We start from the raw sequence: 112,164 nt of genomic DNA on the forward strand, positions 1-112,164 counted from the left end.
TATACGAGACGCTCATCGAGGCCGCCATGGTGCGTAAAACGTCAATTGAACGCACGGAATATGCGCTTCATATAAGCGTTAAAGCCGGGTACACCGCGCCCCTTCGCGGTTTGCGTTCAAGTTCTGAACGAAACTGCCGACATAGCAGCAGATAGAATCGATCCAGATGCCGTGGAAAACGCACTGTCGATTATGTTGCATACCTGAAACATCGAAAATCGCGTAACGGACCTGCTCGCTCAGGGTTCGTCCACGCGTTGTGTACTCCACCGCGCATAACGGGGCTTGACGTGTGCTGTCCGAACGGCTTCCGGTTATGCGCGCATTAGGCCGGCAATCGGGCAACTGTCCGGCCGCAATCGCGCCGCTATCAGCCGGAATCGAATAAACGCCCGTCAGGAGGGCAAACTGCCGGCTTCCTGATTTGTTTGTATAGCATTCCAAAGCGCTTTCGCTTATGTTTAAGTCACGCGCCGTTTAGAGCGCGATCAAAAAAGCCAAGGAGATAAGAAACGGTACAAGTGATTCGGGGATGAAATACTCCGGCCGGTGCAACGCGAAACGTTCACCTGTCTGCCGCCAATAGGCGGCACCTCGCAGTTCACGCTGCGCTGCTTGCCCCGCTATGACCTTACAGTCGATCGGCCGTCGCCCCCAGTAGCGCAGTAGCGCCCGCGACGGCTCAGAGCTTCGTGCCCGGGGTTGCAACCAGGCTGCTGGCTCAGTTATTCCGCAGGCCCGGTCAGGCTTGCGATCCTTGACAACGTCGAACAGCAGTCTTGAAAGCAGCACCGAATCGGGGGTAATGAATATGACTTTCGCATCCGCGGACACCGAACGCACCGTTCTTTACGTGTCGAACTCGCCCGATAAGAAACTCGCCGACTTCCTCGCCGCATCCGCATGGCACGCCGTACACGCAAAAACCACCGCGAGCGCGGAACGCATGATCGAGCGCGACAATATCAAGGTCGGCCTCATTGAACTGCCGGAAGACTGCACTTCGCAGCAACTGTCCGCCCTTGCATCATGCATGCGCCGGCCAGAAACGAACTGGGTCGCTCAAATCGCGCCGGGTCAGGCAGATGACGAACTGATCAGCCGTTTCATCCTCGATTACTGCTTCGACTTCGTCACACGGCCGTGGCTCAATGAGCGGCTCGTATTCGCGCTGGGTCATGCGCACGGGCTGTCGGCACTGCGACAAGCGCATGTAACGCCGGAACCGTCGCTCGGACGGCATGGCATGGTCGGCCAGTGCGAGGCTATGCAGCAGTTGTACCGGCGCATCGACAAATGCGGCACGACAGAAGCGCCGGTGTTCGTCGCCGGCGAGTCGGGCACGGGCAAGGAGTTGACCGCGCGCGCGATCCACGAACGCTCGCCGCGCGCCGGCCGGCCGTTCGTCGCCATCAATTGCGCGGCGATTCCGCCAACCCTGTTGCAAGCGGAACTGTTCGGCCACGAGCGCGGCGCCTTTACCGGCGCGCTTCAACGCAAGATCGGGCGAATCGAAAGCGCGCACGAAGGCACGCTCTTTCTCGATGAAATCGGCGACATGCCGCACGAATGCCAGGCCGTGTTGCTGCGCTTTCTGCAGGAAGGCACGATCGAGCGGCTCGGCGGCAATGGGCCGATCCACGTGAATGTGCGGGTCATCTCGGCAACGCACGTCGACCTCGACAAGGCGGTCGAAGAAGGCCGTTTCCGGTCCGACCTGTATCACCGGCTGTGCGTGCTGCGCCTCGTCGAGCCCCCGTTGCGCGAGCGCGGCGGCGACATCAAGCTGCTCGCGAACTATGCGCTGAGCATGTACAAGCAGGACGGCGCGCGCAAGCTGCGCGGACTGTCCAGCGACGCGATCGTCGCGATGTCGAATTATGCGTGGCCCGGCAACGTGCGCGAACTGATCAACTGCGTGCGGCGCGCCGTCGTGATGAGCGAGGGCCGCTTCATCAACGCGAGCGACCTGGGTTTGCCCGAGACGGACAATGGGCCGGCCGTCACGCTCGCAGAGATTCGCAGCAAAGCCGAGAAAGACGCGATCGAACATGCGCTGCAGCGGCACGGCTACAAGTTGTCGGAGGCGGCGGCCGAGCTCGGCATTTCCCGCGCCACGCTATACCGGCTGATGCACGCGGATCGGCTGCATGCGGAGCCGTCAGGCGGGCGCACGTCGAACGCGGACCTCGACGGGGACGCAGACGGCGAACGCGAGCCTCGCATGCCTATTCCTATGTCGGCGGCTTCTGCCTAGTTCTCGCGGGGTTTTTGGGCGGGCCGCAGCCCTCCGGCGATCGGCTGCGGCAAGTCCACCACCGGCAGCAGCATGCCCGCATCGACCTCCCCGCCCGTCCGGGCAGTCAGGTTCCCACTCGTCGATGCCGCGCGGCACCGCGGCACGCCTTGTTATGATCCCCTTCGCGTAGAGTCAGGCAGACTCAGGCAAGCAATTTGCTTTCGCCAATTGCCTTGGGCCGGCTCACGCCCGCCAGCGCGGTCTTCCTTTACAACGCGACCGCAGTCAAAGGAACTTGTGCGACAAAAGCCGTGTCGGTTAAGGCGTCGATCAAACCGCCAGACCGACCGACGTTTCGCACGCCATCGGCACCCGCAGCCCGTCTTACACCCTATGCGCAAATTACTACACGCCTGCTTCCTCGTTTTCCTCCTTCTTGGCGCCCCGGCCGTCTTCGCGGCGGTGACGGCTGCCACTCCCGCCTCGGGCGCTACTGTCACCCTGACCCCTGAACAGGCGCGCCAAGCGCTCTCAGTCCTCAACGATCCCAAGCGCCGCGCGCAGGTGGCCGATACCTTGCAGGCCATCGCTGCTGCCGGCGCGCTGAGCACACCGGCCTCCGCCGCGCCGGCCGCCTCGGCGCCGGCTGCGGCAAGCGGCGCCGCCGCTCTCGTGCCGAACGCGTTCAAATCCAACGGACTCGCGTCCCAACTGGCTCGTCAGGGCGCGCACTGGGCCGTCAATCTGGGTGCGTCGCTTCGCAACTCGATTACGGCGCTCCTCGACGTCGCTTCGGTGCGCGCGTGGTGGAACTGGCAGTCGACAAATCCGCAGGCGCGCTCGATTCTCGCGCACGTTGCGTGGTCGCTGCTGGCCGCACTGCTGCCCGCGCTCGTGCTCGAATGGCTCGCGCGCCGCCTGTTGCGTCGCGCGTATCTTGCGCTCGCCGCGCGCCGCGAACGTGGCGACGCCGCAGACGCACCACGCACCGACTTGCCGGTAGACGTCGAACCGCAGCCCGCCGACGCCGCGAACGCCGCGCCGCCTCTGCCTGCCCCGCCGGTCGCCGAGATACGAGCCGAAGCGCAGGCTAGAGCGGAGGCGAAGACAGAACCTGCGGCAAGCGCGGCAACCTCACCGGCAACCGGACAGCCTGCCGTCACGCCTGCGCCGTCAACCACGGCCGCGAACGGCAAGGTCACGGAAGCCAAGGGCAAGCAGAACGCCACGCATCACTGGACGCTGCTGCAGCGCCTGCCGCGCGCGCTATTGATCACGGTTCTGCGTCTGCTGCCGCTCGCGGTATTCGTCGGCGCGGCGAGCGCGCTCATGTCGATCTTCACCGACGACGGCACGCCGCAAGACCGCGCCCTCGATTCGCTCGTCGATATCTACGTGCTGTGCCGCGTGATCGTGATCATCAGCGGCTTTTTCCTGCAGCCCACGGCACCGCGTCTGCGTCTGCTGCGCATGAGCGATGCATGGGCCGCGTTCGTACATCGCTGGGTAATCCGTATTGTCAGCGTCGTCGGCGTGGGCTCCGCGATTGCGGAAATCGCGCACTCGCTCGGCCTGAGCGAGGCGGCGCATCTCGCGTTGATGAAGGTCGTGGCGCTCGCCGGCCACGTGATGATCTCGATCCTGATTCTGCAATGCGCGAAACCGGTCGGCGAACTCATTCGCCAGCGCATGGCCGCGCGCAAGTCGCTTGAAATGGTCGGCAACGCGCTCGCCGATGCATGGGCGTGGCTCTCGGTCTTCGTCGTAATGGCGTTGTGGTTCATCTGGGCGCTCGACGTGCAGAACGGCTATCACGCACTGCTACATCTCGGCGGCATGTCGCTCGCGGTACTGGTGGGTGCTCGGGTGCTCGCCATCGTCATCTTCGGCGGCCTCGCGCGGCTCTTCAACGGACACGAAGACGCCGCCGGCAAGTCGCTCGTGCATCAGCACGCGTTCCGCTATTACCCGCTGCTGCGGCGAGTGGTCTCGTGGATCATCGGCATCGTCACCGCGCTCGCGTTGCTCCAGGTGTGGGGCGTCGATGTGGGCGAGTTGTTCCGCGACGGCAGTGTCGGCCACCGCCTTGCGTCGGCCATCGTGACGATCGGCGTCGCGGCGGTGATCGCACTCATCGTCTGGGAAAGCGTAAATGTGTCGGTCGAGCAGCGGCTGGATCGCTGGACGACGAGCGGCGACCTCGTGCGCGCCGCGCGTCTGCGCACGCTGCTGCCCATGCTGCGCACCGGGCTTTTCTGCGTGATCGCACTGGTGGTCGTGCTCACGGGCCTGAGCGAACTGGGCGTGAACATCGGGCCGCTTCTTGCAGGCGCGAGTATCTTCGGCGTGGCGCTCGGCTTCGGCTCGCAAAAGCTCGTGCAGGATTTCATCACGGGCATCTTCCTGCTGATGGAAAACGCGATGCAAGTCGGCGACTGGGTGACGCTCGCGGGCGTATCCGGCACCGTCGAATATCTGTCGATCCGCACAGTGCGGCTGCGCGGCAGTGACGGTTCGCTTTTCACCGTGCCGTTCAGTTCGGTATCGACAGTGAACAACACGAATCGCGGCATCGGCAATGCGGCGGTTCGCGTGAATATCGTATTCGGCCAGGACGTGGATCTCGCGATCGACACGCTCAAGGAAATCGGGGCCGCGCTGCGCGAAGAAGAGAAGTTTAAGGACGGCATTCTGTCCGACTTCAGCTTCTGGGGCGTGGACGCCGTGGACGGCTCGGCCGTTACGCTGGCCGGACAGATGCAGTGCCGCGATTCGGCGCGCTGGGGTGTGCAGCGCGAATTCAACCGGCGCATTCTCGACCAGTTCCGCGAGCGCGGCATCGAGATCGCGAACCCGCAGCGCAATCTGCTGACGTGGGACCCGGACAGCGTCGCGCCCCGCGTCGAAGCGGGCGAGCCTCCAAAACAGGAGCCTGAGCAAGCGCCTTCGAGCAGCCCGTCCGCCGACGGCGCATCGGCGGGTGTATCGCCTGACGGCGCTTCGAAGGGTGACGCGCCAGTGGAAGACCAGATCCCTGTCGACTCGAAGCCTGCGGGCGGACCCGGCACACCGTCAAACCCGGGAGCAACGTCGCCGCACGAATGAGGTACGGGCTGCGCGCGTCGATTGAATTACCGGACCTGCCACCACCGAGGCAACAGGCGGCGCACCTCGGGCCGCCTGTACCGGTCGTCGATCAGATGCACGACGCCTTCGTCGAGCTCGGTGCGGATCACGCGCCCCGCCGCCTGCACCACCTTTTGCAAACCGGGGTACAGGTACATGTATTCGTAGCCATTGCCAAAACGCGCGTCCATCGTGCGCCGCATCTGTTCGTTGACCTCGTTCATTTGCGGCAGGCCCAACGTCGCAATGAAAGCGCCGATCAGCTGTTGCCCGACCAGGTCGACACCTTCCGAAAACGCGCCGCCGAGCACCGCAAATCCGATGCCCTGGTTCGCGCTTCGAAACCGCGCAAGAAACGCGTCGCGGGCCGCTTCGTCCATGCCCGGTTCCTGCGCCCAGACCGGCAATCCGGGATGACGCTCGCGCATGAGCGCGACCACCTGCTGCAGGTAATCGAAACTGCTCAGGAAACCCAGGTAATTGCCGGGATGCGCGGTGTACTGCTTTGCGATCAGATCGACAATGGGATCGAGCGAACGTTCGCGATCGCGCCAGCGCGTCGACACGTTCCCCGCGACATGCACCTGTAACTGCTCCGCGCGAAACGGCCCTTCAACGTCGAGCCATTGCGTCTCCTGTGCAAGACCCAACGTATCGCGGTAGAAATGATGCGGACTAAGCGTGCCCGAAAACATCACGGTCGTGCGCGCCGCTGCATATCGCGGCGCGAGAAACGGAGCAGGAATCACATTGCGCACGCAGAGCGTGCAACTGGTCTTGTCGCGTGGCGCGTGGCGGTCTGTTGTCAGCGTGATATCGAAAATGGAATGCTCGCCGAATTGCTCTGCGAGAGCGACGAAATGCATCGCGTCGAAGAAAAAACGCAGCGACGTCTCGTCGATTGAGAGCGGCGCGTCCGCGAGCTGATCCGTCACGGCGCCAATCAGATTTTGCGCGGCCGAGAGCAGCTTGCCAGGCACATCTGGATAGACCTGATACGACGCAGTTTGCGCCCGCTTGACCGCATTCCATTCCCGCTGCAACCGTTCAAGGGGCTTGCGCAAGCCAGGCGGCGCCGTCTTGCGCGCGAGCCGCAACGCCGCCTGATCGAGCGACGCCGTGTACATCCGGCGCGCACGGTCGAGCAGGTTATGCGCCTCGTCCACCAGCACGCCAATGCGCCACTGGTTGATCTGCGTGAGCGCGTAGAGCATTGCGCTGCTGTCGTAGTAGTAGTTGTAGTCGCCCACCACCACGTCGGCCCAACGCGCGAGTTCCTGGCCCAGATAATACGGGCAGACGTCATGCGCGAGCGCCGCTTCGCGCACCGCGGCGCGATCGAGCCTTTCGCCCGCGAGCGCCGTGCTACGTGCCGCGTCGAGCCGGTCATAGAAGCCGCGCGCGAGCGGACACGACTCGCCGTTGCACGCTTTGTCGGGGTGCTCACAGGCTTTGTCGCGCGCCACCAGTTCAAGCGTTCTCAACGGTAAAGACCCGGCGCTCCGGCGAAGCGTTTCGATCGCGTCGAGCGCGAGCGCACGGACAGGCGTCTTCGCGGTCAGAAAGAACACGCGATCGATCTGATCCGTCGCGCACGCCTTCAATAACGGAAAGATCGTGGCGAGTGTCTTACCGATGCCGGTCGGCGCCTGCGCCATCAGCGGCTTACCGTCGCGCGCCGCACGGTAGACGGACACCGCAAGTTCGCGCTGCCCGCAGCGAAACTGCGCATGCGGAAACTGCAACGCGTTGAGCGCCGTGTCGCGCGCGACACGATGCGCCTCCTCCTGCACCGACCAGTCCAGAAACCGCTCGCATTGCTCGACGAAAAAAATCTCCAGTTCGCGCGCCGTGTGCGTTTGCGTGAGCAACGTTTCCTTCTGACTGCCGATGTCGAAGTAAACCAGCCCGACCGTCAACTCCGTGAATCCACGTGCGCGGCACAGCAAATGTCCGTACACCAGCGCCTGCGCCCAATGCAGCGTGCGATGATTGTCAGGCATGCGCTCGAGATCGCCTCGATACGTCTTCACTTCTTCCAGGCGGTGCGCCACCGGATCGTAGCCGTCCGCACGACCCCTCACGGTGAGATTGCGATGCGTACCGGTCAGCGTGATTTCGGTTTCGTAGCCGCTTGCGCGGCGGCCCGCCACCGTGATGTGGCCCGCCATGCCTTCCAGCGAAGTGGGCGCGGGCGTGAATCGCAGATCGAGGTCGCCGCGTCGCGCAGTGAACTCGCACATGGCTCGCACGGCGACGACGTAGCTCATGCGGTGCGCTCCGCGATCAGCGTGGCGTGCGCCAGCGCGCCGGCGGATGGATCGGCGATCGCATGGTCAAGCGCTTCGTCAGCCCAACGCACGTCGACTACGCGTACCGGCATGCCGTGCTGCACGCAGTAAGCTAGCCAGCGAATCTGGTTGTCCTGCAAGCGGTCGCCGGGCCCTTTCACTTCGATCAATTCATAGCGCCGCTCAGCGGGCCAGAAGCGGATCAGGTCGGGCAAACCCGAGCGATTGCCGCGAATATCGAGCAGCAAACGCTCGAACCACAATTTCAGATGCGCGGCGGGCAAGCAGTCGAGCGCCGTTGTGACAAGCTCCGGCGTAAGCATTCCCCAGAACACGAACGGCGATTGCACGCCTGCTTTGCCGTGCAGATGCCGCGCAATCGTCTCGCGATACGCGCCACTATCGAGTTGAGCAAGGCACGCAGCGAACTGCTCGGCTCGACGCGCATAAAAGTCCGGCGCGTGAAGATCAGCGGGGCCGCGTTGAAACGGATGAAAAAACGCACCGGGCAGCGCCACGAATACTGGTTCCCAGCAAAGCAGTCCAAACAGCGAGTTGATCAATGCATTTTCGACGTAATGCACCGGCGCCGACTCGCATGTCAGATGATCGCGCACGACGTATTCAACGGACTGCGGCGCTGGGGGCCTGGGCAATATCAACGTGCCGCGTTCGGCCGCTCGCGCAGCGGCCGCGCGCACCGCCGGCCCACCAAGCTTGCGACGCAGGCGCGGGAGCATGCGCGCGATGCGCTGTGCCTCTTCCTCGCTTTCGGGCGATGCTGCAGCATCTAACGCTAGCGAAAGCGCAGCTTCGAAACGCTCGGCTCGTTCAAGCACGCGTGCACGCCGATGACGCGCGCCGGGCCACGCGCAAACCTCGTACACCGCGAGCGCGGTAGGCCACACCTGTCGCCGCTCACAATGCTGGCCGATGCGAAAAAGCAGCTTGGCGCGTCGCAATTCGAGCCACGCGTTGCACGTTTCCACGCTTTGCACACGAGCCACGAGGTCATTGAGCGCGGCGTTTTCTACTTCCAGACCGATCAGCGCGCCGGACGTTGCTATCGAGTCCAGTTCGTCACGACATGCTTGCAAAGCGAGGTAAACATCGACATCTGCGCGCTGCTGAAAGGCTCGCGACGCCGGCCCGAAAGCCACTTTTTCGTAGCGGAATACGCCGAGATCGGCGAGCACGAATTCTGACCAGTCCTGCTGCAGATTGCCAAAGAACATCAGACGCAGACGGTCGCACAGCGGCGCAATGTCCACGCGAAACACGCAATCGGTCGTTTGGGGGTGCCATGCGGACAACGGGCGCGCGATGCAGCTATCGGTGTCATGCCCGTCCAACTCGTCCCGCTCGGGATAGAACGGACGTAATGCTTCCAGCAGATCGGGCTTGCGCAGACTCCGGGCGCCCGGAATCAGCGAAAGCGCCTCCGCAAAAATGTCCAGCAATTCGGCGCGCGTGGTGAGGGCGAACAGATCGTCGAGTGTCAGGTGCGGCGCGGGATTTAGCCAGCCGAGCGCTGAGACGGGCGCAGCGGCTTGCAACGGGCAGCCGATTTCGTCGTAGGCAAGACGACTGGCGCGAAACAATGCGCCTTTGCGCATGAGCATCCGGACCAGCAATGCGCGCGACGCCTGCGGTAAGCGCGCGAATGTGCCGAGAAAAGCGCGCTCGCTCGCATCGAGCAGATCGTCGTAGCGTTGCGCGAGCCAGGCGAGCGCACGCTCGAAATTCAACAGATAGTAAGGGACGCCGGCGAGGGAATCCGGCGGAGCATCGGTTGCCACGGAGTTTGCATGACCTGTACGTTTATACAGTAATGATAGCAAACTCCACCGCCGCGCCTACTCAGCGGCCAGCCACACCACCGTCAGCGACCGCACGCCCTGCGCGCCGCGAATCAGAACGCCTTCTATGTCCGCGGTCGCGGACGGTCCGGTGACGAGTGCCGCGTAACGTGCGTCGCGAAAGTCGTCGCGGCGATAAACGTCCTGCAAGCCGTCGACCAGTTGCGCCGGATCGAGCAGAACCACGAGATGCTGCACGATATAGCCCAACGCATTGACCACGTACTCGCGCTCGCTGAACCACACCGAGCCGGTCTCCGCGACACCGAAACGCGCACGCACCACGCCGACGTCGATATCCTGCAACGACGAAGGTTCGGTGTCGGCCGTGAGCAGGCGCGTGCCGGACACTTCGGCAGTGGCTGAAGCGATCGACACCGTTGCGCCAAATCGCTCGCGGATGAGACTCGCAACTTCCGACGCGGCACCCGCTTCGACGCAGGTCCCGCCCATCGTTTGCAATGCCGACGTGAAGCGCGCGCGCAGATCGCCGCCGACCGCGCTAAACAACGGCACGTCGGGGCGCGGGCGCGCCGCCGGTTGCGCCTGCCGCACTTTCGCGATGAAGGCCTCACGCGTTGCCATCGCCACCTCCGCGATTTTGCTTGTACCACGCATGGAAGGTCTGCTTCGGCGCCTCGGGCAATTCGCGTTGTCTGCCCCAGATATTCAGCGGGTTATAGAGTACGAAGTTCGGTAGCCGCCGCAATGCGCCGCTCATTGAAGCTACGGTTGCCCGATACAGCGTCGGGCTCGCGAGCAGCCGCCCTGCCATCTTCAATACTTCCTGCTTCACGAACGGCACTTCGTGGCGCTCGGCAATCACCGTGCGCCATTTATAGATCTGCTCGTGGATATTGATCTTCACCGGACACACGTTCGTGCAACTGCCGTTGAGCGTGGACGCGAACGGCAGCGCGCTATAACGTTTCAGGTCGAAGGTTGGGTTGATGATCGCGCCGATCGGCCCCGAGTACGTACCGCCATACGACAGCCCGCCGCTGCGCCGATACACGGGACACGTGTTCATGCAGGCTCCGCAGCGGATGCATTTGAGCGAGTACCAGAAGTCGTCCATCGCGAGCCGTTCCGAGCGGCCATGATCGACGAGGATGAAATGCATCTCCGTGCCCGGACGCGGCGCACGGAAATGCGAGGTGTATTGCGTGATCGGCGAACCAAGCGCACTGCGCGAGAGCATGCGAATAAACACACCGAGATCCGAGACCTTTGGAATCAGCTTCTCGATACCGATCGATGCGATATGCAGCGGCGGCACGTTTGCCGAAAGATCGGCGTTGCCTTCGTTCGTGCAAACCACAACCGTGCCCGTTTCCGCGACCGCGAAATTGCAGCCGGTCATGCCGGCCGTTTTCTCGCGTACGAAATACGGCCGCGTATTCATGCGCTGACTTTCCGCGAGGTAGTGAATGTCGCTATTGTGCGGATCAGTGCCGATGGTTCGGCCAAACAGTTCCGCGACATCGGCGCGCAGCTTGTGCACCGCCGGCACCACCATGTGGCTCGGGTCCTGATGATCGAGTTGCTGGATGCGTTCACCCAGATCCGTTTCCATTACCGTAATGCCGCGCGGTTCGAGATACTCGCGCATCTTGCATTCGTCGGTGAGCATCGACTTGCTTTTGACGAGCGTGGTCATGCCGCGCTCGGACATGATCTTGTGTACGAGCGCGTTGTGCTCTTCGGCCGTCGCTGCCCAGTGGACCACGACACCGTTCGCCTCGGCCGAGGCCGCGAACTGTTCGAGGTACTCCGACAAATGCGACAGCGCGTGTTCCTTGATACCGGATGCCAGTTCGCGCAGCGTCTCCCACTCGGCAATGCCGTGCGCCTGGGCGTCGCGTTTCTCGCGCAAATCCCACAGGCGCTTGTCGTGAAACGCCACATGTTCCGTCTTTTTGATGAACTCGCCTGCTGCCTTCGCGTGGTCGATTCGGCTCATGCGCGCGCCCCGTTCAACACTTGTGCAATATGAATGAAGCGTGCGTCCGCCTTCATGCGTTCCGCACAGCCTTGCTGATGCATCAGGCACGACATGTCGCCCGACACAATGTATTGTGCACCCGCATTCAGATGATCGCGGACCTTGTCCTGCCCCATGCGGACAGACACCGGCTCTTCCGTCACCGAGAACGTGCCGCCGAAACCGCAACATTCGTCGGGGCGAGACGGCTTGACGAACTCGATACCCTTCACGCCTTCAAGCAACGCGCGCGGCTTGGAAAACGGCTGGCCCGCTACTTCCGAGATCGACGCCTCTTTCAGATGCCGCAACGCGCTGCAACTATTGTGCAGCCCGACGCGATACGGAAACTCGGCCCACGGAAATTCACGCGCGCCCACCACGTCGTGCAGAAACTCGACGAGTTCATAAGCGCTCGCCCGCACCTTTTTGACTTCGTCCGTCTGATCGATCGCGGTGAGATGCTCGCGCACGTGGTGAATGCAGCTCGCCGATGGTCCGACGATGTAGTCATAGCCCGCGAAGTTGCGCGCGAACACCCGCTCCGCGCCGGCCGCTTCTGCATGCGCGCCGCTGTTTCCCATGGGCTGACCACAGCAGGTCTGCTCCTGCGGGTAATCGACCTGGATGCCGAAGCGTTCGAGCAGTTCGAGCGTGGCAATGCCGACCTCGGGATAAAACGCGTCGATGAAGCAAGGGATAAAAAGGGCGACTTTCATAAGCTCATTACAGGGAATGGGGCACGCGGACTCGGGACGCGTAAGATCGTCGCCAGTCAGACTGGTATTGTTGGTCTGACCAAAATATAAGGAAGTCGCCCGAGCGTGTCAATCGTTAGATGGCCACGCGAAATGCGACGCCTAAAGCTTCGCGGCGTCTTCCTGATAGATCTCGCGCACGAAGGCCAGGTGCCGTTCGGCCGCCTTGCGTGCCTTTTGGGCGTCGCGTGCGACGACGGCGTCGTAGATGGCCTGATGCTGACTCATCAACTGCTTTTCCATCGCCTCGTCGTAATCGATCAGCCGATGGTATTGACGCATGCCTTCGCGAATCAGCGTGTGGATGCCATGCATGACATGGGCAAGCGCGATGTTGTGCGTAGAGTCGGCAATCGCTAGGTGAAAAGCGGCATCCAGCTCCGCCAGATTGACGCGATCTTGCGACTGCGAAGCCGCCTTCAGTGCATCGAACGCAGTCTTGATCTTGCGAAGATCGGCGGCGGTCGCGCGCTCCGCGGCATATACGGTCGAAATCGATTCGAGCCCCTGGCGCAATTCGAGAATGTCGGCACTTGTGCGCGGATTTTGCAAAAGCAGTTCGGCGAGCGGCTTCGAAATGATCGGCGCCGTCAGATCGACCACCGTAAAGCCGCCCCGCCCCGACGTGGCGATATAGCCATCCGATTCCAGCCTGATCAGCGCTTCGCGCAACGAAGGCCGCGACACCGCCAGTTGCGTCGCCAGATCGCGCTCAGCGGGCAGCCGGTCGCCCGGCATCAGCGTACCGTCGGAGATCAATTGCTTGATCTGATCTGCGACGACGTCGGAGAGCCGTTTGCGCGTGAAAGACTGGATCGGGCGAAAGTGCATAGGCTACGGCTGGCACAGCCGGTTGTTCAGGGTGATTCGTTAGCGGCAGTATGCGACGCGACAGAGCTAAACGGGAGCGAATGAATTATACCGTTGGGCGCCCTGCGCGATTTTCGCTGCGAGCGCGTATTCACGGGTTAGATTGCAACGGCAACGGCAACGCCGCGACAAACGCCGCAATCCGCTCGCACGCTTCGGCAAGCCGCGCTTCGTCGACGACGAAGCCCAACCGGACGAAACCGTTCGCGGTCTCGCCAAAAGCACTCGCGTCGAGCACCGACACGCCTTGCGCGCGAAACAGCTGCCATGTGAAATCGACGGTATCGAGGCCCGTGCCGCTCACGTCGACCATCATGAACATGCCCGCTTCGGGCAGCAGGCAGCGCAATCGCGGGACCCGGCTCAAACGCTCGAACACGACGTCGCGACGGCGCCTGTAGATGTCGCGCATCTGCGCGACGATGCTCGACTTCTCCTGTAACGCCGTCAATGCGGCCTGCTGGATGAAGCCCGGCAAGCCATACAGCATGGCAAGCGCGAGGCGTCCCATGTGTTCGATCAGTTGCGTGGGTCCGATCGCCCAGCCTACGCGCCACCCCGCCATTGCATGCGATTTGGACAGGCTGCCGAGTGTGACCGTGCGCTCCGCCATGCCGGGCAGCGACATGATGCTCACATGTTCGCGCTCGAACGTGAGATCGGCGTAGACCTCGTCGGACAGCACCCACAGGTCGTGCTCGCACGCGAGCCGCGCAATGCGTTCGAGGTCCGCGCGCGGCATCACGACACCTGTTGGATTACACGGCGTGGCGAAGAAAATCGCCTTGGTGCGCGCTGTCACGGCTCGTTCGAGCGCGTCGCGATCCAGGTGAAATGCACGCGCAGGATCGACCGGCACCGGCACGAGCGTCGCACCTGCGGCGCGCACGCACGCTTCGTAGGTGAGGTACATCGGCTCGGGCACGATAACCTCGTCGCCTGCTTCGAGCAGACAAAGCGACGTGGCAAACACGCCGTTTTGCGCGCCCGCCGTGAGGATCACGTTCGCCGCGCTGACCGTGCAACCGGTCATGCGCGCCTGCTCTTCGGCAATCGCCGCACGCAGCGGATCGCGCCCCGACACCGCGCTGTAATGCGTATCGCCGCCACGCAACGCGTCGATGGCACGCTCGACAATCGGTGCGGGCGTAGCGAAGTCAGGGTCCCCCACGCTCAGCACGATGACGTCATTGCCATTCGCCGCGGCCTGCTGCGCCACGCGATGAATCTCCCACGCCGACGTACGTCTGCCTTGCAATCCCTCGACCCGACTCGAATACTTCATCTCGCTCACCCGTTTCTGATTGACCCGCCAATGTAATGGGGCGTGCGCAAAACGTCCAGATACGAAAAAGCGCCACGCGGGCAGACAGCCTCGCGTGGCGCTTCGTATCAAAGCCCCGTTTGCAGGGGCCGTGCAAATTCAGACCTGGCGGCGCAACTCCGCCGGCGGTACCTTCATCAGATGCCGGTACTTGGCCACCGTGCGGCGCGCGACGAGCACGCCCTGATCCGCAAGCATCTTTGCCAGCGTCACATCGGAGAGCGGGTCGCGGGTGTTTTCGGCAGCGATCATTTCTTTCAGCAGCGCCCGCACCGCGGCGGCGGAACAGGTACCGCCGCTTTCGGTGCCAAGCTCGCGCGGGAAGAAGTGCTTGAACTCGAAAATGCCGCGTGGCGTGGCCATATATTTGTTGCCGGTCGCGCGCGAGATCGTCGATTCGTGCAGGCCGAGTTCGTCGGCGACATCGCGCAACACCATCGGCTTGAGCGCGATTTCACCGTACTGGAAGAACGCCTTCTGATGCGCCACGATGCATTCGGCGACGCGTTGAATCGTGTCGAAGCGCTGCTGCGCGTTTCGGATCAACCAGCGCGCTTCCTGAAGCTGCTGGGCGAGCGGCGAACGGCTTGCCCCCGCCGATTGCGCAAACAGCTCGGCATACATGCGGTGAATGCGTGCGCGCGGCTGCACGGCAGGATTGATCGTCACCACCCACTTGTTGCGCACCTGGCGCACGATCACATCGGGCACGACGTAGTTGTCTTCGGTACGGCCGTAGCAGTTGCCCGGCTTCGGATCGAGCTTGCGCACGAGTGCGCAGGCCACACGCAGCTCTTCCGCAGTACAGCCAATCTGTTTTTGCAGTTCTGCCTGTTCGCGACGCGCGAGCCGCTCCAGATGATGTTCGACAATCTGCCGCGCGACATCGCGGCCCGGCGTGTCCGCGGGCAACGCATTGACCTGCAGCAGCAGACACTCGGACAGCGAACGCGCGCCAAGCCCAGGCCGGTCGAGCGACTGCACGAGGCGCAGCGCGACCAGCAGTTCTTCCTCTGTCAATTCGGGTTCGAGATCGACGCTGTCGGCGAGATCCGCCAAGTCCTGGCGCAGATAACCGTCGTCGTCGAGCGCCTCGATGATGAAGCGCGCAACCGCGCGATCGCGGTCATCCAGACGATAAAGACGCAGTGCGTCGTGCAGTTGCTCGCGCAACGTGGGTTGCGAGCGTGCCCATTCGGCCGGATCGCTGCCGTCGGAGTCGCCATTCTGGCGTGCCGAACTGCGGCTGCTGTAATCGCCCGAAAAGTCGCCGGGCATGTCGTCGGGGCCGCCGCTGTCGAGGCTCTCGTTGCTAGCGGCTTCAGCGGGCAGCGAGTCGGGCTCGGCGGCCGCGACTGCATCGGTTGCCGGCAGCGCGCCTTGCTCTTCGCCGGACGTGGCGGTTGCAAGCGCAACGTCCTCCGTATCCGACGAGTCATATTCGAGGAACGGGTTCGTATCGAGCGCAGTTCGCAATTCCTGCTGGAACTCCAGAGACGATAGCTGCAACAGACGCACCGACTGCTGCAAACGCGGCGTAAGTGCAAGAGACTGCCTTGTGCGAAGTTCAATTGAAGGCATCGTGTTCAGGTCCCGTTGAAAGCTGAAGTAAAGGAGTGACCTCACTAGAGCAACACGCGTACCAGCTTTTGCAACGCACTGTTTTATTTGGTGTTTATGTTTCCAGGCCCGCGAATTGCAACGCCGCGCGGGGCCTTTTTTACAAGCGACCCGGCAAATTCCGCATCCGCTCCACACGAGTCGGCGCGCGCACGATCACGATGCGCGAGCGCTATTCATCAGTGGAAAAGCGCCTGCTGGCGCGGGCTTCGCCACTTCTCTGGTCCTCAGTCACGAGGCGCGGGCACACACTTTGCGGTAACGAGCATGTGGACGGACGGCTCTCTTCGCATCCGGCGCGAACGCGCAACGACTGTGAAGACCCGCCCGGTGTCGATAACGGGCCCTGACGGAACCGTAGCGGCAACGACCCCACGCGAGTCATCGGCGGCTTCGGCCGCGATCGACCGCAGGCAACAAGACCGCAATTTCATCAACACCCGAAGGAGAAAACCATGAAGACCATCCAATTCCTGAAGACTGCCGGCAGCATCGCGTGCGTTGCTTTCGCACTGAACGCCACCGCACAAACGAGCGCCTCGGCTCCGTCGGCTTCGTCAGAAACCATCGGCCAGCACGTCGACGACGGCACGATCACCACGAAGGTCAAGGCCGAACTGCTCGGCGCGAAGAACGTGAAGTCCACGCATATCCATGTGAAGACCCGCAAGGGCGTGGTGTGGCTCACGGGTACGGTGCCTTCGGCTGAAGACAAGACCGCCGCCCAGGACGTCGTGGAAGGCGTGAAGGGCGTGAGCAGCGTGAAGAACCGCCTGAAAATCGCCGCAGAATAATCTCGAGGCGCCCGGCGTTCTGCGCCGGGCGCAGGGCCCCGAGAAGCTCCCGAGAAAAAAGGCCGTCCGCACATTGTGCGGACGGCCTTTCTGCTTTAGAGGCCGGCCTGACGGCCGGCTACCCGATTAGCTCTTTGCCGCGTATTGATCGCGCAGATCGCGAACGCGGTCGTGATTCTGCAGCACGCCTTGATACTGACGCTCGACAATCGCGCGCACGTCGGCGGGCAGTTCTTTTTCCAGCGCGTCGTGATAGTTCTTCTTCGCGACGTCCTCGCCCTTTTCCACCTCGACGAGAATCTGATGGTCGCTGCGGTCCGTCACCGCCGACTTCACGTCGACCCATCCCCGGTGCAGCGCACCGCTCACACTGCCGCCCGTTTCCGGCTTACCGCCCAGGCGCTGAACCACATCCTGCAGCTCGCGTGCGCCACGCGCGCAATCTTCGGCGCGCGTGAGAAACATCGTCTTCAACTGTGTGTCACGCGCATCTTCGGCCGCCTTGCGAAAGCCCTTTTCACCATCCTTCGATGTTTCGATGAGATCGTTCAGCACGGAAACAACATTCGTAGTCATTCAATACCTCCAGGGTTTCGTTAATCGCGGAATCCGTTGCCGGCACGCCCGCAGGTATCGCGGTGCGCGTGCCGCCTGCTTTGCCAACGCCTGCACAAGGCAACGGGGTTCACTGTGTGATACGCATGGCGCGTGCCCGAAAGTTCACAGGATGCATTGCGCCCGCACGCTGCATTTGGGCGGCCATCTTTCTTGCAGACGTGGGTAATTGTTGCGCAGCGCGAACTCTCTTGAGCGGCGTGAAAGCCTTCCGCAGCGCGGCTTTCGCCGGTGGCACACGCGTTGCTTTTATTGCTTCGCCCGAGTAACGCCATGCAACGCAAGTTAGAAAACTGCATGACGTATCGACAAATTGAAAAGAATGGGCAGGCAACAACGACAGGGAGAAACATCATGAAGATTCGCAGCGCAGAATGGCTGGTCGCCGTCGCCATCGTCTCGTCGGCCAGCGTGTTGCAGATTCGCGAGCACATGCAGCCGCACGATAGCTCTGCGGCAAGTACGAGCGCTAGCGCGCAAGCCGCGCCTTCGACCTGCGAAGGGTCTCGCAAAGGCGTCATGCCGGCCTCATGCGAGCCCACGCGCGACCAACGTCCTGCTGACCACGCCCCCTCGCCGCAACGTGGCGCCGCGCGTATCTGGGTATAACTTTCGCGACGATCAGCGCGCCTTGCGTTTTCGGGGCCACCAAAGAAAAGGGCCCGACGTCTGTCGGGCCCTTTCCGATCGCCTTCTCGCTTACTGCCGTCCGCCGCTGTCGCCGCTGGCACCGCTACATCAGGCGCGCTTTTCGTTGTACTCGTTGAGCGGAACGGGCTTCTTCAGCGGATCGAAGTCGGCCCAACGGCCTTGTTGCCAACGACCCGTCGCGCGTTCGATCGACACGCCGCCTGCTTCGCGCAGCAAACGAGCGGCGTCGAACTGATTGTCAGGCGACACGTGCACCGCGACCAGCACGCCCGAATCGCGCGCCTCTTCGTGGAACGGCGTGCGATGCCCGGCTTCGCTACTATCGCGCGTGCGCCACATCGCCCCGGCCAGCGAGCCGATATAGGCGCCGACGCCCGCAGCGATCGCCGAAACGAGCAGCGGCGCAGAGAACGCCGCGAAGATGCCGACGCCAACAATAGCGCCCACCACCGCGCCGATCGTCACGCCGAGGCCCGCGCCCTTCGGCGCGCCTTTCGCCCCGGCATCGGTGTGGGTGTCGCCGCCAATCGGAAAACGCGCATGCTGGCCACGCGGATTGACGAAGAACAGCGTGACGTCTTCCTCGACGAAGCCTGCATTGAAAAGTTTTTGCGCCGCTTCTTCCGCGGCTGGGAAAGTCGTGAAGCGTGCTGCAACGATGAGTGACATGAGGCCTCCTTGCATCGTGATTGCGTTTTTACGGACGACGCCCGCGACTACTCGCAGTGCGTGATCAGAAGAAGCGGCAGCGCTACACCGCCGTGCCGCGGTCGGGCTCCATGCCTTCCACTCTGAACAATCCGCTATGCAAGACTACGCCCTCGCCGTCGTTCTGGTCGAGCGCCTCGGCGCACACCGAACGGATCCGGTTGCGGCCCTTGTCGAAGGCTTCCATCAACTCGCTTTCGAGCGGCGAACCGGCGCCGAAGTGATCTTCCAGCGCCTCGACCGTGATGGCGCAGACAACCGGTTCACCGTCCACGCGCGCCATGAAGCGAACCATTAGGTTGGCGCCGTCGAAGGTCGGTTTGTCGTCGGAAAAAGTGATCTGCATAAGGGAATCCTCATAGGCAGGCCGCGGCAGGATCGCGTTCATGATGACGCGCCCTTCATTGCGCCGGCGAGCTGCTGCGCCATCTCCAGATGATGCTTGATGACCGGCAGCGCGCGCGCGGCCGCAGCCTTCAGTTGCGAGTCGGTGCCGCTCTGGCTCTCCTGCTGGAACAGATCGACAGCCCGCTGATGCGCCTCGAGGCCGACCTGCTCGACATACGCCTCGTCGAACTTCTGGCCTTTGAGCGTTTGCAGCTTGCCAACGAGCGCGGAGTCTGCCGACGGCGTGGTGGCAAGCCCCTTCTTCGCTGCGAGCGCACCCATGCTGCGCGAGAGCTTCGTATGTTCGGCGATCATCTGCTGTGCAAATTTCTTCACGCGCGGATCGCTGGAATTCTTCAACGCGATCTTGCTTGCCGCGATTTCGGTGGCGTCGGACTGTGAAGCATCCTGGATGAACTGCTGGTCGGCGGGCGAGAGCTTCGTGCCGCCGACGGGCGCGTCGCTCGCGGGAGCGTCGCTTGCCTGCGCATACACGACGCAGGCCGGCGCCGTGCCAAGAGCAAGCGCGACAGTCATCGCTTGTAGGGAATACCGTAGTTTCATGCGTTTTCTCCCTTGTTCACGGAGTCACCGGCGCGTCTCATCGCCCACCTGCGCCGCTCATGCAGCCTTGCGTTTCGACAGTTGCCCGATCAACGCTTTGTTGAAGGCGGGAATGTCGTCCGGCTTGCGGCTCGAAATCAGATTGCTGTCTTCGACCACTTCCTGATCGACCCACGTGCCGCCCGCGTTGCGGATATCGTCCTGCAGACTCGGCCAGCTCGTCACCGTGCGCCCCTTGATGATTCCGGCCGACACGGGCAGCCACGTGCCGTGGCAGATCACCGCAATCGGCTTCTTCGCGTTGTCAGCCGCTTTCACGAATGCCTGCGCCTGCGGCAACACGCGAATCGCGTCACCGTTCACCACGCCGCCTGGTAACACGACTGCGTCATAGTCGTCCGCGATCGCTTTGTCGAATGTCGAATCGACCTCAACCGTGTCGGCTTTATCAACGTGCTTGAAGCCCTGGATCTTGCCGGGCTTCGCTGAGATCACGTGCACGGTCGCTCCGGCCTCGGCGAGCGCGCGTTTCGGGTCGACCAGTTCAGCCTGTTCGAAACCGTCTACCGCCAGGATCGCTACCTTCAGACCGTCGAGACTGTTTGCCATCTTTCTCTCCTTTGTTCAAATGCCGGGGCCGCGCATGTGATGCGCCAAACCCCTTTCATCATTGATTAACGATGCGGCAGCAAGGCTTGTGCCTGCTGTTCCCGGACCCGCCTGCCGCGTGATCGCTCCGGCCTCGACGCCCGCTGCGACGGGCCTCGAGGCTCGAATGCTTGCGCGAAGCGAAGAGGCGCAACGCGATTACAGGCCGCTCGGGTCGTCGTCGAGACCGTCGTCGTCTTCGTCGGCTGTCGGCGGCGTCAGAATGCGATCAGGTTCGATGTCACTATCCGGGTCCAATGTCGAATCGCCGTCCGCGGCTGCGTGCTCGCCGGTGCCCGCCCGGTCGGTATCGCTGCCCATTTCCGACTCGCCCAGTTCGAGCGCGTGGTTGTCGAGTTCCGTATCGACATCGAACTCATGGCGCTTCGCGCCCGCGACGTCGCTGCCGCTATCGGATGAATCGCTCGGTCCTAACGCGCCCGTCGTGCCTGACGTTTGTTTGACGACCTGTTGCGGCTCTTCATCGGGGTTCAGCGTGCTGCTCATGGCGCTCTCCTTTATCGGTTGATACGTATGACGTTCTCCGCAAGGACTGTTCCGCCCGCTCGCCCGCGCCGGCAGTGCCGGGCACCGGCTTTGCTCCGGGCCATCACTGGCGCAACGCGCTTCACGCTTGAAAGTTCTACCTGCAAAGAAAGCCATGGCAAACAGCACAACCACAAGCACAAGCACAAGCACAACGAGCACGACGCAAAACGGTCATGCATCGGCCGACGACAGCGTGAAGCAGCCCGCGACAGCCGCCATGCCGCCGGGCTTGCGCCATGCCGACGACAGCAAGCCGGGCTACACGCGCAAGCGCGAGAAAGACGGCTTCGCGTATTTCGACGTGCAAGGCAAGCGCATTGAAGACGAAGCGGAGATTCAGCGCATCAACTCGCTCGCGATTCCGCCCGCGTACGAAGACGTATGGATCTGTCCAGACCCGCGCGGACATATTCAGGCGACTGGCCGCGACGTGCGCGGGCGCAAGCAATACCGTTATCACCCGCGTTGGCGCGAAACGCGCGACGCCGACAAATATGAACGCATGGCCGAGTTCGGGCGCGCACTGCCGCGAATCCGCGCGCGCGTCGCCCGCGACCTCGAACTGCCCGGCATGCCGTGCGACAAAGTGATCGCAGCGGTCGTGCGGCTGCTCGATACCACGCTGGTTCGTATCGGCAGCGTCGAATACGCACGCGAAAATCAGTCATATGGACTGACGACACTGCGCAAAAAACACGTGAAAGTGGAAGCGGGACAATTGCGCTTCAAGTTTCGCGGCAAGAGCGGCATTGAACACGACGTGACGGTGGACGACCAGCGTGTGAAGCGCATTGTGCGGCGCTGCGCGGATCTACCAGGTCACGACCTGTTCCAGTATCTCGACGACGACGGTACACGCCGTACCGTCGGCTCAGCCGACATCAACGATTATCTGCGCCGCGCAAGCGGCGCGGACTTCACCGCGAAGGACTATCGGACATGGGCCGGCAGCGTCTACGCGCTTGCGGCGCTGCGCCGCCTCGTGTGCGGCAGCGCCGCCGAAGCGCGGCGTCATATCGTGGCGACCGTCAAGGAAGTCGCGGGCTTGCTGCGCAACACGCCGGCCGTTTGCCGGCGTTGCTACATCCATCCTGCAGTGATTAGCGCATTCGAAAGCGACCAGTTGCAAACCTTGCCGCCGGGTCAGTCGCGCCGGGGTCTGAAAGTCGACGAGGTCGCTTTTGCTGCATTGCTCGCGCATGCCGAAAAGCGCGCCGCGAGGCTCGCGCGTCAGGCGGGAGCAAAAGGCCGCAAGCTGCGCGAAACCGACACCGCCGAGAGCATCAACGGCTCCATTACGACGTTGCTCAAGAAGTCGCGCACCATTCGCAACGAAGCGAACAAGGCGGCGAAAGCCGCTGCCAAAGATAGCGTCAAACCAAGCGCAAAAGCCGGCGCGCGAACTGCCCGGCGTGCTGGGAGCGCGGGCGCCCATTCCGCCCCGCGCGCCGAGAAGACGGCCGCGAGTTAACGCCGCTCATAGCAAGCAGGAACTGCAACAGCGCACGCATCATTTACCCGGACGGAGGCTGCATGCCCGCGGACGCCGCCGCCATCGTGCAACGCATATCCGCGTATCGCCGCAGCGCCATGTGCGAGCACTTTCCGCGCACGTGAACGCGTTTGTCCCGGCCTGCGCAAAGCGACCGTTACTCCGGGCGAGGAACGCGCGTTGCTGCAGTGATCGTCACCCTAACCTGCAAAGGAGGCACATCATGGTCATGCAAAGTCAGACGCAAGGCACGCAAGGCGCACGTATCGTCGGTAAAGGCAGCGCGACGGCAGAAGGCCCGGGCCCGGATGTGATGGCGGCCGATACGCTGGACGGCAACAGAGTGCTCAGCAGCGACGGCGAGGACATCGGCAAGATCAAAGACATCATGCTGGATGTGCGCTCGGGCCGCGTTGCTTACGCGGTGCTGTCGAGCGGCGGTTTCCTCGGCATCGGCGACAAGCTGCTCGCAATTCCATGGCGCGCTCTTACGCTGGACACCGAGCAGAAGTGCTTCGTGCTGGACATGACGGCGGAGCGCGTGAAAAGCGCCCCGGGTTTCGACAAGGATCACTGGCCGTCGATGGCGGATGAGACATGGGCCACGTCTGTTCACCAGTACTACGGCAGGGAGCCCTATTGGGGCCGCGACCAGTTCGATATGCGCGATGACGTGGGCGTCGGCGATATTCCGGCCGGTTCGTCGGATGCGCCCGAAGCCGGTGGAGTCAAGCTGTAATCGGCGAGCCGCGGCGAGTGCGTGAAGCAGTTTACCGTTCGCAGTTCGCGCACCGTCCTCACTTGCGCCGGCACGCCGTCATCGCGGCGGCCGGCGCGTTTGACTTTGACCGCGTCGAATTCGATGACGCAGACGGCCCTGGAAAATCGCGCGCAATCCTGCGAGAAGGGCCGCGCGGCAAAGACTGTAAAAGCAAAGACTCTAAAAGGAGGCGGCTCGAATGGCGGCCCGAAAAACCACCAGCAAATCGGCCAGCAAATCGACCAGCAAGTCGCGGCGCTCGCCGGCACGCGGCAAATCGGGGCGGCCGCCGCGTCAGCGCCATGCGCAAGCGCATGCCGCTGAGCAGAAGAAAGCATCGCGCGCAGGCGGCAAGAGTTCGCGCAGGTGGTCGCATCATGTGATGGAAACGAGCGACGCGATGGACCTCGAACACGACATCTTCAAGACAGGCAACGCCGAGGAGATTGCGAAATCGCTGAAACAGTCGTCGACAAAAAGCAGCCGCCGCAAAGGCACGCCGTTTCAATCGGCGATGTCGATGCTCAATTTCTATATCAACCGGGCAGGCAAGAACTTGCCGAAAACCCGCCGCGCAACGCTGGAGCAAGCCAAGCGCAAACTGCGCGAAGCATTCGGGCGCGCGCCCTGACATTTATGCGCTGTCACGCGTTGACTGTCGCGACGTGATGCACCCGGGCGCTCGTCCCATTACCCCGGCCGGTCATGCGCCGTTCGCATGTCGGCCCTAACCGGATGCTCATGCACGAAACTTTGTGGTTCCTCATCGTCGGCGCCGTGCTCGTTTTCATGGGCGTGGCCGCGACAACCCTCCGCCGCCTGCCCGTCAGCGCGGCCATGTTCTATGTTGCGCTCGGCTACGCGCTCGGGCCGCCCGGCTTCGACCTGCTGCATCTCGACATGGTCGCCGACGCGCATCTGCTGCGCACCGTCACCGAAATCGCGCTGCTGGTGTCGCTGTTCGCCATTGGACTGCGCTTGCGCGTGGGCGTGCTCGACCGACTGTGGATGGTGCCGCTGCGCCTCGGCTTCCTCGCGATGCTGGCGACCGTGCCGCTCCTCACCCTCTTCTGCGTCTACGTGCTGAATCTGGGCTGGGGGCCGGCCATCCTGCTGGCCGCTATTCTCGCGCCGACCGACCCGGTGCTGGCCCACGACGTGCAGGTGCACGACCCCGGCGACCACGATTTGCTGCGCTTCGCGCTTTCCGGCGAAGGCGGCCTGAACGACGGCATCGCGTTGCCGTTTGCGATGGTGGGTCTCGCCATCTGCGCAGTGCAAGGAGCCGACGCTGGCGACGTGCTGAATCTGGAGTTTGCCGGCAGTGTCGTGTGGGGTGTATTAGGCGCACTAGCGATAGGCGGTGTACTCGGCTGGGTCACGACGCACGCGGTCGCGTGGCTGCGCACGCGCCATGCACACGCGCTCGGCCTGGAAGGCTTCTTTGCGCTCGGGCTGATCGGCTTGTCGTTCGGCGCCGCGCAGTTTGCCCAGACTTATGGCTTTCTCGCCGTGTTCGCGGCTGGCGTGTCGATGCGTCGCGTCGAATATGGGGCGAGCGGCGGAGCCTCGCCTCGCGAGACGATCGGCACCGTCGATTCGAAAAATGTCGAAGCCACTGCGTCCGATCCCGAGAAAGCCCACGCGTTCATGACCGAGTCCGTATTGGGATTCACGATCGAACTCGAACGTATTGCCGAGGTCGTCATCATGGCCATGGTCGGCAACGTGCTCGCGACGCTGAGCGTGCCGCTTTTCACATGGCAGGCGTTTGCGCTTATCGTCGCGCTGTTCGTTTTCGTGCGCCCCGCGTCCGTCGAGTTGTCGTTGCTCGGCTCCGACGCCATGCCGACGCAAAGGCGCCTGATGAGCTGGTTCGGTATTCGCGGCGTGGGCTCCTTCTACTATCTGGCTTATTCGCTGGAACACGGTCCGGCCGCGTCTATCACGCCGCTCGTGCCGCTCGCGCTCGCCGTGGTCACGGCTTCGGTGGTCATCCACGGGGTATCGGCGACGCCGCTCATGAACCGCTATCGGCGCCTGCGTCATAGCGAAAGCTAGAATACGGAGCCCGTTCGCTGCACGTGCAGCATTTGCGACGTCCGGCTCCCTCGCAGCTTTCGCAGCTTCTGAACCCGCGATTCAATGACTCCTCACGACGATCCAGCACAAACGACGCGCGCAAGCGCCGCCGAATCGCTTTTCGCGTTCCTTAAATCGCTGCCGTTCGCGGAGCGGCTCACCGAAGGCAGTCTGATGGCGTTCCAGGCCGTGGCGGGCGCGAGCCTCGCGTTCGAAATCGGCCAGGCGCTGCATACCGAGCAGGCATTCTGGGCCGCGATCACCGCCATTGCAGTTAGCCAGCACAGCTACGTCGACACGCGCAAGCTGTCGCGCGACCAGTTCATCGGCGCGATGGTCGGCGGCTTATGCGGCCTTGCCGGCGCAACGCTCGGCCACGGCTATTTCGCGGCCTACGCGGCGACGGTGGCAGTGGCCATCGTGCTGTGCTGGATCGTGAACGTCGGCAGCGCGGCGCGGCTCGGCGGGATCACGGCTACCATCATGCTGCTGGTACCGGGCATTGGCCCGGCGTGGGACAAGGCGTTGTTGCGCCTCGGCGAAGTCACGCTCGGCACGGTGTGCGCGCTGCTGGTCGCGTGGCTGATGGCGCGTGCGGAGAAGCGCTGGTTCAGCACGCTCGGCAAGGCGCGCTGAGCGGCATCGCCGGTTTATGAAGACACGTCCGCCGCGCTTTGCTGTGGATGGCGCCGGTAGCGTCCCGGCGTTACGCCGACGCTTTGCTGAAACGCTTTGCCGAACGCGGCTTCAGACTGATAACCCACCGCTTCGCCGATTTCAGCCGCGCTGCGCTGCGTGCGGCGCAGCAGGTCGCAAGCGATCGTCATGCGAATCTGCGTGAGGAAATCCATCACCGTCATACCGGCGCGCTCGTTGAAACGCCGCGCGTAAGTGGCGCGCGACATCGCGGCAAGCTCGCCCAGTTCCGCAATGGTCCACGCGCGCTGCGGCGCGCTCAACATGCCTTGCACTGACGCCGATAGACGCGGGTCGGCCAGCAGCGACAGCATGCCGGGCGTCGAATCCGCCTGCTCGCCGTGTACGCGTAACGCCATGCCGAAGAGCGCCTGACTCAGCGCTGTGACGATGGCGAGCGCGCCGGGCCGGCGTTGGCCCGCCTCGTCGCGCATCAGCCCGATCACCGTCTGCAATGGGCCGAGCGTGCGGACGCCGCCGAGCGACACATGGAACGGATCGGGCAGCGCATTCAGCAGCAACGCTGACGAACCCGGCGTGTACGCGAAGCGGCCACAGAGCAGGTCGAGATCGGCGGCGTCCGCCGTGGCGTGTTCTGCGCCGCCGCAGGTAGCGTCCGTGTGCGCGCAGGTCATGACATCAGCGTCGGCTTCTTCGCCGCTCACGGACTTGCCGCCCAGACCTTCGCGCTCTGCAGCCTTGCCGATGCCCCGGCCGTCGTTTCGCTTGACCGGCAGCAGGCCGTCGTGACTCATGACCAGCGGCGCGCTGACGGCGCTCAATTCGACATCTCTCACGCGATGTGCCGCGCCGCGTGGAAACAGCATGAAATCGCCGGTCTGCAGGCGCACCTGCGCGCCGTCCGCCATCTCGATCACGCACGACCCTGCCAGCACCAGATGGAACGGCGCAATGCCCGGCTCCATCGGCGCATGGTCGACGTCGAACGCGCCGGTGAGCAGGCATCGCAAATCCAGACTGGCCTGCGGCCGCGCAAGGTCGAGTAACCGGCTGAGCGTATCCATGAGACGTCCGCGCTAAATGTTGAGCCAGTCGAGTATTCAGGATGTCGCCGTCCCGCGCAATACTTTGTCCATGGCGCCGGCAACCGCCGACGCCCCACAGACGAAGGAGCATTGCCATGTTGAACTGGACCGAATACCGCAAGCAGCTGTTTGGCCGCATCGGCGAAATCGGCAAGCTGTCGCCGGACACCGTCAAGGGCTATCAGACGTTATCCAACGCCGGTCAGAAGAACGACCTTCTGGGCGCGAAGACGCGCGAACTGATCTCGCTCGCGGTGGCCGTGAGTTTGCGCTGTGACGGCTGTATCACGGTGCATACGGCCGAAGCGCTGAAGCAGGGCGCCACCCGCGAGGAAATAGCCGAGGCGCTCGGCGTAGCGGTCGCGATGAACGCCGGCGCGACGATGGTCTACTCGGCCCGCACGATGGACGCGGTCGCGGCGTATTCCGCCGAAGCATCGGCTTAACGCGCCGGGCGTCACTGGTCGCCTCAGACGACCAGATGGCGCGCCTCCTTGAGCTGATTGCGGCGCGCTTCGCCTTGGCGCGCCAGCATCCAGCCGGGGTACTCGGCAGGCAGCGCGCTCACCTGATCGAGCCGTGCGAGCTCGTCCGCGGTGAGCGCGACGCCGGTCGCCGCGATGTTGTCGTCCAGTTGCTCGACCTTCTTCGCGCCGACGATCACCGACGTCACCACCCGTTGATGCAGCAGCCACGCAAGGGCGATCTGCGCAACCGACACGCGCTTGGCCTCGGCAATCTCGCGCATCGCGTCGATGCAGTCGTACGCACGATCGCGGTTGACCGGCGGAAAGTCGAATGTCGTGCGGCGGCTGCCCGCTTCGCCCTGCTGCTCACGCCCGTATTTGCCGCTCAGCAGTCCACCCGCGAGCGGACTCCACACCATGAGCCCGAGCCCTTCGCTTTGCAGCATCGGCACGAGTTCGCGCTCCAGGTCGCGGCCCGCCACCGTGTAGTACGCCTGCAGCGTTTCGAAGCGCGCGGTTCCCAAACGCTCCGCAATGCCGAGCGCCTTGACGATTTGCCACGCCGCCCAGTTCGACACGCCGACATAGCGCACGTGACCGTGCTGCACGAGCGTGTCGAGCGCGCGCACCGTTTCTTCGATCGGCGTGGCCGGGTCGAAACCGTGGATCTGATACAGGTCGACGTGATCGAGCTGCAGGCGCTTCAAACTGGCCTTCATTCCGTCGATGATGTGATAGCGCGACGCGCCGCGCGCGTTCGGAAACTCGCCGGTCGGGCCGAAAACCTTGGTCGCCACCACGACCTTGTCGCGCGGCACCTTGAGGTTTTTCAGCGCCTGCCCGGTGATCTGCTCGGACAGGCCTTCGGCGTAGACGTCGGCCGTGTCGATGAAATTGATGCCCGCATCGAGCGCCCGGCCGACGAGCCGCTCCGCATCGGCCTGCTGCAAATCGCCGATCTGCTTCCACATGCCTTCGCCGCCGCCGAAGGTCATCGTGCCCAGACAAAGTTCTGAAACAAAAACCCCGGTACGGCCAAGCTGGTTGTATCGCATTGTCGAAACTCCATCGTGGATGAGTGCACAGGTGAGCCGTAAAGGGTACTGCAATTGGCGCCGTCGAGCAGGCAGGGACTGCCGTCGCTTTCGGAACGCCGACACCCACCGGCAACCGCTGCCAGGCCATTTGGCAAACGGCGCCCAAACCTGCCAGACTGGCCCCTGATTCCGCGACTCCGATTCGCCCCGGCAACGGTTGCGAGCAATGCCGTCGTCTGGATGCCGTCGTCTGGATATCGGGCGTCGCGTCCCCATCTAACCACGCATGACCCTAGTGACCACCTCAGTGAGCACTTCAGTGAGCAGCACGACCGCAAATCCAACCACCGCACCCGCCGCAGCCGACTCGCCTCGCGCGCTCCCGGCCTCGCTGGCGGAGCGCGCCGCCGCGCACGACGCGCTCGCGGGCTTTCATCCGGCGGTTGCAAGCTGGTTCCTGAAGTCCTTTCCCGCGCCGACCGACGCGCAGGCCGCTGCCTGGCCGCAGATTCGCCAGGGCCGCTCGACCCTGGTCGCCGCACCTACGGGCTCCGGCAAGACGCTCACGGCCTTCCTCTCCGCACTCGACGATCTGGTCCAGCAAGGTCTCGCGAACAACGGCGCGTTGCCCGACGAAACGCTGGTGGTCTACGTCTCGCCGCTCAAGGCGTTGTCCAACGACATTCGCCTGAATCTGCAAGTGCCGCTACAGGGCATTGCCGCCGAACTCGACGCGCGCGGCCTGCCGCCGCTCGACATCCGCACCGCCGTGCGCACCGGCGACACCACGCAGCAGGAACGCAACGCGCTCAAAAAGCGCGCGCCGCATATCCTCGTCACCACGCCGGAATCGCTTTACGTGCTGCTCGGCTCCGACTCCGGCCGGCGCATGCTGTGCACGGTGCGCACCGTGATCGTCGACGAAATTCATGCGCTCGCCGGCAGCAAGCGCGGCAGCCACCTCGCGCTCAGTCTCGAACGGCTCGACGCGCTGTGCGGGCGACGCCTGCCGCGCATCGGCCTGTCCGCGACGCAAAAGCCGGTGAGCGCAGTAGCACGATTTCTCGTAGGCGGCGCGCCGGTCGACAGCGACATACCCGCCGACTGCGCAATCATCGACGTAGGTCACATCCGCGAACGCGACCTGGCGCTGGAAATTCCGCCGGCGCCGCTCGAAGCGGTAATGCCGAACGAAGTCTGGGAACGTGTCTACGACCGCCTCGCGGAACTCGTCGCGCTGCACAGCACGACGCTGATCTTCGTGAACACGCGGCGCATGGCCGAGCGCGCCGCGCGTCATCTGACCGAGCGGCTCGGCAAGGACGCGGTCGCCGCGCATCACGGCAGTCTCGCCAAAGAGCATCGCTTTGACGCCGAACAGCGGCTCAAGCGCGGTGAACTGCGGGTGCTGATCGCGACCGCTTCGCTCGAACTGGGTATCGATATCGGCGACGTCGATCTGGTCTGCCAGATGGGTTCGCCGCGCGCCATCGCGCCGTTCCTGCAGCGCGTGGGGCGCTCGGGCCACCATGTCGGCGGCATACCGAAAGGCAGGCTCTTCCCCACTTCGCGCGACGATCTGATCGAATGCGCAGCGCTGCTCGATTGCGTGCGGCGCGGCGAGCTCGACGCGCTGCGCATTCCGCGTGCGCCGCTCGATGTGCTCGCGCAACAGATCGTCGCCGAAGTATCGAGCACCGAATGGAGCGAGGACGCGCTATTCGACCTGATACGCCGCGCCGCGCCGTACGCGGAACTGGCTCGCGAGCAGTACGACGCAGTGCTGCGCATGCTTGCCGAGGGCTACACGAGCCGCAACGGACCGCGTGCCGCGTACATTCATCGCGACGTGGTCAGCGGCACGCTGCGCGGCCGGCGCGGCGGCAAGCTCGTGGCGGTCACCTCGGGCGGCACGATTCCCGAGAACGCCGACTATGCGGTGGTGCTGGAACCGCAGGCGGTCAATATCGGCACGGTCAACGAAGACTTCGCGGTCGAAAGTCTCGCCGGTGACGTGTTCCAGCTCGGCAACGCGTCGTACCGGATTCTGCGCATCGAAAGTGGCCGCGTGCGTGTCGAAGACGCACAAGGGCAGCCGCCCAACATCCCGTTCTGGCTCGGCGAAGCGCCTGGCCGCAGCGACGAACTGTCGTTCGGCGTCGCGCGCCTGCGCGAGCAGGTCGCGCGTCTGCTTGCATCCGGCGACGACGCGGCGACGCCGCTCGTGAACGCACAGGCGAGCGACACCGCTTCGAAGGCGACGGCCTCGGAACACGTGCCGGAGGCAACCGCTGAAACTCCGAATCCCATGCCCGCGCGGCTCGAACGCGCGATCGACTGGCTCATCGCCGAACTTGGTCTGGACGAAGCAGCCGCGCGCCAGATCGTCGACTATCTCGCGCGGGCGCGCGCCGCGCTCGGTGTTCTGCCGACGCAAGACACGCTGGTAATGGAGCGTTTTTTCGACGAATCGGGCGGCACGCAGCTCGTCGTTCATGCGCCGTTCGGCAGCCGCGTAAATCGCGCGTGGGGCCTAGCGCTGCGCAAGCGCTTTTGCCGCCAGTTCAATTTCGAACTGCAAGCCGCGGCCACCGAGGACGCGATCGTGCTGTCCCTGACCGGCAGCCATTCGTTCGTGCTCGATGAAGTGTGGCGCTACCTCCATTCGAATAGTGCCGAGCGTCTGCTGATTCAGGCCTTGCTCGACGCGCCGCTCTTCGGCGTGCGCTGGCGCTGGAACGCGACCACCGCGCTCGGTTTGCCGCGCTACACCGGCGGCCGCAAAACGGCGCCGCAATTGCAGCGCATGCGCAGCGAAGATCTGCTGACGAGCGTCTTTCCCGAACAGGCCGCGTGTCTGGAGAACGTGGTCGGCGAGCGCGAACTGCCGCATCATCCGTTAGTCGATCAGACCGTTGACGACTGCCTGCACGACGCAATGGACAGCGAGCGCTGGCTCGCACTGCTGCGCCGTATGGAAAACGGCGACGTGCGGCTTGTTGCACGCGATCTGCCGGCGCCCTCGCCGCTTGCCGCCGAAATACTCAACGCAAAACCCTACGCGTATCTGGACGACGCCCCCATCGAGGAGCGCCGCACGCAGGCCGTGCTCAATCGCCGCTGGACCGATCCGGCGAGCGCCGACGACCTCGGCGCGCTCGACGCCGACGCGATCGCGAGCGTGCGCGACGAAGCATGGCCGCAGGCACGCAGCATCGACGAAATGCACGAAGCGCTGACGGGCCTTGCGTGCATTACCGAGGCAGAGGCGCAGCACAACGAGGGCTGGCCGGAATGGCTCGCGTCGCTCGCTCAATCGGGCCGAGCGACGCGCCTCGAGATCGCCGCCGACGCGGCACTGTGGCTTCCTGCCGAACGGCTGACGTATTTCGACGCGCTCTATCGCAGCCGGAACAGCGGCACTACGAACAGTGGCCCCCGCTTCACGCCGCCGCTCACCGCGCCGAAGGGTTACACCGACGAATGGAGCGCCGACGACGCGCTGCTCGACGTACTGCGCGCCCGGCTGACCGGTTTCGGCCCGCTGCCCGCCGACGCGATTGCAGATGCGCTCAAGCTGCCGCGGACATCGGTCGAACAGGCGCTCGGACGTCTCGAAGCAGAAGGCTATGTGATGCGTGGACGTTTCACGCCGAACACGTCGGAAGAGGAATGGTGTGAGCGCCACCTTCTTGCGCGCATTCACCGTTACACCGTCAAGCGGCTGCGCCGCGAGATCGAGCCCGTGGAACGGCACGACTTCATGCGCTTTCTGTTCGAATGGCAGCACCTGACGCCGGACACGCGCAGCGAGGGGCGCGACGCGCTCGCCGCCGTTCTGGAACAGATGGAAGGCTTCGAGGCTGCAGCAAGTGCCTGGGAAGAAGACATTCTGCCCGCGCGCGTGAAGGCCTATTCGAATACTTCGCTCGACGAACTGTGCCGCGCGGGCAAGATCGTCTGGACACGCTTGACGGAGCGTTCGCGCAGCGCGGCCGGCCCGGTGCGCAGCACGCCTATCGTGCTGCTGCCCCGCCCGCAGGTACGTGCGTGGAGCGCGCTGATCGACGCCGAGCGGCAGCCGGAGCTATCGGCGCGTGCTCAATCTGTGTACGACGCGCTGTCGCAACACGGCGCGATGTTCTTCGATGAACTGCTGCACGAACTTCGCGTACTGCGGATCGAACTGGAGAGCGCGCTGGGAGAACTGGTGGCGGCCGGTCTCGTCAACTCCGACAGTTTCGCGGGACTGCGCGCGCTGCTCAAACCGGCAGCGAAGCGCAACGCGTATTCGGGCAGCCGGCGCGCAAGATCGAGTATGGGATTGGGCGCGCTGATCGGCGGAATGGACGACGCGGGACGCTGGGCGCTCGTCAACCGGCGCGCGTCTGTTGCCACGAGCGAAGAAACCGCCGCGCAACCGGGCCGGCCGCAGCAGCAGCGGCGCCGTCAGTTGCCAGCCGAGACGCTCGAACATGTCGTGATGACGTTGCTGCGCCGATACGGCGTCGTGTTCTGGCGCGTGCTCGAACGCGAAGCCGACTGGCTGCCGCCATGGCGCGATCTGCTGCGCGTCTATCAGCGGCTCGAAGCGCGCGGCGTGATCCGCGGCGGGCGCTTCGTCAATGGACTCGCTGGCGAACAGTTCGCGTTGCCCGAAGCAATCCCGTTGTTGCGCGAGGTTCGGCGGCATGCGAACGATGGTGCTTTTGTGTGCGTCGGCGGCACCGATCCGCTGAATCTGGTGGGCACGCTACTGGTTGGAGAACGCGTTCCGGCCGTCGCCGGCAACCGTGTGCTGTACCGCGATGGCGTCGTCATCGCGACGCTCGCAGCAGGCGCGTTCTGGTTCGAACCGTCGGTCAAGGCGAGCCCGACAGAGCGCGAGCGCGCGCGCAGCTGGCTCACTCGCAGGTTCTGACGCGCGACACCTGTAAAGACTGCCTGGCACAGCATCTTTACCCGCGCTTTTTTACCGACGCACACGGTTCGGCGAAACCACGAACCTTTCATGTTTATGGCCCGAATTTCAGCCGCTTCGCTACAATGGGCCGTCTTTAAGTATGATGAGACTGTCTGCCGTCATCCGCCATCAGGGCCGAAACGGCACACCGCCCGGGGATCCCATGAATGACGACCATCACGAGCAGGTGCTTTTTGCGCAGTTCGGCACAAGCAGCCCTTGCTGGCGTCTGTCGAGCGACAGCAACGCGCTCGAACTGACACCAGTCACTGGCGATATGCCAGCCAATGTTGCCATTCCGCTCAATCCTCAGCAGGCATCGCAAATTCGTTGCCTCACTGGCATTACGTCTCACCTGGTTCTCGACGTGCGGCTCTTCGGCGAGCCTCTGCGTTTGCACCTCGTCGGCAGAAAGATCAACAGCGGCAGTTGGGCCGGCACCGCGTCGGCTTATGACGACACCGAATCTGTCGCGCGCGATCTGATGCATGGCTTGTCGTTCGCCGAGCAGGTCGTGTCTGAAGTGAATTCGGTTGTCGTGATCGTCGACCGGCACGGCCGGATCCAGCGCTTTAACCGGCTGGCCGAAGAACTCACGGGCGTCAAGGAAGAGAACATTGTCGGGCGCAACGTGTGGGCGCTTTTTATGTCATCGGAAGACGGCGCGGCGTCGAGCCAGAACATTGCGGGCTTCTTCAATCGCGGCGTGTCGTACGAAGTCGAACGGCGCATCAAGACACTGCACGGCGAACGGCTCTTTCTCTTTCGCAACAAGTTCGTTCAGAGCGGCAGCGGCGTAGACGAGCAGTACCTGATCTGCTCGGGCACGGACATCACCGAGGAACGCCTTGCGCAAGAGCGTCTCACGCAACTTGCCAACACGGATTCGCTCACGGGCCTGCCCAATCGCAACGCGATCCAGGACATGATCCGCACCGCGATCGAGGAGACGGCGCCGGGCGAATCGGTGGGCGTGCTTTTTCTCGATCTGGATAACTTCAAGAAGGTCAACGATCACTACGGCCACGTGTTCGGCGACCGTCTGATCCGCGACGTGTCGGCGGCGATCGGCATGTGCCTGAACGAAGGCGACACGCTCGCGCGGCTCGGCGGCGACGAGTTCATCGTGCTCGCGGCAAAAGGCACGGCGCATGAACTGGAGGCGACCGCGCAGCGCATCCTCGAACGCATGCGCACGCCGTTCAGTCTCGGTCTCGTCGAAGTCTATACGGGCTGCTCGATCGGCATTGCGCGTTATCCGGAACACGGCGACAACCTGGAGTCGCTGATCCGCTCGGCCGATACGGCCATGTACGTCGCGAAAGACGAAGGCAAACGCACGCATCGTGTGTTTTCGCCGGAGATGAACCGCAAGGTCGCCGAGTACATGTGGCTCGACACGAACCTGCGGCGCGGCCTCGAAGATGGCCAGCTGACGCTGCACTATCAACCCAAGCTGCTGCTTTCAACCGGCGCGGTGCAAGGCGTGGAAGCGCTGGTGCGCTGGAATTCGCCGGAACGTGGGCAGATCATGCCTGCAGAGTTCATTCGTTATGCCGAAGAGTCCGGCCTGATCGGCGTGCTCGGCCGCTGGGTCATGCAAACGGCCGCGAAACAGGCGGCCAAATGGCAAGCGGACGGCTACAACCTGCGCATCGCGATCAATGTATCGGCGCGGCAACTGGTGGATACGGCGGTAGTACGCCACTTCACCGAAGCGCTTCAGCAGGCGAAGCTCGAACCATGTCTTGTCGACGTGGAACTCACCGAGAGTTGCCTGATCGAGGACGAAGCCGCGGCCATCGACCTGATCAAGCAGTTCCGTCAACTGGGCGCGCAAGTACATCTGGACGACTTCGGCACCGGCTATTCGTCGCTATCGCAGTTGGGCCGCATTCCGCTCGACGTAATCAAGCTCGATCGCAGCTTCGTGCGTTCAATCAACGCCGACACCAAAGCGCAGGCACTCGTCCGCTCGATGGTGGTGGTCGCGCAGGAACTCGATTTCAAGGTCGTCGCCGAAGGAATCGAAACCGAGTCCGAAGAGACTTTCATGAAAGGACTGGGTGTCGAATACGTGCAGGGCTACTTGTACGCTCACCCAATGCCGGCCGCGGACTTCGAGCGCTGGTTGCAGGACAGGCAGAAGCTCAGGCTGATCGCCTGAGCTTGCGGCCTGAGCGTCGCAACGGGCGCACGTCGGCCGCGGGTGGATTGAGTCAGCCGAAATTGGCCGCGCTGGCGGCCGTCTGCCGCAAGTTGGCCGTGCGACGGTTTTGCAGCGTCACAAGCCGCTCCATGAAGGCCAGGTCCTTCTCTTCGATCATGAAGGCGGCGTCCACCCAATCTTCGGTGATTTCCATCAATTCGGCCCGCGGCAATTGCAGCACGCGCTGACGCGCCCGCAACATCGCGCGGATGCCGTTCATCTTCGGCTTGAGCGTGTCGATGAACGTGCGGGTCGCGACATACGCGTCGCCCGGTTCGAACAACTGGTCGACGAGCCCCTTCTCCCGATGCCACTCCGCCGTATGCGGTTCGCCCACTCCGATCAGTTCCTCGGCGAGACGCATGCCGGCCTTGCGCGCGACGAGCGAATAGCCGCCCATGCCGGGGAACAGATTGAACGCGATCTCGGGAAAGCCCATGCGCGCGTCCGATTGCGCGAGCAGGAAGTGGTGTGCAAGCGCGGCCTCGAAGCCGCCGCCTAGCGCCGTGCCCTCGACCATCGCAATGGAGATCGCGCCGGTATCGAAGCCGCGCGCCGCCGCGTGCACGCAATCGACGCACGCACGTGCGTATGCCATCAGCGCCTGACGCTTGCCCGAGCGAATTGCATCGGCGAAGAAATCCAGGTCGCCGCCCACGTTGTAGATGTTGGGGATCAGCGAGCCGGTCACCCAGAAGTCGATGGGCAAGCCGGACTCCCGCGCGGCCTGCGCAAGCCCGAGAATGTCGTGGACCAGATCCAGATTGAAACACGGACGCGGCTGCGCGCGCAGCATCATCCACATGACATTGCGGCCTTCTTCGTAGTAAGCCGAGACTTGCGACAGATTGCCGGCTTCGAGGAACGGGCGGCAGGCGTGGTGGTTATGCAGATTCATTTTGAACGGTCCTTTAGGGTTAAACACTGATATTGCAATGCGAGCCTAAAGCAGACCGGATTCGGATGGGAGCGGGATAACCAACAGATCAATGCAACGAAATCTCGAAGCCTTGCGCGACGGGCGTCACAGCGGCACGTGAAAGCCGCCCGGCGTGCGCCGCACCGCAAACGCTTGCGCGGCGAAGATGCCCGACATTGCCCGACATTGAGTGCAGGCGCGCCATGCAATCAGCGGACGAGCAAAGCCGGAATTCGCCTGCGAATTCGAAAGAAAAAGCAAGACACGCCGATTAGGCGACGCAGTCGAAAATGCCGCTTGCGAATATTTTTTTATTCGTGGTCCAACAGACGGAATATCTATATTGCATAAGCGGCATTTTGCCCATTATCCAGGCAATGCTATTTGAGCAACGCCGACCAGCGCGCGACCTCGTCCGCGTGCATGCCGACAGCGAGCGCGGCCGTAGAGATTTGCGTCCATGTGGCGGCATCGACGGGAATGCCTTGGGCTTCGCGCTCCGCGCGCGTCACGCGTTCCGGCTCGCCAGGCTCGTAGATATGATCGACACCCGCAGCGAGCGGTGAGGCTTTCACCCACGCGATGAACGCGTCGGCTTCTGCTTGCGCATCAGGGGCGTCGAACGCCGCCGGGTCGATGATGACCGACAGCATGCAATTAATGATTGCGTTGGTGGTGCCGAGCGTGTCCGCGTGCGTGGTAAAGCCGCCCGCCAGCGCGCCGCTGAATATCTCGCACATCGCGGCAAGCCCGAAACCCTTATGGCCGCCGAACGGCGTCAGCGAACCGAACGGCTCCTCGTGCATGACTTTGGGATCGGCCGTCGGCAAACCTTCATGGTCGATCAACGCGCCCGGCGGCACCTGCTTGCCCTGGTTGTAAGCGACGCGCGTCTTGCCGTAAGCAACCGTGCTCGTCGCGAAGTCGAGCACGAGCGGCGGCTTGCCGGGCCGCGGATAAGCCGCGCAAAACGGGTTGGTGCCGATGCGACGGTCGGCGCCGCCAAACGGTGCGACGAGCGGGTCGCCCGCCACATTGACGAAATGGAACGACACGAGCCCCGCTCGCGCGCATTGCTCGGCCCAGTGACCGATGCGGCCAATATGATGCGCGTCGCGCAGCCCGACGGCGCAGATGCCGATGCGCTGGGCTCGCGCGATGCCCTCTTCCATCGCCTCGAACGCGACTACCTGGCCGAAGCCTTTGCGGCCTTCCACCGTGAGAACGGCACCCGCGTCTTTTACAACGTCGGCATGCAGGTTCAGTTGCAACTGCCCGTCGGCAAGCGACGCCACGTAGCGCGGAATCATGCCGACGCCGTGCGAATCGTGCCCGGTCAGGTTCGCCGCCACCAGATGATCCGCGACCAGTTCTGCTTCGCGCGGCGCGCTGCCCGCCTGCTCCCAGATCGCCCGGACGAAGGCGTGTAGTTGATCGGCCGCAATGCGGGGCGTGGTGGATCCAGCGAACTCTTTGTCGGTCATTCGGATCGGGGCGTTAGTTAGTTAGTAACGGCAACGCAATAAAGGCAACGCAATAATGGCACCGCAAGCGGAACGGGAGCCTCAACAGGCCGGCAAAAAAACGCTCAGGGCGCGGCGGCGATCACCTGCGCAACCGCGGCCGTGAGCTTCTTGCCGTACGGCAAGTGCAAGAACTCGTTAGGCCCGTGCGCATTCGACTTCGGTCCGAGCACGCCGCATACCATGAACTGCGACTTCGGAAAGCCTGCCTTCAGCACGTTCATCAGCGGGATGGTGCCGCCCTGCCCCATGTACGCGACGTCGGCGCCGTAATGTTCGCGCGATGCATTGTTGAGCGCGGTTGCGAGCCAAGGCGCAAGATCGGGCGCGCTCCAGCCGCTCGCCGCTCCGGCGTCCGGCTTGAATGTCACCTTCGCGTTGTACGGCGGGTCGAGTTCCAGCAGCGCCTTGAGTTCCGCAACGGCCTTTTCCGCTTCGATCAGCGGCGGCAGACGCAGCGACAGCTTGAACGCGGTGCGCGGGCGCAGCACGTTGCCGGCGTCGGCGAGTGCGGGCAAGCCGGCGGCACCTGTCACCGACAATGACGGACGCCACGTCGAGTTGAGCAACGCCTCCTTCGGATCGGTCGTGGTGGGCAGCACCTGACGGCCGTCCTGACCGCACGCCCACGGCAGCTTCTTCCACACGTCGTCGCCGAGAATTGCCGCGGTGGCTTCGGCTTCGCGGAGACGGTCGGCGGGAATCGGGCTGTGGAACCCCTTGGGCAGCAGGGTTCCGTTAGCGGAGTCTTCCAGACGGTCGAACAACTGCCGCATGATGCGAAAGCTCGACGGCGCAATACCGCCGTAACCGCCTGAGTGAATGCCTTCGTCCAGCACCTGCACTTCCAGGTCGCCGGCGACGAGCCCGCGCAACGACGTGGTGAGCCACAGCTGATCGTAATTGCCCGCTCCGGAATCCAGGCAGACGACGAGGCCGACATTGCCGAGCCGTTCGCGCAATGCGTCGACGTAAGGCAGCAGATCGTAACTGCCCGACTCTTCGCAGGTTTCGATCAGCCCGACGCAACGCGGCCGCTCGACGCCTTGCGCGTCCAACGCGGCGAGCGCGGTGATGCTCGCGTAGATCGCATAGCCGTCGTCGGCGCCGCCGCGGCCGTAGAGCTTGTCGTTTTCGAGCTTCGGCGTCCACGGGCCGAGGTCCTTGCGCCAGCCGTCGAATTCCGGCTGCTTGTCGAGGTGGCCGTACAGCACGATGGTTTCATCGGTACGTGAACGTGTTGCCGGCGTCTCGAAGAAAATCACTGGCGTGCGGCCCGGCAGCCGGACGATCTCGAGTTTCAACCCGCGTACCGGCTGCTGCTCGACCCATTGTGCGGCGTCGGTGATCACGCGTTCAAGGTAACCGTGCTTGACCCACTCGGGATCGAATGCCGGGCTCTTGGCCGGCACCGCAATGTAGTCGGTCAGCGCAGGCACGATCTCGTCGTTCCATTTGCGGTCCACGAATTCGCGGAGCGTGTCGGGGTTCAGGCGTTCAGCCTGCTGGGTCGTATCGTCGGAGATCATGATGGCGGTCCGTAACAGGGTTCGGTTTCGTTCGAGCGAAACGAACATGATAGTCCTGATGCCCGCGGTGCTGAAGTCCTCGTCGCACGTCGGTGTGCTGTGGGGCGTGCAGTAGTGCGTGCCGTGGGCGTGCTGTCGGACTGCTGGACGGCGGCGTGCACCGCTGGCGTCTGCATCGCGAGGCTTTCATTCAGGCTGCACGCGTCAGACAATCGCGCGACAATTAGTGAATGAACTGCGGGTGAATGAACTGCGCGTGCAGGCCCGCTCGGTAAGCGCAGCATTGACCTTGGCCACCGCGAGGCGAGCCGTTTTTCCGGGAGGCGACATATGAATGACACGGCCGTCGTTCAGATCATCGCCGTGATGATCGCGCTGGCGCTGTATTTCCTGCCGGCGATTCTGGCCGATCGGCGCAAACGCGTCGATGTGCTGACGCTCGCGCTATTCAACGCGTGCCTTGGGTGGACCGTTCTTGGATGGCTGCTCGCGCTCTACTGGTCGTTGCAGCCGAACCCGCCGGAGAACCTTGCGGGCGACGTGGAGGAACAACGCAAGGTGGTGCGCATGCGCGCGTTTTCGTCCGCGCTGTTGCTGCGCGTGCAACGGCGCAGCACAACGCGGAATGGTTCGCAGGAGTAAGCCCGGGGAAGCGGCAGCAGAAGCAGAAACAGCAGCCGTTATGCCGCGCGGCCGATCCGGTTCCACTGCACGGAGCCCGCCGGAATGGAGCGCGGCTCGGCACGCACGCTGGAAGGCGCGAATACTTCGCGGCGCAGTTCGCCGTGGTCGTCAAACCACTCGCAGATCAGCCAGTCGCCGGGATTGAGCGCCACCGGGCCCGCATACGTAACAGTCATGCGCGGGCCGCCGTCTTTCAACGTGACCACGTCGCCGATTGAGAACCGGGCGGGAGGCGGTGTAAGCGTGTCAATGGTAGCGGTCAGCATATCAATCCTCTACGGAACCGTTAGCAGTATTCAAGTCATTGCGCCGTCTATCGACTAAGACCTATTGAGGGATACCTCTAAACGCGTTCAGATTAACAATCGAAATTAAATACGGCAAGTGCTTTTTATTGATACCGATTTCATAAAACCCGGAAAGACAATTTGACGCACTGCAATGCCGGGTTAAACCGGAGCGGCCTCCGAGCCGCGCCGCAGCCTTGACGGTGCGGCAACGCACAGACTGCAAGACTTACTGCTCCAGCGCTGGCGTCGAGTAGAAAATGCATGGCCCAAAATGCTTCATTACTGAAACAATTTTGAATGTCGGGCGGTCGTCTTCCATTTGCCTCGCGGCGCCGAATTACCTGTGAACTACTCAATCACCGGTAAATGCAATCGTAATTAAAATGAATTCCGTGTGAAAAGCATAATGATTTTCCCGGAGACACAGCTATGAAAACGATTACCTGCGCGGCAATTTTCAAGCGGCTGCGGCGGCCCGCCGCAACGCGAGTTGCTGATGCCGCACGAGCAGCACGCTCAAGCCGATGCAGACGAACATCAGCACGGCGTTGATCGCGAGACTCAGCTGGAACGCGTGGGCGTAGCGGGCAGGCGCCGCCTCGGCGCCGGCCGCTCCCACCGCGCCGAAGAACGCGCCGCTGATAGCGGCCGTGCCGAACGCCGAGCCGATCTGCAATGTCGACGAGATTACGCCCGACGCGAGCCCTGCTTTTTCGGGGGCGACCTCCAGCAGCACGATGCGCATGATCGACGGCAGCAGCAAACCCTGACCGACTCCCGCGCATACCAGGCCCGCGTAGAACGGCAGGTCCGGCGCGGCGCCTGCGGCTGCTCCTGCGGCACAGCCTGTGACCGTGAAGCCTAGCGTCATCATCGAAAATCCGAGCGTGAGGACATGAGCGCCGATGCGCTTGACCACCGCGGGCGACGCGAGCGGTCCAATCACGAAGCCAATGGCGAACGGCATGATCGCGATACCTGATGCGAGCGGCGTCCAGTGCAAGCCCGTTTGCAAGAAGATGCCGTAGGTCAGGAAGAATGCGCTGTTGCAATAGAAGAGGAACGCGAGCACCAGGCCGAGCGCGAACGCGCGGTTGCGGAACAGTTGCAGATCGACGAGCGGATGGCCGCCGCGGCGCTCAACACGCCGCTCGGTGGCGACGAAGAGCGCGAACGCGGGCACGGCGAGCGCGAACATCGCGAAGGTCCATGCGGGCCAGCCGGCTTCCCGGCCATGCGTCATTGGATAGATTATGAGCAGCAGCACGGCTGAGAGCAGCGCGACGCCCTTCAGATCGAGGCCGGTGTGCGTAGCCGGCTGGTTCTCGGGCACAAACTTCCATGTGCCGAGAAACGCGGCGATCCCAATCGGAATATTGATCAGAAAGATGACGCGCCAGTCGAGCCCGAACGGGTGATAGGTAATCAGCGCGCCGCCGCCCAGTTGCCCGACGATCGACGAGAGTCCGAACACGAAGCCGTAAAAACTCATCACGCGCGTCTGCTGATGCAGCGGCACGACCGCGCGGATCGTCGCAAGCACCTGCGGCGCCATGATCGCCGCCGCCATACCCTGCACGATGCGCGAGATCACGAGCATGTGACCGCTGGTCGCAAAACCACACAGCGCCGACGCGACCACGAACGCGGCCATGCCCGTCATGAACATGCGACGCCGGCCGAACAGATCGCCGAGCCGCCCGCCAGTGATGAGCAGTACCGCGTACACGGACGAATAGGCTGACACGACGAGTTGCAACTGCGCGTCCGTCGCGTTCAGACCGACGCGGATCGATGGCAGCGCGAGGTTGACGATGAAGTAGTCGAGCGGCGCAAGGAAAGCGCCGACGAACAGCACTGCAAGCGCAAGCCCCTGACGTTCGAAACGCGGCGCCGGCTGTTCGCCGGCCGGCGCCTTTCGAGCCGAGGCGCCGGCAGCGCTTGTCATCGCGGCGGTGGCAGCGACGGAGCCCGGGCAAACCGCGACGTTCGCAGCCGGGCAACCTTTTACGACGTCCGCACCGACGAAGGTCGCAACTGAGGGAGATCCATTTCGTTCCGATTTCATGACTGAACGTTCAATAATTCGGCAAAAAATTTAGACGAGGGCTCGCATTGCGACATCGACGATGCCGATCAAAGCGTCTTCCCTATGGGCGACTCGCCCGAGTACACGCAGGCCTTGCATGATGCACAGCAGGAAGTCGCCGACAGCTTTTTCGTCGAGCGTCGAGTTGAATGCGCCGCTCGCCTGCCCACGGATCACCGACGCCGCCAGCAACGTCGCCATTCGACGTTGAACCGCGGCAACGCGGCTGCGCAGCTCCTCGTCGCCGGGCTGCATTTCGAGGGTGGTATTCGTAATGAAGCAACTGCGCTCGCCCGTCAGTGCACATGCAACGCGCGCGTAGTGGAGCAACGCGTTGCGCAGCGCCTCTTCAGGCGGCACCGGCGCATTGAGGCGCTCGGCGAGACGCGCGACCGAGCCCTCGGCGTAATGGTCCAGCGCGGCGAGCATGATGCCGTGCTTGTCGCCGAACACGCCATACAGGCTGCCGCGCAACAGGCCGGTGGCCTTGCACAAGTCCTCGATCGAGGTGGCGTGGTAACCGTGGTTCCAGAACACCTGGCTCGCGCTCGCGAGCACGGCCTCGGTGTCGAACTCGCGCGGGCGGCCGCGCGCGCAGACCTCGCCTTTCTTCGATGAAGGCTTTGACGAAGATTGCGGATGACCGGTTGATTTCATTTCACGGATATTATGACTAACCGTTCAATAAAGCAAATCCGGGGTTTCGTAGGGAGGGATTCGCGTAGCGGGCCGGCGCCTGGAGCAGTAAGGGTCGCCATGTGCGCCCGCTCGCTCGAGCGGGCCGTGACTCACCGGGGTGGAGTTCGGCCAGTGACGACAAACACAACGAATAACGAACGCTGTCGCAAAGAATGCAAGAAATCCCGAGCTGCAGAGATTCCCTCGTCGACGTCGCTTCCTTCGTAAAACCAATTTTCGTGCGTAGGCTCAAGACTTCGTCCGTCTGACGATGCGCGATAAACGTCCCCGCCAAGGACCAGCCACTTTTGGCCCGCAATCAGGTGCAACGCCTGCTCTGCTTCCGAGAGATGTAATGCGGCTTCCTTTAGACCCATATCTTCAAGCGACCGCCCGCTGCGAGCGTAAAGTTCGAGAATTTCGGATATGGCCATTGGCACCATTGTGAAAGTGACTGTCGAAAAACCGGATCGATTGACAACTTGTCGATTGGTGCAAGACGCTGGATCGTCAGCAACCAGAGGCTGATCGTCAAATGGCCGTTTGCGGCTGAAGCTTTGTAAAAACGCATGCCGAATGCGGCATTCTAAAAGATCGACTCTTCAGATCGCGTCGTGTCGGCTTGGCAGCAACTTGGAAGGGTAAGACGCCCCTCGGAAACCAAGTACTTTGGCGTTTTTCCACACCCTCGACCGGATAACTGCCTAGCGCGCCAGACCGCAGGCGAGCCGCCTGAGACATTCAAACATTGGCACCAGACGGCGGCACTCAAACCGATAGCCGACGGTTACGCGTCAGCCGCGCTTCGTTGTATCGCCAGACACCTGATTTCGGCCAGCAAACCTGGGTGCGCAAGCTCTGATACGCCGATCGCAGTCCAAACACACTTGCCGCGGGGAAAAACGCGGTTCTTCACCTCGCGGAAGACCGACATGTGTACGCTCATTTGTACGTGGTAGCTCGTCATCTCGACAACGTCATCAAATGTACAGCCTGCCGCATGGAGAACTGTCTTTAGATTCTCCCAACACGCGAGGAACTGTGACTCAGGATCGTGGATGACCTCAAGCCCTCGTGTACGCCCGACTTGCCCGGCGCAAAAGACAAATGTTCCTACCTTGACAGCTGGCGCATAGCCCGCGCGTTCGACGATTTGCTCCATTCCGTTGGGAACAATGATTTCTCGGTCGATCATGCAAGCTTTCCTTCGTGATAGTGATGGGCGACTCGGTGTTCAAGGCAACGTAACTATACGCGCGACCGAGTCAAACCTCCGCCGAAGCGGCCATCCGTCGCATCGCACTGAACGTCTTCGATTGGCCGACAACCGACTCACACATTGCACACCGCCCGACCGCGCCGCGGTGCTCCCGGAAACTGGTCAGCACATCCTCAGTTTTCGCCCGGGGATCATTAGACCGGTACTAGAAATCGCCCCGCGGAAAGAAGAACGGCAGCCGAGTTCCCGCTATAGACTCCGACTGCCCGAGTTGCGCGTCGGCCGAACCGCTTCCCCTCAGCGCCCGAATCTGCAATTCATCGTGTGGGTTGGCCCTGTTAACCTGGTCGACAACGACGATCGTCGCCAACCTACCCAACGGTTCAGACCGACTGCTTGTGGCTAAGCCCAGCCCCCACCTCGTATAACTCCAGTGGAAGCCCATCAGGGTCCGCGAAGAAAACGAAACGCCTGTTTGTATATTCATCGACGCGTACGTCCTCAACCAGAACTCCCTTAGATTCAAGCAACGCTTTACAGACATCGACGTCGCTCACGCCAAACGCGAGATGACGCAAGCCGCACGCTTCCGGATAGGACGGTCGAAGCGGCGCATCCGGAAACGAAAACAGCTCGACCTGCGATCCGTCGGGAAGCATGAGGTCCAGCTTGTATGACTGTCGATGCTCCCTGTAGTGCTCGGCCACTATCTGAAGGCCAAGAATCTCCGTGTAAAAGCGGCGAGACACCTCGTAATTCGAACAAATGATTGCAGCGTGATGAATGCGCAGAAGCATGATAGTTGGCCAAAACGACTTGCAGACGATATGAAAGGACTGTACCGACCTTCCTTCCACTTCTGCAAGCCCTTGTTTGGCACGGCCGGTGCGCATCGGGCGTGGCGGCGACCCGCATCACAATTGGAAGCGATCGCGTGTCGTGACATAGTCGCTCGCGCCGAAGCGGCCCACCGGAAAGTAGTGCTGCAATCGCACTCGCCACGTTTCGATGTCGATCAACTCGTCCCGCACGTGCAGCATCAGCACCTTGCCGATAAAGATGTGGCGACTCGGCGTTTCAAGGGTCTCCCACAGAGCGCATTCGAACGCGACGGGCGCCTGCGCGATGCGGGGCGGCTTCACGCGCGTCGACGCCATCGCTGAAAAACCCACCTCATCGAGTTCGCTGATATCGGGCGCAAAGCGCTCGCCGCAGCGATGCATCTGCTGCGCAATCGGCTCGTCGGCGAGATGCACGACGAACTCCTTTTCGCGCGGAATGTTCACGGCGGTGTCTTTCAGCGTGCCGTCTGCCAGCCGGTTGATACTCAACATGACGATCGGCGGTTCCTCGCCAACCATGTTGAACATCGAGAACGGCGCCGCATTGACGGTGCCGTCCGCGCCAAGCGTGGTCACGAGCGCGATGGGCCGTGGCACGATCAGACTCGCCATCAGCTTGTAGCGCTGATATTCGGTGATCGCTTCGAAGTCGATTTGCATGTCATTCCGTAGAGGTTGATCGATGCGGTTCGATGCCGAGCAGATGCGCAAGCCGCTTCGTTCCCGGCATGTCCGATGTCTCGATGCGCGCTTCGAGACTTTGCAGATGCGCGGTCATATGCGCAATCGCACCTGCCGCATCGCGCGATTCGAGGCAGTCGAGAATAGCCGTGTGCTCGTCATGCTCGCAGGGCGCATTGCCCACCCGTTCGTACGCGCCGACAATCAGCGAACTGCGCGAGATCAGCTCCGTCAGATAGCGCTCCAGAATCGCATTGCCGGACAGTGCGGCGATACGCAGATGGAATTCGCTGGCAAGCCGCGCCCACGACGGCTGATCGAAGCGATGCATCGCTTCGTGCTCGTCGGCAAGCTGCTTGCGCAGTGCGCTGATGTCCTCGACGCTCGCGCGCTGCGCCGCAAGCTCGACGAGCGCACGCTCGACCGCGCGCCGCGCCTCGAAAATTTCACGCGTTTCCTCGCGCGTCGGTTGCGCGATCACCGCGCCTTTGTTCGGGCGCAATACGACGACGCCGTCATGAGCGAGCTTCTCCAGCGCGCGCCGCACCACCGCGCGGCCCACGCCGAACAGCGCGCACAGTTCCGGCTCGGGCAGCTTTGTACCAGGCGTAAGCCTCTGATTCAACACTCCTTCGAAGATCGACTGATAGATCCGTCCATCCGCGCTCACCTCGTCGCGCTGGCCGTGCCGCGCAACCGCACGCACGGTGCTCATGCGGCTTGCGCCGGTGCGGGCACGGCCTCCTCGACATGGCGCGCAATCGCCCCGGGCGTGGTGAGCCAGATGTCGTCGCGCGCGCTGGCAACATGCGCGAGCGCTCGGCGCAAATGTCTCAACCGGTATGGCTGGCCGACGATGTACGGGTGCAGCGCAATCCCCATCACGAGCGCTGGAGACTCGCGCGTACGCTGGGTCTGCTCGAGCATTTCGTCGAACTGGTCGATGATCATGTCCGCGAAATCGCGCATGTCCATCTGCCGCGCCATGATCATCGGCAGATCGTTCAACTCCTGCGGATAGGGAATCGACCAGAGCGGCCCCGCGCTCGTGTGCATGCGCACGGGGCGATCGTCGTGACACCAGTTGAGCGTGTAGCGATAGCCCGTTTCCGCAAGCAGGTCCGGCGTCGCATGCGACTCCGAGATCCACGGTGACAGCCAGCCTTCCGGCACGACACTGGAACACTCGCGGATGCGCGCGCGGCAATGCGCGAGCAGCGCGCGCTCGTCGTCCCGATCCAGATCGCTTTGACGCTGCGCGTTCGTGTGGCCGTGAGCAATCAGTTCGTCGCCACGCGCCACGCATGCGTCGATCAGCGCGGGGCAGTGATCGTACAGCGACGTATTGATGAGCGTGCCCGCCGGCATGTCGAGCGAGTCGAACAATTCGATGCACCGCCACGCGCCGACGCGGTTGCCGTACTCGCGCCAGCTGTAGTTCAGCACGTCAGGCTGCGGCGACAGCGGCCCGAGCGCCGCGCCCAGCCCTTCGCCGAACGCAAAGTGCTCCAGGTTGAAGCCGAGGTAGACCGCGAGCCGAGCGCCGTTCGGCCAGACGTAGCCGTTGCCTTCATGAACCGGCTGATAGTCGAACCGGCCATGTGTCTTTAGGAAACCCAACGAAGCACACGGCTCTCGCTTGTCGTCGTTCATTGTCACGTGTGAATGATCCGGTTTGGTTAGTTCGTGCCCCAATCCGAACGAAATCTGCACTGCGATCGCACACGGAATGCATCGGCAAGTGCTGACGATCGGGGCCTGCGATCGTGTGCAATATGCGCGCCAACGTGTCGACAGATGCGGTCAGCAGGCACGGTGGCGCTCGCTCCCCGTCGCGCTCGCGGTCGACACCATCGCGAATGGCATACGACTTGCAAAAGCCCCCGGGCTGCATGCGCCGTGCCCCTGCACGCTCGCCGTATTCCACTCGTGTCTACACTCAGGACAAACCTTCATGGTTCAGCCGGCATCCACTGTGGTTCATGCAAGCCCAGCCGACATCGAGCTCGTGCATGTATCGAAGCGCTATGGCGATTCGCTCGCCGTCGACGCCATCGACCTGCGCATTCCCGGCGGCGCTTATTGCTGCCTGCTCGGTCCGTCAGGTTGCGGCAAGACCTCGACTTTGCGCATGATCGCGGGTCACGAGTCGGTGTCCGACGGCGACGTGCTGATCGGCGGCCGCAATGTCACTCGCGAGCCGCCTGCCTCGCGCGGCACGGCAATGGTCTTTCAGAGCTATGCGCTGTTTCCGCATCTGTCCGCGCTCGACAACGTCGCGTTCAGCCTCAAGATGCGCGGCGTCGCCAAAGAGGTGCGCAGAAACCGCGCCGGCGAACTCCTCGAACTCGTCGAGATGTCGGCCTACGCGCACCGCAGGCCCGCCGAGCTTTCGGGCGGCCAGCAGCAGCGCGTCGCACTCGCGCGCGCGTTGCTCAACGAACCGCGCTGCCTTCTGCTCGACGAACCGCTCTCGGCGCTCGACCCCTTCCTGCGCGTGCAGATGCGAGCCGAACTGAAACGCTGGCAGAAGGAACTCGGCATTACCTTCGTGCACGTCACGCATTCACAGGAAGAAGCGATGGCACTCGCCGATCTCGTGGTGGTGATGAGTCACGGCCATATCGAACAGACGGGCACACCGTTCCAGGTCTTCAACCAGCCGCGCACGGAATTCGTCGCGCGCTTTCTCGGCGGCCATAACGTGCTCGGCGCGAACGGCCGGCTCTTCACCGTACGGGCCGACCGTCTGCGCATCGCGCCGCAAGGCGTCACGCCCGGCACGAGTGCGAGCGAAAGCGGCTTGAGCCGCATCGGCGGGCTCGCGTGCACGGTGCGCGAAGCGGAGTACCAGGGCACGCACCTGCGCATCACGCTCGATCCGCTGGATGGTTCGCCCGCGCTGGTCTCGCTGATGAGCGACGCCGACTACGACCCGCAACGTCTCGGACCGGACGCGCGCGTGACTGTCTGGTGGGACGAGCAGAACGCCCATCCGCTCGCGGCGTAATGCCCAAAATCACAACCCAACGATAATCCTTCGAGGAGAAAGCAATGAACGACGACAAGCTGGCAGCACCCGCGCAACACGTTGAAGAAGAGACAGTCAGCAAGGGCATGTCACGCCGCACGTTCGTCAAGGGCGCCGTCGCGGCGGCGGGCATCGCGGGCTTTCCGTATGTGCACGCACAAGAGAAAATCACGCTGCGCTACCTGGGCACGGCCGTCAACCAGAGCGCGGAGATCGCAAAGAAGTTCAAGGCAGACACGGGCATCGAGATTCAATACATCCCCGTGACTACCGACGACGTCACCAAGCGCATCATCACGCAACCCAATTCATTCGATATCGTCGACACCGAGTACTTCGCGCTCAGGAAACTCATTCCCGCCGGCACGCTCGCGGGCATGGACGCGAAGCGCATCAAGCTCGCCGACAAGATCACCCCCGTGCTCACGAAGGGTGAAGTGGACGGCAAGAAGATCGGCGATCAGGGCACCGCGCCGAAGAAAGTGATGTTCCTCAAGGGCGCGCGCTCCACGGAGTTTTCCACCACGCCGACGGAATGGATGACGCTCATCCCGACCACGTACAACGCCGACACGCTCGGCATCCGCCCCGATCTGATCGCCCGTCCCGTGACGAGCTGGGCCGATCTGCTCAATCCGCAATTCAAGGGCAAGGCCGCGCTGCTGAACATTCCCGCCATCGGCATCATGGACGCGGCCATGGCGATCGAAGCGACGGGCCGCGTGAAGTACGGCGACAAGGGCAACATGACCAAAGCCGAAATCGACCAGACCATCAAGATACTGATCGAAGCGAAGCGCGCTGGCCAGTTCCGCGCATTCTGGCGCGACTTCAACGAGAGCGTGAACCTGATGGCCTCGGGCGAAGTCGTGATCCAGTCGATGTGGTCGCCCGCCGTCACGAAAGTGCGCACGATGGGCATCGCCTGCAAGTTCCAGCCGCTCAAGGAAGGCTATCGTTCATGGGCATCGGGCTTTGGCTTTCCACGCTCGCTGCAGGGCAAGAAGCTCGACGCGGCGTATGAGTTCGTCAACTGGTTTCAGGATGGCTGGGCGGGCGCCTATCTGATGCGCCAGGGCTACTACCCCGGCGTCACGGAAACGGCAAAGTCGCATATGCAGGCCTACGAATGGGACTACTGGATGGAAGGCAAGCCCGCCGCGCAGGACATCAAGGCGCCCGACGGACAGCTGCTCGAAAAGGCGGGCAGCGTGCGCGACGGCGGCTCGTACAACCAGCGCATGGGCGCCATTGCATGCTGGAACGCCGTGATGGACGAGAACATCTACATGGTGCAGAAGTGGAACGAATTCATCGCGGCATGACGGTCCTCACGCATCAGCCCGGAGTGTAACGATGGCCTCGGTCGACTATCTGCAGCAAACCAAGCGAATGCCCGCGCGCCATCGACGCGTGAGCGCCTGGCTGCAAGCCACGCCGCTCACGCTGACGTTCGCGTTCTTCTTCATCGTGCCGCTCGTGATCACGTTGATCGTGAGCTTCTGGGACTTCAACGAGTATCAGATCATCCCGGCCTTCACGTTGAAGAATTACGCGGCGATATTCGACGGTTGCGGCTCGCTGACGGATGTGTGCGTCACCTTCAAGACCTACTGGTCGACGCTCAGGTTCTGCGCAATCGTCTGGGCGGTGACGCTCGTGCTCGGCTTCGCAATCGCGTATTTCCTCGCGCTTCACGTTCGCACGACCGCGATGCAGACGGTGCTGTTTCTCGTCTGCACCATTCCGTTCTGGACCTCCAACGTGATCCGCATGATCTCGTGGATTCCGCTGCTCGGCCGCAACGGGCTCGTCAATCAGGCGCTGATGTCCGCGCATCTCGTCGATCATCCGCTCGACTGGCTGCTGTATTCCAGCTTCTCCGTCGTGCTCGCGTTCGTGCATCTGTACACGTTCTTCATGATCGTGCCGATCTTCAACGCAATGATGCGCATCGACCGCTCGCTGTTCGAAGCCGCGCGCGACGGCGGTGCGAGCAGCTGGCAGGTGATCCGCGACGTGGTGTTGCCGCTGTCGAAGACGGGCATCGTGATCGGCTCCATTTTCGTCGTCACGATCGTGATGGGCGACTTCCTCACCGTCGGGGTCATGGGCGGGCAGCAGATCGCTTCGGTGGGCAAGATCATCCAGGTGCAAACGGGATATCTGCAATTCCCCGCCGCGGCAGCCAACGCGATCATTTTGCTCGCCGTCGTGCTCATGATCGTATGGACGCTGACGCGCGCGGTCGACATCAGAAAGGAACTGTGACATGCGACTTCTCGCCCGCCACCGCGAGCAGCGGCCCGCGAGCTTCTACTGGCTCGCCCTGATCTTCGGGCTCTTCGTGCTGTTTCTGTACGGCCCGGTCATCACGATCTTCATTCTGTCTTTTCAGGGTCCCGAGGGCGGCTTGACCTTTCCGATGCGCGGTGTGTCGCTACACTGGTTCACTGTCTTGCGCGACGGCGTCGGCGATGTCGATATCTGGGCCGCATTCGGGCGTTCAGTCAAACTCGCTCTTGCCGTCACCGTGTTGACGGTCCTGTTCTCGGTGAGCGCGGGCCTCGCATTCAGGCGCCGCTTTCGCGGCGACACGGCGGTTTTTTACGTGTCGGTTGCGAGTCTGATCATGCCGTCGATCATCGTGTCGCTCGGCATCGGGCTGACGTTCCGTCTGCTCGACACGCTCATCAAGTATCTGGCGAACGCATGGGGCTTCCAGTCGTTCGCGGACGGCTGGACGACGTCGATGGGTCTCTACACGTCCGCGCTCGGCGCGCATCTCACCTGGACCCTGCCGTTCGGCCTGCTCGTGATGTTCGCCGTGTTCAACCGCTTCAATCCCGCATTCGAAGAAGCCGCGCGCGATCTCGGGGCCTCGCCGTGGCAATCGTTCAAGCATGTCGTGCTTCCCATCATCGGGCCCTCCGTCATCGGCGTCGCGATGTTCGGCTTTACGCTGTCCTGGGACGAAATCGCCCGCACCTCGCAGGCAATCGGCGATCAGAACACCTTGCCGCTCGAATTACAGGGCTTGACGACATCGGTGACCACCCCCGTCATTTACGCGCTCGGCACGATGACGACCCTGATCTCGCTGCTGGTGATGATTGGCGGGCTGCTCATCGCGAAGTCGATCGCGCGCAAGCGGGCAAGCGTTCGTTGAAGCGCGCCGCACGCAACCTGCGGCATCCGCTCAGGCATCCGCTCAGGCATGCGCCGCCAGTTCCGGCACGTGTGCGCCGGCGAGAAACGCGCGCACCAGTTCGTGCGCCTGCGCCTTGTGCGCAGCCTGCCATGAAGGCTCGAGCATTTCCGTCGCGAACATGCGCGAGAGCGTGTACGCATTGGACTTGTGAAAGTACGCGAGACTCACGAGCGTCACGTACATGTGCAGCGGGTCGATCCCCTTGCGCAGCGTGCGCGCGGCCTCGCCGCGCTTGAGCAGCGTGCGCAGCTTGTCGAGCACGGGCGACGACATCTCCGGAATGGCCTTCGAACGTTTCAGGTAGCGCGCGCGGTTGAGGTTCTCCCACGACAGCAGACACAGCAGTTCGGGGTGCGCGGCGAAGTGTCCTTCGATGAAATCGTAAAGCTGGACGATGCCCGCTACGGGTTCGACCGTCTGCACATCCGGCGCAACGGCGAGCTCGGCTTCGCGCAGCCGCTCGAGCACATGCTCCAGCACTTCGACGTACAGCATCTCCTTGCCGCCGAAGTAGTGATAGATCATGCGGATGTTGACCTTCGCGCGGCTCGCGATGCCTTCCACGCGCGCGCCGCTAAAGCCTTTGTCGGCGAACTCCTTGATCGCGATCCGGAAGATGCGCTCGCGTGTCTTCGCCGCAAGCTGCTGGCGACGCGTTGGCGCTTCCTTCGTGTCCCGGGAGCGTGCGCTGGATGCAGGGGCGTTGCGTGGCATGGTATCGATGAAAGTGGGGAGATGGCGCGGCGAATCGCTATGGTACTCCGCCGCGCCCCGAGCGCTCGCGCCGTGTCAGCGCCGGAACGGCTGGGTGAGCGCGGGCGGCGCGGACTGGCGGCCAATCAGGCCGGCCACGGCCACCAGCGCGAGCAGATATGGCAGCATGATCAGCAGCGCCGTAGGCACATGCAGGCCGAACATCGGCAGCTGGAATTGCATGGCCGTCGCCGCCCCGAATAGCAGGCACGCAAGCGCCGTGCGGCCCACCTTCCAGTTGCCGAAGATGATCGCGGCAATCGCCAGATACCCTGCGCCGTTGGTCATGCCTTCCGTGAACGTGTGAATGTCGCCGATCGACAGAAAGCAGCCCGCCGCCGCCGACATCACGCCCGAAAACACCACGGCGCCGTAGCGGAGCCGCGCGACGCCGAGTCCCGACTGATCCACCGCACGAGGCGCGACGCCGGTCGCATGCAGCGCGACGCCCAACGCCGTGCGCCGCATCACGACGGATGTGCCGATCAGCACGGCAAGCCCCGCATACAGCAGCCAGACCTGCCCGAAGACCGGCTCGCCGAGCACGGGAATCTTGCCGAGCACGGGCGGCGACCAATGCGCGAGCCCCGGGATCACCGCGCTCGACCGTTCGCCGAATATCTTCCGGTACGCGAGCGTGGTGCCGCCGAGCGCCAGAATGTTGATGCCAATGCCCGTCACGATCTGGTTCGCGCGCATCGTCACGCTGAGAAAGGCCTGCAGCAGCGCGAGCGGAATCACGCCGAGCATGCCGCACAACAAGCCGATGACGGGATTGCCCGTGAGCCACGAAAACGTCGCGCCGAGAAACGCGCCCGTCAGCATCATGCCTTCGACGCTCATGTTGAGCACGCCCGCGCGCTCGCTCACGAGTTCGCCCGTCGAGGCGAGCATCATCGGCGCAGCAAGGCGGATCGACGCGCCCGCGAATACCGCGAGAAGTTCGAGATTCATTGCCGTGCGTCTCCCCTGTCGAGCCACATCGCGCCGCCTGCGAGCGCGATCGTGACGATGCCCTGCACGATCAGCACGAGCGCCGACGGCACCTGCGCGATCATCTCCATGTTGATGCCGCCCGAGCGCAGAAAGCCGAACAGCAGCGCCGCCGCGAACACGCCCGTGATCGAACCGCGCGCGAGCAGGCCGACCACCAGGCCGTCGAAGCCGTAGCCCGACGAGAAGCCTGCTTTCAGCGAGTACTGGTCGCCTTGCAGCATCAGTGCGCCGGCGAGGCCGCTGAACGCACCGGCGAGCGCGAGCGCGCCCACGATCGACGAGGCAATCGGCAAGCCCGCGCGTTTTGCCGCGATCGCGTTGAGGCCCGCGGCGCGCAGCGACAGTCCGAAGCGTGTGCGCGTGAGAAGAATTGCCGAAGCGAACGCGAGCGCGACGCTCACCGGCAGGCCGATATTGAGGTTCATGCCGCTCGCGGCGAAGATCGCCGGGAGCTTGGTCAAGTCGGGGATTTCGAGCGATTCGGGCAGGGTCGCCGCGTTGTTCATCGGCTGGCGCAGCAAGGCTTCGCTCTGCACACACCAGTAGAGCAGCCACACGGCGATGAACGACAGCAGCAAGGTGCTGATCACTTCATTGGTGCCGGCCTTCGCTTTCAGCACGCCGGGCACGCCGCCCCACACCGCGCCCGCCATCGCCGCGCCCAGCATCGGCACGATGAACGACAGGCCCAGCGGCAGGTGCGAGCAACCGCCGTAAAGACTCAACGCTGTCGCGACGATGCCGCCAATCGCGATCTGTCCTTCGCCGCCCACGTTGGTGAGCTTCGCGCGGTTCGCGATCACAAAGCCCGTGCCGACGAGCGCGAACGCGAGGCTGCGATTGATCGACGCGCCGATCGCATAAGGCGAGCCCCATGCGCCGTCGGCAAAGGCGGCGAGCGCATCGCCGACGGGCACGCCCATCAGCGCGATCAACAGCAGCGCGGCAAGCATCGCGACGGCCACGGCCGCTGCGATCACGGCGGCGACGCGCCAATGCGGCAAACGCGTGCGCCAGCCTTGCGCGCCGTGCACGGCGCCAAACAAGGTCTGCGACTTCATATGCGGATTCATGAAGGTTCTCCCGCGCCCGCCATCCATGCGCCGATGCGGCCGCGATTGCTCGCCTCGGGCGTGCAGGTGCCCATGATGCGGCCGCGATACAGCACGACGATGCGATCGGCGACGCTCATCAGTTCGTCGAGTTCCGAGGAAATCAGCAACACGCCCACGCCGCGATCGCGCGCGGCGCGAATGTGCGAGTACACGGCGGCGACCGCGCCGACATCGAGTCCGCGCGTCGGCTGCGCGGCGAGCAGGAACAGCAGCGGATCGAGTGTCAGCTCGCGCGCCAGCACGGCCTTCTGCTGATTGCCGCCGGACAGCCCGCCGAACAGCGCGTCGGGCCCGCTTGCCCGCACGTCGAAGCGCTGCATCAGATCCAGCGCGGCGGCGCGCATCGCACGGCGGCGCAAAAAACCGGCGCGCGTGTAGCGATCCAGATGATTGAGCAGCAGGTTGTCGGCGACACTCATGCCCGTCACGCAGCCCACCGCGTGACGATCTTCCGGCACGATGCCCACGCCCGCCTGCGTGAGTTCGCGCGGGCTCGCATGCGTCATGTCGCGCCCCGCAACGAAGAAGCGTCCCGCAGATGCGCTCGCCATGCCCGCCAGCACCGCACCGAGTTCGCTTTGCCCGTTGCCCTCCACGCCCGCTATGCCGACGATCTCGCCGCGATTCACGACGAGCGTGCAATGCTCGAGACGCGTGACGCCTTCGGCATCGCGCGCGCTCAGTCCGTCGATCTGCAGCACTTCTTCCGTCAGCGGCCGCGAATACGGCGAGCGCGATTCCGCAAGCGACAGGCGCCTTGCCATATCGTCGTCCGTCTCGCCGCGCTCGTGATCCGGACGATGAATCATCGCGTGCACGAGCCGGTCGATCTCCGCCGATGGCGCCGCCGAACGCGCGACCACCCGGCCCGACTGCAACACCGTCGCATGCGTGGCGATCCGGCAGATCTCCTTCAGCTTGTGTGTGACCAGCACCACGGCGCAGCCCCGCTTCGCGACACGCTCACAGGAATCGAGCAAGGCGTCGATCTCGGCAGGCAGCAGCACCGCCGTCGGCTCGTCGAGCAGCAGAAGACGCGGTTCGCGCATCAGGCACTTGACGATTTCGATGCGCTGCCGCTCGCCCACCGACAGATCCGCGACCTTCGCATCGAGCTGCAACGTCAGCCCGACGCTCTCCAGCACTTCGCGCAGCCGCGCCGCCTCGCGCTGACGGTTGAGCCAGCCGCGCGCCTGGCCGAGCAGCAGGTTGTCGAGCACGCTCGCGTCGTCGACGAGACTGAAGTGTTGATGCACCATCGCGATGCCGTGGGCCAGCGCCTCGCGCGGATTCTTCGGGCGATAGGGCGTGCCATTCACATGCATCGCGCCCGCGTCCGGCTGATGAACGCCGAAGATCACGTTGCACAGCGTCGACTTGCCCGCGCCGTTTTCGCCGAGCAGGCAGTGCACATCGCCCGGCATCAGGTCGAGCGACACGCCTTCGAGCGCGGTAAACGAGCCAAAGTGCTTGCCGATATCCGTCAGCGAGAGAATCGGCTCCGCGCGCGCGGCGGCGGCAGCGAGCGCGCTCATCCTTCGGAGACCTTGATCTTGCCGCTCAGGATGTCTTCTTCGATCTGCTTGAGTTTCGCATCCATCGCGGGTGTGGATTTGCAGATCACCATGCCGGAGGCCTTGGGCCCCATCGCGAGGCCGAACGCCTTGTAGCCCGGCTGCCATTGCCCTTTCTCGAGCTGCTCGATCGCATACTGCGCCTGATAGCCGACACCCGTAATGCTGTACGCGACGTACAGCGGATCGCTGCCGCAACGGTCCGTATAGCTGCCGATGATATGCGTGTTCTTCTCCTTGGCCGCCTGCTCCAGCCCGCGCAAACCGAGATTGAGAATGTGGTAATGCACGTCGGCGCCCTGCGCGACCGCAGCGGCGGTTGCTTCACGCGCTTTCGCGACGTTGTCGAAGTCGCCGGTATAGGCCTCGAAGTACTTCACCTTCGGGTTCACGTAGTGCGCGCCGTTGCCGAACTCTTTGCCCGCGTTGACGATAGACGGAATCTCCATGCCGCCGACATAGCTCACCGCGCCGTTCTTCGACAGCATCGCGGCGGCAGCGCCCGCGACGAATGCGATTTCAGCCTGCTTCACGTCGTACCCGGCCACATTCGGCGGCATGTTGTCGCCCTTGTTGCCGCCGACAATCGAGAACTTCACATTGGGAAAGCGCTTCGCGATCTTCAGCACGGCGGCCTGCGTCTGTCCGCCGATGCCGATCACCAGTTGATTCCGGCTCGCGAGATTCGTGAGCGCCTGCTCCATGTCCGCGTAGTTGATGTTCTCGATGACCTGCGTCTTCAGCTTCGGGCCAAACTCTTTCTGCGCGGCCACGACGCCGTCATAACCCGATTCCATCCAGCCCTTGTCGGTCTTCGAACCGGGAATCAGCACGCCGACGCGCATCGCGTCATCGGCGGCGTGCGCGGCGGGAATCAAGAACGAAGGCGCGGCAAGCGCGACGATCCCTGCCGTGACGAGGCAGCGGGACACGAGATGGCGGCGCAGTCTCGCACGCGATGCCTGTTGTGAACTGACCATCATTGGCACTCCTTTTGCGTTGAATTTCGGTAAGTAGGTTATTCATGACTGAAATGCACGTTGCAACTTCGATGCCAATGCGCGATCCGTCGCGCCCGAAACGCCAGGCGCTCGCCGTCTGGTTGATCGGGTGGACACCGCGCAAGGCAATCGTCGACCGACGTTCGAACAACACCCGCAAGACGCTCCGGAGAACTCCATGAACCTCGCTGCAAACCCAGACCTGGCAAGCACGGAAGGCACACTCGGCGCCTTCGCTCAGACGCGCTGGACCGCGACCGGCACGCTCGTCGACATGGCTGCGCCGACGCCCGCGCCGCGCATTGGCGTGCTCGATTCCGAACCGCAAAAAGTGCGCTTCGACATCGGCAAATCGGCGCTCGTGATCATCGACATGCAGAACGACTTCTGCACCAAAGGCGGCTGGGTCGATCACATCGGGGGCGATTTCGGTGCGGATCGTGCGCCGATTGCACCGTTGCAGCGCCTGCTTCCCGTGGTCCGCAACAGCGGCGTGCCCGTGATCTGGGTCAATTGGGGCAACCGGCCCGATCTCGCCAACATGCCGCCGAACCAGCTTCATCTCTACAAGCCGACAGGCACCGGCATCGGCCTCGGCGAGCCCTTGCCGGAGCATGGCGCGCGGGTGCTCGAGAAAGATTCGTGGGCCGCCGCCGTGGTCGACGAACTGAAGATAGAGCCGCAGGACATCTGCGTGGACAAGTACCGCATCAGCGGCTTCTGGGACACGCCGCTCGACAGCATCCTGCGCAATCTCGGCACGCGTACGGTGTTCTTCGCGGGCGTCAATACCGACCAGTGCGTAATGCACACCCTCACCGACGCCAACTTCCTCGGCTATGGCTGCGTGATGCTGAGCGATTGCTGCGCGACCTCGTCGCCCGCGTTCTGCACGGAGGCGAGCATCTGGAACGTGAAGAAGTGCTTCGGCTTCGTCGCGGATTCGCTGCAATTCGGCGCTGCGCTCGAAGGGGCCGCCGCATGAGCGCGTTCATTCCAGGCACGCGTTTGCAGGTTGGCGCGACGATGAGCGGTCCGCTCGACGGCTTGCGTTTTGCCGTCAAGGATCTGATCGACGTTGCGGGTGCAACGACCGGCGGCGGCAATCCCGACTGGCTCGCCACCCATGGGCCCGCGCCGCGTCACGCGCGCTGCGTCGCCCGGCTGCTGGCAGCGGGCGCCAGCGTGGACGGCAAGACCATCACGGACGAACTCGCGTACAGCCTCGAAGGCGTGAACGCGCATTACGGCACGCCGCTCAATCCGCGCTGGCCGCACGCGTTGCCGGGAGGCTCGTCGAGCGGCTCGGCGTCAGCCGTCGCGAGCGCCGATGTGGACTTCGCGCTCGGCACGGATACCGGCGGCTCGGTGCGCGTGCCTGCCGCGTTCTGCGGGCTCTGGGGTATCCGGCCGTCCTACGATGCCGTGGCGCTCGAAGGCGTGTTGCCGTTTGCGCCGCGCTTCGACACGGTCGGCTGGTTTGCGCGCACGGGCGAGATGCTCGCGCGCGTCGCGGACGTATTGCTCGATGGAGCGCCTGCTGTGGAGGCGCCTTTGTCTCTCGTACATTGCAAGGAAGCATTCGAGGCCCGCGCAGCTAACGAGCCCGACGATGCACAGCGCCTGCGCGATCTCTTCCCCACGCGCGACGAGGTCGAAGTCTTCGCGGGTGAGCGATCGCACTGGCTGCATGTGTACCAGCAACTGCAGGACGATTCGATCGCTGCGTCGCTGGGCGCGTGGATCGACGCGAACGCGCCGCGCTTCGGCGCCGACATCGCGGCACGCTTCGCGCGCCTCAAAACACTTGACGCCGCCGAAGTCGAACGCTGTCGCGCGATGCGCGAAGCGTTCGCGCAACGCATCGAGCGAATCGTGGGCGATGCGCTGATCGTGCTGCCGACCACACCACGTTCGCTGTTGAGCAAACAGGAAAGGCCTGAACTGATCGACGCGTTCTATCGCGACGCGCTCACCATGAACACGATCGCCGCGTTTGCTGGCTTGCCTCAAGTCAGCGTGCCCGTCGCGAACGACAGCGAACGTCCGCTCGCGTTGTCGCTGATAGGGCCTCGCGGCAGCGACCGCGCGTTAATCGCTCGCGCGCGCGAACTCTTCCCCACTCTTTCCTGAACGGATACGTCATGTCCTCTTCTTTCGACACCGCACTCGAGCGCTACGTCGACGCCGCGCTCGCACTGCATTTCCCGGTGCTTCCCGCCGAAGCCGCCGCGCAGGTGAAAGCCCAGTTCGCGCGCATCGCGCAGCTTGCAGCGCCTGTCCTTGCCTATCCCGTCGACACGAATGATGAACCCGCTCCGGTATATCGCCCATGACACCCTCTAGCAGCGGCGCGGAAAGCGCCCTCTCCATTGCGCGGGCGTACGCCCAAGGTGCGTTCAGCGCACGCGAGCTGATCGAAGCGACGCTTGCGCGTATCGACGCCTACGACACGCAGGTCAACGCATTCACCACCGTCACGCGTGAACGCGCACTCGCCGAAGCCGACGCGCTCGATGCCCGCCGCGCCAGCGGCCACAACTTGCCGCCGCTGGCAGGCGTTCCGTTTGCGGCGAAGAATCTGTTCGACATCTCTGGGGTGACGACGCTTGCCGGTTCGCGCGTGCTGGCCGGCGCACCGCCCGCCGCGGCAGATGCGACCCTCGTCGAACGCCTCTGCGCGCAGGGAGCGATCCTCGTCGGCGCGCTCAATATGGACGAGTTCGCATACGGCTTCACGACCGAGAACCATCACGCTGGACCGTGCCGCAATCCGCACGACCTGACGCGGTCCGCGGGCGGGTCGTCGGGCGGCAGCGCGGCTGCCGTCGCGGCGGGGTTCGTGCCGCTCACGCTCGGCACCGACACAAACGGCTCAGTGCGCGTGCCCGCTTCGCTGTGCGGCGTGTTCGGCGTCAAACCCACCTATGGCCGCCTGTCTCGGCACGGCACATGGCCGTTCGTCGCGAGCCTCGATCACATGGGCGCTTTCGCGCGCACCGTGGACGACCTCGCGGCCGTCTACGATGCGCTGCAAGGCACGGACGCGCTCGACCCGGCCTGTGCGCAGCGCGGCTTCGAATCCGTTGACACCCGTCCGGGCCCGCTCCGCGTTGCGCGTCTCGGCGGCTATTTCGACACCCACGCAAACGATGATGCGCGCGAAGCCTCGCATGCCGCCGCGCATGCGCTGTCGGCCACGCATACCGTCGAGTATCCGGACGCCGACGCAGCACGCGGTGCAGCGTTCCTGATCACCGCCGCGGAAGGCGGTCAACTGCACATGGAAAACCTGCGCACGCACTATGGCGCTCGCGAGCCGTTATCGCGCGATCGGCTGATAGCGGGTGCGCTGCTGCCCGCCGCGTGGATCGTGCAGGCGCAGCGCGTGCGCGCGGCGTTGCGGCGCCGTGTGCTCGAACTCTTCGAGCGTTATGACGTGCTGATCGCGCCGGCCACGCCTGTCGTTGCGCCACGCATCGGCGACGAGTTCATGGAGGTCAACGGCGAGCGGCTCGCGGTGAGGCCCAATCTGGGCATGTTGACGCAGCCTGTTTCATGTCTGGGCTTGCCTGTCGTTGCGGCCCCAATGCGAACCCGCGGCGGGCTGCCTGTCGGCGTGCAACTGATCGCCGCGCCCTGGCGCGAAGATCTCGCTTTCGAAGCGGCGCGGCGTCTCGAAGCCGCACAGCTTGCCGTGTCTCCTCCGCCGCCGTTCAGCGAGTTGGCCGCCCATGCGGGAGCGCAGCGATGAACGATATCAACCGGCCCGACGTGCTCGCCGAAGTCAACGCGGCCTTTGACACCTATGAGCAGGCTCTCGTCACCAACGACGTCGCCATGCTCGACACGCTGTTCTTCGATTCGCCGCACACGCTCCGATACGGCGCGACGGAAAACCTGTACGGATACGACGCGATCCGTGCATTTCGCGCCGCGCGCCCCGCCAAGGGGCTCGCGCGGACTGTCGTGGCGCGTGTCGTCACTACGTATGGCGATTCGTTTGCGGTCGCCAACATCGAGTTTCGGCGCGATAACGAGCCGCGTGTCGGCAGGCAGAGCCAGACCTGGATCAGAACGCAGGACGGATGGCGCGTGGTGAGCGCACATGTCAGCTGGATGGACGCGTAGCTGTTGCAGGGAGTCGGCTTCGTGATCGACTGGCGCGAGATGTTGCCGACTCCTGCCCCTCGGCGGGGTGTTTGGCCGTAGCTGGGTCCGATGCCGCCCATCCGTGAGCGATAGAAGCACCCTCTAAACCGGGCGCCTGCCCCTTCCGTCAAGCAAACTATCCGCCTGAATGTTGTTCCGCCCTTCCGTCTTCGCACGATATAGCAGTTTGTCCGCAGCGGCGATGATGGCTTCTTCTGTGACCTCTGCGTCACCGGATGTGAGATCCACCGCCAGTACCCCGAAGCTCGCCGTGACTGCAACGCTCTGTCCGCCAACTTCGATCGGCGTTTGCGCGCAAGAAAGCCTCAAGCGCTCGGCAAGACGCACCGCGTCCGTCTTGTCCATTTCAGGCAGCAACAGCAAGAACTCCTCGCCGCCGTAGCGAACGACGCAATCGACCTGCCGACGAACACAGTTGTGGAGGACCGCAGAGCAATTCTGTAAAACAGCGTCTCCGCACAGGTGGCCGAACGTGTCGTTGATGGATTTGAAGTGGTCGATGTCGCACAGGATGACGGCGAACGAAAGCCTGTGGCGCTGTGCCCGCTTGAGTTCGGTCGGAAGAAGAACATCATGCAAATGGCGCCGGTTATAACACCCGGTCAGATGGTCCTTCATTGCCTGATCAGTCAAAAGCGCTCTCACGCGATATTCATCCCGCCACAGTCGATGGTAACGGCGCGCCGCCACCAGCCCGAAGCTGTTTGTCAGCAGAAGCAACATGGACATGGTCAGCATGTCGGAGAATCTGAGCGTCAACATGCTCGAGACGACGATGATGAAAAGCGCCGTCGCGGAAAAGGCAATGGTCTGCGAGACGATCAGCCGGTTCGGGATGAAGACATAGACAACGATCAGCATGATGCTGAAGGACATCGCATGCCAGGGTATCTCGCCGGGCCGATGCTGCACGATGAGCATGAATGTACCCATCCCGACGATCTCAGCGGCAGTTGCGGCGAGCTGAAGCACGGCACTCGATGCCGGCCGCGTGCGCGCCAGATACAGCCCGGTCATCGCGGTGACCGCAACGAACATCCGGGCGAAAAACAACAGCAGCGTCTCGCTCGTATAACCGAGAACACTGGCATCGGTCAGAGCGAACGCCAGGTAGAAGAAGGAACAAAAAACAAGCGTCGTACGCAATGTTGCCTGATTGCGTGGCAAGTGATGAGCCTGGAAATTCCGTTCGACATCTTTGTTTCGAAACTCCACTCGCAGCGGGTGAATATCGAATTCAGCCGGTAATGGGGCAATGATATTTTTCATGTCTTTTTACTTACCGATGGCGCGATAGCACTTTAAGGCATTTTGCCGATCGCCGTCGGGCGGATTCGGAAAGCTTTGCCCACTCGCTACAGCCCCGCGGCGAGCGCTATCGAACACGCGAGGCAGCGCTTGCATCTGCTCGAACTGCCCGAACGTGAGCGCAACGAAAAAGCGTCTGAAGCAACGGCGGCGTTAGCGCTGCGTGACTTCGTCGAGGACATGAAGGCGTCGGGGTTCGTTGCGGATGCGCTCGCGCGGTGCGGGATTGCGGGAGCATCGGTTGCGCCGGCGTGCGGCTCGTGAATGTCGTCCTCCCACCACGATCGGCAAACACAAAGGCCCGTTGTGTGCCGTCGGGGCTGACGAGTCCCCGTCACTCGAACGAATCAATGCGCTTGAATGCGCGGCCGTTCACTCAAGGCAGACACTCAGCCAAAACCTGTTTGCTATCCCACGACACCTTTTGCTGCCTCACGCCCGCAACCGTATGAAAAAGCTTGCGGACGATTTTATTTTTTTCCTTTATATTCCGCGACTTACGCGATTTTTGCCAGCTTGCCCGCTTCACGTTGGCACACCCTATGCAAATACCCCTGTGAGCGCGACAAATAGTGCTCTTCCATCCAGACCGAAGACCTTCACAGGAGATTTACCATGAGCTCGCTGACCATCAAAGACATCGCCCACACCGAAGAACTTTCCGCCAAGGCTCTGTCCGCTGTACGCGGCGGCAGCAACTACAACGCCGGAAACCTCAACCTTGCCTACGGCGGCGGCTTCGCCAGCCCGGGCGTCGTGGTCGCACCCGTCACGCAGACGGACACGTACACGAAGGTCGAGATCCCGACGATCCAGAACTTCGGCGGCCTGCAGCTTGCCAAGGCGTAAGTTAAGCGCCGCAGAGAGTCGCGCTGACAGCGGATGCCGTTCGATCCGATCGAGGTGCGCTCTCCCCGCTTGCACGTCGAACCACACTCGTTAAACCGAAACTGAAACAGCTCCAGGAGACCTACCATGACCTCACTGACCATCAAAGATATCGCCCATACCGAAGAACTGTCCGCCAAGGCCTTGTCCGCTGTACGCGGCGGCAGCAACTACAACTTCGGCAACGCCAATGTTGCTTATGGCGGCGGCTTCGCCAGCCCGGGCGTCGTAGTGGCACCCGTCACGCAGACTGACACGTACACGAAAGTCGAGATCCCCACGATCCAGAATTTCGGCGGCCTGCAGCTTGCCAAGGCGTGAGTCCACGGATCGGGAGTCGTAATCCCAGATCGCATGACGGATGCACTGCAGTGTCTGACAGCTTCATATAAGGGAAGCGCAGTGGCAAGACCAGGCGGTTGGTCCAGCCATTGTAGTTCGTTATCCTTCCGAATTCTCGGGACTTGTCACCGAGGTTCGGATCTAAGAGCCCGCCGGCCACTCCGCCCGGCGGGATTTTTTCGCGCGCTTTCAGTCAGCACGCGTTGGCACTCTTACCCGTTCGGCGCTTTCCGAAATGCACGTGGCATTCGGATAGCACTCAGCTTGGCAGCCCGGTTCAGGCAATCCATCCACCGTCGACAGTCAGGCTCTCGCCGGTCGTATAGCCTGCTTCCGGGCTGGCAAGATAAGCTACGGCCGCCGCGATTTCCGCCGGCTTGCCGAAACGGCCCACGCTTGCGAGCTTCGTCATCGTTGCGTGGTCTTCCGTGCCGGGCTGCGGAGCAAGTTCTGTGTCGATCGGACCAGGCTGCACGGCGTTCACGGTCACGCCGTACTTGCCGACTTCGCGGGACAACCCGCGAGTGAAGCCTCTGAGAGCGAACTTCGACGCTATGTAGAGCGTCACGCCAGGTAGCGGCGCGGCTTCGCCAAAGGCCGAGCCCACGTTGATAATGCGTCCCCAGCCCGCCGCCACCATTCGTGCCGCCGCGTCTTTTGCCAGCTCAATCGGCGCACGAACATTCAGGTTGAAGTGCGTGTCGTACGACGTTTCGGAAGACTCGAGAAACGGTCCATACTCGACCGTGCCTGCGTTATTCACGAGGATGTCGAGCCGCCCCTCAAAGCGGCCACCGAACGCACCGTTCAACGAATCGATCAGTGTTTTGACGCCTTCCGGCTCCGACAGGTTGGCGCCCACAGCTTCAGCCTCGCCGCCGGCATCGCGGATCTCCTTGACGACCGCTTCGGCCCGCGCCTGACTTGACGCATAGTGAACGATCACCGATGCGCCGTCATGCGCAAGACGTGCCGCAATGGCTGCGCCGATTCCGCGCGAAGCGCCCGTAACGAGGGCGAGTTTGCCTTTCAGAGCTTGGGTCATGGTTTTCCTCAACAGATAGGTTTGGAAGCGATCCTCTCGCCTGGGCGGCCGAAAGGTACTGCTGCATGAGAGCCAATGATTTCGTGCATTGGTTGATGCGTATCCTCCGCTCGCGCGACCTCACGCGGAAGTAGCGGGCGGGGAATAGCTCCTATTCCTGCTGCGAGGGAAAGACCGTGAGCGCCGACGCCTTCGTGGTCGTCATGATGCTGTTCCGTCAATCGTCGTCGACACGGTCACGCGACAAGCTTATCTACGACTGCCTTAACGAATCCGGCGATGATTTGCGCGACTTCCTCTGGAGCTTCCAGAGGCGACAAATGCCCGGTTTCGGGGATAACCTGCATGGCCGCATGAGGAATGCGAGTGAGCAGTTCAGCCTGCAACGTTGCGATCCGATCGACCTGGTCAAGCTCGCCTGAAATGACAACCGTCGGCACGTTGATCGACGCGACTTCTTCTGTAATGTCTTCGCTCATGGCGACGTTGGGCCATGCCGCCTTGGCCTGCGGCGCGCCTCTCAGGCTATCGTCAATCACCTGCGCCCGGAGTTCCTCATCAATCTTCCTGGAGGTGAGCACATGATCGATTACGAACTCGACTGACTCACGGGATTGATACGCGCCTGCCAAAGTTGCACGCGCCTCTTCGGTAAGCAAAGTCGGAGACGGAGGCGACGGCGCAACCAGGACCAGACCTATCAGCCCGGCTGGCCGTCTGGACGCGATGAGTTGCGCTACCTTGCCGCCCATCGAATGTCCGACCAACACATAACGCTCCAGACCTAACGCTGCAATTACACCCTCGGCGTCGTCGGCAAGGTCTGCGATCCGGTAACCGGTTGCCGGTGCCGAGGAACGGCCCCAGCCGCGGTGATCAGGCGCGACGACACGGTACTGATCCGACAATTCGTCAGCAACCCGATCCCATGTCCGGGATGAGCCGCCGTAGTAATGCAGGAAAACCAGCGCCACGTTGCCACTGCCACGCAGCGACACATGAATCCGCGTGCCGTTCGTTTCGATTTCCATGTTCGAACCTTTCTCTGTTTGGGAATGTACGAATCGTAGATTCAAACCCGTAGCTTGATAATTCCCGGTTCCGTACGTACAGTCGATAACATGATTATCGAATTGGAATGGCGAATGGACCGATTGACCAGTCTTGGTGTTTTCGTTGCCGCCGTGGAGGACGGCAGCTTCGCCGCAGCCGCGAGACGTTTCGGACTATCGGCAGCCATGGCGGGAAAGCATGTCAGTGCGCTGGAGACGGAACTGAACGCGCGGCTGTTTCATCGCACAACGCGCCGCCTGAGTCTTACCGATACGGGGCAGACATACTACGAACGCTGTAAGCACATTCTCGAGTCTTTCGACGAAGCAAACCGGGAGGCAAGTGACTCACAAGTCGCTGCGCGAGGCGTGCTGCGCGTTGCGGCTCCCGTCACTTTTGGCGCGATGCATTTGGGTGCGGTCGTCGGACGCTATCTGGACGATCATCCCGAAGTGAATGTGGAAATACAGCTTGAAGATCGTTATATCGATCTCATCAATGCCGGCGTTGACGTGGCGATCCGTATTGGACGCCTGCGCGACGAGGGTCTCGTGGTGCGGCGTCTCGCGCCTTGCAAAATGGTCGTGTGCGCTTCGCCTGCCTACCTGGAACGACACGGAACGCCGCGGACACCCGATGATCTGCGTCGCGCGCAGCGCCTTGCATTCAGCCAAGCCGTGTCGACAGGTGACTGGACTCTGTTCGACGCGAAGAAGCGCCCGCATTTGATCGATGGGCCTTGCAGAATGGCTGCCAACAACACTCAAATGCTGCTCGCCACCGCAGTTGCAGGAACTGGAATCGCGTATGGCCCCACGTTTGTGTTTGGCGAGCATATCCGCCGGGGCGAACTGGTCGCGCTCTTACCGAAATATCATGCTGCTGAACTTGCAATCCAGGCGGTGTACCCGAGCGCGCGGCGCATACCGGAGAAAGTGCGCCGCTTTGTCGATTATCTGGCAGAAGCGTTCGGCGACGAGCCACCTTGGGATCAGCGATGAACAAATTAGCACCGCGTCGAGTTCTCGAAAGAATTCGGTCACAGAAGGAAACCGTGCCGTTGTCTGCCCGCGCTGCGCAACGCATCGTCGGCCGAGCAAAAAATCGTCAGGCTCCCTAGACGATCACGCGAACGCGATCATCGGCTAGCCCGACAAAATTCCAGAAGCAATAAGGGTTCGGGCCGCTTGCGCGGCCCTTTTTAGCGTCCAACACTGGGCCATCAATCCGGCTCGCCAGATAACTGTCCGATATATCGGACAACCTAGTGCTTCGACGGTAAATGTCGCGAACGCGAGGCCACGCTGGGAGCGGTTCTCAGACCAACCCCTCGATCAGGACCTGAACATGAAGCTCGCCACCAAGGGCGCCAAGGCCGCCTTGCTGTTTGCCGCAACCGCTGTGAGCGGACTGCTCGCGCTCTCCGCCTGCACGAAAGTGGCGACGCCCGAGCAAGGTCCAGCGGCGGCGGCGCCTGCATCGACGCTTCAAGCCGTGCTTCAGCGCGGCACGCTGCGCGTCGGCGACTGCCTTACGTTCGCGCCGTTCGGCTTCTACGACAAAGACGGCAATGCGGACGGCTATGACGTCGACCTTGCCAAGGAACTGGCGAAGCAAATGGGCGTGAAGCTCGAAGTCGTGAACACCACTAGCGCGAACCGCATCCCGAACCTGCAGACCGCCAAGGTCGATGTCGTGTTCTGCAACTTCACGCGCAACCTCGAACGTGCGAAGGTCGTTGAATTCACGTCGCCGTACGTTGTCGCGAGCGAAGCGATGCTCGTGAAGAAGAGCAGCGGCATCCAGTCGGCGAAGGACATGAACGGGCGCACCATCGCCACGGTGAAAGGCTCGACCAATGGCGACGAAGTCCGCTCGATGGGCATCCCCGTCAAGATTCAGGAATACGACAGTTCGCAGGCGGCCATTCTCGCCGTCAAGCAGGGCCAGGCCGATGCGATGATCGAGGACAACAACTTCCTTGCGTATCAGGCGAAGCTCGATCCGGAACTGACCGTGACGAACGAAGCACTCGTGCCGCTCGAGTACAACGCGTTCGGCGTGAAAGCCGGCGACCAGGCGTGGCTCAACTATCTGAACCTGTTCCTGTTCAACATCAATGCATCGAAGCTGAATGCGCAGTTGTACAAGAAGTGGTTCGGCGTCGATCCGAGATATCCGCTCAATCCGCAGTTCTGAAGCGGAGGCGCAGATGAACTATCAATGGCTGACGCTATGGGGCTACGTCCCCGAGTTTCTGAAGGCCGGCTGGCTGACCTTGCAGGTCACATTGCTGTCGTTCGTGCTGGCGCTCGCGCTCGGTCTGATCGCGGCGCTTGCCAGCATGTCGCCGTCGGCCATCGTGCGCTTCATCGCGCGAGCTTACGTCGAAGCCATTCGCAATACGCCGGTGCTGCTGCAAATTTTCATCGTGTTCTTCGGCTTGCCGTCGATGGGCATTGCGCTCGATGCATATTGGGCCGGTGTCATCGCGCTGGGCGTGAACGTGGGCGCGTATCTGTCGGAAGTGTTTCGCGCGGGCATGCAATCGGTGCCGCGCGGACAGATTGAAGCAGCCGGCATTCTTGGGCTGGAACGCGGGCAGATCTTCAAGGAGATCGTGATGCCGCAGGCGGCGCGTGCGGTGTATCCGGCCATCGTCAATTATCTGATTCAGTTGTTGCTCGGTACTTCGCTGTTGTCGGCAATTGCATTGCCCGAACTCACCGGCACCGCAACCGTGATCAATTCGCGCACGCTCCTGTACGTCCAGACGTTTGCGGTCGTGCTCGTCGCGTATCTGGTGCTGAGCAATGTGCTGTCGTGGATTGCCAGTCAACTCGGCGCACGCATGTTTCATCCGCCGCTCATCGTGAGGCCGGGAGCGCGTTGGGCCGGATTCACGCTGCGTCGTGCGAATCGTGCATGAGGGATTGAGTCATGTCACTCGAACTGCTGAAAAACAGCCTGTCAATTTTGCTGCAAGGTCTCGTGACGACGCTGCTCCTATCGATCGCGGCGATCGTGGGGAGCACGCTCATCGGCCTGCTCGCTGCGGTGTTGCGCTCGTTCGGGCCGTGGGGCACGGACCGGATCGCGAAGCTCTATACGGAGTTGTTTCGCGGTACGCCCGTACTCATCACGCTGATGTTCATCTACTTCGGCGTCTCGTACTTCGGCTATGCAATCGATGTCTTTGCCGCGGGCGTGATCGGGTTGAGCGTGTATCAGGGCGCGTATATCGCGGAAGTTTTTCGCGCGGGCATCGAGTCAGTGCCGAAGGGACAGTGGGAAGTCTCGCAGATTCTCGGCCTATCGCGCATACAGACCTTCGCCTCGGTCGTGTTACCGCAGACCGGACGCATCGTGTTGCCGCCGCTCGTCGGGCAGTATTTGTCCCTCATCAAGGATACGTCGATCGTCAGCATGATCGGCATGTCCGAACTGATGCACGGTGGCCAGGCGATCGTGGATCGCGTCGGCAAGCCGGTCGAGATTTACGGACTCGTCGCGCTGATCTATTTCGTCGTGTGCTTCCCGCTTTCGCAATGGGTGCGCCATCATGACCGCCGGAGACTTACGTGAGCGATTCCATTCATAACAAGCCCGTCATTTCGCTGTCGGGCGTGAGCAAGTCATTTGGCGCGACGCGCGTTCTCAACGACATCAATCTCGACGTGCGCGCAGGCGAAGTACTCGTGCTGATCGGCGCATCCGGTTCGGGCAAGAGCACAGTGCTGCGCATCATGGCCGGACTGGAGACGACGGACTCCGGCGAAGTGTGGGTCAACGAAGTGCCCCTGCACGATCCGAAGCGCGCGCGAGAAATTCGCGGCCACGTCGGCATGGTGTTTCAGCAATTCAACTTGTTCCCGCATAAGACCGCGCTCGGCAATGTCACCCTTGCGCTGATCAAGGCGCGCGGCATGTCGCCCGCCGATGCCCGCAAACGCGCAATGGATTCGCTCGACCGCGTGGGGCTCGCGGATCGCGCATCGCATTATCCGAGCCAGTTGTCGGGCGGACAGCAGCAGCGTGTCGCGATCGCGCGGGCGCTGGCGGTCGAACCCGGCATCATGTTCTTCGATGAAGCCACATCCGCACTCGATCCCGAACTCGTCGGCGAAGTGACGGAAGTGATGCGCGGCCTCGCGCGCGACGGCATGACGATGGTCGTCGTGACCCATGAAATGGGCTTTGCGCGCAAGACGGCGGATCGCGTCCTGTTCATGGACAAGGGCGTAATTGCAGAGCAAGGCGATCCGGAGCAAATCTTCGTCAACCCGTCGAACGAACGCACGCGGCAGTTTCTCAGCCGTGTACTCGATCATTGAAGGGTGAACGAATGGCAGTAACGGAATCGTCGCGCGCGCGAGGCGTGGACCGTGTCATCGATATCTTCAGAAAGCTGCATCAGGCGCAGCGGCCCATGACGATGCGCGAGCTGATCGAAGCGACCGGCTCGCCGCGTTCAAGCATCTACGAACTCGTTGCCATTCTCACCGAAGTGGGCTGGCTCGAAACATCGGCGGACGGCAATGTGTTCTTCGGGCGCGAGATGCATTACTACGGCTCGGACTATGCGACGCACAACGACCTCATCAGCCGCGCGCATCAGTCTATTCTCGCGCTCGTTCGCAAGTACGACGAGACCACGCAGTTGTGCATGCTCGAAGGGAACAAGTACTCGGTCGTGTTATCGGAGAACAGTGCGCGGCCGTTCAACATCAGCTCGGATATCGGCGTGCGTGTGCCGATTCCGTGGACCGCGACCGGACGCCTGCTGCTCGGTCACATGAGCGCCGACGCCATCCGCGCCCTCATTCCTGCAGATGACTTCGTGCTCGACAACGGCGTGCGCATCGATTTCGACGAATTCATGCGCGATGTGCAGAACGCGAAAGCACTTGGCTATTGCTGCACGGAAGGCCTGTCCAACGCGTTCCGGCTTTGCATGGCCGCGCCCGTTCGCGACCGCGCGGGCATACCGATCGCGGCACTGTGCTTCATGACGGGCCGCGACACAGACCCGGAACGCCGTCAGTCGATGCTGGAGGATCTACTTCAGTCGGCACAGGCGCTTTCGCATCGCTGACATGGATGCACGGCTTCAACTTATCGGTGAATTGGAACACGAGAACGCGGCGCTCAAGGAGGCCTTTTGCAAATGGAAGTGCCGACTGCAGCCCGCTGGCAGCGGTAGTCCTATCGGCTTGCAACGGCCCCCGGATCGGTAGGTTGCCACCCTCCTCCGAGCGCCTTGAACGCGGCAACCGCTGCGCGTGCCGATTCCGTTTGCGCCTGCACCCGCGCATCCGAGGCGCGTAGCAGGTTGTCGTCGGCCTGCAGGACCTCGATCAGGCTGACGACACCTTTTTGGTAGGCCGCAAACGAGGCGGCTCGCGCCCGACCGAGCGAGTTCACACCTTGCGCGAGAACGGCGGCCTGCTCCTCGCGCTTCACGAGTGCAGAGAAAGAATTCTCGACGTCCTCCGTTGCGTGCAATGCGGCAAGCCGATATGCGGCGAGCAACTCGGCGTCCTGTCCTTTGGCTGCATTGATCTGCGCATTGATGCGCCCGAAGTCGAACAGACGCCAGCGCAGACCCAGCACGCCGGCGCCCTGACTGGCGCCGCTACTGAACAGGTTGCCGCTGGCCACCGAGGTGGCGCTCCCAATCAGTCCACTGAGCGACAGCTTGGGGTAATACTCAGCGATTGCCACGCCGATACGCGCGTTCGATGCAGCGAGGCGCCGCTCGGCCACGATCAGATCGGGGCGACGCCTGAGCAACTCGCCTGGCGATCCGGTGTCTGCGAATCGCGGAGCGGCCGGGATATCGCCGCCTTCGAGGAGTTCCGCCCGATGCGTGCCGGGCTGTGCACCCAGCATCACGTCCAGCGCGTTCATGGCCGCATCGAGACCGGCCTCCAGCACCGGGATGGATGCCTTCACCTGCGCCAGCGCGCCTTCGGCCTGGCTCACCTGAAGATCGGCCGCGAGCCCCTTTCCGTACAAAAGGTTAATGGTCGAGAGCAAATCCTGCTGTGTCTGCACCTGCTTGCGGGCCACCTGCAGACGAGCCTGCAATCCGCGAATCGTGATGTAAATGTCGGCGGTCTGTGCTGCCACAGCCAGGCGCGTGGCCGCTTCGCCCGCCTCTGAAGCCTGATAGTCGGCCTGCGCCGCTTCCCGCCCGCGGCGCAGGCCGCCAAACACATCCAGTTCCCAGCTCGCGCTGAGATTGGCTTCGTAGTCGTTGCCGTAGCGATCGAAACCGGGCGTTGAATTCAGCACACGTCCCAGCGGAGTTTCAACCGACTGGTAGACCCGGGCCGCCTGGCCGCTGACATTGCCAGAAGGCAGCAGCGCCGCATTCGCTGCCCCGAGTCCCGCGCGCGCCTGCGAGACGCGCGCGGCGGCTTGCGCGAGGTCCAGGTTCTGCTCCAGCGCAAGCGTAATGAATCGTGCGAGTTGCGGATCCCCGAAACCCGTCCACCACGTGATCAAGTCTGCACTCCCGGCTGCCTGGCGGTGATCTACCGCGGCCTGGCCCAGAAAATGGTCCGGCATGGCCACATCAGGCCGGATATAGTCGGGACCGACAGCGCAGCCCGCCGACAGGCTGGCAGCAATGAGCGCGGCAAGGAGATGTTTGGGTAGCATGAGCGTCTCTGCGTGATTCTAACTGTGACTATAATACCAAATAGTCACTAGTTGTCCATTCCTGTATGCTTAGTCCATGAAAAACATTCCCACGCCTTCCGCAGTTCCCGCGCGCGGCCCGGCTGATCACGAAGTACGGGACCAGATCGTTGCCGCCGCTACCGAGCACTTCAGCCGGTATGGCTACGAGAAAACAACGGTCTCCGACCTTGCCAAGGCAATCGGGTTTTCCAAGGCCTACATCTACAAGTTCTTCGAGTCCAAGCAGGCCATTGGCGAGATGATCTGCATCAACTGCCTGCGCGAAATCGAAAGCGAGGTGCGTGCAGCCGTCGCAGAGACCGATCTGCCGCCTGAGAAGTTACGACGGATCTTCAAAGTCTTTACCGATGCGAGCCTCAGGCTGTTTTTCCGGGACCGCAAGCTCTATGACATCGCAGCGTCGGCCGCCACGGAAAACTGGCAGGCCGTGCAAGCCTATGAAGCACGCGTTCAGCAGTTGCTCCAGGAAATTCTGCAGGAAGGCAGGCAAAGCGGAGACTTCGAGCGCAAGACACCATTGGACGAAACCGCGATGGCGATCTACCTGGTATTGCGCCCTTATCTCAACCCGTTGCTTCTGCAGTACAACCGCGACACCACCGATGTCGCGCCTGCACAGCTATCCAGTCTGGTACTGCGAAGTCTGTCGCCCTGACGCGATCGCCAGTTGTGACTCTTGACTTAATTGGTCACTAGAACCAGAATGAAGTCCTTCATCACCTCACCGATGGGACTTTCATGTTCTCGCGTCGCCTCGCCACTTCCGCACTCGCCTGTGCGCTGCCGTTTGCGCTAGCGGCCTGCGGCGAAAAAGCACCGTCTGATCCACGCACCGAGGTGCCGCTGGTGCGCACCGCCATCGTTCAGCGCGCCGTGCCCGCGTCCCGCTCATTCACGGGGACCGTCGCGGCACGCGTCCAAGGCGACCTGGGTTTCCGTGTTTCCGGCAAGGTGCTGGAACGGCGGGTGGACGCCGGCCAAACGGTCAGGCGCGGCCAGCTGCTGATGCGCCTCGACCCCATCGATCTCAAGCTGGCCGCACAGGCCCGGCAGGAGGCGGTCACCGCTGCCCGGGCGCGAGCGCAGCAGACCGCGCAGGACGAGGCGCGGTATCGTGACCTGCGCGGCACGGGTGCAATTTCGGCTTCGGCCTACGATCAGGCGAAGGCGGCCGCCGACGCAGCCAAGGCGCAGCTCAGCGCGGCCGAGGCTGACGCCGACGTGGCGCGCAATGCGACGGGCTACGCCGATCTCGTGGCAGACGGCGATGGCGTCGTGATGGAAACGCTGGCCGAACCGGGCCAGGTCGTCAGCGCCGGACAGCCCGTGGTGCGACTGGCCCACGCGGGCCGCCGCGAGGCTGTGATCCAGCTTCCGGAAACTCTGCGTCCCGTCATCGGGTCGGTCGCCCAGGCGGCCCTGTTCGGCGACAGCGGCGCCAGCGTGCCAGCCACGCTGCGCCAGCTCTCGGATACGGCAGATCCGCGTACCCGCACCTTCGAAGCGCGTTATGTGTTGCAGGGTGCGCTGGCCGACGCGCCGCTAGGCGCGACCGTCACGATCGAGATACCGGACGCACGTGTGGCGCTCCAGGACGGCATGCAGGTGCCGATCGGCGCGGTGCTCGACGCGGGCAAAGGGTCCGGCGTGTGGGTCGTCAACGGCGAGCCGGCCAGGGTTGCATGGCGGCCGGTGACGGTCCTTCATCTGGGCGACGACAGTGCGCGCGTGTCCGGTAAGTTGGAGCAAGGCGATCGCGTCATTGCCCTCGGTGCCCATTTGCTGCGCGAAGGCGAGCAGGTGCGCGTGTCCGCCCAGGCCGTCGCGATGGCGAACGAAGGAGCACGTCCGTGAGCGAAGGCCGATTCAATCTGTCGGCGCTCGCCGTGCGCGAGCGTTCCATCACCCTGTTCCTGATCTGCCTGATATCGCTGGCCGGACTGCTATCGTTCTTCAAGCTGGGCCGCGCCGAAGACCCGGCGTTCACCATCAAGGTGATGACCATCGTCAGTGTATGGCCGGGGGCCACCGCGCAGGAGATGCACGATCAGGTCGCCGAGAAAATCGAAAAGCGCATGCAGGAGTTGCGCTGGTACGACCGCACCGAGACCTACACGCGGCCCGGCCTGGCCTTCACAACGCTGACGTTGCTCGACAGCACACCTCCGTCGGAAGTGCAGGAGGAGTTTTACCAGGCCCGGAAAAAAATCGGCGACGAGGCAGTCAACCTTCCGGCTGGCGTGATCGGCCCAATGGTCAACGACGAATACGCGGATGTCACGTTTGCGCTTTTTGCACTGAAGGCGCGGGGCGAACCGCAACGGCTGCTCGTGCGCGATGGAGAGACGCTGCGCCAGCGGTTGCTCCACGTGCCGGGCGTGAAGAAGGTCAACATCATCGGCGAGCAGGCCGAGCGCATCTACGTCCAGTTCTCGCATGACCGGCTGGCAACGCTCGGCGTCAGCCCTCAGGACGTGTTCGCCGCGCTCAATGGCCAGAACGCGCTGACGCCGGCCGGCTCGGTGGAGACCAAAGGTCCGGAAGTGTTCATTCGCCTCGACGGCGCCTTCGACAACCTGCAGAAGATCCGCGACACGCCGGTCGTCGTGCAGGGCCGCACGCTGAAGCTGTCGGACATTGCCACCGTCGAGCGCGGTTATGAAGATCCGGCGACATTCCTGATCCGCAACAACGGCGAACCCGCGCTGCTGCTCGGCATCGTCATGCGCGACGGCTGGAACGGTCTCGATCTCGGCAAGGCACTGGACAGCGAGGTCGGCGCAATCAACGGCGGGCTGCCGCTGGGCATGAGTCTGACGAAGGTCACCGATCAGGCCGTCAACATTCATTCGGCGGTCGACGAGTTCATGCTCAAGTTTTTCGTCGCCCTGCTAGTGGTCATGTTCGTGAGCTTCGTGAGCATGGGCTGGCGCGCGGGCCTGGTGGTTGCCGCCGCCGTGCCGTTGACGCTGGCCGTCGTGTTCGTGGTGATGGCCGCGACCGGCAAGAACTTCGACCGCATCACCCTGGGGTCCCTGATTCTGGCGTTGGGCCTGCTGGTGGACGACGCGATCATCGCTATTGAAATGATGGTGGTGAAAATGGAGGAAGGCTACAGCCGTGTGGCCGCCTCCGCCTATGCCTGGAGTCATACTGCCGCACCCATGCTGTCGGGCACGCTGGTGACCGCGGTCGGCTTCATGCCCAACGGCTTCGCGAGGTCCACCGCAGGCGAATACACGAGCAACATGTTCTGGATCGTCGGCATAGCGCTGATCGCATCCTGGGTCGTGGCCGTGGTCTTCACGCCCTATCTCGGCGTGAAGATGCTGCCCGACTTCAAAAAGGTCGATGGCGGGCACGACGCAATCTATGACACGCCGCGCTACAACCGCTTCCGTCAGGTGCTCACGCGCGTCATCGCGCGCAAATGGCTGGTCGCCGGTTCGGTCGTTACCCTCTTCGCCCTGGCCATCCTCGGCATGGGCGTGGTCAAGAAGCAGTTCTTCCCGATCTCCGACCGTCCCGAAGTGCTGGTCGAAGTGCAGATGCCCTACGGCACATCGATTTCACAGACCAGCGCCGCCTCGCAAAAGGTGGAGGCATGGTTGTCCGGACAGAAGGAAGCCAGGATCGTCACGGCTTACGTCGGGCAAGGTGCGCCGCGCTTTTTCCTGGCCATGGGACCGGAACTGCCCGATCCGTCGTTCGCGAAAATCGTGATCCGCACTGACAGTCAGGAGGAACGCGATGCATTGAAGGCGCGACTGCGTCGAGCCATCGCCGACGGTCTCGTTCCCGAAGCACGCGTGCGCGTCACGCAACTCGTGTTCGGGCCGTATTCGCCGTTTCCGGTCGCCTATCGCGTCACCGGCCCGGACCCGGACAAGCTGCGTGGAATCGCCGCTGAAGTTGAGCGGGTGATGCAGGCAAGTCCGATGATGCGCACGGTCAATACCGACTGGGGCACGCGCTCACCAGCGTTGCATTTTGTCTTGCAACAGGATCGCTTGCAGGCGGTGGGACTGACGTCCAGCGCCGTCGCACAACAGTTGCAGTTCCTGCTAACCGGCACGCCTGTCACCGCCGTGCGTGAAGATATCCGTACGGTGCAGGTGATCGCCCGTTCGGCAGGCGATGTGCGTCTCGACCCTGCCCGGCTCGGCGACTTCACGCTGGCCGGCGCGAACGGGCAGCGTATTCCACTGTCGCAGGTGGGTAAGGTCGATGTACGCATGGAGGAGCCGATCTCGCGTTGGCGAGACCGCGTGCCGACAATCACGGTACGCGGCGACATTGCCGACAACCTGCAGCCACCGGACGTCTCAACGGCCATCACCGCGCAGCTTCAGCCGATCATCGCGAAGCTGCCCAGCGGCTATCGCATCGAGCAGGCGGGGTCCATCGAGGAATCGGCCAAGGCAACAACCGCCATGTTGCCGCTGTTTCCGATCATGCTGGCGATCACGCTGGTCATCATCATCTTTCAGGTGCGTTCGATCTCCGCGATGGTGATGGTGTTCATGACGAGCCCACTCGGCCTGATCGGCGTAGTGCCAACACTGATCCTGTTCGGGCAGCCGTTCGGCATCAACGCACTGGTCGGACTCATTGCGCTCTCGGGCATCCTGATGCGCAACACACTGATCCTGATCGGGCAGATTCACCAGAACGAAAATGCCGGACTCGATCCGTTCAATGCGGTCGTCGAAGCCACTGTGCAGCGTGCACGCCCGGTGATCCTCACGGCGATGGCGGCGATCCTGGCCTTCATCCCGCTGACGCATTCGGTGTTCTGGGGAACCCTCGCTTACACGCTGATCGGCGGCACGTTCGCCGGGACGATTCTCACACTCGTGTTCCTGCCGGCCATGTTCGCGATCTGGTTCAAGATCCGCCCCGGCAGCCCTGCGGGTTCGCACAAGAGCCGGGATCACCTGTCATCGCGTTATGAACCGATAACGCAGGATGCCGTCGACGCGCGTTAAACAACCATCAGTTCACCAAACGGAGTTGTTCATGTCGAACTCCACGGTTGTCGTTGTGACCGGCGTGTCATCGGGTATCGGACGCGTCGCCGCCGGAAAGTTTGCGAGGCGAGATTGCCGCGTGTTTGGCAAATTGCGCCGCTTTATGCCCTCCGGCCCCGTCGATGCAAGCTTGAGGAAGACATTCGGGCTCGCGTGATGTCCTCTTTTTGTCGCAAGATGGCCGGAATCGCAGATATGGAAAGTCAGAATTGCGAGTCGTCGATGCCCGCAATCGCAGAGATCTCCGCGCTCGCGCTCAATCACTTTTTCGCCCAGCGCGCAATGCGCGCATTCGGGGCTCATTTCGCCGAAGCACTGCGGCATACGGACGTCAACGCATCCCAGTTCTGCATGCTCGCTTTGCTACATCTGCGCGAACCACTCGTTTTCGGCGACATGGCAGCGCAACTGGAAATGGACCGATCGAATCTGTCGGCCAATCTGGCGCCGTTGTTCCGCCGCGGTCTTATCGCCGCTATCGCCCACGAAGGAGATCGACGCAAACGCCAGCTTGTCGTGACGACCGAAGGCCGAAAAGCCGTAGCTTCAGCAATGATCCCCTGGATGCGTGCCTATCAGGACACTTTTGCGTTTGTGCGACTGATCGATCTCGATTCAATGCGCGATCTTTTTCGCGTGATTCGGGATATGAAAAGCTTCGACGACGTGAACGACGCCAGCCGCGCTTCTGCTTGCCCGGAACCTCGACTGCTGCTGCGCATTGACTAGCCCAGTCATTTGGGCTCGCATGTCATGGGGCCTCACGGTCACCGAGGTGCGATCTAGCGCACCTCGCCGACTCAATGACTCTGACCAGCGAGAAATTCCGACAGCCTACCGAGCCCCGCTTCTAGCACGCTGCGGTTATTGGCGTAGCCAAGCCGCACGTAGCCTTCCATATCGAGCGCACTGCCAGGTGTCAGCATTACACCCGTCTGCTCGATCAACGCGGTGCAAAACTCGCGTGACGACATGGGCAGGTCATACTTCAGAAGTGCAGTTGTTCCCGACCTCGGCTTTAGATAACTGATAGCAGGTTCTTTTGCGATCCACGCATCCACGATAGCAAGGTTCGTCCGCACGATGTCCTGGTTGCGGGCAAGAATGGCCGCGCGATTCTCCAACGCGATCGATGCAAAATGATCGTCGATCATCCCCACACTGATGGTGTTGTAGTCCCGATGTATCGCTACCGCGCGGATAAGATCCTTCGGCCCGGCGATCCAGCCGAGACGCAGTCCGGCGAGCGAATACGTCTTCGACATACTGCCCGTGCTGATGCCGCGCTCGTAGAGGTCGGCCATCGACGCCGTATAGCCGCTGCCTTGCTGATCCGTGCCGCGATAAACCTCATCGCACAAAACATACGCGCCGCACGAGCGCGCGATGTTTCCCACCTCTGTTAGAAATTTCTCGTCCATCAACGAACCGGTGGGGTTGTTAGGATTGTTGATAGCGATCAGCCGTGTCCTGTCATTCACCAGACTGCGCAGTTCCGCGAGATCAGGAAGAAAACCGTTCTCTTCGCGCAGCTTCAAAATGCGTACATCAGCACCGTAGCTTTCCGGAATCGAGTAGTGCTGCTGATAGGTGGGCAGCACTGAGATCACGGTGTCCCCCGGTTCGACCAGCGTCTCGTACACCAATGCGTTTCCGCCAATCGCGCCATGCGTCACTATCACATTCTCGGGCGACTGATGGTCGTACATCGTCGAAATTGCTTCGCGCAAGCGCGCCGATCCTTCAATCGCGCCATAGGTGAGCTTCAGCGAGCGCAACTCGTCCAGGATGCTGTCCTGCTTGTGTGCGAGCGTGAGCAACTGGTCGACCGTGAGCGACTCGACGCAGGTCTCCGCAAGGTTATAGGTGCATTTCGTTTCATACTCATCCATCCAACGCTCAACCCCGAAATCCTTGATCTTCATCTCACACTCCCTGGACATACATCGAATAGCCGTTTTCACCGTAAGCGGTAAAACGATCAGGACATCTCGCCACGCCGCCCATCGCAGCGAAGCGTTTTCATAGCGCTAACGACTGAACCGTTCGACACGGAACGGATGCGGATCTGCAAACGTCGGTGCCCCGGTCATCATTTCCGCTAGCAATCGCCCAGTCGCGGGGCCGAGCGTCAGCCCGTGGTGGTTGTGTCCGAAGGCAAACCAGAGCCCGGTGTGACGCGGTGCGCGTCCGATCACAGGACGCATGTCGGGCGTGCAAGGCCGCAGGCCGAGCCACGGACTGTCATCGAGCCGCTCGCCGAGACCGAAGCTCGGCCGCGCAAAACGTTCCGCCCTTCCAAGCTGGATGCCTGTCGGTTCCGCGTCGCGTCGCGCGATCTCCACTCCGGTGGTCAGCCGCAGACGCCCTTCCATCGGCGCCACTACATAGCCCTGCTCCGCGTCGACGAACGGCATCGAGAGCATGGGCCGGGTCGGGCGGTAATGCATGTGATAGCCGCGCTTCACGCGAAGGGGGATGCGATAGCCAAGCGGCGCGAACACGCAGTCCGACCACGGACCGAGCGCCACCACGGCTTCCTTTGCGCTGATTCGCCCGGACGTTGTCTCGACTGTCCATGCGCCCGCTCGTCCGATTAACGTGGCAGCGTCTCCAGCAAGGACCACTCCGCCGCTCGCTTCGAACAGCCGTGCGTAGCCCTTTGTCAACGCGCCGGGATTGACGACGCTCATTGGGTCCTGCCAATGCAGTGCGCCACAAAATCCGCCAACCGCGCCCGGTTCCCGCGCGGCGAGCGTCGCACCATCGAGTACTGAAACGCGCAAACCGTAACTACCGGCCGTGGCCTCGGCCGCCGCCGCCTCGCGCGCCAATCTTGCTGGCGTGCGATAGGCGTCGATCCAGCCCGTAGCGCGCACGAGATGTTGAAGCTCTGCACGCTTGATCAAGCGCTCATGTTCCGTGACGCTTCGCTCAATCAACGGCAACATGTCCCGCGCGGCAGCCATCAATCGCTCGGCGGAAGACTCCCACCAGAAACGCGCAAGCCACGTCGCGAAATGCGGCACGGCACGATAATCCCAGTACAGGTCGGTCGAACGATTTTTTGCAAAGCGCAGCAACGTTCTCAGGTCCCGCGGGAAACCGTACGGAACCACGGCGGCCCTCTCAATCAGCCCCGCATTGCCGAAGCTGGTCTCTTCGCCGGGAGCGCGCCGGTCTACGAGTGCCACGCGGCGGCCGCCGTCCTGAAGATGTAGCGCGCACGACACGCCCACTATCCCCCCGCCCAGCACGATGACGTCGAAATCCATAGAGTTGCTTTAGTGTCCCTGACGGCGCACGGCGAAAGATTCGTGCGCCTGGCAGCGGGCTGCGCGATGACCTTCCGCCGGCTCGTCGATGCGTTATTTGGCGATGATGTCCTGCTTGAAGTACTTCTGCGAAAGACTGCTCAACGTGCCGTCTTTCTTCAACGCATCAAGCGCGGCATCGACTTTCGCGACCAACACCTTGTCGCCCTTGCGAAGGCCCCAACCGGTGCCTTCTCCGAGAGTAGCAGGATCGCTCAGCGGCTTGCCGACGATCGCATACTCGTGGCCTGCGGGCTTTACGAGGAATCCATCCTGCACCGTTTGTGCTTCCTGAACCGCGGCGTCGAGGCGTCCGGCAACGAGATCGGCGTAGACCTGATCCTGATCCGCATACGGAACGACGGTCACGCCGGCAGGCGCCCAATGACGCTTCAGGAAGTCTTCCTGTGAGGAGGCCTGCAGCACGCCAACACGCTTGCCCTGCAGACTCTTCACGTCCGGCAGCAGGCCGGAGGCGCGTCGGGCCACCATCACGATCGGCACTACGTAGATTGGTTTCGTGATTTCAATCGACTGCTTGCGCTTCTCAGTGATGTTCATCGCCGAATTGATCACATCGAATTTTCGCGCTTGCAATGCCGGGATCAGTCCATCGAACGCGTTCTCGACCCACACACACTTCATGCCCAGCTTTGCACAAACCGCGTTGCCCACATCGACGTCGAAGCCTTGCAGTTGTCCAGTGGGGGACTTGCTTTCAAACGGCGGGTAGGCCGCCTCTATTCCAAAGCGCAGGGTTTCCTGGCTCTGGGTGGTAACGGTGCTCAGAGAAGCTGCGGTGGCAGCGACGAGGAGAAGTGAGAGCTGGAGCATCCGGAACATGAGAGGTCCCCTGTGTGGTCGGGCGGCGACGGTTGACTACATGGACAACGGCCGATAGGCCTGCTTTGAGACATCGGATGAAGCGGCAGGATCGTCGCCTCACACTTGCTCTGGAATGACAGTCTATTCTGGACAAACAGAAAATCAAGTGTTTTCTACAATAAAAGTCCAGTCTGGACGTTTTGACTTAGAATACCTTCATCGCCGACCCCGGCAACATTGCGGAGCGCAAGTCAATGAGCATGTCAGATAGAGGGTTACCCCTGATCGTCGATCAACACGCAGTGCTGGAAGCACTGCCTTATCTCGACGTGCGCAACGTGCTTGCACGCATGTTTCGCGCGCTTGGCAGTGACATGGCCGTGCAACCGGAGCAGACGCTGACTCCGTTTCCGCAAGGCGCCGGTGACTTCATTACCTACCTCGGCGTGATGGCGGATGCGAAGGTGTTCGGTGCAAAGCTCTCGCCGTACATCGTCACGCAGGCGAAGCCCGTTATCACTGCATGGACGGCCCTGATGTCCATGGAAACGGGACAACCGCTGATGTGGTGTGACTCGGGCCTGCTGACGGTGGAGCGCACAGCCGGCGCAACGGCACTGGCTGTCGAACAGCTTGCCAGCGGCACGGCGACACGCCTTGCGATCATTGGTTCGGGCGCGGTAGGACAGGCTCATTTGCGCCATCTAGCACCGGTCAGGCCGTGGGAGTCGATCCGGATCTTTTCGCCGGAGCTTGCCAGCGACACTGCGAAGTGTGCGCAGTTGGCGGCGCTCGATCAGAGAGTCGCCATTTGTGACGGAATTCAGGAGTGTGTCGCTGCCGCTGACGTGGTTGCGCTGTGTACCTCCTCCGGCACACCGGTTCTGCACGAAAGCATGCTGGACAAGCCAGCGCTTATCACTTCTATCAGTACCAACGTCGCGAACGCTCACGAAGTCCCACCCGCCTGGCTTGCCAGCATGGACGTCTACTGCGACTACCGCAACACCACACCCTCAAGCGCGGGCGAGATGAAACTCGCCGCGAAACACCATGGCTGGCGCGCCGAATCGATTGTGGGCGATCTCGCTGAACTGATGTGTGGCAAGGCCGCCAAGCCATCGTACCGAAAGCATGCGTTCTTCCGCTCGATCGGTCTGGGCCTTGAAGACGTCGCCATTGCCTATGAACTCTTTACGTACCTGAATAAGCGAGCTCGCGTGTAAGTGGCTGCCAAATGAAGACGATGAAGGCACCTGCTCGCTGGAATGATGGGGGCGCCCATCGTGGCAAAATGCGGACTCTGTGCCCGTGCGAATCTTGAGAAAATTGCGAGCAGTCACCCAAATGCGAAAACCTAAGACAACGGCCAGCCGTCGGCTACTCCTCGATCGATACAGTCGCGTTGCTGATGGCATTGCCCTACTGTTCTTTCCATACGTCGAGATCGTGATCCACGACCTCGCTAGCCAGACGGTCGCCTACATCGCCAATAACCTTTCAAAGCGCGAACTGGGCGACGACTCTGCACTGGAAGAAATCGATCACTCAGCGGACTCCGGTACGGTCGGTCCCTACGAGAAAACCAATTGGGACGGACGGCGGATGCGCTGCGTGAGCACCGTCCTGTTCGACGACGCCGGAACTGCTGTTGGCATGATGTGCGTGAACTACAACATCTCGGTGTTCGAAGACGTCAAGAGTGTCATAGATCGCGTGATTTCCGGCGCCGGCGTGGTTAAACAGCCCGAAGAACTATTCAAGGACGACTGGCAGGAACGCATCAACACTTTCCTTCACGCGTGGCTTCAGGAGCGTCAGCTGGCACTCAATTCCCTGACTCGAGACCATCGCCGCGAGATCGTTGAGGCGCTGTGGGCGGAAGGAGCATTCAAAGGTAAAAGCGCGGCCAACTACGTCGCGAATGTGCTGGGGATGGGACGCGCTACCGTCTACCAACATATCAGGGACTTGCGAGGCGCGGCGGCTTGACGCGACAACAAGGCGCGGCGGCTCGCGCCGCCGCCCGCGTGCTATACACCCCACCTCAGCGCCGGCGTATGCACCGCGCTGTCCCAGTGCTTTGTCATCTGTTCGTCGAGCATGCAAAGCGTGATTGAAGCGCCGGCCATCTCGAGCGACGTGGTCAGCGACCCAACCTGCACACGGGCGATTTTCAGATCCCGCTTTTCGAGCCACGCGCGCGTCGAGTTGAAAAGCAGGTAAAGCTCGCCGAGCGGCGTGCCGCCAAGGCCGTTCACCAGCACCAGCACGCCCGCGCCCGCAGCCGGCTTCAGATCGTCGACTATCGCGGTGAGCAACTCCGCCGCAATCGTATCGGCGGACGCAAATTTCGCACGCCGCCTGCCCGGCTCGCCATGTATGCCGACACCGACTTCGATTTCATCGTCGCCGATCTTGAAGGTCAGCGTGCCGGCTGCCGGCACCGTGCAACTGGAGAACGCAACGCCCATCGAAGCCGTACGTTTGTTGATGCGATCGCCAAACGCCTTGCATTCGTCGAGGCTCGCGCCGCTTTCCGAGAGGCTGCCCACCAGCTTCTCGACGATGACCGCGCCCGCGACCCCACGGCGCCCGGTCGTATAGCTGGAGTTTTCCACCGCGACGTCGTCGTTGATCAGCACCATCGCGTTGGGCACCTCGGACATCTCCGAGGCCATTTCGAAGTTCATCAGATCGCCCGAATAGTTCTTCACGATGAACAGCACGCCCGCGCCGGTATCGACGGCCTTGGCGGCAGCCATCATCTGGTCGGGTGTCGGCGACGTGAAAATCTGGCCTGGGCACGCGGCGTCGAGCATGCCGTGGCCGACAAATCCCGAATGCAGCGGTTCGTGCCCGGAGCCGCCGCCCGAAATAAGCGCGACCTTTCCCGGCTTCAGGTCCTTGCGCCGCACGAACACCGGTTCACGATTGAGTACGACCAGGTCGCTATGCGCCGCGGCGAATCCCGCCAGGCTCTCGGCGAGAAAGTCGTCCACATGATTGATGAATTTTTTCATCGTCATGCTCCTTGTCCGTTGTGTTGCGCGAGTCGCGCGCATACCGAGGCAATCATGATCTGGCTGGAGCGCGCGCCCGGATCGATATGCCCGCGCGAGCGCTCCCCGAGAAACGACGCGCGTCCTTTGGTTGCCAGCATGTCGCGCGTTGCCAGCATGTTTTCCTCGGCGACTCGCGGCAAGGTGTCGAGCACCGTTCGCGCCGCTGCGTTTTCTGCCGCCAACTGCTCGAAGCGCTGCGCGACCGGTATCAACACGTCCATCATCGTCTTGCTGCCGACGCCGGTCTTGCCTCGTTGCCCAACGGCCTCGACCCCCGCCGCAAAGATGCGAGCGAAGCCAGCCACATCCATTGCATTGTTCGCGGACGCTTTCGCCATACCGTTGAGCAATGAGAAGAACAACGGACCTGACGATCCGCCCACTGTGGACAGCACCTTGGACGCCGCGATCTCGAGCGCGGGGCCGAGCGCTTGCGCCGCGATCTCCGCGCGCACCGCAAGGAGCGCTTCCATGCCGCGCAGCAGATTGAAAATGTGATCTCCATCGCCGATCTGCTGGTCGAGCGACGCAATCTCGTCGGTGTGCTCCTTCAACGCCGCATACGCGGCGTCGATGCACGCCATGACCGTTTCGCCGTTCATGTCGGGATCCTCCTGCCGTCGGCATGGAAATATAAAAGGCTGCGCGGAGGCAACGAAACGCCGACCCGTTGCCCCGGTGAGAAACTGCGCTCGGTGACGGTCGTGGCGACCACGGCGGTTCCGGCGCGATCCAGAATCAGCAGATGACGCAGCGGCGAATATTCAAGCACAGTGAGATCGAGTGCATCCTGTGCGCCGCTCGCGTGACCTTCAGCCGGGTCGTGCAGCACGATGTCCTCGGGACGAATCCCGACGGTCGCCGTGCCCGCCGGCATGTGTGCCGAGTCGAACAGTGTGGGCGGCAACAGGTTGATCGGCGGAGAGCCGAGCCGTTGCGCGGCGCTCAGCGAGACGGGATTGCCATACACCTCGCGCGGCGTGCCGAGTTGCACGAGACGCCCATGATCGAGAATACCGATGCGATCCGCGAGCGTAGTCGCTTCGACCTGATCGTGCGTGACATAGACGATGGTGGCACCAATCGTACGATGCAGGCGCTTCAGTTCGATACGCAACTCCTCACGCAGCTTCGCATCGAGCGACGACAGCGGCTCGTCCATCAAAAACGCCTTGGGCTGCCGCACGAGCGCGCGCCCAATCGCCACACGCTGCATCTCCCCGCCGGACAAATGTGTGGCCATGTTGTCGAGTTTCGCTTCCATATGCAGCATTTCCGCGACCGCGTGAACCCGCGCGCGCACATCCGCTTCGCTGCTGCGCCTTCTCGGCGAGCGCAGCGGAAACGCGAGGTTGCCGAACACGGTCAGGTGCGGATAAAGCGAGTATTGCTGGAAGATAAAAGCGACATCGCGATCGGACGGATGCACACCCGTCGCGATCGCCCCGTCGATCAGCACGTCGCCCGCGTCGGGCCGCTCGAGTCCGGCGATCAGACGCAGCGTCGTGGTCTTGCCCGCGCCGCTCGGTCCGAGCAGCACCACGAACTCGCCGTCGGCCACGTCGATCGAAATATCGTCCACCGCCGCGATGTCGCCGAAGCGTTTGGACACGTTGCGCAACTGGATTTCAGCCATGAGCTTCTCCGTGTGCAGGAATCGTGCGAACGGCGCCCGGCAGCAACCGGCCGCTCTGCGCGTCGTACAGCAGCGTGCGATCCTTGCGGAACGACAAACCGACCGGTGATCCGGCCGGCAAGCCATCGTCTTTGCCGACTCGCACCCGCACGACGCCCAGCGCGGTTTCCACCACCAGCACCTGATGCGAACCGAGGTATTCATCGGCAATGACCTTGCCGCGCAGCGGGCCGTGCTCATCGATCGTCACATGCTCGGGACGAATGCCCAGCAGCGCGCGTTCAGCGCCAGCCTCCGAGCGCGGCACCGGCACTCCTGCGCCGTGCAGCAGAACTTGTTCGTCGCCCGCATTCACGCCGCCATCTGCCGCGAGGAAATTCATGGGCGGACTGCCGATAAAATTGCCGACGAACACCGTCGCCGGAAAGTGGTAGATCTCGTGAGGGGGTCCGGCTTGCAGTAACTCGCCTTTGTTCATCACGACAATGTCGTCGGCCATCGCCATCGCTTCGCTCTGATCGTGCGTGACATAAACGGTCGTCGCGCCCAGTGCGTTATGTAGCTTCCGCAACTCGAGGCACATCAGTTCACGGAAATCCGCATCGAGCGTGCCGAGTGGCTCGTCCATCAGAAACGCTTTTGGCTGCCGAACGATCGCCCGGCCCAGCGCCACGCGCTGCCGGTCGCCGCCGGACAGGCCACCTGTTTTGCGATCGAGAATGTTCTCGATGCGCAGCATGTGGGCGGCGGCATCCACACGCGCCGCGATCTCCTTGCGCGACACATGCTCGTTCCTGAGCGGAAAAGCGATGTTGTTGCGCACGGTCATATGCGGATAGAGCGCGAACATCTGGAACACAAATGCAATGTCGCGTTGACGCGCGCGCAATTGCGTCACGTCGTCACCGTCTATCAGGATCTGGCCGGAGGTGGGCAACTCCAGGCCCGCTATCATGCGCAGCGTCGTAGTTTTGCCGCAGCCCGACGGACCCAGCAACACGACGAAGCGCCCCGCGCCAATAGTCAAACTGGTGTCGCGCACAGCGACGAAGTCGTCGAAACGCTTGTGAAGGTTGGCAAGAACGATCGTCGACATGGCGTCAGTCCGGGAAATGACTGGTCACGACGAACGCCAGGGCACCCACCAGAATCACGGGAAACGACCACGTGAACAGTGTCAGCGAAAACGGCTGCACCAGCATTGCCATGCCCAGACCGATCAGTGCGGTCGACACTGCCTCGCTGTAACCGCGGCGCAGATAATGTCTTTGTGGCAAAACGGACTCTCGTTTCATTTGCGCACCGCTCCGAAGGTGATGCCGCGCAGCAGATGCTTGCGCAACACGACAGTGAAGATGAGGATAGGCACCACGAAAAGCGTCGTCGCGGCCGCGACGGCCGGCCAGTCCTGACCGCCCTCGCCAATAATGAACGGAATGAACGGCGGCATGGTCTGGGCATCGCCGCTCGTGAGTAGCGACGCGAATGCGTACTCGTTCCACGCGAAGATCAGGCAAAAAATAGCGGTCGCGGCAATGCCCGTAATGGCCTGCGGCAGCACGACCTTAACGAACGCCTGAAGCCGCGTATAGCCGTCCACGAGCGCGGCCTCTTCGTACTCGCGCGGAATCTCGTCCATGAAGCCCTTCAGAAGCCAGACCGCCAGCGATACATTGACCGCTGTGTAGAGCACGATCATGCCGACGTAACTGTCGCTCAGGCCGAGAGCCCTATACATCAGGTAAATCGGAATGGCGACTGCAATCGGCGGCATCATGCGCGTCGACAGAATGAAAAACAGCAGGTCGTCGGCAAGCGGCACCTTGAAACGGGAGAATGCATAGGCCGCCAATGTGCCGAGAAATACCGCGAGAAAAGTCGAGCCAAAACCGATCACGAGTGAATTGACGAAGCGCGGCAATACTTTGGACGGGCCGGCAATCACCATGTTTCGCTTGCGTACGTCGCGCTCATACCATGTCTGCGCGGGCGGAAGACTCGCAATGAATTCCGGCGTTTGCCGCGAACGGATCGTGAACAGATTCACATAGCCTTCCATCGACGGTTGGAACAACACGACTGGTGGATAGGCAATGGCATCTTCCTGCGTCTTGAAGCTGGTCAGGCAGATCCATAGAATCGGCAAGATCGCGATCAATGCGTAAGTGATGACAATCGCAGCGGCAAAGCGCTTGCCGCGTGGTGAAGAAGCCACCACCGAATGTTGAGCGGTAGTCGGTCTCATCGCTGTTTCACCCGGTTGAGCGCCTTGACGTAAATATTCGCCGCACCGAATACCGTCACGAACAGAATGATTGCCAATGCGGATGAGTAGCCTGTCTGCCATTTCTCGAAAGCAGCGCGCTTCAGTGTGATCGATACGGTTTCGGTTACCGAACCGGGTCCGCCCGAAGTCAGCAGGTTCACCATGTCGAACATCTTGAAGTTCTCGATACCGCGAAACAGCACGGCCAGCATCAGGAACGGCAATGTCATCGGCAACGTGATCGACCAGAACTGCCGCCACGGTGTGGCGCGATCCACTTCGGCGGCTTCATAGATATAGTCGGGAATCGAGCGCAGGCCCGCGAGGCAGATGAGCATCACGTACGGCGTCCACATCCATGTATCGACCATCACGATGGTCCACGGCGCGAGCGACACGTCACCGATCATCTGAAACGAGCCCGGCGCAATGCCGGTGAAGAAGCCGACGATATCGTTGAACAACCCCGTTTGCGGTTGCAGCAGAAAGGTCCAGAAGTTACCGACCACCGCCGGCGACAGCATCATCGGCAGCAGGATCAGCGTGGTCCAGAAGCTGTGGCCGCGGAACTGCCGGTTGATGAGCAACGCGAGGCCGAAACCCAATAGCACTTCGAGACCGACCGACCAGAACACGAAACGCGCCGTTACCTGCATTGCGTACCAGATGTCTTCGTCGGTGAGAATGTCGACGTAGTTGTCGATTCCGACAAAGCGCGCCGGCACGCTCGGCATGTTCGACTTGAAGTTCGTGAACGACAGACGCAATGCCCAGATCAACGGAAAGATGTTGATCGCGAGCAGCAGCAGGATTGTTGGAAGAATGAACAGCCACGCAATGGTCCTGTCCGACAATCCAGTCAGACGCGTGTGCGCGCGCGCCGCCGCCGGCGACTTCATTCCCGCCGACGAAAAAGGCTTGTTTGCCAGCATGCCTCGCTCCTTTAAAGGCATCGGCGGCATCCGTGCAGGCGCCGCCGGTCCCGTCCTCGACACGCGCTAGTTCTTGCCTTCCGCCTTGAAGACCTTGTTCCAGTCTTTGACGAGCAAGTCCAGCGCTTCCTTGGCGGTGCCCTTGTCGGCCACCACGTAGTCGTGCACCCGCTTTTGCATGTCGAGCAGGAGTTCCGCATAAGTGGGCTCCGCCCAGAAGTCTTTGACGATCGACATCGACTTCAGGAACGCCGGCGCAAAGGGCGCGCTCTTCGGAAAGTCGGGCGCATCGACCACTGATTTCGCCGCCGAATAACCGCCGAGCTGCCACCACTTCTTCTGGACGTCTGGTTGCGCGAACCACTTGATGTACTCGAGCGCATCGTCTTTATGATCCGAATAAGCGACGACCGAAATGCCCTGTCCGCCGAGCTGCGTGTACTGCTTCGTTTCGCGCGGGTTGACGAAGAAACCGATCTTGTCGCCGCCCACATTCGGGTCTTTGTAGAGTCCGGGGAAGAATGCAAACCAGTTCATTTGCATGGCCACCTGGCCGGACTTGAAGGCATCCAACCCTTCCTGCATGTACGCGTTGGTCATGCCCGGCGCCGTGCAGCACTTGTAAAGCGCCTTGTAGTACTCCAATCCCTTGACCGCGCCCGGCGAGTTGACGAAGCCGTCGAGGTGGTACGGCTTCTTCGGGTCCTGATACTCGAAGCCAAAGTTGTAAAGCGCATTGGTCACGCCCATTGTGATGCCTTCGGAACCGCGCTCCGTGAAGATGTAGACACCGTAGACCGTCTTGCCGTCTATCTTGCGGCCCTGAAAGAACTCCGCGGTTTGCTTGAGTTCGTCCAGTGTGGTGGGCGGTTCGAGTTCGCGTTTATATTTCTGCTTGAATTCGGCACGCAATTCAGGGCGAGCGAACCAGTCCTTTCGATACGTCCAGCCCACTGCGTCCGCCATGGCCGGCAACGCCCAGTAATTAGGCGTGTTCTTCGGCCACTCCGCGTAACCCACTACAGTCGCCGGCACGAAGTCGTTCATCGAAATCTTGTTCTTCGCGAAGAAATCGTTGAGCTTCACATAGTGCCCATTGACTGCCGCACCGCCAATCCATTGGCTGTCGCCGATGATCAGGTCACATAGTTTGCCATGCGAATTAAGTTCGTTGATAAAGCGATCCGCGTAGCTCGTCCACGGCACGAACTCGAACTTCATTTTGATGCCGGTTTTCGTGGTGAAATCTTTCGACAATTCGACGAGTGCATTGGCCGGGTCCCATGCTGCCCAGCATAGCGTCAACTGCTTGTCCTGTGCCTGCGCGCCCGGTGCCATGCCGAGTCCCAACGCAATGATGCCCGCCGCTATTACCCTTGCTGACGTAAGACGTAACATTTGTCTTCTCCTTGTCTTTCCCGGGTCTCCAACCTGCTGTGGAACAGCGCCCATGCGCCGGGTGCTGTATTTGAGCTCAGCGGATTCGCACTGCAATCCGCGTGTCGCGAGCTTCAGGCATGCGCATTCTCACGAAGATAGATTCTGGTTTCCGGCGCTGGAATGGCGAGCGCGCCACGCACGTCGTTAAGACAATTGATCGCAACGAGGCCCGACCAGTGGACGATGCCGCGCACGTCCTGATCGAGGATCACGTCGATAGCACGTTCTGATAACTGCGTGCGCGTCGCCGCAGTGCATTGATGGCCGACCAACACGAGGCGAGCCTTGTCGCCGGATTCCTGCAATGCTTTCGCGATGCCCGAAATGCCGCCGCCCGTTGCATAAACGCCAACCAGATCCGGGTGACGCGCAATGAGACCTTGCGCGGCGAGGCCCGCGCCGTCGTCGTCTTCGGTGAAGTCCGGTTCGGCGATCCAGCGCAGATTGCGGAAGTCTTCTTCGAGCACCTGTGAAAACCCGGTACGCCGTTCGAGTTGATCGTGCAGGCGCGATGAGCCCGATAGGACCGCCACCGTGCCGATGCGCGCACCGAGAAAGCGGCCCATCAACGCACCGGCCATGCGTCCTGCGATCCGGTTATCGACGCCGACATATGCTGCGCGACGGCTGGCGGGCAAATCGGAGAAGACCGTGACAACGGGCACGCCTGCATCGCTCGTGTCTTCGATAAGACGTTCGACCGCGGGATAGTCGAGCGGCACAAGTACCAGCGCGTCGTAGTCGATGACCTGCTGCGCGAAAGCAATGGTGTCGCGATGAGATGAGAAGTCGCACCGGTAGAACGACGGAATGATCCGGTGCTCGCGAAAGAAGCTCGCGGACAGTGCGATGTCACGCTCGACGTGATCGAGAAAGCGCGAATTGACTTGAGGGAGAACGAAGGCGACGCGATAGGAATTGAGCTTGGCGGGACGACCGCGACTCGCGCGGTCGTCCCGCAACGCCGCGAGTGCCAGATGCACGCGCTCTGCCGTTTCGGGACGCACGGCCTGGTCGTCGCGCAACACACGATCGACCGTGGCAACGCTCACGCCCGCGCGACGCGCAATCATCATACGTGTAGCCGGCATGTGTCTCCTCCGCTGCCGAGCCCGAACTGCTTTGTTTAATCAAGGTAGTTTTTCCCGCGTGAAATGCAAGTTTTTTCGCAGCAGTAAACGCATCATTTTTGACAGCACGAATGCGCAGCGTCTCTGCATGAGTGTCATGCGTGGCGTGCATGGTATGAGGAAATGAATTGAGCTTTACCGCGCACGAGGGCGCGGTAAAGCAGCAGATTGCAATGAAGCGGCAGTCAAGCCGAAAGACCCAACACCGTCAGGACCAACCGAAGACCGAAAAAGCACGCCGACGAGCACAGTGGCAACGCAATCATCACCGAACCGTGCCGGAGACCGATCACGCAAGCGATCGACCAGAGGCGCGAGGCGGATCCGAGCAGGACGGCGACGCTGCGCTCGACGCCGTTCATGATCGTTCCACCACCACTTCGAGATACTCGCTCGGCAGCACGAGCGTCGCGTCGCCGGACCGGTTGCGGCTCTTTATCAAGGTCATCAGATCGCTGAGAAGCGCTGCTTGCCGCTCGCCGTCGAGCGCGCCAAATGCCTTGTTCACCGGTCCATAAAACGTGCGGAAGACTTCGACGAAATGTTCTGGGGAGCGGTAACGGAACGTGAAATGGCGGCTGTTCGCGTCGATCTTCCGGGTCTTCCCTTCGAACAGTGTTTCCAGCCGCGCCTTCGTGCCCCACAGCGCAGGCGATGCTACGCCCACGGGTGGCGGAATGTGCATGCCGATTGTCTTGAACACTTGTCCGATGAAGCTATCCGGTGTCCAGTTCGCGAGGCCGATGCGGCCACCCGGTTTGCAAACACGAGCCAGTTCAGCCGCTGCCTTCTCCTGGTCAGGAGCGAACATCACACCGAACGTCGACATGACGATATCGAACGAGGCGTCCGGGAACGGCAGCGCTTCCGCGTCCGCTTCCTGAAACTTGACGGCAAGACCCTCTGCTTGTGCCCGGGCACGGCCGGCGTCCAGCAGTGAGGCGACATAGTCAGTGGAAGTGACATCGCACCAGCGGCGCGCGGCCGCCAACGTTGCATTGCCATTGCCTGCTGCAACGTCGAGCACGCTCGAACCGGCGCGTAGGTCAAGCGCTTCGCACAGAGTTTCACCGACGATCTGCAGCGTCGTGCCGACGACGGCATAATTGCCGGTCGACCACGCGGCCTGTTGACGGACCTTGACGGCAGCGAAATCTGCGACGGGCGAAAAAGAAGAATCGACTGCGGACATAAACGACTCCTGTGAACCAAGGGCAGCGGTGAGTCAATACTCGAAGTTGCTGCCATTCAGATGACGCCGCGAACTTGCACTGCGAGAAGGCCCGCGCGACGATCGGGCGAATCGAACCTGAACCGCGAGGTGCAATGGTTATTCGGCGACGCTGATACCCGAGCCGCCCATTTCCCCCGGCAGATCTTTTTGCTTGGGCAGACCGTCTTTCATTCGAAGGCGCGACTCCGTGTAATGAACGTGCACACCGGGTTCATATGGGAAGTCGGCGATGACCGCGGCGTACACGTCGATCAGTTCGAGCCCGGGATGTTCGGTAAAGAGATGTCCACCACATGACTTGCACCACTTGCGATAGCTATGCGGCGTCTTGTTGTAAGTGCCGATATCATCAGCGCCGCGAGTAACGTTTAGCGCCTCGGGCTTCCACAGCGTGAATGCATTGACGGGCGCTGCCGACCAGCTTCGGCACGACTCGCAATGGCAATAGCCCATGCCCGCAGGCTCCCCGGTTACCGTGAATTGCACTGCGCCGCAAAAGCATTGACCGCGATAGGTCTCTGGGTAACTCATGTCGTTCTCCTGATGGTGTAATTCGACGCTCTACCGTTCGTTGTTGCGGATTCGCGTGAGTGCTAGTATCGGGACGCAAGCCATATCGGTGAATGACCGGTCGTCCAGATGTTTTGCGCAGGACGCCGAAACTGATGGACAACACCATGGATGCTCTTTCCGACGTACTTCGCCTCGTGCATCTAAGTGGAGCGGTGTATCTAAGCGCAGACTTCACTGCACCCTGGTGTGTTTTCGGCGAGGCGACCCGGGAGTTGTGCGTGTCGTTTCTTCCGCGTGCGGAGCGCATCGTCTCCTATCACCTCATCACCGAAGGAAGCTGTCGCGCACGACTCGTCGACGACCCCTCCTCCGCTATCTGCGTCGATGCCGGAGAACTTCTCGTGGTACCGCAGGGTGAAGCGCATCTAATGGGCAGTTCGCTCGAACTCGAACCGGCGCCCTCTCACCAGATGCTGTCGCAGTATCTGGAAACCACGCCGGGCGACGTGATCAGGTTGAGTTACGGTGGGGGCGGCGCGAAGACGCGGCTCATTTGCGGCTTCCTCGCCTGCGACGACACGCTGACCAATCCGGTGCTGTCGGCATTGCCCCGTATGTTCAAGATCGACATGCGCAACGACGCGAGATCCGCGTGGCTGGAGTCATCGTTGAAACTCGCCGCTTTAGAAGCAGCCGAATGGCGCGTAGGCAGCGCGATCGTGCTCGGTCGTTTGTCCGAACTGCTTTTCGTGGAGGCGGTACGGCGTTGTGTCGATTCGCTGCCCGCAGACCGCAAAGGATGGCTGGCCGGCGTCAGCGATCGTTTCGTGGGGCGATCGCTCGCGTTGATGCACGCGCAACCGGCGCATGGCTGGACGGTCGATGAACTTGCCCGCAAAGCGGGCCTCTCGCGTTCGGCGCTTGCACAGCGCTTTACTCAATTGCTCGGCCAGCCACCGATGCAATATCTGGCGCGCTGGCGTCTGCAAATCGCGGCACAGGCGTTACGTGACGGAGCGCAGTCGCTTACGGCTATTGCGGAGCGGGTCGGCTACGAGTCGGAGGCGGCGTTTAATCGCGCATTCAAGCGTGAATTCGGTTTGCCGCCCGCCAGTTGGCGACGCAGCCACTTGACGACGGACGGCCACGATTCGATGTCCGACTCGGCCGATGCGAGTTTTCTCTCAGGCGAACGTTCGCCCGACGTCGGCGGCAAGGCCGGCGTCAGCGGAATCTCGCCTCTATGAAGCGGTTCTAGGTGCGGCGGAAATCTAACATCCGGCCAATATCGAACGACTCATGAAGCACATGCAGAGCGAATGGCGTCGTGAGAATGGCCAGTTCTTTCCGCCGTTCAGGCGACCTTGCGGCGCAGCCGGCGTGCATAGAGCCAAACCGCGGAAACCAGATAATAAATTGCGCCCACCGCGGCGTATCCCGCTATGCGTGAGATAGCCGGGGGCATCGCCACTCCGGCTTGCACGATGAAGTAAGCACCTGCCAGCGCCGATTGTGCGCCGCTCAGAACCATCGCCCATTGTGCCGAAGAGCGCTTCCAGCGGCGCAGCGCAGTTCCGAGTTGCAAGAGCCCTGACAGTATCGCCCACGCCCCGAAGACGCCAAGCACCCAGCTCATACTGGTTCTCAACGCCAGAATTACCGCGATCGCCGTGATGACGCTGATGACAATGTTGATTGCCTGCGTGCGGCTTTCCGCCATTCCGCCGCTGCGCGACATGTCGAAGTAATTGGCCAGCGCGTCCCACGCGGGATAGACGAAAAGCAGAGCCGCTGTCGCCTCCGGTGAGCGTTGCCCGACCGAAAAAGCAAGCGCGACCCAAACCGCTGAAAACGCGGTCCGCATAAAGTAGTAACGCGTTAGCCAGTGTTCTTCTCGAACGCTATTGGCATTCATGGGATGTTCATTCATTGCAATTCCTTTTCTGATCTCCGCTACCGTGGCGCCTCGTCAGCGGCTTTCATACGTAACGCTCGTGACGGCCCAACTTACATCGGGGGTGCCACTCCGTCCTTCTCCACGACGATCTGCAGCCCCTTGTAGGCGGCACCTGCGCCGTGGCTCGCCACGACGAACACCCGCTTGCCCGAGGTCAGTTCGTCGCGTGTAGCGGGAATGAGCGTGACGACCGGCGCGTTCGCGGGCACCGTAACCGTGTTGTTGCCGCCCTTGTACGAAAGCTTGAGGTCGCGACCGCTGGTGCCCTGCACGACCGTATCGACGTTCGCGTTTGTCATCGAGCTATTCGCGCCGAGGTCCCATGCATAGTGACCTTCGGCAGTTCCGCGCGCGGCCTCGGGAAATACGAGGACTTCCTTCGCCACGAGCTTGCCGTCGGCGCCCGGCATTGCGGCGGCCCCTACGTAAGTACCGGGTTTGATATCCGAAAGCTGTACGGCTTTCACCGCATTCAGGCCGGTTGAATCGTCTACTGCGATGCTGACCGTTTCGCCGCTGCGCCGGTGTACCTGGAGCGTGCCGGCCGAATACGACTGGATGGTGCCCCTGATCCGTTCGGGCTTGTCCGCCGAGGGTTGAGCGAACGAGGCGTTAGCGAGCGTGAGGGCAATCGCCGAAACGACGAGTTGAAGTCGGAAGGACATGGATACTCCGTGTGTAGTCGGGTCTGATCGGTGGTAACAATCGCATGACAGCATCGCATTTCGCGCTCTTCGGCGGCATCGGTCAGATGACCGACCCTTCCTCAAAACGCGGGATCGCATATAGTTACCAGTCGTTCCCAAAGTGATTGTTCACATGACCCCAACGATCGACGACGATGCTGGTCACACGCCGCTGCGCGTATTCGATTCGGTGAAGGCGCTCGCCTTCATCGGCGATCTGAGCATGGGCCAGCCAACCGACCATTCGCTGCGCACGGGGTGGCTCGCAGCGCGCCTTGCCGAGGCCGCCGGCATCGACGCGACGGCATGCGACACCGTCCGCGAGGCGTCGATGCTGCGCTGGTCAGGGTGCACGGCGAACGCAGCGGGCTTCGCCGACGTTTTCGGCGACGACATCACAAGCCGCGTTGCGATGCTCGAAGGTCGCGTGGACTGGATCGAGCCGCTCGAGGCGCTAGGCGGCGTTGCCGCGGTGCTCACGCCGCTCGCGCAAATTCATTGCGAGGTGTCGGGCGAAATCGCGCGCATGCTGGGCCTCGCACCCGCAACCGAAACTACATTGCGGCACATCTTCGAAACGTGGGACGGCAACGGGCTCCCCGCGCGTCTGGAGGGAGCGGCGGTGCCGGTTCCGGTGTACGTAATCGGGCTCGCCGGCGATCTGGAGGTCTTCGCCCGCACGTATGGTGTGGAACGGGCGCTCGGGCTGCTTGCACAACGCGCCGACACCCGCTATCCGGCGCGGCTCGTCGACACCGCCGCGCGCCAAGCGCCCTCCTGGCTGACGGAACTGGATCAGCTCTCCCCTGCCGATCTCGACGCCGCGTTGACGACGTCGCGAATGCAACAGGCGACGTCGGCGGAATTGATCGCCGACGTGATCGACCTGAAGCTGCCGTGGATGACCGGCTTCTCGCGCGCAGTGGCCGCGACGGCAGCTGCTGGCTGTGCGCGGCTCACTCCGGACGAAGCGACGCACCGGCGCGTCTATCGCGCGGGTTTGATTCACGGTATTGGCCGCGCGGCGGTTCCGAACAATGTGTGGAACATGGCCCGAGGCCTGCCGCCGAGCGCCTGGGAAAAAGTGCGCCTCGTCCCTTACTGGACATGGCGCGCAGGCCAGCAGGCCGGGGCGCTCGGCGAAGCGGCCGAGCTTGCGTCGCATGCGTACGAACGGCTGGACGGCTCCGGCTATTTTCGTGCGGCCCGCAATGCGGCGTTATCGCTCGAGGCGCGGATACTGGCGGCGTCGGTGGTGTGGGTGGCGTTGCGCTCGGCGCGTCCGTGGCGTGCGGCATTCTCCGCCGACGCAGCGGCGAAGCAGTTGCGTGACGAGGCGGCAAGCGGCCGGCTGGATGGCCACGCGGTGGAGGCAGTGCTGGGTGACGGCGCGGCCGTCGCCCGACGCGCCCCCAGCGGCACGTCTCAAGGCGCACGCCTCTCTGCCCGCGAGATCGACGTGCTGCGCGCCATTTCGCGAGGCGCGAGCAACAAGGAAGTCGCGCAGGAGTTGGCGCTCAGCCCGAGCACGGTGCGCACGCACGTGGAGAGCGTGTTTCGCAAGCTCGAATGCTCAACGCGCGCGGTAGCCACGCTCAGGGCATCGGCAATGGGCTTGCTGTGATCGCTCGACCCGTGCAGCGGCTCCGACGCTCAACCTGGAGCCGCGGCTAGCACGATGTCCGGGGCGCCCCCCGCCTGAACCATGATGTAGACGACATCTTCTTCCGTCTCGTTCTTGACGTGATGAACGACACCCGGATCGACGTTGAAGAAATCACGCACTTTTGTGCTCTTGACCAGGCCGCCGATTTTCGTCTCCACAGTCAGCACTCCGCTGACTACGAGAAAGCGGTCACTGACGTTGCTGTGGTGATGCCATTGCGTCTCGCCGCCTGCGCGGACAGTCGTTTTAGCGACGGTGTAGCCGTTCTCCCGTAGCAAGGTTTGATATGCGACGTTGCTATTGGCAAGAGGAATGTCCTTATCGTCCATCCTGATGATTCCGTGAAAAGTTAGAAGAGAATGCGAGCGCGGCGGCAACGGCAAAAGGATCTCATGTCAGCAATCGCGGCGGTACCGGTCAAACGACCGATAACTTCCGCATTGCCGTCACCCTGACTGCCGATCAGGGACAGCAGCCCGCCTAGCCCGGCGTCGGCCACTTTTCCTCGGCCTTGGCGAAAAGCTGGTTGAGTTCGTTGCCGCTCGCCGCGTCTTTCGTGTAACCGAAGGTGCCGTGATCGCGTATCTCATGCGCGGCGCGCAGGAACGCGCCAAATGCCGCGCGCGCGAGCGAGCCGCCGACGCTCACGCGCCGCACGCCCATCGCGCGCAATTCGTCGACGCTGAGTAAAACGCCCTGCAAACCCATCAACACGTTGACGGGACGCTTCAGCGCGCCGACCACGGCGGCGATTTCCTCGCGCGTCTTGAGGCCTGGTGCGTACAGCACGTCGGCGCCGACGGCCTCGTAGGCCTGCAAGCGGCGAATCGTGTCGTCGAGATCCGGACGTCCAGCGAGGTAGTTCTCCGCGCGCGCGGTCAGCGTGAAAGGAAAAGACTGTGCGCGGGCCGCTTCGACGGCGGCGCGCACGCGTTCGACAGCGGCCTCGAATGGGTAGATCGGTTCGTCGGCGCGACCGGTCGCGTCTTCGATCGAGCCTCCCACCACGCCTGCCCGGGCCGCCTGGCGGATGGTTTCCGCGCAGTCTTCCGGCGCATCGCCAAAACCGTTTTCCAGATCGGCGCTGACCGGCAAATCGGTCGCGGCCACGACTTCAGCGAGGTGAATCATCATCTGCGCGCGGCCCACGGCGTTATCCGGCAAGCCGCGCGAAAACGCGTAGCCTGCGCTGCTGGTCGCGAGCGCCTTGAAGCCGGCCAGCGCGAGGAGCCGCGCCGAACCGATGTCCCACGGGTTGGGAATAACGAACGCGTCCTGCGCTGCATGCAGCGCCTGGAATTGCGCTGCTTTTTCGGCCTGGGTTGTCATGGCGATGCCATTGGAGAAGCGCCGCGCCGGCGTAAGATGCCGGCACTGCGGCGTGGGTTGCGCGGAAGTTTCGATGCGCGGCGAACAATGCAGGGCAGCATTGCGCGCCGCCGGTTGCCGATGCCCGGCTCAGGTTTCGAGCTTCGCGTCCATTGTGATGGTGGCGTTCAGCACCTTCGACACCGGACAACCCGCCTTGGCGTCCGCGGTGGCTTTGTCGAACGCAGCCTTGTCGCCGCCAGGAATTTTCACCGCTACGTCCAGATGCACGGCGGTGATCGTGAAGCCGCCGCCGTCTTTGTCGAGCGTGACCGTTGCCGTGGTGCCGATGCGTTCCGGCGAAATGCCCGCCTTACCCAACTCCGCCGAAAGCGCCATCGAAAAGCAGCCCGCGTGCGCAGCCGCGATCAACTCTTCCGGATTTGTGCCGATGCCGTCCGCGAAACGCGTGGAAAACGAATATTGAGTCTCCTTCAGGACGCCGCTGTCAGTGGAAATGGAGCCCTTGCCGTCCTGGAGACCGCCTTGCCAGACTGCTGATGCCTTGCGCTTCATCGTTCTCTCCTGTTGTGCCCTGCTTCACGCGCTGCACGACTGATCGCAATGCCCGCCGCAACGGTCCCGCCCGGATGTTCCGCGGCTTTGGCATGGGTCGCGAGTGCGGCGCTGCGTGACAGGCGCGGACGTGGACCGACCTTCATGATAGGCGCTTCCGTGTGCCAATGCCGTGACGGTGACATGCGCCGCCGCGCCGCGGCCTTTGAAGGCTACTCGGCGAACGGCAGGCGTTGCTGGCCGATGGTGCGCATGCCGAACACGTTCAGCGTCATCGCGACGAGCGCGTAGTAGCCGAGCAGCCCGACGAGGTTGATCACCACCGCGTGCCCGAAACGCTCGACCGCCTTTGCATAGGTCGCGTCCGACACGCGCCTGGTGTCGTACAGCTCGCTCGCGAAGTCGTGAATCAGCGCGTCGTCCGGATTCGCGAAATCGGGCCGCCGGCCTGCGCGGATCGCCTCGGCGTCCGCTTCGCTAACGCCCGCTTCCAAGGCGATCGGATAGTGGATGTACCACTCGGCCTGCGCCTGCCAGCGCGCCGCCGTCACGAGAATGGCGAGTTCCGAAAGACGCAGCGGCAAGCCGGTGCGATAGCGGCAGAACGCGCCGAGACGCTGCGCCTGTTGCGCGAGTTCGGGGCTATGAATCCAGCCGAGAAACGGTCCGTTCAGATTGCCGCGCGGACCGGACAAAATCTCGTCGAGAACGGCCTTCTGTTCGGGCGTGGCAGCGCCGACATCGAAAGGGGGCAAACGCTCGGTCATTGTCGGTCTCGCAAGTCGAGGTGAATGGCTGAGATGGTCAACGGCGGATCGCCGCGTACGGTTATCGCGCGACGGGAGCAACGGCCAACGCGGCAACCAACGCAGCATCGATCGCATCGGCCAGCCGGCTGACGATCTCGTCGATATCGCTCGCGGTGCAGATAAACGGCGGCGCGAGCAACACATGATCGCCGATCTTGCCGTCCACCGTGCCACCCATCGGATAGACCATCAAGCCGCGCGCGAACGCCTCGCGCCGGATTGCGGCATGCACTTTCAGGCCCGCGTCGAAAGGCGTCTTGCTGCCCCGCTCCCGAACCAGTTCGACGCCGACGAAGAGCCCGCGGCCGCGCACATCGCCGATATGCGGATGTCGTGCATAAGTCTCGCGCAACAGGCCACGCAGTTGTTCGCCGCGGGCCAGCACGTTGGGGAGCAGGTTTTCGTCGGCGATCACGCGCTGTACTTCGAGCGCTGCCGCGCACGCGCTTGCGTGCCCGATATACGTGTGGCCATGCTGAAAGAAACCCGACCCGCCGACGATGGTCCGGTAAATCCGGTCGCTGACGAGCGTCGCGCCGATTGGCTGATAGCCCGCGCCCAATCCCTTGGCGATGGTCAGGATGTCCGGCGCGACGCCGTCCTCTTCGCATGCGTACAGATAGCCTGTGCGGCCCATGCCCGACATGATTTCGTCGAGAATCAGCAGCACGCCATGGCGATCGCACACCGCGCGAATCTTACGGAAATATTCGCGTACCGGCGGCACCGCACCCGCGGTCGCTCCGACCACCGTTTCGGCGACGAAAGCCGCAACCGTATCCGAGCCGAGTTCGATGATCTTCTGTTCCAGTTCGTCGGCAAGACGCTGCGCAAATTCGGTCTCGCTTTCGTCGGCGCGCTGCTCGCGATACGCATAACACGGGCTCACGTGATGCGCTTCGATCAGCATCGGCAGGAAGGGCTCGCGCCGCCACGCGTTGCCGCCGATTGCCAGCGCGCCGAGCGTGTTCCCGTGATAGCTCTGCCGCCGGGCGATGAAATGGCGCCGCCGCGGTTCGCCCTTCTCCACGAAATATTGACGCGCTAACTTAAGCGCGGCTTCTACCGCTTCCGAACCGCCCGACACCAAATACACGTGTTCGAGGCCCTGCGGCGCGCTCGCGACGAGCCGGTCGGCGAGTTCCTCGGCGGGCTGGGTCGTGAAGAACGAAGTGTGCGCGTACGGCAACTGTTGCGCCTGTCGTTTAATGGCGTCGATCACGCGCTGGTTGCTATGTCCGAGGCACGACACGGCGGCCCCGCCCGAAGCGTCGATATAACGTTTGCCCGTCGAGTCGATAATCTCGATGCCGTCGCCAGCAACGGCAACCGGCAACGACTGCTTTGGTGAGCGATGAAATACGGTGGACATGGCTTTCACCTGAAGTGGACGGCGGCGGCCGATCAATCTGCGACGTGCGCTCGATCAACAACCGATACATATTTATATCTCTCAACAACATTTGTTGTCAAACGGTGCGTGACCGCACCACTGGCAATTCCACAAAGAGTTCACATCAAGGCACGTACACGCCTTTCGCGTGCAGCGACTGCTCGGCGATGCTCAACTGTTCGACGGCGTCCGCGCCTTCCAGTGCAAGAAGATGCGCAACGAGCGATTCTGCGATCGCCGTGGCCGCGACTAGCGATGGAAAGAAAGACGGGCTTTCGTGCGCGAAGATCAGCACCTTGTCCGCATTCAGTGCAATCGGCGAAACGGCGCTGTCGGTAATGGCAATGAGCTTGCTGCCTTTTTCGAGCGCGGCTTCCGCGACGCGCGCGGCTTCGACCGAATACGGCGCGAAGCTGATGACAATGGTGGCGCTATCGCGCTCCACCGTGCGAAGTTGCATTTCGAGCGTGCCGGCCTCGCCGTTGAGCAGCGACACCGACGAGCGGAAAAACCGGTAGCCGTACACGAGTCCGAACGCGACCGGATAGCACGAGCGGAAACCGGCAACATGAACGTGCGGCGCACGCCGCAGCAAGCGCGCTGCCTCCACGATCACGCGGCCGTTGTGTGCCGCGGTGACGTCGAGATTGTGTTGCTGCGCGACGAGGAGATCGTTGGCCAGCGCGTCCTTCGATTTGACCAGCGAGCGAGCGCGGCTCGTGAGCGGTTCGGGCCGCGTGCGCACGCGCGCGACGAACAGGTTGCGCAGTTCGTTCCAGCCGGGAAAGCCGAGTTGCTGTGACAGGCGTACGAGCGACGCCGGTTGCACTTGCGCACGCTCGGCGACCTTGCGCATCGACGAGACCGCGACCTCGTCCGGATGGTCAAGCAGGAATGCCGCGCCCATCTGGAATTGCGGGCTCAGTTCGGAAAAGCGCGCCCGGATCAGGGCGGCGAGCTGGTCGAAACTGTCTGGCATGCGATGGCCCGGAGCAGAGTTGAGAAACGGGGATGAGTGACAACAAATGTTACCACTGGGGTGGGCCGGGTTTTTTGGTGCTTGATGCAATGGTGGGTTGCTAACGATATCTGTGCTGTTGCAATTCAACTTGTCCCAGCAAAACTTCGCAAATCAAGCTGGCCTAGGGTTCGCTAGACCAGACCAAGATTCGAAGTTCAAACTGGCCTGGGGAGCCGTAGCCCGTTGATTCGAAAGCACGCCTTCCGGGCGGAGGGAGAAGTTTCCGCAAGAGCCAGATGCATCGAGTGCGCCAACTACTCTTCCGGCCCGCCCTGGAAGCCGTTCGCCGCGTCCGGGGCTATGCCAAGCATGCGGAGCGTGTCTTCTATGAGGTCGACCTCCGCCTGCATGCGCTCCATAGAGCCAACCGGAAGGTCCTCTGGCATCATCTTCCCTTGCGCCTTCCGAATGGCGTCGACCGTCACGCAGAATGCGAAGGCCGCCAGATAATCGTTGTCCTCCACGTCTTCTCTCTGTCAATAGATACAACAGGCTAAATATCGACCAAATTTCATCTTTCTTGATGGCACTGGAACGTCTACTCGAAAAGGTGCGGCAATTCCCCGCTCTCGGGCAATGTCCGCCTGATAGACGGCATCCGGGAGTCCTCCAGTGCGCCGTACTTCAATGTGACCATGTCGGTGCCAGCATCCACCTTTCTGGCCTCCCGATCGCTGAGCGGGGTTCGAAGACATCTGCGAAGCCGACGGCATGAACATCACGGCATTTACTTCTATAACCGGACGCCGTTGGTATAGATGTCTACCAGGAGGTTTCGATGCAGATTGTCACTGCCTTGGGTCATGCGCTGTGGATGGCCTTCACGATGTTGTGGCAGATTTTCTGGGGATTGAGTCTCGGCTTCCTGTTCTCTGCCGTGATTGAAGTTGTTGTCTCGAAGTCTGAGATGTCGAAGCTTCTGCCTGACGCGTCGCCTCGCTCGCTGACGGTCGCCAGCCTCCTCGGTGCCGCGTCCTCATCATGTTCTTATGCGGCCGTCGCGATGGCCCGCTCCATTGTGCGTAAAGGGGGCGACTTCACCTCCGCGATGGCGTTCCAGTTTGCAGCCACGAATCTGGTGCTCGAACTTGGTGTGCTGATGTGGGTGCTGATTTCCTGGCAGTTCGCCGCTGCTGAATTCATCGGCGGCCCCATCATGATTATCGTGCTGGTGCTGCTCTTCCGTTTCTTTCTCAGGCAGTCGCTGAAGAAGGAAGCTATTGAGCAAGCAGATAAGGGCATCGCGGGCAGTATGGAGGGGCATGCGGCCATGTCGATGGGCGAACAGCACGGCACCTGGAAGGAACGTCTCTCATCGCGAGACGGGTGGATAGCAATCAGCCATAGTTACGTGATGAACTGGGCGATGCTGTGGCGCGACATCGGGATCGGGTTGCTAATCGCTGGCGCACTCGGCGCCTGGGTGCCGGACAGCTTCTGGCAGAAATTCTTCCTTGTCAGTCATCCGACGGTGGCAATGATTTGGGGCGCTTTTGTCGGCCCCTTTATTGCGGTTGCGTCGTTCACCTGCTCCGTTGGAAATGTACCGCTCGCTGCAGTGCTGTGGAATGGCGGTATCAGCTTCGGCGGTGTCGCCTCCTTCATCTTTGGCGACCTCATCATCCTTCCTATTCTCAACATCTACCGGAAATACTACGGCGGCCGGATGACGGTGTTCCTCGCTGTGACCTTCTATCTTGCGATGGTCTCAGCGGCCCTCGTGGTTGAAGCACTGTTCCAGTCACTCGGACGGGTCCCGACGCAACGGCATACAGCAGTCGTGGACGCAGCAATTACCTTCAACTACACCACCGTGCTGGACATCGTTTTCGGCGTCGTATTCGTCGCTCTCGGCATTGTCTTTTTCAGAACCGGCGGTCCCCGCATGATGCGCATGATGGAGGGAGGCGAGTACGAACACGGCGCTCATGGGCATCACGCCGCTCATGACAACGCGCATCACCATCATCACGACCCGTCCAACTGATTTCACTGCAAGTGAGCTTCAGTATGAAAAACTTACGTTTTCTCAACGCAATGTCCGCCTGTGCTGGCCATGCGTTCGATTACCCGCGAAGTCACTTCAAGCGGTCGCTATGTTGTCGTGCTGGCGAAACTGCTGCCCTCTTTTCGTATCGCTCGACCGTATCACGTGCGGGCATCTAAACCGCCTATACTTGCGAACCATCCGCCGAAATCGATCGACGGGCAAATCGGCAACAGAGTTCAGAACATATGGCATATCAGGGTATTGAAATCGCTCAACTGCGCGCTCAACAAGAAGCATTGGACAAGCAACTGGCTGAAGCCAGGGAACGGGAGACCCTCCTCGTGTTGAACGAAATCGTGCAAAAGATGGGTGAGTATGGCATCACCGTCTCCGAGCTGACGGGGCGCAAAGTAGGCGTTCAGGCAAATGAGCTGGAAGCAAAGTACCGCGACCCCATAAGCGGCTCGACGTGGAGCGGCCGTGGGCGAGCACCCGCCTGGATTGCAGGCAAGGACCGCAATGAGTTCTTAACGGACAAGAAAGCCGCTTCGCACGCCAGCGCGCAAGGCGTGCTGTTTTCTGAAGGGCATTGAACAAGTCGCGTTGCTTTACCGTTTCGTCTGGGGTTGTAGCCTCTGGATACGCCGACGTCTCGCTTCGCTGACGCAGGGACGTCGCTGCGCACGGAGCGCAACTCGGGGCGTGGACAACATCAATTTGCGCTTCGCAAATTGCGCGATTGGGTGCAGCCAACGCGCACCGCGTTGTCGCTTCGCAACTTGGAGCGCGCTGCCTCGCCGCCCACGCCGCGAAGCCGTCAAGCGGACGTTGTCTCAGCAGGCAGCGCCGTCGCGCCCTGTCATTTCTTGGCGCGTCTCCATCGGCGGTCAAGCCGGGATTTCGCGTAAGACACGGCGTATTCGCATGCGGCTTTTTCGGTAGGAAAGCGTTTCAGCGGCCCATAGGCGCGCTGTTTGCCGAGGCTGGTGGTAACGATGGCAATCGCGGCATAACCGTTCCCGGATAGGGACGCCACGGGCACTATGGTTGCGCCCGCGTACTCGACCGGCGTTGCGTGCATGGCTAGGTACCTCCCAAGTCTGCAAGGCTAGCAATGGGTGGCGGCGAATTATGTGCGCACCCTCACAAACTCGTCCGGCACTCACCAGCGAGTTCGCATTACGACAACAAAGCCCACACGATCATCCGCAGACTTCAGCGTGATCTCATGTCGATATCGCTGCCGGAACTCAAATTCTGTCTCTCTATTGTCAGTTGAGAAACCAGCGATAGCAACTGCTGAACATCCACCGGCTTTTGAACGTAGGCGTCGAAAAGGGACGCGTGGGTGTCGGTCGGCTGCGGGCCATCGGAGAGCCGGATGACACGAAAGCGTTCGCCCGGCTGCGCGTGTCGTTGCAACTTACAAAGGGCGATTGCGTCTACCGTCTTCGAGTCAGTGACAACGATGTCCGGAAGTCTCCCTGACACCATTTCCAACGCCTCCAGGCAATCGAGCGCCGTCATGATGTGATGACCGTCGGCCTCCAGAGAAAGTCGCAGGACCTCAATCAGATCGGGCTCTTTGCCTACCAACAATATTCTGCTCATGGCTTCCCCGCATAACTGCTTTGCAGGCGCGCATGGGTCGTGCCTGGAGTCCTCTGTATGCGAGAAGTTGTACTGAAGCTTCAGTGACTGAGTCGCGCCTGCGCACCGCGCGACAACGATATGCGTAAGCCGGCTAGCGAGGTCCCGTACCTCTCGCCTTGTCTACGGGGCAGCGGAACTCAGTCCTTCAACCAGAGCATGGCGTCGCAATTGGCCGACGATGACGCGCAAGGATAAGATGCTGCGGGACGAAGCGTTGCGCCGGAAAGGCTGATTTATTCTGAAGCGGATGCAGCGAATGGAGATATTAGATGGACGACCGATTTGACAGACGAGAACTGCTACTGCACCTCGGAGACATGCTCGAAGCTCTGAGCTGCCTGAGCCGCGCCGCTACACCCGACACGCCGGTGGTACAGCTTGCGGCGGAACTGCATTTGTTCCGGGATTTTGGGTTCCTGCGAACGCTTGCGCCGAAGATGACGGTGGCCGATTTCAGCACACGCGTCGCCAGCGCGTTCTTCCTCTGGCCAAAGGAACTGCTCGATACCGAGCTCAACCGCAAAGCTCTTGCGTCGACCGTTCAGCACGAGCTCTTTGACGGGAACCCTGACGGCTGGAACGCTTATGTCGGCCACCTTCGGAAAAAGGTCGCATGGTTTGGGGACGGGCTTGCCGGCAAAGCGGATGACGCGGGGGACGAACGATCGCATAGCGCCACGGAGGCGATAACTTCAGTCACGACCGCGCCGTCCGACGCGCAGAATGCGCCCCAGGCGCGAAGGGGCTGGCCTTGGCCCGACCCGAAGACAACGCGTTGACCCACTCTGCCCTCGTGGCGTTCAAGCTACTGGCCGCCTTGCTTCGGGGCGTTCCGCGGCATATTGACGTCGCTGTTCGCGCCACTACGAGTGCCCATGTTGAGACCATTAGTCTTGCTGTGAGTGGAACGACCTATCGACGGACCAATGCGCGCCTCATCGGCGCCAGTGCCCTTGGCATCAGGGGAGCTGTCCGTACTCCCGGTTGGGGCCTTTGCCAAACCGGCGCCGGCACCGGGCGTTGCCGTCCCGCCAGCAGGCCGGCCGGTTTGTGCGTACGCTGCCACCGACAGCGCGACCGCGAGAACTGAAGCGCAAAAAGTCTTAACGATGTAGTTCATGATGCACCTGGAAGAAAACGTCTCGTGCAAGCGTCTGCCGTGCACATGACCCTCGGCGCATAGTTCGTGCCTTATTCCGCTGATTGTTGCGGATACGCAAGCGCTTGCTGACGCATGCGGAAAACAGCCAGGTATGCAGGTGTCAGTTGCCCGGTTTTGACCCGAGCAACAGAATATCCACCAGTCGCTTCGCACTTTGCTGCCAGTCGGGAGCCGAAGCGACATTCGACACGCCGACCAGTGCACGCAGCAAATCAAGCGGTTCCAGGTCTGCCCGGACGTCTCCACTCTCGACCGCACGCGACACAAGCGTCTGAATTGCCGCCTTGATTTGCTTTCCGGAATACTCAAACAGCTCGGTCGTCGCCCCACCGACGATCGAGTTGAGCGCCGGCGCAATTATTTTTTTGGTCGCAATGTAGTCGACGAACAGCAGCATCCATTCTCTCAGCGCCTCGTCGGCCGGCAACTCCTGGGTAAGCCGTCGCTCCTCTTCCGCCAGGCTTTCGACCTCGGCGCGGTAGACGCTCTCAAGCAAGGCCTCGCGGGTTGGGAAGTGGCGATAGAGCGTCCCGGGGCCCACACCAGCCTGCCGCGCAACCTCCTCGAGGCTAATGTCACCTCCTTCACTGGTGAAGGCTTTCTTTGCCTCTTCAAGGATGCGCTCACGGTTGCGTAGCGCGTCGGCTCGTGGCTTTTTCTCTTTAGGCGTGGACGCAGTCATGGTGCAATTCGCACTTGCAAACGGAGGGACACTCCGCTTAGTATATTGAAAACGGAGACATCCTCCGTTTTATTGAATTGTAAAAGTGGCCTCATCTTACAGTGACGGGAGAAGGCATGACGAAGCAGCTAGGAGCGACATCGACGACTGACGATGTGTTGTCGGGCATACGGCTCGATGGAAAGCGGATTCTCGTCACGGGTGCATCCGCGGGGCTTGGCGTTGAGACCGCGCGAGCCCTCGCAGCACACGGTGCGACCGTGGTCGGCGCTGCGAGAGATCTGGACAAAGCAGCACGTGCAATCGCCGGTGCGCGGCAGGAAGCCGCTGCGGGCGGTGGCAGCATCGAACTGGTTGAACTGGACCTGGCGAGCCTTGCCAGCGTTCGGGCCTGCAGTGACAAACTGCTCGCCGAAGCCAAGCCGTTTGACATCATCATCGCCAATGCGGGCGTCATGGCTACACCTCCAGGAAAGACCGCGGACGGCTTCGAGACGCAGTTCGGCACCAATCACCTCGGGCACTTCGTGCTCGTGAACCGGCTCGCGTCCCTGCTCACGGACGGAGGACGCGTGGTGATGCTCGCATCTTCGGGGCACCGGTTCGCGAATGTCGACCTCGATGACCCGGGCTTCGAGCGCACGCCCTACGACCCGTTCGTGGCATATGGCCGATCCAAAACAGCAAACATTCTTTTCGCGGTTGCGTTCGACCAGCGGCATCGAGCCCGAGGCGTACGAGCGGCGGCTGTCCATCCCGGTGGAATCCAGACTGAACTGGGACGACACATGGGCGAAGAACAGCTGACAAATATGGTGGAGACGATCAACAAGCAGCTCGCATCTGAAGGGAAGGCGCCTTTCCAGTTCAAGACCATCCCACAAGGAGCGGCGACGTCTGTGTGGACTGCTGCAGTCGCGTCGGCCGATGACATCGGCGGCCGGTACTGCGAGAACTGTCATGTGAGCGGGGTTGTTCCTGACGATGCCGTGATCACCCCTGTTAGCGAGGGCGTTCGAAGCTATGCGCTCGACCCGGCCAACGCAGCGGCGCTCTGGCGTCTGAGCGAGCAGATGGTAAACGAAACGTTCGCTGCACCGGTCTGAGCACAGTGGAAGGTCGGCTCGCCGGCCTGCATCTAAGCTATCTCGTCTTATCGCAGTCGATTCCGGGAAATAGTTTCCCCCTCAGTGACGTTGAAAGACTCTGCGAGGACGCACTAAAGACACACGCATCAATGCTGTCCGGCGTTCAGCAGCATCCAGATCCGCCGCGTCGGCGGACCCGCGAGGATTCGCGCAAACACACCGCGACAACGAAGGCACGTGTAGTGTTCCTCGGCTCGCGCATCTTTCACGGCGCCCGCACCGTTGAGCGTCAGGTCTTGATGCGGGGGCTCGGTCGCCGGCATCCCGTAGAGGTCGGCGCACCGTGCACAGGGTTGAATCCAAAGGTCCATTTGTCAGTTGTCGATGATTTGCGAGGAGTCGCGCGGGCCGCCCATGCTCGTTGCGAAGGTTGTTCTCGCCTTGAGAAGGCGACGCTGCGCACCCGCAAGCTTACTCGTGTGCCGGGGTTCGCGGCTTGATGACGGTTCTCTTGCGACCGTTTATCAACGATGCTTAGGCGAGCCGCCACTTCGCTTACGACGGATGACAAACGCGCCAAACGCTGCCGCGATAAGGACAAGCACCGTCAGTGCGGTTGCCAACCCTGTCGCACCGCGGGGTTCGCGGGCGCCTGTGGCAACCGCAGCGGCCGCCGGGGACGACGCCTGACTGGCGACAGGTTGCGGCAGCGCTACGCCGGCCGCACTGCCTTGACGCACTAGCGATGCCTCGGATGTCGGCGATGCCTGTGACGCAGGCAACGCTCCGGCGTCGGACGTGAGAGCACCAGCATCGGATGCCGGTCCGACAGGAGCGAAATCTGTTGACGAAGCGATCGCCGGAGCAGCCGCGGCGTTCGCCGAAATGGACCGAGCCATCGTTTTCCATTGCGCGAACACTGTGTCGATGCAGTGGACGTCGGTGCAAGCATTGCGCGCTTGGCGCCATTGCGCGAGCTGCCCGGATGACAGCTTTCCGCTGCTGAGCAGCGCTTGCTGCTGAGCGACGATATCGTCGTACTCGTTATTCAGAATGGCGTGGTCGCATATGACGCGCTCTGCCGGCTGCCGGGTTGCAGCGCATTGAATGTCGCTCGCCCACGCACGCGTCGAACCGAGGGCTGCCATGAACAGCAGAAGGCCGAAGTACTTTCTCGAACGCACCAATCCTCCTTTAACCGATCAGGCGCATGACGCCATTTGAAACGATCGCCAACCGTTGCTCGACGGTCAAAAGCAACGCCGCGAGCAACATCATTCGGTTGAAAAGACAACAGCCGCCACGCCGCCGACCTCGGTGAAGCTGCGAGCAAAGCGATACGTTTGACCGTCGATCTGCATGAGATTCACCCCTGAAGAGGTCGACTCGAGCATCTC

At 62.3% G+C, this 112,164-nt stretch carries 105 protein-coding genes and 2 pseudogenes (1 of these 107 cut by a window edge); 44 read left to right on the forward strand and 63 right to left on the reverse strand.

From position 1 onward, the window contains the following. Positions 1 to 805 precede the first annotated feature (805 nt). Both ACTJLB_RS18015 and ACTJLB_RS18020 read left to right on the forward strand, forming a co-directional pair. Positions 806 to 2,257 carry a sigma-54-dependent transcriptional regulator gene (locus tag ACTJLB_RS18015; RefSeq protein WP_088173740.1) on the forward strand — a complete coding sequence of 484 codons (1,452 nt, stop codon included), beginning with the start codon at positions 806 to 808 and terminating at the stop codon, positions 2,255 to 2,257. Between the two features lie 375 nt (positions 2,258 to 2,632). Next, on the forward strand, positions 2,633 to 5,344 hold the full coding sequence (locus ACTJLB_RS18020; RefSeq protein ID WP_440784053.1) for a mechanosensitive ion channel domain-containing protein: 2,712 nt from the start codon (positions 2,633 to 2,635) through the stop codon (positions 5,342 to 5,344). A 26-nt stretch (positions 5,345 to 5,370) separates the two neighbouring features. Here ACTJLB_RS18020 and ACTJLB_RS18025 read toward each other — a convergent pair whose 3' ends face one another. The 8 genes from ACTJLB_RS18025 to ACTJLB_RS18060 form a co-directional block, all read right to left on the reverse strand. Beyond that, entirely contained in the window at positions 5,371 to 7,635 is a 2,265-nt protein-coding gene (locus tag ACTJLB_RS18025) for an ATP-dependent DNA helicase (RefSeq protein ID WP_440784054.1), read from the reverse strand. Beyond that, a complete protein-coding gene (locus tag ACTJLB_RS18030) occupies positions 7,632 to 9,455 on the reverse strand; it encodes a VRR-NUC domain-containing protein (RefSeq protein ID WP_440784056.1) in 1,824 nt (607 codons plus the stop codon). The genes ACTJLB_RS18025 and ACTJLB_RS18030 overlap by 4 nt, the downstream gene beginning before the upstream one ends. A 57-nt stretch (positions 9,456 to 9,512) precedes the next feature. Beyond that, entirely contained in the window at positions 9,513 to 10,100 is a 588-nt protein-coding gene (locus tag ACTJLB_RS18035) for a LutC/YkgG family protein (RefSeq protein ID WP_087754879.1), read from the reverse strand. Then, positions 10,087 to 11,478: a lactate utilization protein B gene (locus ACTJLB_RS18040; protein WP_440784058.1), complete on the reverse strand. Its 1,392-nt coding sequence runs from the start codon at positions 11,476 to 11,478 to the stop codon at positions 10,087 to 10,089. The genes ACTJLB_RS18035 and ACTJLB_RS18040 overlap by 14 nt, the downstream gene beginning before the upstream one ends. Beyond that, positions 11,475 to 12,218, reverse strand: a complete 744-nt coding sequence (locus ACTJLB_RS18045; RefSeq protein WP_087754881.1) for a (Fe-S)-binding protein — start codon at positions 12,216 to 12,218, stop codon at positions 11,475 to 11,477. Before ACTJLB_RS18045 ends, ACTJLB_RS18040 begins: the two co-directional genes overlap by 4 nt. 141 nt (positions 12,219 to 12,359) lie before the next feature. Then, positions 12,360 to 13,088 carry a FadR/GntR family transcriptional regulator gene (locus ACTJLB_RS18050; protein WP_020067938.1) on the reverse strand — a complete coding sequence of 243 codons (729 nt, stop codon included), beginning with the start codon at positions 13,086 to 13,088 and terminating at the stop codon, positions 12,360 to 12,362. Positions 13,089 to 13,218: 130 nt separating this feature from the next. Further along, positions 13,219 to 14,412, reverse strand: coding sequence for a pyridoxal phosphate-dependent aminotransferase (locus ACTJLB_RS18055; RefSeq protein ID WP_440784060.1), 1,194 nt, complete (start codon positions 14,410 to 14,412; stop codon positions 13,219 to 13,221). Positions 14,413 to 14,550: 138 nt separating this feature from the next. Beyond that, on the reverse strand, positions 14,551 to 16,032 hold the full coding sequence (locus tag ACTJLB_RS18060; protein ID WP_310350650.1) for an RNA polymerase factor sigma-54: 1,482 nt from the start codon (positions 16,030 to 16,032) through the stop codon (positions 14,551 to 14,553). 494 nt (positions 16,033 to 16,526) lie between these two features. Here ACTJLB_RS18060 and ACTJLB_RS18065 point away from each other — a divergent pair, with 494 nt between their 5' ends. Continuing rightward, a complete protein-coding gene (locus tag ACTJLB_RS18065) occupies positions 16,527 to 16,865 on the forward strand; it encodes a BON domain-containing protein (protein ID WP_020067941.1) in 339 nt (112 codons plus the stop codon). A 126-nt stretch (positions 16,866 to 16,991) separates the two neighbouring features. Here the strand turns inward: ACTJLB_RS18065 and ACTJLB_RS18070 are convergent, their stop codons facing one another. Then, positions 16,992 to 17,441 carry a ferritin-like domain-containing protein gene (locus ACTJLB_RS18070; RefSeq protein WP_020067942.1) on the reverse strand — a complete coding sequence of 150 codons (450 nt, stop codon included), beginning with the start codon at positions 17,439 to 17,441 and terminating at the stop codon, positions 16,992 to 16,994. Positions 17,442 to 17,834: 393 nt separating this feature from the next. Between ACTJLB_RS18070 and ACTJLB_RS18075 the strand changes: the two genes are divergently transcribed. Further along, positions 17,835 to 18,089 carry a hypothetical protein gene (locus ACTJLB_RS18075; protein WP_087754885.1) on the forward strand — a complete coding sequence of 85 codons (255 nt, stop codon included), beginning with the start codon at positions 17,835 to 17,837 and terminating at the stop codon, positions 18,087 to 18,089. 129 nt (positions 18,090 to 18,218) lie between these two features. Here ACTJLB_RS18075 and ACTJLB_RS18080 read toward each other — a convergent pair whose 3' ends face one another. The 5 genes from ACTJLB_RS18080 to ACTJLB_RS18100 all read right to left on the reverse strand — a co-directional run bounded on the left by ACTJLB_RS18080 (position 18,219) and on the right by ACTJLB_RS18100 (position 20,945). Continuing rightward, on the reverse strand, positions 18,219 to 18,800 hold the full coding sequence (locus ACTJLB_RS18080) for a hypothetical protein (RefSeq protein ID WP_087754886.1): 582 nt from the start codon (positions 18,798 to 18,800) through the stop codon (positions 18,219 to 18,221). Between the two features lie 82 nt (positions 18,801 to 18,882). Next, on the reverse strand, positions 18,883 to 19,227 hold the full coding sequence (locus ACTJLB_RS18085; protein WP_087754887.1) for a DUF1488 domain-containing protein: 345 nt from the start codon (positions 19,225 to 19,227) through the stop codon (positions 18,883 to 18,885). After that, positions 19,224 to 19,790 (reverse strand): DUF4142 domain-containing protein, encoded by a 567-nt coding sequence (locus tag ACTJLB_RS18090; RefSeq protein ID WP_087754888.1) that lies wholly within the window; start codon positions 19,788 to 19,790, stop codon positions 19,224 to 19,226. The genes ACTJLB_RS18085 and ACTJLB_RS18090 overlap by 4 nt, the downstream gene beginning before the upstream one ends. A gap of 57 nt (positions 19,791 to 19,847) precedes the next feature. After that, positions 19,848 to 20,399: a type 1 glutamine amidotransferase domain-containing protein gene (locus ACTJLB_RS18095; protein WP_020067948.1), complete on the reverse strand. Its 552-nt coding sequence runs from the start codon at positions 20,397 to 20,399 to the stop codon at positions 19,848 to 19,850. Between the two features lie 198 nt (positions 20,400 to 20,597). Further along, on the reverse strand, positions 20,598 to 20,945 hold the full coding sequence (locus ACTJLB_RS18100; protein WP_440784063.1) for a chemotaxis protein: 348 nt from the start codon (positions 20,943 to 20,945) through the stop codon (positions 20,598 to 20,600). A 154-nt stretch (positions 20,946 to 21,099) separates the two neighbouring features. Here ACTJLB_RS18100 and ACTJLB_RS18105 point away from each other — a divergent pair, with 154 nt between their 5' ends. The 5 genes from ACTJLB_RS18105 to ACTJLB_RS18125 all read left to right on the forward strand — a co-directional run bounded on the left by ACTJLB_RS18105 (position 21,100) and on the right by ACTJLB_RS18125 (position 25,957). Beyond that, positions 21,100 to 22,458 carry a DNA topoisomerase IB gene (locus ACTJLB_RS18105; RefSeq protein ID WP_440784064.1) on the forward strand — a complete coding sequence of 453 codons (1,359 nt, stop codon included), beginning with the start codon at positions 21,100 to 21,102 and terminating at the stop codon, positions 22,456 to 22,458. Positions 22,459 to 22,702: 244 nt separating this feature from the next. After that, the gene (locus tag ACTJLB_RS18110; RefSeq protein ID WP_087754891.1) at positions 22,703 to 23,218 is read left to right on the forward strand and encodes a PRC-barrel domain-containing protein; all 516 of its coding nucleotides are present in this window, start codon (positions 22,703 to 22,705) and stop codon (positions 23,216 to 23,218) included. 220 nt (positions 23,219 to 23,438) lie between these two features. Then, the gene (locus ACTJLB_RS18115; protein ID WP_408196167.1) at positions 23,439 to 23,870 is read left to right on the forward strand and encodes a DUF3175 domain-containing protein; all 432 of its coding nucleotides are present in this window, start codon (positions 23,439 to 23,441) and stop codon (positions 23,868 to 23,870) included. A 110-nt stretch (positions 23,871 to 23,980) separates the two neighbouring features. Further along, positions 23,981 to 25,300, forward strand: coding sequence for a cation:proton antiporter (locus ACTJLB_RS18120; RefSeq protein ID WP_027804619.1), 1,320 nt, complete (start codon positions 23,981 to 23,983; stop codon positions 25,298 to 25,300). A gap of 84 nt (positions 25,301 to 25,384) precedes the next feature. After that, complete coding sequence (locus ACTJLB_RS18125; RefSeq protein WP_440784066.1) at positions 25,385 to 25,957, forward strand: FUSC family protein; 573 nt, start codon at positions 25,385 to 25,387, stop codon at positions 25,955 to 25,957. A 14-nt stretch (positions 25,958 to 25,971) separates the two neighbouring features. Here ACTJLB_RS18125 and ACTJLB_RS18130 read toward each other — a convergent pair whose 3' ends face one another. Next, positions 25,972 to 27,042, reverse strand: coding sequence for an AraC family transcriptional regulator (locus ACTJLB_RS18130; protein WP_440784067.1), 1,071 nt, complete (start codon positions 27,040 to 27,042; stop codon positions 25,972 to 25,974). Between the two features lie 116 nt (positions 27,043 to 27,158). On the opposite strand from ACTJLB_RS18130, the gene ACTJLB_RS18135 reads away from it, so the two are divergent. Continuing rightward, the gene (locus ACTJLB_RS18135) at positions 27,159 to 27,509 is read left to right on the forward strand and encodes a carboxymuconolactone decarboxylase family protein (protein ID WP_087754895.1); all 351 of its coding nucleotides are present in this window, start codon (positions 27,159 to 27,161) and stop codon (positions 27,507 to 27,509) included. A 23-nt stretch (positions 27,510 to 27,532) separates the two neighbouring features. On the opposite strand, the gene ACTJLB_RS18140 is transcribed toward ACTJLB_RS18135, so the two are convergent. After that, the gene (locus ACTJLB_RS18140) at positions 27,533 to 28,585 is read right to left on the reverse strand and encodes an aldo/keto reductase (RefSeq protein ID WP_440784068.1); all 1,053 of its coding nucleotides are present in this window, start codon (positions 28,583 to 28,585) and stop codon (positions 27,533 to 27,535) included. Between the two features lie 268 nt (positions 28,586 to 28,853). Here ACTJLB_RS18140 and ACTJLB_RS18145 point away from each other — a divergent pair, with 268 nt between their 5' ends. After that, on the forward strand, positions 28,854 to 33,488 hold the full coding sequence (locus tag ACTJLB_RS18145; RefSeq protein WP_440784069.1) for a DEAD/DEAH box helicase: 4,635 nt from the start codon (positions 28,854 to 28,856) through the stop codon (positions 33,486 to 33,488). Positions 33,489 to 33,693: 205 nt separating this feature from the next. Beyond that, entirely contained in the window at positions 33,694 to 35,697 is a 2,004-nt protein-coding gene (gene pdeR, locus ACTJLB_RS18150) for a cyclic di-GMP phosphodiesterase (protein ID WP_020067959.1), read from the forward strand. A gap of 52 nt (positions 35,698 to 35,749) precedes the next feature. Here pdeR and ACTJLB_RS18155 read toward each other — a convergent pair whose 3' ends face one another. The 3 genes from ACTJLB_RS18155 to ACTJLB_RS18165 all read right to left on the reverse strand — a co-directional run bounded on the left by ACTJLB_RS18155 (position 35,750) and on the right by ACTJLB_RS18165 (position 39,710). Next, entirely contained in the window at positions 35,750 to 36,637 is an 888-nt protein-coding gene (locus ACTJLB_RS18155; RefSeq protein WP_020067960.1) for a crotonase/enoyl-CoA hydratase family protein, read from the reverse strand. 401 nt (positions 36,638 to 37,038) lie between these two features. Beyond that, a complete protein-coding gene (locus tag ACTJLB_RS18160) occupies positions 37,039 to 38,142 on the reverse strand; it encodes a malate/lactate/ureidoglycolate dehydrogenase (protein ID WP_440784070.1) in 1,104 nt (367 codons plus the stop codon). A gap of 104 nt (positions 38,143 to 38,246) precedes the next feature. After that, positions 38,247 to 39,710 carry a M20 family metallopeptidase gene (locus ACTJLB_RS18165; RefSeq protein ID WP_440784071.1) on the reverse strand — a complete coding sequence of 488 codons (1,464 nt, stop codon included), beginning with the start codon at positions 39,708 to 39,710 and terminating at the stop codon, positions 38,247 to 38,249. A gap of 330 nt (positions 39,711 to 40,040) precedes the next feature. Between ACTJLB_RS18165 and ACTJLB_RS18170 the strand changes: the two genes are divergently transcribed. Next, a complete protein-coding gene (locus tag ACTJLB_RS18170) occupies positions 40,041 to 40,352 on the forward strand; it encodes a superinfection immunity protein (protein WP_408419286.1) in 312 nt (103 codons plus the stop codon). 38 nt (positions 40,353 to 40,390) lie between these two features. On the opposite strand, the gene ACTJLB_RS18175 is transcribed toward ACTJLB_RS18170, so the two are convergent. The 8 genes from ACTJLB_RS18175 to ACTJLB_RS18210 form a co-directional block, all read right to left on the reverse strand. Then, positions 40,391 to 40,660: a YodC family protein gene (locus ACTJLB_RS18175; protein ID WP_020067965.1), complete on the reverse strand. Its 270-nt coding sequence runs from the start codon at positions 40,658 to 40,660 to the stop codon at positions 40,391 to 40,393. A 481-nt stretch (positions 40,661 to 41,141) separates the two neighbouring features. Continuing rightward, entirely contained in the window at positions 41,142 to 42,752 is a 1,611-nt protein-coding gene (locus ACTJLB_RS18180; protein ID WP_440784072.1) for an MFS transporter, read from the reverse strand. Positions 42,753 to 42,782: 30 nt separating this feature from the next. Beyond that, positions 42,783 to 43,430 (reverse strand): TetR/AcrR family transcriptional regulator, encoded by a 648-nt coding sequence (locus tag ACTJLB_RS18185; protein ID WP_088173758.1) that lies wholly within the window; start codon positions 43,428 to 43,430, stop codon positions 42,783 to 42,785. 808 nt (positions 43,431 to 44,238) lie between these two features. Beyond that, entirely contained in the window at positions 44,239 to 44,646 is a 408-nt protein-coding gene (locus tag ACTJLB_RS18190; protein ID WP_087754903.1) for a RidA family protein, read from the reverse strand. Between the two features lie 407 nt (positions 44,647 to 45,053). Beyond that, positions 45,054 to 45,467 carry an SMU1112c/YaeR family gloxylase I-like metalloprotein gene (gene gloA2, locus ACTJLB_RS18195; protein ID WP_020067989.1) on the reverse strand — a complete coding sequence of 138 codons (414 nt, stop codon included), beginning with the start codon at positions 45,465 to 45,467 and terminating at the stop codon, positions 45,054 to 45,056. 117 nt (positions 45,468 to 45,584) lie between these two features. After that, positions 45,585 to 46,172 (reverse strand): flavin reductase family protein, encoded by a 588-nt coding sequence (locus tag ACTJLB_RS18200; protein ID WP_020067990.1) that lies wholly within the window; start codon positions 46,170 to 46,172, stop codon positions 45,585 to 45,587. 1 nt (position 46,173) lies between these two features. Continuing rightward, entirely contained in the window at positions 46,174 to 46,908 is a 735-nt protein-coding gene (locus ACTJLB_RS18205) for a GntR family transcriptional regulator (protein ID WP_087754905.1), read from the reverse strand. Next, complete coding sequence (locus ACTJLB_RS18210; protein ID WP_440784073.1) at positions 46,905 to 47,846, reverse strand: polysaccharide deacetylase family protein; 942 nt, start codon at positions 47,844 to 47,846, stop codon at positions 46,905 to 46,907. The genes ACTJLB_RS18205 and ACTJLB_RS18210 overlap by 4 nt, the downstream gene beginning before the upstream one ends. 301 nt (positions 47,847 to 48,147) lie before the next feature. Between ACTJLB_RS18210 and ACTJLB_RS18215 the strand changes: the two genes are divergently transcribed. Genes ACTJLB_RS18215 through ACTJLB_RS18230 form a run of 4 tightly spaced genes read left to right on the forward strand, consistent with a single transcriptional unit; the run spans position 48,148 to position 52,393 of the window. Further along, positions 48,148 to 49,203 carry an ABC transporter ATP-binding protein gene (locus ACTJLB_RS18215; RefSeq protein WP_027804623.1) on the forward strand — a complete coding sequence of 352 codons (1,056 nt, stop codon included), beginning with the start codon at positions 48,148 to 48,150 and terminating at the stop codon, positions 49,201 to 49,203. A 44-nt stretch (positions 49,204 to 49,247) separates the two neighbouring features. Beyond that, positions 49,248 to 50,549 (forward strand): ABC transporter substrate-binding protein, encoded by a 1,302-nt coding sequence (locus tag ACTJLB_RS18220; RefSeq protein WP_020067994.1) that lies wholly within the window; start codon positions 49,248 to 49,250, stop codon positions 50,547 to 50,549. 31 nt (positions 50,550 to 50,580) lie between these two features. Continuing rightward, a complete protein-coding gene (locus tag ACTJLB_RS18225; protein ID WP_440784074.1) occupies positions 50,581 to 51,495 on the forward strand; it encodes an ABC transporter permease in 915 nt (304 codons plus the stop codon). Position 51,496: 1 nt separating this feature from the next. Further along, entirely contained in the window at positions 51,497 to 52,393 is an 897-nt protein-coding gene (locus ACTJLB_RS18230) for an ABC transporter permease (RefSeq protein WP_440784075.1), read from the forward strand. Between the two features lie 42 nt (positions 52,394 to 52,435). Here the strand turns inward: ACTJLB_RS18230 and ACTJLB_RS18235 are convergent, their stop codons facing one another. The 5 genes from ACTJLB_RS18235 to ACTJLB_RS18255 form a co-directional block, all read right to left on the reverse strand. Continuing rightward, complete coding sequence (locus ACTJLB_RS18235; protein WP_310350697.1) at positions 52,436 to 53,149, reverse strand: TetR family transcriptional regulator; 714 nt, start codon at positions 53,147 to 53,149, stop codon at positions 52,436 to 52,438. Positions 53,150 to 53,224: 75 nt separating this feature from the next. Continuing rightward, on the reverse strand, positions 53,225 to 54,142 hold the full coding sequence (locus ACTJLB_RS18240; protein WP_020067998.1) for an ABC transporter permease: 918 nt from the start codon (positions 54,140 to 54,142) through the stop codon (positions 53,225 to 53,227). Continuing rightward, complete coding sequence (locus ACTJLB_RS18245) at positions 54,139 to 55,257, reverse strand: ABC transporter permease (RefSeq protein ID WP_440784076.1); 1,119 nt, start codon at positions 55,255 to 55,257, stop codon at positions 54,139 to 54,141. Before ACTJLB_RS18245 ends, ACTJLB_RS18240 begins: the two co-directional genes overlap by 4 nt. Continuing rightward, on the reverse strand, positions 55,254 to 56,834 hold the full coding sequence (locus tag ACTJLB_RS18250) for an ABC transporter ATP-binding protein (protein WP_440784077.1): 1,581 nt from the start codon (positions 56,832 to 56,834) through the stop codon (positions 55,254 to 55,256). Before ACTJLB_RS18250 ends, ACTJLB_RS18245 begins: the two co-directional genes overlap by 4 nt. After that, a complete protein-coding gene (locus ACTJLB_RS18255) occupies positions 56,831 to 57,856 on the reverse strand; it encodes a BMP family protein (RefSeq protein ID WP_440784078.1) in 1,026 nt (341 codons plus the stop codon). Before ACTJLB_RS18255 ends, ACTJLB_RS18250 begins: the two co-directional genes overlap by 4 nt. Before the next feature lie 196 nt (positions 57,857 to 58,052). On the opposite strand from ACTJLB_RS18255, the gene ACTJLB_RS18260 reads away from it, so the two are divergent. The 5 genes from ACTJLB_RS18260 to hpxZ are packed head-to-tail and all read left to right on the forward strand — an operon-like array spanning position 58,053 to position 62,005. Beyond that, positions 58,053 to 58,859: a cysteine hydrolase gene (locus ACTJLB_RS18260; RefSeq protein ID WP_440784079.1), complete on the forward strand. Its 807-nt coding sequence runs from the start codon at positions 58,053 to 58,055 to the stop codon at positions 58,857 to 58,859. Next, positions 58,856 to 60,007, forward strand: a complete 1,152-nt coding sequence (locus ACTJLB_RS18265) for an amidase (RefSeq protein ID WP_440784081.1) — start codon at positions 58,856 to 58,858, stop codon at positions 60,005 to 60,007. Before ACTJLB_RS18260 ends, ACTJLB_RS18265 begins: the two co-directional genes overlap by 4 nt. 11 nt (positions 60,008 to 60,018) lie before the next feature. Then, positions 60,019 to 60,210, forward strand: a complete 192-nt coding sequence (locus tag ACTJLB_RS18270) for a DUF4089 domain-containing protein (RefSeq protein WP_087754915.1) — start codon at positions 60,019 to 60,021, stop codon at positions 60,208 to 60,210. Next, the gene (locus ACTJLB_RS18275; RefSeq protein ID WP_440784083.1) at positions 60,207 to 61,628 is read left to right on the forward strand and encodes an AtzE family amidohydrolase; all 1,422 of its coding nucleotides are present in this window, start codon (positions 60,207 to 60,209) and stop codon (positions 61,626 to 61,628) included. Before ACTJLB_RS18270 ends, ACTJLB_RS18275 begins: the two co-directional genes overlap by 4 nt. Further along, positions 61,625 to 62,005, forward strand: a complete 381-nt coding sequence (gene hpxZ, locus ACTJLB_RS18280; RefSeq protein ID WP_440784085.1) for an oxalurate catabolism protein HpxZ — start codon at positions 61,625 to 61,627, stop codon at positions 62,003 to 62,005. Before ACTJLB_RS18275 ends, hpxZ begins: the two co-directional genes overlap by 4 nt. A gap of 123 nt (positions 62,006 to 62,128) precedes the next feature. Here the strand turns inward: hpxZ and ACTJLB_RS18285 are convergent, their stop codons facing one another. Continuing rightward, a complete protein-coding gene (locus ACTJLB_RS18285) occupies positions 62,129 to 63,316 on the reverse strand; it encodes a GGDEF domain-containing protein (protein ID WP_051120965.1) in 1,188 nt (395 codons plus the stop codon). 186 nt (positions 63,317 to 63,502) lie between these two features. Between ACTJLB_RS18285 and ACTJLB_RS18290 the strand changes: the two are divergent. From ACTJLB_RS18290 to ACTJLB_RS18300, 3 genes and pseudogenes are all read left to right on the forward strand, one after another. Next, a pseudogene (locus ACTJLB_RS18290) lies at positions 63,503 to 63,619 on the forward strand (ABC transporter substrate-binding protein); the annotation flags it as partial. A gap of 351 nt (positions 63,620 to 63,970) precedes the next feature. Further along, a complete protein-coding gene (locus tag ACTJLB_RS18295; protein ID WP_020068015.1) occupies positions 63,971 to 64,204 on the forward strand; it encodes a hypothetical protein in 234 nt (77 codons plus the stop codon). A gap of 126 nt (positions 64,205 to 64,330) precedes the next feature. Continuing rightward, positions 64,331 to 64,564, forward strand: coding sequence for a hypothetical protein (locus tag ACTJLB_RS18300; protein ID WP_020070439.1), 234 nt, complete (start codon positions 64,331 to 64,333; stop codon positions 64,562 to 64,564). Positions 64,565 to 64,862: 298 nt separating this feature from the next. On the opposite strand, the gene ACTJLB_RS18305 is transcribed toward ACTJLB_RS18300, so the two are convergent. Together ACTJLB_RS18305 and ACTJLB_RS18310 are read right to left on the reverse strand one after the other, a co-directional pair. Next, a complete protein-coding gene (locus tag ACTJLB_RS18305) occupies positions 64,863 to 65,630 on the reverse strand; it encodes an SDR family NAD(P)-dependent oxidoreductase (RefSeq protein WP_310350722.1) in 768 nt (255 codons plus the stop codon). Between the two features lie 236 nt (positions 65,631 to 65,866). Beyond that, entirely contained in the window at positions 65,867 to 66,661 is a 795-nt protein-coding gene (locus ACTJLB_RS18310; protein WP_440784087.1) for an alpha/beta fold hydrolase, read from the reverse strand. A 114-nt stretch (positions 66,662 to 66,775) separates the two neighbouring features. Here ACTJLB_RS18310 and ACTJLB_RS18315 point away from each other — a divergent pair, with 114 nt between their 5' ends. The 6 genes from ACTJLB_RS18315 to ACTJLB_RS18340 all read left to right on the forward strand — a co-directional run bounded on the left by ACTJLB_RS18315 (position 66,776) and on the right by ACTJLB_RS18340 (position 71,778). Continuing rightward, positions 66,776 to 67,684, forward strand: coding sequence for a LysR substrate-binding domain-containing protein (locus ACTJLB_RS18315; protein WP_440784089.1), 909 nt, complete (start codon positions 66,776 to 66,778; stop codon positions 67,682 to 67,684). Between the two features lie 346 nt (positions 67,685 to 68,030). After that, positions 68,031 to 68,882 (forward strand): ABC transporter substrate-binding protein, encoded by an 852-nt coding sequence (locus ACTJLB_RS18320; protein WP_020070852.1) that lies wholly within the window; start codon positions 68,031 to 68,033, stop codon positions 68,880 to 68,882. A 13-nt stretch (positions 68,883 to 68,895) separates the two neighbouring features. Then, positions 68,896 to 69,612: an amino acid ABC transporter permease gene (locus ACTJLB_RS18325; RefSeq protein WP_020070853.1), complete on the forward strand. Its 717-nt coding sequence runs from the start codon at positions 68,896 to 68,898 to the stop codon at positions 69,610 to 69,612. A gap of 11 nt (positions 69,613 to 69,623) precedes the next feature. Continuing rightward, positions 69,624 to 70,268, forward strand: coding sequence for an amino acid ABC transporter permease (locus ACTJLB_RS18330; RefSeq protein ID WP_020070854.1), 645 nt, complete (start codon positions 69,624 to 69,626; stop codon positions 70,266 to 70,268). Next, entirely contained in the window at positions 70,265 to 71,017 is a 753-nt protein-coding gene (locus tag ACTJLB_RS18335) for an amino acid ABC transporter ATP-binding protein (RefSeq protein WP_020070855.1), read from the forward strand. Before ACTJLB_RS18330 ends, ACTJLB_RS18335 begins: the two co-directional genes overlap by 4 nt. 11 nt (positions 71,018 to 71,028) lie before the next feature. After that, the gene (locus ACTJLB_RS18340) at positions 71,029 to 71,778 is read left to right on the forward strand and encodes an IclR family transcriptional regulator (RefSeq protein ID WP_392393596.1); all 750 of its coding nucleotides are present in this window, start codon (positions 71,029 to 71,031) and stop codon (positions 71,776 to 71,778) included. 110 nt (positions 71,779 to 71,888) lie between these two features. On the opposite strand, the gene ACTJLB_RS18345 is transcribed toward ACTJLB_RS18340, so the two are convergent. Then, entirely contained in the window at positions 71,889 to 73,349 is a 1,461-nt protein-coding gene (locus ACTJLB_RS18345; RefSeq protein WP_440784093.1) for an efflux transporter outer membrane subunit, read from the reverse strand. A gap of 76 nt (positions 73,350 to 73,425) precedes the next feature. Here ACTJLB_RS18345 and ACTJLB_RS18350 point away from each other — a divergent pair, with 76 nt between their 5' ends. The 5 genes and pseudogenes from ACTJLB_RS18350 (at position 73,426) to ACTJLB_RS18370 (ending at position 79,150) form a co-directional block, all read left to right on the forward strand. Beyond that, positions 73,426 to 74,046, forward strand: coding sequence for a TetR/AcrR family transcriptional regulator (locus ACTJLB_RS18350; RefSeq protein ID WP_214880241.1), 621 nt, complete (start codon positions 73,426 to 73,428; stop codon positions 74,044 to 74,046). Positions 74,047 to 74,129: 83 nt separating this feature from the next. Beyond that, complete coding sequence (locus tag ACTJLB_RS18355) at positions 74,130 to 75,245, forward strand: efflux RND transporter periplasmic adaptor subunit (RefSeq protein WP_440784095.1); 1,116 nt, start codon at positions 74,130 to 74,132, stop codon at positions 75,243 to 75,245. After that, positions 75,242 to 78,379 (forward strand): efflux RND transporter permease subunit, encoded by a 3,138-nt coding sequence (locus ACTJLB_RS18360; RefSeq protein ID WP_440784097.1) that lies wholly within the window; start codon positions 75,242 to 75,244, stop codon positions 78,377 to 78,379. The genes ACTJLB_RS18355 and ACTJLB_RS18360 overlap by 4 nt, the downstream gene beginning before the upstream one ends. A 31-nt stretch (positions 78,380 to 78,410) precedes the next feature. After that, positions 78,411 to 78,542 (forward strand): annotated as a pseudogene (locus ACTJLB_RS18365) (oxidoreductase); the annotation flags it as partial. A gap of 161 nt (positions 78,543 to 78,703) precedes the next feature. Beyond that, on the forward strand, positions 78,704 to 79,150 hold the full coding sequence (locus ACTJLB_RS18370) for a MarR family winged helix-turn-helix transcriptional regulator (RefSeq protein WP_440784236.1): 447 nt from the start codon (positions 78,704 to 78,706) through the stop codon (positions 79,148 to 79,150). A 71-nt stretch (positions 79,151 to 79,221) separates the two neighbouring features. On the opposite strand, the gene ACTJLB_RS18375 is transcribed toward ACTJLB_RS18370, so the two are convergent. The 3 genes from ACTJLB_RS18375 to ACTJLB_RS18385 all read right to left on the reverse strand — a co-directional run bounded on the left by ACTJLB_RS18375 (position 79,222) and on the right by ACTJLB_RS18385 (position 82,578). After that, positions 79,222 to 80,346: an aminotransferase gene (locus tag ACTJLB_RS18375; protein ID WP_087751203.1), complete on the reverse strand. Its 1,125-nt coding sequence runs from the start codon at positions 80,344 to 80,346 to the stop codon at positions 79,222 to 79,224. Between the two features lie 105 nt (positions 80,347 to 80,451). Continuing rightward, positions 80,452 to 81,696 (reverse strand): NAD(P)/FAD-dependent oxidoreductase, encoded by a 1,245-nt coding sequence (locus ACTJLB_RS18380; RefSeq protein ID WP_440784099.1) that lies wholly within the window; start codon positions 81,694 to 81,696, stop codon positions 80,452 to 80,454. Between the two features lie 93 nt (positions 81,697 to 81,789). Beyond that, positions 81,790 to 82,578 (reverse strand): transporter substrate-binding domain-containing protein, encoded by a 789-nt coding sequence (locus tag ACTJLB_RS18385; protein WP_440784101.1) that lies wholly within the window; start codon positions 82,576 to 82,578, stop codon positions 81,790 to 81,792. Between the two features lie 236 nt (positions 82,579 to 82,814). Between ACTJLB_RS18385 and ACTJLB_RS18390 the strand changes: the two genes are divergently transcribed. Together ACTJLB_RS18390 and ACTJLB_RS18395 are read left to right on the forward strand one after the other, a co-directional pair. Continuing rightward, positions 82,815 to 83,786 carry an ornithine cyclodeaminase family protein gene (locus ACTJLB_RS18390; protein WP_440784103.1) on the forward strand — a complete coding sequence of 324 codons (972 nt, stop codon included), beginning with the start codon at positions 82,815 to 82,817 and terminating at the stop codon, positions 83,784 to 83,786. A gap of 121 nt (positions 83,787 to 83,907) precedes the next feature. Further along, positions 83,908 to 84,552, forward strand: coding sequence for a helix-turn-helix transcriptional regulator (locus ACTJLB_RS18395; protein ID WP_020070866.1), 645 nt, complete (start codon positions 83,908 to 83,910; stop codon positions 84,550 to 84,552). 41 nt (positions 84,553 to 84,593) lie between these two features. Here ACTJLB_RS18395 and dhaK read toward each other — a convergent pair whose 3' ends face one another. From dhaK to ACTJLB_RS18455, 12 genes are all read right to left on the reverse strand, one after another. Further along, positions 84,594 to 85,583 carry a dihydroxyacetone kinase subunit DhaK gene (gene dhaK / locus ACTJLB_RS18400; protein WP_440784104.1) on the reverse strand — a complete coding sequence of 330 codons (990 nt, stop codon included), beginning with the start codon at positions 85,581 to 85,583 and terminating at the stop codon, positions 84,594 to 84,596. Between the two features lie 2 nt (positions 85,584 to 85,585). Beyond that, entirely contained in the window at positions 85,586 to 86,227 is a 642-nt protein-coding gene (dhaL, locus tag ACTJLB_RS18405; protein ID WP_204521573.1) for a dihydroxyacetone kinase subunit DhaL, read from the reverse strand. Next, positions 86,224 to 87,261 (reverse strand): ABC transporter ATP-binding protein, encoded by a 1,038-nt coding sequence (locus tag ACTJLB_RS18410; protein ID WP_131318650.1) that lies wholly within the window; start codon positions 87,259 to 87,261, stop codon positions 86,224 to 86,226. The genes dhaL and ACTJLB_RS18410 overlap by 4 nt, the downstream gene beginning before the upstream one ends. Then, a complete protein-coding gene (locus ACTJLB_RS18415) occupies positions 87,254 to 88,357 on the reverse strand; it encodes an ABC transporter ATP-binding protein (RefSeq protein ID WP_440784106.1) in 1,104 nt (367 codons plus the stop codon). The genes ACTJLB_RS18410 and ACTJLB_RS18415 overlap by 8 nt, the downstream gene beginning before the upstream one ends. A 4-nt stretch (positions 88,358 to 88,361) precedes the next feature. Next, positions 88,362 to 88,556: a hypothetical protein gene (locus tag ACTJLB_RS18420; RefSeq protein WP_087751195.1), complete on the reverse strand. Its 195-nt coding sequence runs from the start codon at positions 88,554 to 88,556 to the stop codon at positions 88,362 to 88,364. Beyond that, entirely contained in the window at positions 88,553 to 89,506 is a 954-nt protein-coding gene (locus ACTJLB_RS18425; protein ID WP_027778467.1) for a carbohydrate ABC transporter permease, read from the reverse strand. Before ACTJLB_RS18425 ends, ACTJLB_RS18420 begins: the two co-directional genes overlap by 4 nt. Then, entirely contained in the window at positions 89,503 to 90,459 is a 957-nt protein-coding gene (locus ACTJLB_RS18430; RefSeq protein WP_027778466.1) for a carbohydrate ABC transporter permease, read from the reverse strand. Before ACTJLB_RS18430 ends, ACTJLB_RS18425 begins: the two co-directional genes overlap by 4 nt. A gap of 66 nt (positions 90,460 to 90,525) precedes the next feature. After that, entirely contained in the window at positions 90,526 to 91,857 is a 1,332-nt protein-coding gene (locus ACTJLB_RS18435; RefSeq protein WP_020070874.1) for an ABC transporter substrate-binding protein, read from the reverse strand. Between the two features lie 113 nt (positions 91,858 to 91,970). Continuing rightward, complete coding sequence (locus tag ACTJLB_RS18440) at positions 91,971 to 92,990, reverse strand: LacI family DNA-binding transcriptional regulator (protein ID WP_440784108.1); 1,020 nt, start codon at positions 92,988 to 92,990, stop codon at positions 91,971 to 91,973. A 224-nt stretch (positions 92,991 to 93,214) separates the two neighbouring features. Continuing rightward, positions 93,215 to 93,391, reverse strand: coding sequence for a hypothetical protein (locus ACTJLB_RS18445; protein WP_440784109.1), 177 nt, complete (start codon positions 93,389 to 93,391; stop codon positions 93,215 to 93,217). Then, positions 93,388 to 94,221: a class I SAM-dependent methyltransferase gene (locus ACTJLB_RS18450; protein ID WP_020070877.1), complete on the reverse strand. Its 834-nt coding sequence runs from the start codon at positions 94,219 to 94,221 to the stop codon at positions 93,388 to 93,390. Before ACTJLB_RS18450 ends, ACTJLB_RS18445 begins: the two co-directional genes overlap by 4 nt. Before the next feature lie 138 nt (positions 94,222 to 94,359). Then, complete coding sequence (locus tag ACTJLB_RS18455; RefSeq protein WP_020070878.1) at positions 94,360 to 94,794, reverse strand: GFA family protein; 435 nt, start codon at positions 94,792 to 94,794, stop codon at positions 94,360 to 94,362. A gap of 146 nt (positions 94,795 to 94,940) precedes the next feature. On the opposite strand from ACTJLB_RS18455, the gene ACTJLB_RS18460 reads away from it, so the two are divergent. Next, entirely contained in the window at positions 94,941 to 96,023 is a 1,083-nt protein-coding gene (locus tag ACTJLB_RS18460) for an AraC family transcriptional regulator (protein ID WP_051121059.1), read from the forward strand. 107 nt (positions 96,024 to 96,130) lie between these two features. On the opposite strand, the gene ACTJLB_RS18465 is transcribed toward ACTJLB_RS18460, so the two are convergent. Together ACTJLB_RS18465 and ACTJLB_RS18470 are read right to left on the reverse strand one after the other, a co-directional pair. Next, positions 96,131 to 96,706 carry a DUF308 domain-containing protein gene (locus ACTJLB_RS18465; RefSeq protein ID WP_131318642.1) on the reverse strand — a complete coding sequence of 192 codons (576 nt, stop codon included), beginning with the start codon at positions 96,704 to 96,706 and terminating at the stop codon, positions 96,131 to 96,133. 77 nt (positions 96,707 to 96,783) lie between these two features. Further along, positions 96,784 to 97,398 carry a hypothetical protein gene (locus tag ACTJLB_RS18470; RefSeq protein ID WP_020070881.1) on the reverse strand — a complete coding sequence of 205 codons (615 nt, stop codon included), beginning with the start codon at positions 97,396 to 97,398 and terminating at the stop codon, positions 96,784 to 96,786. Between the two features lie 154 nt (positions 97,399 to 97,552). On the opposite strand from ACTJLB_RS18470, the gene ACTJLB_RS18475 reads away from it, so the two are divergent. After that, positions 97,553 to 99,043 (forward strand): HD domain-containing phosphohydrolase, encoded by a 1,491-nt coding sequence (locus tag ACTJLB_RS18475; protein WP_440784111.1) that lies wholly within the window; start codon positions 97,553 to 97,555, stop codon positions 99,041 to 99,043. A gap of 29 nt (positions 99,044 to 99,072) precedes the next feature. Here ACTJLB_RS18475 and ACTJLB_RS18480 read toward each other — a convergent pair whose 3' ends face one another. From ACTJLB_RS18480 to ACTJLB_RS18510, 7 genes are all read right to left on the reverse strand, one after another. Continuing rightward, positions 99,073 to 99,414, reverse strand: a complete 342-nt coding sequence (locus ACTJLB_RS18480; protein ID WP_310350776.1) for a cupin domain-containing protein — start codon at positions 99,412 to 99,414, stop codon at positions 99,073 to 99,075. A gap of 151 nt (positions 99,415 to 99,565) precedes the next feature. Further along, positions 99,566 to 100,414: an isocitrate lyase/PEP mutase family protein gene (locus tag ACTJLB_RS18485; protein ID WP_440784112.1), complete on the reverse strand. Its 849-nt coding sequence runs from the start codon at positions 100,412 to 100,414 to the stop codon at positions 99,566 to 99,568. Positions 100,415 to 100,543: 129 nt separating this feature from the next. Continuing rightward, a complete protein-coding gene (locus ACTJLB_RS18490) occupies positions 100,544 to 100,969 on the reverse strand; it encodes an OsmC family protein (protein ID WP_020070885.1) in 426 nt (141 codons plus the stop codon). Between the two features lie 212 nt (positions 100,970 to 101,181). After that, complete coding sequence (locus ACTJLB_RS18495) at positions 101,182 to 101,736, reverse strand: carboxymuconolactone decarboxylase family protein (protein WP_440784113.1); 555 nt, start codon at positions 101,734 to 101,736, stop codon at positions 101,182 to 101,184. Between the two features lie 61 nt (positions 101,737 to 101,797). After that, positions 101,798 to 103,150: an aspartate aminotransferase family protein gene (locus tag ACTJLB_RS18500; RefSeq protein ID WP_440784114.1), complete on the reverse strand. Its 1,353-nt coding sequence runs from the start codon at positions 103,148 to 103,150 to the stop codon at positions 101,798 to 101,800. Positions 103,151 to 103,295: 145 nt separating this feature from the next. Continuing rightward, positions 103,296 to 104,150, reverse strand: a complete 855-nt coding sequence (locus tag ACTJLB_RS18505) for a MurR/RpiR family transcriptional regulator (RefSeq protein ID WP_440784115.1) — start codon at positions 104,148 to 104,150, stop codon at positions 103,296 to 103,298. A gap of 296 nt (positions 104,151 to 104,446) precedes the next feature. Further along, the gene (locus tag ACTJLB_RS18510) at positions 104,447 to 104,656 is read right to left on the reverse strand and encodes a hypothetical protein (RefSeq protein WP_440784116.1); all 210 of its coding nucleotides are present in this window, start codon (positions 104,654 to 104,656) and stop codon (positions 104,447 to 104,449) included. Between the two features lie 314 nt (positions 104,657 to 104,970). On the opposite strand from ACTJLB_RS18510, the gene ACTJLB_RS18515 reads away from it, so the two are divergent. Next, positions 104,971 to 106,179, forward strand: coding sequence for a permease (locus tag ACTJLB_RS18515; RefSeq protein ID WP_440784117.1), 1,209 nt, complete (start codon positions 104,971 to 104,973; stop codon positions 106,177 to 106,179). Positions 106,180 to 106,427: 248 nt separating this feature from the next. Then, complete coding sequence (locus ACTJLB_RS18520) at positions 106,428 to 106,775, forward strand: H-NS histone family protein (protein ID WP_020070889.1); 348 nt, start codon at positions 106,428 to 106,430, stop codon at positions 106,773 to 106,775. Positions 106,776 to 107,397: 622 nt separating this feature from the next. On the opposite strand, the gene ACTJLB_RS18525 is transcribed toward ACTJLB_RS18520, so the two are convergent. Continuing rightward, the gene (locus ACTJLB_RS18525; protein ID WP_408419216.1) at positions 107,398 to 107,793 is read right to left on the reverse strand and encodes a response regulator; all 396 of its coding nucleotides are present in this window, start codon (positions 107,791 to 107,793) and stop codon (positions 107,398 to 107,400) included. Positions 107,794 to 108,104: 311 nt separating this feature from the next. Between ACTJLB_RS18525 and ACTJLB_RS18530 the strand changes: the two genes are divergently transcribed. Continuing rightward, positions 108,105 to 108,614 carry a hypothetical protein gene (locus ACTJLB_RS18530; protein ID WP_440784118.1) on the forward strand — a complete coding sequence of 170 codons (510 nt, stop codon included), beginning with the start codon at positions 108,105 to 108,107 and terminating at the stop codon, positions 108,612 to 108,614. Between the two features lie 483 nt (positions 108,615 to 109,097). On the opposite strand, the gene ACTJLB_RS18535 is transcribed toward ACTJLB_RS18530, so the two are convergent. Beyond that, positions 109,098 to 109,679 carry a TetR/AcrR family transcriptional regulator gene (locus ACTJLB_RS18535; protein WP_440784119.1) on the reverse strand — a complete coding sequence of 194 codons (582 nt, stop codon included), beginning with the start codon at positions 109,677 to 109,679 and terminating at the stop codon, positions 109,098 to 109,100. A 116-nt stretch (positions 109,680 to 109,795) separates the two neighbouring features. Between ACTJLB_RS18535 and ACTJLB_RS18540 the strand changes: the two genes are divergently transcribed. Beyond that, positions 109,796 to 110,785 carry an SDR family NAD(P)-dependent oxidoreductase gene (locus ACTJLB_RS18540; RefSeq protein WP_440784121.1) on the forward strand — a complete coding sequence of 330 codons (990 nt, stop codon included), beginning with the start codon at positions 109,796 to 109,798 and terminating at the stop codon, positions 110,783 to 110,785. Positions 110,786 to 112,041: 1,256 nt separating this feature from the next. Here ACTJLB_RS18540 and ACTJLB_RS18545 read toward each other — a convergent pair. Continuing rightward, on the reverse strand, positions 112,042 to 112,164 hold the 3' end of the coding sequence (locus ACTJLB_RS18545; protein ID WP_440784122.1) for a hypothetical protein. Its footprint extends 243 nt past the window's final position; 123 of the gene's 366 nt are visible here — the last part of the coding sequence; its start codon lies off the right edge, out of view; the stop codon is at positions 112,042 to 112,044.

It is taken from the genome of Paraburkholderia sp. 22098 (assembly GCF_052045935.1).
GTDB lineage: Bacteria > Pseudomonadota > Gammaproteobacteria > Burkholderiales > Burkholderiaceae > Paraburkholderia > Paraburkholderia caledonica.

Bases quoted from the DNA above. Each gene is read 5' to 3' on its own strand.
- ACTJLB_RS18015 (WP_088173740.1), top strand. From the start codon at position 806: ATGAATATGACTTTCGCATCCGCGGACACCGAACGCACCGTTCTTTAC.
- ACTJLB_RS18020 (WP_440784053.1), top strand. From the start codon at position 2,633: ATGCGCAAATTACTACACGCCTGCTTCCTCGTTTTCCTCCTTCTTGGC.
- ACTJLB_RS18025 (WP_440784054.1), bottom strand. From the start codon at position 7,635: ATGAGCTACGTCGTCGCCGTGCGAGCCATGTGCGAGTTCACTGCGCGA.
- ACTJLB_RS18035 (WP_087754879.1), bottom strand. From the start codon at position 10,100: ATGGCAACGCGTGAGGCCTTCATCGCGAAAGTGCGGCAGGCGCAACCG.
- ACTJLB_RS18040 (WP_440784058.1), bottom strand. From the start codon at position 11,478: ATGAGCCGAATCGACCACGCGAAGGCAGCAGGCGAGTTCATCAAAAAG.
- ACTJLB_RS18045 (WP_087754881.1), bottom strand. From the start codon at position 12,218: ATGAAAGTCGCCCTTTTTATCCCTTGCTTCATCGACGCGTTTTATCCC.
- ACTJLB_RS18050 (WP_020067938.1), bottom strand. From the start codon at position 13,088: ATGCACTTTCGCCCGATCCAGTCTTTCACGCGCAAACGGCTCTCCGAC.
- ACTJLB_RS18055 (WP_440784060.1), bottom strand. From the start codon at position 14,412: ATGAAGTATTCGAGTCGGGTCGAGGGATTGCAAGGCAGACGTACGTCG.
- ACTJLB_RS18060 (WP_310350650.1), bottom strand. From the start codon at position 16,032: ATGCCTTCAATTGAACTTCGCACAAGGCAGTCTCTTGCACTTACGCCG.
- ACTJLB_RS18065 (WP_020067941.1), top strand. From the start codon at position 16,527: ATGAAGACCATCCAATTCCTGAAGACTGCCGGCAGCATCGCGTGCGTT.
- ACTJLB_RS18070 (WP_020067942.1), bottom strand. From the start codon at position 17,441: ATGACTACGAATGTTGTTTCCGTGCTGAACGATCTCATCGAAACATCG.
- ACTJLB_RS18075 (WP_087754885.1), top strand. From the start codon at position 17,835: ATGAAGATTCGCAGCGCAGAATGGCTGGTCGCCGTCGCCATCGTCTCG.
- ACTJLB_RS18080 (WP_087754886.1), bottom strand. From the start codon at position 18,800: ATGTCACTCATCGTTGCAGCACGCTTCACGACTTTCCCAGCCGCGGAA.
- ACTJLB_RS18085 (WP_087754887.1), bottom strand. From the start codon at position 19,227: ATGAACGCGATCCTGCCGCGGCCTGCCTATGAGGATTCCCTTATGCAG.
- ACTJLB_RS18090 (WP_087754888.1), bottom strand. From the start codon at position 19,790: ATGAAACTACGGTATTCCCTACAAGCGATGACTGTCGCGCTTGCTCTT.
- ACTJLB_RS18095 (WP_020067948.1), bottom strand. From the start codon at position 20,399: ATGGCAAACAGTCTCGACGGTCTGAAGGTAGCGATCCTGGCGGTAGAC.
- ACTJLB_RS18100 (WP_440784063.1), bottom strand. From the start codon at position 20,945: ATGAGCAGCACGCTGAACCCCGATGAAGAGCCGCAACAGGTCGTCAAA.
- ACTJLB_RS18105 (WP_440784064.1), top strand. From the start codon at position 21,100: ATGGCAAACAGCACAACCACAAGCACAAGCACAAGCACAACGAGCACG.
- ACTJLB_RS18110 (WP_087754891.1), top strand. From the start codon at position 22,703: ATGGTCATGCAAAGTCAGACGCAAGGCACGCAAGGCGCACGTATCGTC.
- ACTJLB_RS18115 (WP_408196167.1), top strand. From the start codon at position 23,439: ATGGCGGCCCGAAAAACCACCAGCAAATCGGCCAGCAAATCGACCAGC.
- ACTJLB_RS18120 (WP_027804619.1), top strand. From the start codon at position 23,981: ATGCACGAAACTTTGTGGTTCCTCATCGTCGGCGCCGTGCTCGTTTTC.
- ACTJLB_RS18125 (WP_440784066.1), top strand. From the start codon at position 25,385: ATGACTCCTCACGACGATCCAGCACAAACGACGCGCGCAAGCGCCGCC.
- ACTJLB_RS18130 (WP_440784067.1), bottom strand. From the start codon at position 27,042: ATGGATACGCTCAGCCGGTTACTCGACCTTGCGCGGCCGCAGGCCAGT.
- ACTJLB_RS18135 (WP_087754895.1), top strand. From the start codon at position 27,159: ATGTTGAACTGGACCGAATACCGCAAGCAGCTGTTTGGCCGCATCGGC.
- ACTJLB_RS18140 (WP_440784068.1), bottom strand. From the start codon at position 28,585: ATGCGATACAACCAGCTTGGCCGTACCGGGGTTTTTGTTTCAGAACTT.
- ACTJLB_RS18145 (WP_440784069.1), top strand. From the start codon at position 28,854: ATGACCCTAGTGACCACCTCAGTGAGCACTTCAGTGAGCAGCACGACC.
- pdeR (WP_020067959.1), top strand. From the start codon at position 33,694: ATGAATGACGACCATCACGAGCAGGTGCTTTTTGCGCAGTTCGGCACA.
- ACTJLB_RS18155 (WP_020067960.1), bottom strand. From the start codon at position 36,637: ATGAATCTGCATAACCACCACGCCTGCCGCCCGTTCCTCGAAGCCGGC.
- ACTJLB_RS18160 (WP_440784070.1), bottom strand. From the start codon at position 38,142: ATGACCGACAAAGAGTTCGCTGGATCCACCACGCCCCGCATTGCGGCC.
- ACTJLB_RS18165 (WP_440784071.1), bottom strand. From the start codon at position 39,710: ATGATCTCCGACGATACGACCCAGCAGGCTGAACGCCTGAACCCCGAC.
- ACTJLB_RS18170 (WP_408419286.1), top strand. From the start codon at position 40,041: ATGAATGACACGGCCGTCGTTCAGATCATCGCCGTGATGATCGCGCTG.
- ACTJLB_RS18175 (WP_020067965.1), bottom strand. From the start codon at position 40,660: ATGCTGACCGCTACCATTGACACGCTTACACCGCCTCCCGCCCGGTTC.
- ACTJLB_RS18180 (WP_440784072.1), bottom strand. From the start codon at position 42,752: ATGAAATCGGAACGAAATGGATCTCCCTCAGTTGCGACCTTCGTCGGT.
- ACTJLB_RS18185 (WP_088173758.1), bottom strand. From the start codon at position 43,430: ATGAAATCAACCGGTCATCCGCAATCTTCGTCAAAGCCTTCATCGAAG.
- ACTJLB_RS18190 (WP_087754903.1), bottom strand. From the start codon at position 44,646: ATGATCGACCGAGAAATCATTGTTCCCAACGGAATGGAGCAAATCGTC.
- gloA2 (WP_020067989.1), bottom strand. From the start codon at position 45,467: ATGCTTCTGCGCATTCATCACGCTGCAATCATTTGTTCGAATTACGAG.
- ACTJLB_RS18200 (WP_020067990.1), bottom strand. From the start codon at position 46,172: ATGCAAATCGACTTCGAAGCGATCACCGAATATCAGCGCTACAAGCTG.
- ACTJLB_RS18205 (WP_087754905.1), bottom strand. From the start codon at position 46,908: ATGAGCACCGTGCGTGCGGTTGCGCGGCACGGCCAGCGCGACGAGGTG.
- ACTJLB_RS18210 (WP_440784073.1), bottom strand. From the start codon at position 47,846: ATGAACGACGACAAGCGAGAGCCGTGTGCTTCGTTGGGTTTCCTAAAG.
- ACTJLB_RS18215 (WP_027804623.1), top strand. From the start codon at position 48,148: ATGGTTCAGCCGGCATCCACTGTGGTTCATGCAAGCCCAGCCGACATC.
- ACTJLB_RS18220 (WP_020067994.1), top strand. From the start codon at position 49,248: ATGAACGACGACAAGCTGGCAGCACCCGCGCAACACGTTGAAGAAGAG.
- ACTJLB_RS18225 (WP_440784074.1), top strand. From the start codon at position 50,581: ATGGCCTCGGTCGACTATCTGCAGCAAACCAAGCGAATGCCCGCGCGC.
- ACTJLB_RS18230 (WP_440784075.1), top strand. From the start codon at position 51,497: ATGCGACTTCTCGCCCGCCACCGCGAGCAGCGGCCCGCGAGCTTCTAC.
- ACTJLB_RS18235 (WP_310350697.1), bottom strand. From the start codon at position 53,149: ATGCCACGCAACGCCCCTGCATCCAGCGCACGCTCCCGGGACACGAAG.
- ACTJLB_RS18240 (WP_020067998.1), bottom strand. From the start codon at position 54,142: ATGAATCTCGAACTTCTCGCGGTATTCGCGGGCGCGTCGATCCGCCTT.
- ACTJLB_RS18245 (WP_440784076.1), bottom strand. From the start codon at position 55,257: ATGAATCCGCATATGAAGTCGCAGACCTTGTTTGGCGCCGTGCACGGC.
- ACTJLB_RS18250 (WP_440784077.1), bottom strand. From the start codon at position 56,834: ATGAGCGCGCTCGCTGCCGCCGCCGCGCGCGCGGAGCCGATTCTCTCG.
- ACTJLB_RS18255 (WP_440784078.1), bottom strand. From the start codon at position 57,856: ATGATGGTCAGTTCACAACAGGCATCGCGTGCGAGACTGCGCCGCCAT.
- ACTJLB_RS18260 (WP_440784079.1), top strand. From the start codon at position 58,053: ATGAACCTCGCTGCAAACCCAGACCTGGCAAGCACGGAAGGCACACTC.
- ACTJLB_RS18265 (WP_440784081.1), top strand. From the start codon at position 58,856: ATGAGCGCGTTCATTCCAGGCACGCGTTTGCAGGTTGGCGCGACGATG.
- ACTJLB_RS18270 (WP_087754915.1), top strand. From the start codon at position 60,019: ATGTCCTCTTCTTTCGACACCGCACTCGAGCGCTACGTCGACGCCGCG.
- ACTJLB_RS18275 (WP_440784083.1), top strand. From the start codon at position 60,207: ATGACACCCTCTAGCAGCGGCGCGGAAAGCGCCCTCTCCATTGCGCGG.
- hpxZ (WP_440784085.1), top strand. From the start codon at position 61,625: ATGAACGATATCAACCGGCCCGACGTGCTCGCCGAAGTCAACGCGGCC.
- ACTJLB_RS18285 (WP_051120965.1), bottom strand. From the start codon at position 63,316: ATGAAAAATATCATTGCCCCATTACCGGCTGAATTCGATATTCACCCG.
- ACTJLB_RS18295 (WP_020068015.1), top strand. From the start codon at position 63,971: ATGAGCTCGCTGACCATCAAAGACATCGCCCACACCGAAGAACTTTCC.
- ACTJLB_RS18300 (WP_020070439.1), top strand. From the start codon at position 64,331: ATGACCTCACTGACCATCAAAGATATCGCCCATACCGAAGAACTGTCC.
- ACTJLB_RS18305 (WP_310350722.1), bottom strand. From the start codon at position 65,630: ATGACCCAAGCTCTGAAAGGCAAACTCGCCCTCGTTACGGGCGCTTCG.
- ACTJLB_RS18310 (WP_440784087.1), bottom strand. From the start codon at position 66,661: ATGGAAATCGAAACGAACGGCACGCGGATTCATGTGTCGCTGCGTGGC.
- ACTJLB_RS18315 (WP_440784089.1), top strand. From the start codon at position 66,776: ATGGACCGATTGACCAGTCTTGGTGTTTTCGTTGCCGCCGTGGAGGAC.
- ACTJLB_RS18320 (WP_020070852.1), top strand. From the start codon at position 68,031: ATGAAGCTCGCCACCAAGGGCGCCAAGGCCGCCTTGCTGTTTGCCGCA.
- ACTJLB_RS18325 (WP_020070853.1), top strand. From the start codon at position 68,896: ATGAACTATCAATGGCTGACGCTATGGGGCTACGTCCCCGAGTTTCTG.
- ACTJLB_RS18330 (WP_020070854.1), top strand. From the start codon at position 69,624: ATGTCACTCGAACTGCTGAAAAACAGCCTGTCAATTTTGCTGCAAGGT.
- ACTJLB_RS18340 (WP_392393596.1), top strand. From the start codon at position 71,029: ATGGCAGTAACGGAATCGTCGCGCGCGCGAGGCGTGGACCGTGTCATC.
- ACTJLB_RS18345 (WP_440784093.1), bottom strand. From the start codon at position 73,349: ATGCTACCCAAACATCTCCTTGCCGCGCTCATTGCTGCCAGCCTGTCG.
- ACTJLB_RS18350 (WP_214880241.1), top strand. From the start codon at position 73,426: ATGAAAAACATTCCCACGCCTTCCGCAGTTCCCGCGCGCGGCCCGGCT.
- ACTJLB_RS18355 (WP_440784095.1), top strand. From the start codon at position 74,130: ATGTTCTCGCGTCGCCTCGCCACTTCCGCACTCGCCTGTGCGCTGCCG.
- ACTJLB_RS18370 (WP_440784236.1), top strand. From the start codon at position 78,704: ATGCGCGCATTCGGGGCTCATTTCGCCGAAGCACTGCGGCATACGGAC.
- ACTJLB_RS18375 (WP_087751203.1), bottom strand. From the start codon at position 80,346: ATGAAGATCAAGGATTTCGGGGTTGAGCGTTGGATGGATGAGTATGAA.
- ACTJLB_RS18380 (WP_440784099.1), bottom strand. From the start codon at position 81,696: ATGGATTTCGACGTCATCGTGCTGGGCGGGGGGATAGTGGGCGTGTCG.
- ACTJLB_RS18385 (WP_440784101.1), bottom strand. From the start codon at position 82,578: ATGTTCCGGATGCTCCAGCTCTCACTTCTCCTCGTCGCTGCCACCGCA.
- ACTJLB_RS18390 (WP_440784103.1), top strand. From the start codon at position 82,815: ATGAGCATGTCAGATAGAGGGTTACCCCTGATCGTCGATCAACACGCA.
- ACTJLB_RS18395 (WP_020070866.1), top strand. From the start codon at position 83,908: ATGCGAAAACCTAAGACAACGGCCAGCCGTCGGCTACTCCTCGATCGA.
- dhaK (WP_440784104.1), bottom strand. From the start codon at position 85,583: ATGAAAAAATTCATCAATCATGTGGACGACTTTCTCGCCGAGAGCCTG.
- dhaL (WP_204521573.1), bottom strand. From the start codon at position 86,227: ATGAACGGCGAAACGGTCATGGCGTGCATCGACGCCGCGTATGCGGCG.
- ACTJLB_RS18410 (WP_131318650.1), bottom strand. From the start codon at position 87,261: ATGGCTGAAATCCAGTTGCGCAACGTGTCCAAACGCTTCGGCGACATC.
- ACTJLB_RS18415 (WP_440784106.1), bottom strand. From the start codon at position 88,357: ATGTCGACGATCGTTCTTGCCAACCTTCACAAGCGTTTCGACGACTTC.
- ACTJLB_RS18420 (WP_087751195.1), bottom strand. From the start codon at position 88,556: ATGAAACGAGAGTCCGTTTTGCCACAAAGACATTATCTGCGCCGCGGT.
- ACTJLB_RS18425 (WP_027778467.1), bottom strand. From the start codon at position 89,506: ATGAGACCGACTACCGCTCAACATTCGGTGGTGGCTTCTTCACCACGC.
- ACTJLB_RS18430 (WP_027778466.1), bottom strand. From the start codon at position 90,459: ATGCTGGCAAACAAGCCTTTTTCGTCGGCGGGAATGAAGTCGCCGGCG.
- ACTJLB_RS18435 (WP_020070874.1), bottom strand. From the start codon at position 91,857: ATGTTACGTCTTACGTCAGCAAGGGTAATAGCGGCGGGCATCATTGCG.
- ACTJLB_RS18440 (WP_440784108.1), bottom strand. From the start codon at position 92,990: ATGCCGGCTACACGTATGATGATTGCGCGTCGCGCGGGCGTGAGCGTT.
- ACTJLB_RS18445 (WP_440784109.1), bottom strand. From the start codon at position 93,391: ATGAACGGCGTCGAGCGCAGCGTCGCCGTCCTGCTCGGATCCGCCTCG.
- ACTJLB_RS18450 (WP_020070877.1), bottom strand. From the start codon at position 94,221: ATGTCCGCAGTCGATTCTTCTTTTTCGCCCGTCGCAGATTTCGCTGCC.
- ACTJLB_RS18455 (WP_020070878.1), bottom strand. From the start codon at position 94,794: ATGAGTTACCCAGAGACCTATCGCGGTCAATGCTTTTGCGGCGCAGTG.
- ACTJLB_RS18460 (WP_051121059.1), top strand. From the start codon at position 94,941: ATGGATGCTCTTTCCGACGTACTTCGCCTCGTGCATCTAAGTGGAGCG.
- ACTJLB_RS18465 (WP_131318642.1), bottom strand. From the start codon at position 96,706: ATGAATGAACATCCCATGAATGCCAATAGCGTTCGAGAAGAACACTGG.
- ACTJLB_RS18470 (WP_020070881.1), bottom strand. From the start codon at position 97,398: ATGTCCTTCCGACTTCAACTCGTCGTTTCGGCGATTGCCCTCACGCTC.
- ACTJLB_RS18475 (WP_440784111.1), top strand. From the start codon at position 97,553: ATGACCCCAACGATCGACGACGATGCTGGTCACACGCCGCTGCGCGTA.
- ACTJLB_RS18480 (WP_310350776.1), bottom strand. From the start codon at position 99,414: ATGGACGATAAGGACATTCCTCTTGCCAATAGCAACGTCGCATATCAA.
- ACTJLB_RS18485 (WP_440784112.1), bottom strand. From the start codon at position 100,414: ATGACAACCCAGGCCGAAAAAGCAGCGCAATTCCAGGCGCTGCATGCA.
- ACTJLB_RS18490 (WP_020070885.1), bottom strand. From the start codon at position 100,969: ATGAAGCGCAAGGCATCAGCAGTCTGGCAAGGCGGTCTCCAGGACGGC.
- ACTJLB_RS18495 (WP_440784113.1), bottom strand. From the start codon at position 101,736: ATGACCGAGCGTTTGCCCCCTTTCGATGTCGGCGCTGCCACGCCCGAA.
- ACTJLB_RS18500 (WP_440784114.1), bottom strand. From the start codon at position 103,150: ATGTCCACCGTATTTCATCGCTCACCAAAGCAGTCGTTGCCGGTTGCC.
- ACTJLB_RS18505 (WP_440784115.1), bottom strand. From the start codon at position 104,150: ATGCCAGACAGTTTCGACCAGCTCGCCGCCCTGATCCGGGCGCGCTTT.
- ACTJLB_RS18515 (WP_440784117.1), top strand. From the start codon at position 104,971: ATGCAGATTGTCACTGCCTTGGGTCATGCGCTGTGGATGGCCTTCACG.
- ACTJLB_RS18520 (WP_020070889.1), top strand. From the start codon at position 106,428: ATGGCATATCAGGGTATTGAAATCGCTCAACTGCGCGCTCAACAAGAA.
- ACTJLB_RS18525 (WP_408419216.1), bottom strand. From the start codon at position 107,793: ATGAGCAGAATATTGTTGGTAGGCAAAGAGCCCGATCTGATTGAGGTC.
- ACTJLB_RS18530 (WP_440784118.1), top strand. From the start codon at position 108,105: ATGGACGACCGATTTGACAGACGAGAACTGCTACTGCACCTCGGAGAC.
- ACTJLB_RS18535 (WP_440784119.1), bottom strand. From the start codon at position 109,679: ATGACTGCGTCCACGCCTAAAGAGAAAAAGCCACGAGCCGACGCGCTA.
- ACTJLB_RS18540 (WP_440784121.1), top strand. From the start codon at position 109,796: ATGACGAAGCAGCTAGGAGCGACATCGACGACTGACGATGTGTTGTCG.